Source organism: Clavibacter sp. AC415 (assembly GCF_979252985.1).
The window spans coordinates 1-115,343 of the sequence record NZ_CEEDAR010000014.1; the positions used below are offsets into that span (position 1 = coordinate 1).

Sequence of the window (115,343 nt, forward strand, 5' to 3'; positions counted from 1 at the left end):
CGAGGCCGCGGTGCGGGCCGTCGCCGTCGGCGGCGTCGTGGTAGTCGCCGTCGCGGTAGGCGGGATCCATGCGGATGGCCTCCGCCTGCACGGAGTTGAGCGCGATCTGGTCGGCGTCGAGATGGCAGGTGCCGCCAGGATCGCGAGGTGGCGCATGCGGTCCGGGTGGCCGACGCCCCACTCGAGCGCCTGCATGCCGCCCATGGAGCCGCCCACGACCGCGGCCCACACGTCGATGCCCAGCGCGTCGGCGAGGGCCGCCTGCACGCGGACCTGGTCGCGGATGGTGATGTAGGGGAAGCGGGCGGCCCACTCGGCGCCGTCCGGGGCGAGGGAGGCCGGTCCCGTGGTGCCCTGGCAGCCGCCGAGCATGTTGGGCGCGACCACGAACCAGCGGTCGGTGTCGATCGCGAGCCCCGGGCCGACGATGCCGTGGACTACCAGCCCCCGGTGGGCTGCCCGGGTCCGGCGGGACCGCGGAGACGGCTGTCCCCGGTGAGCGCGTGCAGCACGAGGACGGCGTTGCGGCCGTCGGGCGCGCGCTCGCCGAAGGTCTCGTAGGCCACGCGCACCGACTCGGATGCGCCCGCCCGCCTCCAGGTCGATCCCGCCCACCGACGCGAAGAGGCGGTCGGCGACGGGATCGCCCTCGCGCCACGCCCCGGAGGCCGGCGGGCGGCCGATCAGGAGCGGATCTGCGCGTCCGTCACGAGGCTCGACGGGACGGTGTCCTCGGGTGTCTGCCAGTCCATCCCGATCAGTGAACCATCCGCGACGGGCGCGCGCCCGAGTGTTACGCCCCGACCGGCCCGGCGCCCTGGAGCGACGAGTCGATCGCCGCGTCCTTGACCGCGCGGGCGGCGCGCAGCCCCGCGGCGAGGTCGTCGATGATGTCGTCGATGCTCTCCAGGCCCACGGACAGGCGCACGAGGCCCGGGGTGACCCCGGCGGTGAGCTGCTGCTCGGGCGTCAGCTGCGAGTGCGTGGTGGAGGCCGGGTGGATGACGAGGCTGCGGACGTCGCCGATGTTCGCCAGGTGGCTGAACAGCTGCAGCGAGTCGACGAGGGCGCGCCCGGCGTCGACCCCGCCCTTCAGCTCGAAGGACAGCACGGCGCCGACGCCGCGCGGCGCGTAGCGGTTGGCCGCGGCGTACCAGGGGCTCGTGGGGAGACCCGAGCAGAGACGGCGGCGATGTCCTCGTGGGCGTCGAGCCACTCGGCGACGGCCTGCGCGTTCTGCACGTGCCGCTCGATGCGGAGGCTCAGCGTCTCGATGCCCTGGATCAGCTGCCAGGTGCTCGCCGGGGCGATGGAGGCGCCGAGGTCGCGGAGGAGCTGCACGCGGGCCTTGATGATGTACGCGATCCCGTCGCCGAGCGCCTCGGTGTAGGTGACGCCGTGGTACGAGGCGTCGGGCGTGGTGAGGCCGGGAAGCGCTCGGCGTGCTCCGACCACGGGAAGCGGCCGCCGTCGACGACGAGCCCGCCGATCACGGTGCCGTGCCCGCCGAGGAACTCGGTCGCCGAGTGCACGACGATGTCCGCGCCGTGCTCGAACGGCCGGATGAGGTACGGGGTGGCGATGGTGTTGTCCACGATGAGGGGCACGCCCGCGGCGTGCGCCTGGTCCGCGACGCTGCGGATGTCGAGGATGTTGATGCGCGGGTTGCCGATGGTCTCCGCGAAGAAGAGCTTCGTGTTCGGGCGCACGGCCCGCGCCCACGCCTCCGGGTCGTCCTGGTCCTCGACGAACGTCGTCTCGATGCCGAAGTTCGCGAGCGTGTACTTGAAGAGGTTCTTGTAGGTGCCCCCGTAGATGGAGGAGCTGGAGACGATGTGGTCGCCGGCCTGCGCGATGTTGAGCACCGCGAAGGTGGACGCCGACTGGCCCGACGCCACGAGGAGCGCCGCCGACCCGCCCTCGAGCGCGGCGACGCGCTCCTCCACGACGGCCTGCGTGGGGTTCTGGATGCGGGTGTAGATGTTGCCGAACTCCGCCAGCGCGAAGAGGTCCTGCGCGTGCGCCGAGTCCTTGAAGACGTACGACGTCGTCTGGTAGATCGGCGTCGCGCGCGCGTTGGTGACGGTATCGGAGCGGCCCCCGCGTGGATCTGCTGCGTCTCGAAGCGCCAGCCCGCTGCCCGGTCCTCGTCGTGGTCGCTGATCCTGGCGGTGCCTTCCCACGCGTCGGTGTCGCCGTGCGAGCGCACCTCGACAGTAGGAACACGGCCCGTGGGCGGTCAACGCGACCCGTTCGGCGCGGCGTAACCCGCCGGCGCCCGGGTTCCCTACGCTGGGGTCATGTCCAGCAGCAAGAGGGTCGTCGTCACGGGTGCGAGCTCGGGGATCGGCGCCGCCACCGTCCGCCTGTTCCGGAGCCGGGCGGGACGTCGTCGGCGTCGCCCGCCGCGAGGACCGCCTGCGGGCGCTCGCCGAGGAGACCGGGGCCGCGTACGCCGTGGCCGACCTCACCGTCCAGGCCGACGTGGACGTGCTCCGCGACCACCTCCGGGAGACCGGGACGTCCACGCGCTCGTGAACAACGCCGGCGGAGCCGTCGGCACCGACACGGTCGAGGGCGGTCTGCGGCCGACTGGGCGTGGATGTACGAGATCAACGTGTCGTGGTCCAGCGCGTGACCAGCGCGCTCCTGCCGCTGCTGCGCGCGGGCGTGCCCGCAGGCGGCAGCGCCGACGTGGTGACCGTCAGCTCGATCGCCGCGCACGTGCCCTACGAGGGCGGGGGCGGCGACAACGCCGCCAAGGCCGCCGTCCACGCGATGCTGGGCGTCCTCCGCCTCGAGCTCGCGGGGAGCCCCTACCGCGTGATCGAGATCGCGCCGGGCCAGGTGCGCACGGAGGAGTTCTCGCTGGTGCGCTTCGGCGGGACCGGGCCAAGGCCGACGCGGTCTACGACGGCGTGCCGGGTCCCCTACACGGCGGAGGACGTGGCGGAGGCGATCGTGCACGCGGTGGAGCTCCCGCCGCACGTGAACGTGGACCTGCTCACCCCTGAAGCCCGTCGGCCCAGGCCGCGCCGGCGCAAGCTCGTGCGGGAGCCGCTCGCGGTCCGCGCGGAGCTGACCGACCGGGGCTGATCCGCCGTCGGCGCCGGCGCCGGGGTTGCCGGAGGTCAGGCGCCGGGCGGGGGCGTGACGGCGGGGACCTCGGGCAGGGGGGCCGGTCAGGAACCCTGCGCGAGGTCGGGGCCGTGCAGCGCGACGACGGTCTCGCGGGGCGTGCTCGCGATCGGCTCCATGCGCCGCCAGGATGTGTCCCGGGTGATGGCGATGCCGCCGAGGGCGGCGCCGACGAAGCGAGTTGCGGATGCCGGCCTCCTCGGCGGGCATCCCCTCGGGCAGCGCGCTCGTCCAGGTGCTGCGGCGCCGCCTCGGCCGAACCGCTTGTTGCAGCGCGCCGCTGTCGTGGTCCGACGACGCGGTGACCCAGCGCATGATGGTGGACCCCACCGGGTGCTCCCGCGTGTGGAGGGCCGCGTCCACGAGGGCCGCGCCGCGCTCCTCGACGGGGAGCCCGCGCAGGTGGAGGTGCGGGGCCGGGAGGTCCTCCGAGGGGCGGAGCGCCTCCTCCAGCAGGGCCTCGAGCGAGCCGAAGTAGTAGCAGGACGAGGCTCGGGTCGCACCCGCGGCGGCGGCGGCGATGCGCCGGGCGCTCGCGCGGTCGGCGCCCGACTACGATGAAGCGGCGTGCGGGCCGCCTCGATGATGCTCATGCGGGCGTCGCCGGTGGTGCGGGGCCCGCGGCGACGGGGTCCCGCGTCGTCCCCTGCGTGGTCGCGATGCGTCGGAGCTCGTTCGCCAGTACGGCCATGGGGCGTGCCTCTCGTGTGGTGAGGGACCAACGTAATGCGGGGCCGCCGAGCGGATGCCCCGGATGGGGGAGTTGTGAACAACCCGTCCGGCCGACCTGTGAGTTTCGACGAGGCGTGTCCAGTGCCGCTCCCGTGCTGCAGAAGAGCCTCCGCGTGCCCCAGCTGCCCCTCCCGTTCGAGATCGTCTCGCTGTCGAATACCTCGTCGTCATCCTCGTCGCCGACCTGCTGATCGTGTACCGGCGCCCGCACGTCCCGTCCACCCCGGGAGTCCGGCCTCTGGGTCTGCGTTCTACGTGGGGCTCGCGTCTGGTCTTCGCCGTGCCGTCAATGGCTCGTCGTCGGCGGCACGGAGCACGCCGGCCAGTTCCTCGCCGGATGGCTCACGACGGCACGAGCCTCAGCATCGACGGCCTGTTCGTCTTCGTGATCATCATGAGCCGGTTCAGCGTGCCCCGGAAGTCCCAGCAGGAGGTGCTCATGGTGGGCATCGTGGTCGCGCTGGTGCTGCGCGGGATCTTCTGTCATCCTCCTGGGCGCCGAGCTCATCGAGAGCTACAGCTGGATCTTCTACGTCTTCGGCGCGTTCCTCCTCTACACGGCCGTCAAGCGGGCGGTGGGCGACGAGGACGAGGGACAGCGAGGACTCGCTCTCCCAGTCAGGTTCCTCCGCCGACGCCTGAAGATCGCACCCGACTGCGACGGGCTCGAAGGTGCGCACCGTCATCGACGGCCGCAAGGTGCTGACGCCCATGGTCATCGTGTTCGTGTCGATCGGCACCAGCGGACCTGATCTTCGCCCTCGACTCGATCCCGGCCATCTTCGGCATCACCGAGTCGCCGTTCATCGTCTTCCGCCGGCGAACATCTTCGCGCTGATGGGCCTGCCGCCAGCTGTACTTCCTGGCTGGGCGGGCTGCTCGACCGGCTGGTGCGCCTCGAGTACCGGGATGGCGTTCATCCTCTTCTTCATCGGCGTGAAGCTCGTGCTGCACGCGATGCACCGAGAACACGCTGCTCGTTCGTCAACGGAACGGCGGCGGGCATCGAGTGGGCGCCCGAGATCCCGACGCTCGTGAGCCTCGTGGTGATCCTCGCGTCCATGGCGGTCGCGACCCGTGGCCAGCCTGGTCAAGATGCGCGCCGACGGGATCGCCGTCGCCCCGGCCGACGGCAGCGAGGCGGCCGTCGAGCGCGACGACGACCGGGCCGAGCGGTGGCCGAGGCGCGCACCGTCGCGCTCGGCGGGCGCCGGATCCACGTGACCTGGGCCGCCCGCGCGGACGTGGGCAGCGTGCGCGCGCCGGTGAACGACGAGGACGGGCTGCTCGCGGACCCTCCCCCGTCTGGCTCGTGGCCGACGGCGTGGGCGGGCACGCGTTCGGCGACCGGGCCAGCGCGACGCTCGTCGAGACCTTCGGCGGGCTGTCGGGCGATGCGCCCGTGACGCGCCGACCTCGTCGTGGAGGCGGTCGACGCCTCCAACGAGGCCATCGGCGACCTCATCACGGGCGACGACCCGCCCGGCGCCGTCGCGGGGCACGACCCTCGCCGGCGTCGCGCTGGTGCGGTCGAGACGACGACGAGGCCCTCCGGATGGTCTTCAACGTCGGCGAACTGGCGCGTGCTGCGCATGGTCGCACGGCCGCCTCGAGCAGGTCACCATCGACCACTTCGGCCGTCCAGGAGCTCGTCGACCGGGGCCGGGTGGCGCGCGCCGAGGCCGAGGCGGGAGCCCCTGTGCGGAAACCTCATCACCCGCGCGGTCGGGATCCCACGACGAGGTCGCCGCGGACGAGTGGCTGCTGCCGGTCGCGGAGCACCAGGTGTTCCTCATCTGCTCCGACGGCCTGACGAACGGAGCTCGACGACCGCTCGATCGAGGCCGTGCTGCAGCTCGCGCCGCGAGGACGGCGGCGGAGTCGACCGCGCAGCGGACGCGCGCTCGTCGCGCAGGCCCTCGCCTCCGGCGGCCGCGACAACGTCGCCCCGTGGTCGTGATCGAGGCGCGCTCCGAGGTCGAGGAGCGGCACGGCGGCCCGCGCCGGGTCCGCGGGCGCGCCGTCGCCCGAGGAATAGCCGGGAGCTCCCGGCGTTAGACTCCCATGATGCGCGAGGGCGCCCTCGCGCCCCTGCCATGAGGAGAGCCGCGTGCAGCCTGCGAAGACCCTGGCCGAGAAGGTGTGGGCCGACCACCTGGTCGCCGAGGGGGAGGACGGGACCCCCGACCTCCTCTACATCGACCTCCACCTCGTCCACGAGGTCACCAGCCCGCAGGCCTTCGACGGCCTCCGGCTCGCCGGCCGCCCCGTGCGCCGACCGGACCTCACGATCGCGACCGAGGACCACAACACGCCGACGATCGGCATCGACCGGCCCATCGCCGACCTGACGAGCCGCACGCAGATCCACACGCTCCGGAGGAACGCCGAGGAGTTCGGGATCCGGCTGCACTCGCTCGGCGACATCGAGCAGGGGATCGTCCACGTCGTGGGTCCGCAGCTCGGGCTCACCATGCCGGGCATCACCGTCGTCTGCGGCGACTCGCACACCTCCACCCACGGCGCGTTCGGCGCCATGGCGTTCGGGATCGGCACCAGCGAGGTCGAGCACGTCATGGCCACGCAGACGCTGCCGCTGCAGCCCTTCAAGACCATGGCGGTCACCGTCGAGGGCACCCTGCGCCCCGGCGTGACGGCCAAGGACATCATCCTCGCGGTCATCGCGCAGATCGGCACGGGCGGCGGCCAGGGCTACGTGCTCGAGTACCGCGGCAGCGCCATCCGCTCCCTCTCCATGGAGGGCCGCATGACGATCTGCAACATGTCGATCGAGGCCGGCGCGCGCGCCGGCATGGTCGCGCCCGACCAGACCACGTACGACTACCTCCGCGGCCGGCCGCACGCTCCCACGGGCGCCGACTGGGACGAGGCCGTCGCCTACTGGGACACCCTCGCCACCGACGACGACGCGGTCTTCGACGCCGAGGTGTTCCTCGACGCCGACGCGCTGGAGCCCTTCGTGACGTGGGGCACCAACCCCGGCCAGGGCGTCTCCCTGAGCGAGCCCGTGCCGGATCCGGCCGCCATCGCCGACCCGAACGAGCGCGCCGCCGCGACGCGCGCCCTCGCCTACATGGACCTCGCCCCGGGCACCCCCATGAAGGAGATCGCGGTCGACACCGTGTTCATCGGCTCGTGCGCCAACAGCCGCGTCGAGGACCTCCTGGCCGCCGCGGAGATCGTCCGCGGCCGCACGAAGGCCGAGGGGGTCCGCGTCATGGTCGTCCCCGGCAGCGCGCGCGTGCGTCTCGAGGCCGAGGCCGAGGGCATCGACAAGGTCTTCACCGACTTCGGCGCCGAGTGGCGGTTCGCCGGGTGCTCCATGTGCCTCGGGATGAACCCCGACCAGCTCGCGCCGGGCGAGCGCTGCGCCTCCACGAGCAACCGCAACTTCGAGGGCCGCCAGGGGAAGGGCGGGCGCACGCACCTCGTGTCGCCGCTCGTCGCCGCGGCCACCGCGATCCGCGGCACGCTCTCGAGTCCGTGGGACCTGCAGGAGGACGGCGTCGTCGACGCCGAGTCGATCCGCCAGGCCGCCGCCATCGGACAGGAGGCCTGAGCATGGAGAAGGTCAGCATCGTCACCGGGACCGCCGTGCCGCTCAAGCGGTCGAACGTCGACACCGACCAGATCATCCCCGCGCAGTTCCTGAAGCGCGTCACGAAGACCGGGTTCGAGGACGCGCTGTTCCACCAGTGGCGCCAGGATCCCGCCTTCTTCATCAACCAGCCGGTCTACGAGGGCGCCACCGTCCTCGTCGCCGGTCCGGACTTCGGCACCGGCTCCTCGCGCGAGCACGCCGTGTGGGCGCTCCGCGACTACGGCTTCCGCGCCGTGCTCAGCCCGAGGTTCGGCGACATCTTCCGCGGCAACTCGGGGAAGCAGGGCCTCCTCACGGGACTCGTGAGCGAGGACGACGTCGAGAGGCTGTGGGCCGCGATGGACGCGGAGCCCGGGCTCGACCTCACCGTCGATCTCGTCGAGCGGGTCGCCACGGCACCCGGCCTGACGGTCCCGTTCGAGATCGACGAATACACTCGGTGGCGGCTCCTCGAGGGGCTCGACGACATCGCCCTCACCCTCCGGGACGAGGACGCCATCACCACCTTCGAATCACGACGGGCCTCATGGCGCCCGCGCACCTTGCCGGCCCGGCCGGCAGCTCTGGAGAACTGAATGAACTCACTAGTCAGCGACGCCAAGAAGGCGGGGAGCGGGTGGGCCTCCTGTCCGACTCCATCGTGATCAACGGCGGCATCCCGCTGCGCGGCCGCATCGAGGTCCGCGGGGCGAAGAACCTGGCCACCAAGGCCATGGTCGCCTCGCTGCTGGGCGAGACGCCCAGCCTCCTGCGCTCGGTCCCCCGACATCAGCGACGTCCGCGTCGTCTCCGGGCTCCTCGAGGTCCACGGCGTCACGCTCCGCAAGGGCGAGCAGGAGGGCGACCTCATCCTCGACCCGAAGGACGTCGAGAGCGCCCACATGGCCGACATCGACGCCCACGCGGGCAGCTCGCGCATCCCGATCCTCTTCTGCGGGCCGCTGCTGCACCGCCTCGGCGAGGCGTTCATCCCCGACCTCGGCGGCTGCCGCATCGGCGACCGCCCCATCGACTTCCACCTCGACGCGCTCCGCGCCTTCGGCGCCGTCGTCGAGAAGCTCCCGAGCGGCATCCGGCTCACCGCGCCGGACGGCCTGACGGGCGCGAACGTCGAGCTGCCCTACCCGAGCGTCGGCGCGACCGAGCAGGTGCTCCTCACCGGCGTCCGCGCGAAGAGGCCGTCACCGAGGCTGCTGAACGCGGCCATCGAGCCCGAGATCATGGACCTCATCGCGATCCTGCAGAAGATGGGCGCGATCATCTTCCGTCAGAGCCGAACCGCGTCATCCTCATCGAGGGCGTCGACCGGCTCGAGGGCTACGCGCCGCCGTGCGCTCTTCGACCGCAACGAGGCCGCGAGCTGGGCCTCCGCCGCGCTCGCGACCGGTGGCGACGTCTTCGTCGGCGGCGTGCGCCAGGCCGAGATGATGACGTTCCTGAGACGTGTTCCGGAAGGTCGGCGGCGCGTTCGACATCGAGGAGGACGGCGTCCGGTTCTGCCCACCCGGGCGGCGACCTCAAGCCCGTGGTCATCGAGACCGACGTGCACCCCGGCTTCATGACGGACTGGCGGCAGCCGCTCGTCGTGGCGCTCACGCAGGCGCCCGGCGTACTGGATCATCCACGAGACCGTCGTCTAGAGAACCGGTTCGGCTTCGCCGACGCGCTCAACGAGATGGGCGCGGACATCGTGGTGCACGAGGAGGGCCTCGAGGGCCACGAGCGCCGCGTGGCGCGTCGCCGGCTTCGAGCAGGCCGCCCGTCGTCAGCGGGGCCGACGCACCTGCACGGCGCCGACGTCGCGGTGCCCGACCTCCGCGGCGGGCTCAGCCGCCTGCATCGCCGCGCTGACGGCCGAGGGCCGGTCCACGGTCAGCAACGTCGGGATCATCTCCCGCGGCTACGAGGACTTCATCGGGAAGCTGCGCCAGCTCGGCGCCGACTTCTCCTACGAGGGATAGCACCACGGGCGGCGTCCGCGCCGCCCACGCCAGCCGGGCGCGTCCAGTGGACGCGTCCGGCACGCCGCCTGGGCGGATCAGGCGGACGACGAGGACGACGACCGGCACCGGACTGGAGACGCCATGGCGAACGAGAAGGCCCGACCGTCGATCTTCTGGGTGCTGGCCGCCCTCGTCCTGCCGGTGCTCAACATGGCGGTGCGGTTCGAGATCCGGAACCCCGAGCGGCTCCCGCGCACTGGCTCTACGTGCTCGCGCCCAACCACTACAGCGAGATCGACCCCGTCGTGATGGGCGCGGTCGCGTGGAAGCTCGGGCGCCTGCCCGCTTCCTCGCCAAGGCCTCGCTCTTCGAGGCGCCCGTCGTCGGCTGGTTCCTCCGCCGCTCCGGGCAGATCCCGTGCAGCGCGACGGCGGAGTCCGCGGCGGCCAGGCCATCTCCCAGGCCACGGAGCTCGCGCGGGACGGACGGATCGTCGTCGTCTACCCCGAGGGCACCCTCACGCGCGACCCGGACCTCTGGCCCATGCGCGGCAAGACCGGTGCCGTGCGCCTCGCGCTGCAGTCCGGCATCCCCGTGATCCCCGCCGCGCACTGGGGCACGCAGCAGCTGATGGGCCGCTACTCGAAGCGCGTGCGCCTCTTCCCGCGGAGCACGATCCACGTCGTCATCGGCGAGCCCGTCGACCTCGCGCGCTTCCGCGACCGGAGCCTCGACTCCGCCACCCTGACCGAGGCGACCGCCGTCGTCATGGCCGCCATCACGGAGCTCGTCGAGGAGCTGCGCGGCGAGACCGCCCCCACCGAGCGCTGGGACCCCCGCTCGAGGAACCAGAAGGAGACCGGCCGATTTGAGTGACGCGACCGCGAGCCCCGCGACCGACCCCCGCACCGACCCGGGTGCCGACGCCCTCGAGGAGCGGCGCCGCATCGTCGTCCTCGGCGCCGGCAGCTGGGGGACCACGTTCGCCAAGGTGATGGCCGACGGCGGCAGCGACGTGCTCATGTGGGCCCGCCGGCCCGAGCTCGCCCGCGAGATCACGGAGGCCAAGCGCAACAGCGACTACCTCCCCGGGATCAACCTGCCGCAGCGCCTCACCGCCGACCCGTCCCTGGAGCGCGTGCTCGCCGGCGCGACCGACGTCTTCGTGTCCGTGCCCAGCCAGACGCTCCGGGCGAACCTCGAGCAGGCGCGGGACCTGATCCCATCCGACGCCGTGGTCGTCAGCCTCATGAAGGGCGTGGAGAAGGGCACCGGCCTCCGGATGAGCGAGGTGATCGCGGAGGTCCTGGGCATCGGCCCCGAGCGCATCGCCGTTGCGTCGGGCCCGAACCTCGCGCTCGAGATCGCCCGGGAGCAGCCGACCGCCGTCGTGGTGTCGTCCGCGGAGCAGGCCACCGCCGAGCGCGTGGCGAAGATCGCCCGCAGCACCTACTTCCGGTCGTTCGTCAACACGGACGTGATCGGCACCGAGTTCGGCGGGGTCCTGAAGAACCTCATCGCCGTCGCGGTCGGCATCGTCGACGGCGTCGGCTACGGCGAGAACACGAAGGCCTCGATCATCACGCGCGGCCTCGCCGAGATGACCGCCTTCTCCGTGGCCTACGGCGCCCGGGCGGAGACGCTCGCGGGTCTGGCGGGGCTCGGCGACCTGATCGCCACGTGCGAGTCGTCGCTGTCCCGCGACAACACCGCGGGCCGCCTGCTCGGCCAGGGGTACAGCTTCACGGACGTGGTCAAGAGCATGCAGCAGACCGCGGAGGGCCTCTCCTCCGTCGCGCCCGTCCTCGAGCTCGCCCGTCAGCGCGGCGTGCTCATGCCCATCGTCGAGCAGGTCCAGCAGGTGCTCGCGGGCACCCTGTCTCCCGCGACATCGCGCCCCACCTGACCACCGACGACGACACTCCCCGGGGAATGACCATGACCGCACGCACCCGCGTCGTCCTCCTCTTCGGCGGGACCTCCAGCGAGCACTCCATCAGCTGCGCCACCGCCAGCGGCGTGCTCGGCGCCATCGACCGCGACCGCTTCGAGGTGATCCCCGTCGGCATCACCCGCGGCGGGGCCTTCACGCTGCAGGCGGACGACGCGCGCGCCTTCGCGCTCGACGCCGACGCGCTGCCCGAGGTCGTCGACGACGGCTCGCGCGTGCGCTGGCCGGACGACGCCTCCAGCCGCGAGCTGCGCGTGCGGGACGCGGACGGCGGCGAGCGGTGCCTCGGCTCCGTCGACCTCGTCTTCCCGATCCTGCACGGCACGCAGGGCGAGGACGGCACCGTCCAGGGTCTCCTGGAGCTCTCGGGCCTGCCGTACGTCGGCTCGGGCGTGCTCGCCTCGGCCCTCGGGATGGACAAGCACTTCGCGAAGACCGTGCTCCGTGCGGCCGGGATCGACGTGGCGCCCTGGATCACGGTGTCCCGCCACGAGTGGGCCGCCGATCCCGACGGGGTCCGAGAGCGCGCCGCCGGGCTGGGGCTCCCGCCTTCGTGAAGCCCGCGCGGGCGGGGTCGAGCGTCGGCGTCAGCCGCGTGGCGGCGCCCGCCGACCTCGACGCCGCCCTCGCCGTCGCGTTCCGCGAGGACGACCGCGTGCTCGTCGAGACGGGACTCGTCGGCCGCGAGGTCGAGTGCGCCATCCTCGACGAGGGCCCGGGGCGGGCGCCGAGCGCGTCCGTGGCGGGCGAGATCGTCGTCTCCGGCCGCGACTTCTACGACTTCGACGCCAAGTACCTGGGCGCCGACGGCATCGACCTCGTGTGCCCCGCGGACGTCACGGCCGAGGAGCTCGCCCGCATGCAGGAGCTCTCCGTCCGGGCCTTCCGGGCAGTGGACGGCCGGGGGCTCGCGCGCGTGGACTTCTTCCTCACCGCCGACGGGTTCGTGCTCAACGAGATCAACACGATGCCGGGCTTCACGCCCATCTCGATGTTCCCGGCCTGCTGGGAGGCGTGCCGGGCTCGCCTACCCGGACCTCATCTCGCGGCTGATCGACGTGGCCCTCGCGTGGGAGGCGGATCGCCCCGTCCGCTGACGGTCCGTCGCCGCGTCCGAGGAGCCTAGGCTCGGAGCATGCTCGTAGGACGATCCCTCGCCCGACCCCGCCTCCACCCCGACGCCCGACCCGGCACCGCCGCGCGCCGGCGACCGGGGCGCACCCGGCGACCGGGGCGCACCCGGCGACCGGGGCTCACGGCGGCCGGACGGCCGTGCGCGGCACGTCCGAGGGTGCCGACCTCGTGCTGCGCGCGCCCGGCGCGACGGCCCGGCCCACGGTGTCGGTCGTGATCCCCGTGCGCGACGACGCCGGGCACCTGCGCGCGTGCCTCCAGGCCCTCGCCGGGCAGACCGTGGCCCCGGACGAGGTCGTCGTGGTCGACAACGCGTCGCACGACGACAGCGCCCGGGTCGCGCGGCAGGCCGGCGCGCGCGTCGTGTCGGAGCCGGTCGTCGGGATCCCCGCGGCCGCGAGCACCGGGTACGACGCCGCGCGGTACGAGGTCATCGCGCGCCTCGACGCCGACTGCGTGCCGCCCGCCGACTGGATCGAGCGGCTCGGCGACGTGCTCGCGGCCCGACCCGACGTCGACGCCGTGACGGGGGCGGCGCGGTTCCTCGACGGCCCGCGGGCCCTCCGGGGCGTCGCGGCGGTCGTCTACCTCGGCGCGTACTTCGCGTCGGTGACGCTCGCGCTCGGGCACCCGCCGCTGTTCGGGTCCAACTTCGCCCTCCGCCGGGACGCCTGGCGCCAGGTGCGCACGGAGGTGCACCGCGAGGGGACGCACCTCCACGACGACATCGACCTCTCCGTGCACCTCGGGCCCGAGCGCCGCATCGTGCTCGACCCGCACCTGCGCATGGGCATCAGCATGCGGCCGCTGACGCGCCCGTCGACGCTGCCGCTGCGGGATGAGCCGGGGGATGACCTCGCTGACCCTGCACTGGCCGCACGAGCTGCCGTGGCTGCGCTGGCGACGGACGGGACGTCGCGCGCTCGCGGAGCGCCGCCTGCGCCGGTCCGCCGGGGCCGTCCCCGCGGGGCGGGGCCCTGCCGCGACCGGACCGGTGCCGGTCACCCCTCCGGCGGCGGCGCGTCTCCCAGGTCCTGCGCGCTGACGCAGCGCGCCTCCTGCGGGATGACCGCCACGACGCCGCTGAGGTCGGTGAGCGCCGTGTAGCTGGCCTGCGTGGAGTCGATGACGACCTCCACGGCGGGGGTGCGGCCGTAGGTCGTGTACCGGATGTCGGGGGAGCGCGAGTCGTCCTCCACCCAGTCGACGTCGTCGTAGCTGATGCACGCGTCGGTGGTGGGGCCGGGGGTCGCGACGCCGCAGCGGAGGATGACGGTGCTCTGCGGGTCGCCCCACGCCGCCGTGCCCTGCGCGTCCGTCTCGCGCAGCGGCGCGGTGCCGAGCTGGGCGGGCAGGTGCACGACCACGTCGGCGCACAGCGGGTCGGTGGCGGCCGGAGCGGCCTCGAGGGAGACCGTCGGGGAGCATCCGGCGAGGAGGAGGGCGGCGCCGCACGCGGCGGCTGCGGCGGCGGTGCGCAGGGCACGGGCGGGGCGGCGGGGAGACATCCCGATCAGGCTAGCGTGGCTGTCGTGACGACTCCTGGGACGGCCTCGACCGCGGATCCGAGCGACGGCGGGGCGGACGGAGGGGTCGCGGACACGGCCACCCTCGGGAGCGCCGGCGAGCTGGCGACGCTCGCCCGCATCGTCGCCCGCCTGCCCGACGCGGACTCCGCGGACGTCGGCCCCGGCGACGACTGCGCCGTGGTGCGCGCCCCGGACGGCCGCTTCGTGATCACGACCGACATGATGATCGAGGGTCCCGACTTCCGCCTCGCGTGGTCGACGCCCCACGACCTCGGTCGCCGCGCCGCGACCTCGAACCTCGCGGACGTGGCGGCGATGGGCGCGCGCCCGACGGCCCTCCTCGTCGCGATCGCGGCGCCCGCCGGCACGCGCGTCGCCGACCTGGAGGCCCTCGCGGACGGGCTGCGCGAGGGCTGCATCCTCCAGGCCCCGGGCTGCGGCGTCGTGGGCGGCGACCTGTCCGTCTCGGACGCGCTCGTCATCACCGTCACGGCGACCGGCGACCTCGAGGGACGCGACCCGGTGCTGCGCGGGGGCGCCCGCCCCGGCGACGTGATCGCGGTGGCGGGGACCCTGGGCATGGCCGCCGCCGGCGTGCAGCTGCTCTTCGACGAGGCCCGGAGCGCGGGGCCCGACGGCGAGCCGGTCCCCGACGCACGGCTCGCCCGGGAGCTGCGCGCGGCGCACCCGGACGCCGTCGAGGCGCAGCTGGCGCCCGTCGCGCCGCTCGCCGCGGGATCGTCCGCCGCGCGCGCCGGGGCGAGCGCCATGCTCGACGTCTCCGACGGGCTCCTGCTCGACCTCGCCCGGATGGCGCGCGCGAGCGCCGTCGTCATCGACCTCCGGACGGCCGACCTCGCGGCCGACGCGCGCCGCGTCGCCGCCGCGCATCCGTCCCTGCCGCCGCGGGCCCTCGACCTCGTCCTGACCGGCGGTGAGGACCACGCCCTCGTCGCCGCCTTCCCGGCCGGGACCGCGCTCCCGGAGCCCTTCCGGGCGATCGGGGCTGTCGGGGAGCCCGGCGCGACCGGACCCGCCGTCACCGTCGACGGCCGCCCGTACGACGGTCCGCGGACGGCGCTCGGCGGCTGGGACCCCTACGCCGACTGGGACGGCGCGCGCTAGCGGACGGGGCGCATCAGCGCCGGCCGCGCGTCAGGAGCCGCCGCCGTCCGCGTCCGCGACGGCCCACCACACCACGGTGTCGCCGTACGCCTTCCGGCGGTCGAGGCGGAGGCCCGCGGGCCATGACGGCTCCGCGGAGCGCGAGCTGCGCTCCACCATCACCACCGCGCCGTCGACGAGGCGCGGGACGAGGGCGGCCAGCTCCTCGGCCAGCTCGCCGTCGCCGACCTCGTACGGCGGGTCGAGGAACGCGACGTCGTAGGAGCCGCGGTCGCCCGAGAGGAACGCGTGGACGCTCTGGGCGGCCACGCGGATGCGGGGGCGTGGATCCGGCCGGCGCCGCCCGCTCGATGAGCAGGGCGTTGGACCGGCACACGGCCGCCGCGGGAACCGCGCGCTCCACGAGGACCACGTCGACCGCGCCCCGGCTGGCGGCCTCGAGCCCGAGGGCGCCGGATCCGGCGTAGAGGTCGAGCACGCGCGCGCCGTCGAGCGCGTCCCGGGCCTCGAGCCCGGAGAACAGCGCCTCGCGCACGCGGTCGCTCGTGGGGCGCGTGCCCGTCCGCGGGACGCGGAGCACGAGGGAGCCGGCGTACCCGGCGACGATGCGGGTCACGCCGCCGCTCGCGGGGAGCGCGGTACGACGTCGTTCAGGGCGGGGTGCACGGGCCACGATGCTACCCGCCCTGTCCGCGGCCGTCCCCTCCCCGGATGCGCCCGGGTCGCTGACGTATGCTCCAGGGACGCCCACGACGCTGGAGGATCTGCGTGACGAGCCCCGAGTCCGAGTCCGTTCCCCTGCACGCCGGATCGGGCCCCCACCCCGCCCGCATCCGCCCGGCCTCCCGCGCCGGCGCGCACGCCCCCGCGGGCCGCGGGTCCGCCGCCATGCCGCTGGAGGAGGTGCGCCGGCTCGCCGACCTCATCCTCGGCAACATCGACAGCGTCATGTCCGGCAAGCACGAGGCCACCCGGATGGCGCTCACGGTGTTCCTCTCCGGCGGCCACCTCCTCATCGAGGACGTGCCGGGCGTCGGCAAGACCATGCTCGCCAAGGCGCTGGCGCGGAGCGTCGACTGCACGGTCAACCGCATCCAGTTCACGCCCGACCTCCTGCCCTCCGACGTCACGGGCGTCTCGGTGTACAGCCAGGCCGACCACCGCTTCGAGTTCCAGCCGGGCGCCGTGTTCGCCAACATCGTCATCGGCGACGAGATCAACCGCGCGAGCCCGAAGACTCAGTCGGCGCTCCTCGAGTGCATGGAGGAGGGGCAGGTCACGGTCGACGGCGTCACGCACGGCCTGCAGCAGCCCTTCACGGTCGTCGCCACGCAGAACCCGGTGGAGATGGAGGGCACGTACGCGCTGCCGGAGGCGCAGCGCGACCGCTTCATGGCCCGCATCTCGATGGGCTACCCCGACGCCGCCGCCGAGCTCGCCATGCTGCGCTCCCGCGACACCGGTGAGCCCCCTCGACGAGCTCCGCCCGGTCGTCGACGCCGACGAGCTCGACGCGATGATGCACGCGGCCCGCGGCGTCTACGTCTCCGATCCCGTGTCGCGCTACACCGTCGCCATCGTGCAGGCCACGCGCGGCCACGAGGACATCCGCCTCGGCGCGAGCCCGCGCGCCACGCTGCAGCTCATCCGCGCCGCCAAGACGCGCGCCGCGCTCGACGGACGCGACTTCGTGCTGCCGGACGACGTCGACGCCCTCGCGGCACCCGTGCTCGCCCACCGGCTCGTCGCCACCGGCCGCGCGCTCGGGCAGCGCGGGCGGGGCCAGGCCGCGGTCGTCGAGATCCTCGAGCGCATCGTCGCCTCGACCGCCGTGCCGCTCAGCGCCGCGGGACGGACGCGCTGACCCCGTGCCGCCCCTCGCGCGCCTGATGCGCCGGATCGGCATCGAGGCCGTCCCGCACCCGACCCTCCGCGGCATCGCCCTGCTCGCCGCGGGCGTCGCCGCCTTCGCGGGCGCCTTCATCGCGGGGCGACGCGAGTTCGTGTTCATCGGCGTCGCGCTCCTCGCCCTCCCGCTGCTGGCCGCTGTCTGGCTGGTGGTCGCCCGGGTCCGCCTGCACGTCGAGCGCACCTTCACCGCCGACGTCGTCGAGTCGGGCACGCCGACCACCGTGACGGTCTCCGTGGCGAACGTCGGCCCGCTGCCCACGCCGCGTGCGTGGGCCGTCGACCTCGTGCCGGGCCCCGACGGCGCCACCCCGCCGGCGGAGCTGCCGTCCCAGCGAGGCTCGCGCGCGGATCCCGCCGGTCCTCGGCCCGTCCGGTCCTCCGGTACGACCTGACGCCCGAGCGCGCGGCCTCCACGAGGTGGGGCCGCTCGCGGTGGAGGAGCACGACCCCTTCCGCCTCATGGTCCTCCGGCACGTCGGGGGCGGCACCTCCCGGCTCGTCGTCACGCCGCGCGTCGCGGACCTCGAGGCCGAGCCGGGCGGGCAGGTCTCGTCCGAGGGCGAGTCCGAGCGCGTGCAGCGCCGTGCGGACGGCGGGGAGGACGACCTCGGCACGCGCGAGTACCGGGCGGGCGACCCGCTCCGCCGCGTCCACTGGCGCGCCACCGCCCGCCACGGCGAGCTCATGGTGCGGCAGGAGGAGCAGCGCTCCAGCCCCCGGTCGCTCGTGCTGCTCGACACCCGGGCGGCGGGCTTCCCCCTCCACTCGGACTCCGACCCGGACTCGGACGTCGACGGCGACCGCGCCTTCGAGCGCGCGGTGTCGTTCGCCGCGTCGATCGGCGTGCACCTGCAGCGCGGCGGGTACTCGGTGCAGCTCGTGGAGACGGCGGGCGGATCCGCCGGCGCCCGGCGCCCTCCCGCCCGGCGACTCCGCCGCGGAGGGGGATCTCCTGCTGCACCTCGCCGAGGTGCGTCCCGCGGCCGTCGACCCCGAGCGCGACGGCGTCCAGGAGGTCCTGTCCGACCTCCGCCGGAGCCGCCGCGCCGTCCCGGTCCACGCGGTCCTCGGGCACCTCGACGAGCACGAGGCGCATCGGCTCGCCGGGCTCGGCGCGGCATGCCGTCCCGCGGTGGCGTTCCTCGCCGCGACCGGCCGCGTCGGCGGTCGCGACGACGCGGAGGCGCAGCGCATCCTCCGCGACGCCGGCTGGCACACGGTCGTCCTCGACGAGGTCACGCACCCCGCCGACGCCTGGCGCGCCAGCCGCACCGAGGAGATGGCGCGATGACCGACCTCGACTCCGTCGGCCTCGGTGGCCGCCAGGCCTGGGGCGTCGAGCCGCGGCCCCTCCCGGGCGAGCGCATCGGCGGTCCCGCCGGGCGCCCCCGCGGCGCGGGCGGCGGACGCGGCGGAGCATGGGGACGGCGGACGCGGCTCGGGTCGCGCCGCCGCCCGCTGGCCGCTCACCGCCGCGCTGGGCGTCGCCCTCCTCGCGGGTGCAGGCAGCCTCCACATCCTCGTCGAGCCCGGCGCCTGGTTCGTGCTGTGCATCCTCGTCGTCGCGGCCGTCCTCGGCTCCGCGGCCCTCCTGCGTGCCGCCGGCGTCCCGCGCCTGCTCGCCTCCGCGGGCGCGCTCGTCGTCCTCGTGCTCCTCGTCACCCTGGTCTTCGCCGGCCGCACCGCCGTGCTGGGCGTCGTGCCCACGCCCGAGACGCTGCGCACGCTCCTCGCCGTCGGCGAACAGGCCGGGGACGAGATCTACCGGCGCTCGGCCCCGGTCCCGCCGCTCGCGTCCATCGTCTTCGTCATCGTGGCCTCCGTCGGGGCGCTCGCGGTCGTCCTCGACGTCCTCGCGCACGTGCTCCGCCTGCCCGCGATCACCGGCCTCCCGCTCCTCGTCCTCGTGTCCGTCCCCGGCGCCGTCCTCGCCGGCGAGTTCTCGGTCGCGTCCTTCGCGATCACGGCGCTGGCGTGGTTCGGCGTGCTCGCCGCCGACGCCCGCGGATCGGACCGGGAGGGCGGCTGGCGCGGATCCGGGCTGCTCGGCAGGCCCGGACCGAGCGCCGCCCGTCCGCCGCCCCCGGTCGTCCGCGCGTCCACCCGGATCCGCGCGGGCCGCGCTCGTCTCCGCGGGCGCCCTGGCCGCCGGAGCCGTCGTCATCTCGCTCGTCGCGCCGGCCGTCGTCCCGGGCCTCACGTCGGCCACGTTCCCCGCGGCGTCCGGTTCCGGGCAGGGCGGCTCGCGCGTCGTCAACCCCATCCTCGACCTCGGCGACGACCTCCGCCGTCCCGTGGACGTCGAGGCCCTGCGCTACACGACGGCCACGGAGACGCCGCTCTACTTCAAGGTCACGACCCTGTCGCGCTTCGAGGGCGAGGTGGGCGCCGTCGCCCCTGCGGCCGCCGGACGGCAACACGGTCGACGCCATCGGACCGGACCTCGGTGCCGGATCCGACGTGCCCGTCGAGGAGGTCGACACCGGCGTCCAGGTGGAGGGCTCGTCGAGCGCCTGGCTGCCGGCGCCCTACGCGCCCCGCAGCGTCGACGGGCTCGAGGGCTCGTGGCGGTGGTCGGAGCAGGGCCTCGCGATCCGCTCGTCCGACTCCGACAGCCGCGACCAGAGCTACACGGTGCGGTCGGAGCTCCCGCGCCCGACGCCCGAGCAGCTGGCCGCCGTCCCCGCGGCGACCGACGGCGACCTGCGGCCGTACCTCGACATCCCCACGGGGACCCCGGACATCGTCGCCGCGACGACGGCCGACGTGCTCGACGGCATCGTCTCGCCCTTCGACCAGGCGCTCGCGCTCCAGGACTTCTTCACCGGCGGCCAGTTCCGCTACTCGGAGGAGGCGCCCGTCGAGCAGGGCTACGACGAGCAGCGGCGTGGATGTCGTGGGGGAGTTCCTGCAGGCGCGCTCGGGGTACTGCGTGCACTTCGCGTCGGCGATGGCGATCATGGCGCGGGAGGCGGGGATCCCGTCGCGCGTCGCCGTCGGCTACCTGCCGGGGGACGAGGTCGGCCGCGACGGCGACCAGGTGACCTACCGGGTGCGGATCCCACGACCTGCACTCGTGGCCCGGAGCTGTATTTCTCGGGCGTCGGCTGGATCGCCTTCGAGCCCACCCCCGGGCGCGGCCAGGCCGCGCCGTACGCCCAGCCCTCCGCGGCGCCGACCACCGCTCCCACGCCGTCGGCGACGCCGAGCCAGGCGGCGGAGCCCACGCCGTCCGCGACCCCGGCTCCCACCTCGTCCGCCGCGCCCGGCGCGAGCGGCGCGACCGCCGTCCGCATCCCCTGGGCGGCCCTCGGCGCGGGAGCCCTCGTCCTCCTCGCGCTCGCCCTGCTCGCGGTGCCGGCCCTCGTGCGCCGCGCGCGTCGCGCCGGTCGCCTGCGGGCCCTCGCGGCCGGCGACGCGCCCGCGGGCAGCGCCTGGCGCGAGGCCGAGGACTCTGCGGTGGACCTCGGCGTCCGGATCCGGGACACGGAGTCGCCGCGCGCGCTCGGCCACCGCCTCGCCGCCGACGACGCGTCGCTCGCCGACCCGGTGGCGCTCCTCGTCGGCGTCCGCGAGCGGGAGCGGTTCGCCCGCGCCGACGCCCCGGTCGACGCAGTGGCCGGGGCGAGCCAGGCCGCGGCCCTCGTCGCGCTGGGGGACGCTCTCCGCGCCCGCGCGGGCCGCCTCGACCGCGTGCTCGCCGTCGCCGCCCCGCGCTCGCTGGTGCGGCGGCGGCCCCGGGTCGACGGCGACCCGCCCGCCGACCCGCCCGCGGGGACGCCCGCCGGGCCGGGAGCGTCGGACGCCCCTCGTACACTCGAGGGATGACGGGATCCGACGCCGCGCTCGCGGGCGTCGTGGGCGGCCGCACCGCCGGGGTGCTGCAGAAGGCCTTCGGCCTCCGCACGGTCGCCGACCTGCTCGAGCACCTGCCGCGCCGCTACGCCCGCCGCGGGGAGCTGACCGCCCTCGCCGAGCTGCCGGTCGACCAGCAGGCCACCATCGTCGCGGAGGTGCGCGAGGTCCGGGAGCGGCCCATGCGGGCGCGGCGCGGCAGCATCCTCGAGGTGCGGATCACCGACGGCCGCGGCTTCCTCACCCTCACCTTCTTCAACCAGGCCTGGCGCGCGAAGGACCTGGTGCCGGGCGCTGCGCGGATCTCGCCGGCAAGGTCAGCGACTACCGCGGCGCGCTCCAGCTCGCGCACCCGGACTACGAGCTCTTCGACGCGCACGAGGGTCCGGGAGCTCTCGGGCGGGGAGCCCGACGCGGCCGCGCGGCGGTGGGCCGAGATGCCGATCCCCATCTACCCGGCCACGGCGTCGATGGCGAGCTGGCAGGTCGCCAAGTCGGTGGCGCTCGCGCTCGACGCGGTCGCCGACCTCGAGGACCCCGTGCCGGCGGACGTGCGCGCCGAGCGCGGCCTCCTGCCGTTCCGCGCGGCGCTCGAGGGCGTGCACCGTCCCGGGAAGGACGTCGACTGGCGGCGCGGCCGCGACGCCCTGCGCTTCCAGGAGGCCTTCGTCCTGCAGACCGCCCTGCTCCAGCGGCGTCAGGCGGCCCGCGCCCTCGCCGCCACCCCGCGGGTCCCCGTCCCCGACGGCCGGCTCGCCCGGCTCGATGCGCAGCTCCCCTTCGAGCTCACGGGCGACCAGCGCCTCGTCGGCGAGGAGATCGCGGCCGACATGGCGCGCACCTGGCCGATGAACCGGGCTCGTGCAGGGCGAGGTCGGCTCCGGCAAGACCCTGGTGGCGCTCCGGGCGATGCTCGCGGTCGCCGACTCGGGCGGCCAGTCGGCGCTGCTGGCGCCCACCGAGGTCCTCGCGAGCCAGCACCTCCGCTCGCTGACCGCGTCGCTCGGGCCGGACCTCGCCGCCGAGCTCATGCCGACGCTCCTCACCGGTCAGCTCCCGTGGCGGAGCGGAAGCGCGCCCTGCTGCGCATCGTGAGCGGGCAGGCGCGCATCGTCGTCGGCACGCGCGCGCTCCTCGGCGACCGCGTGGAGTTCCTCGACCTGGGGCTCGTGGTGGTCGACGAGCAGCACCGCTTCGGCGTCGACCAGCGGGAGGCCCTGCGCCGGAAGGGCGGGACCCCGCCGCACGTGCTGGTGCTGACCGCCACGCCCATCCCGCGCACGGTCGCCATGACGGTGTTCGGCGACCTCGACGTCTCGACCATCGCGGAGCTGCCGAGCGGCCGCCAGCCCATCGCGTCGTTCGTGGTGCCGCTGCACGAGCACCCGGCGTGGATCGAGCGGGTCTGGGAGCGAGCCGCGGAGGAGATCCACAAGGGGCGCCAGGCGTTCGTCGTGTGCCCCGCGATCGATCCGCAGGATCCCGACGCGGAGGACGAGGACGCCGCGGACGGCGCCGCCGACGCGCCGTCGCGGCCCGCCCTCGCCACCGTCACCGAGGTCGACGCGCTCCTCGCCGCCCACCCGCGGCTCGGGTCCGTCCGGCGCGCCGTCCTCCACGGCCGCATGTCGGGAGGAGGAAAGGACCGCGTCATGCGCGCCTTCTCCGCCGGCGACATCGACCTGATCGTCGCCACGACCGTCATCGAGGTGGGCGTCGACGTCCCGAACGCCTCGACCATGGTGATCCTCGACGCGGACCGCTTCGGCGTCTCGCAGCTGCACCAGCTGCGCGGCCGCGTCGGCCGGGGCGGCGTCCCCGGCCTCTGCCTCATGGTCACCCACGCGGAGCCGGAGACGGTGGCGCGGGAGCGCGTGGACGCGGTCGCGGCGACCCTCGACGGCTTCGAGCTCGCGCGCGTCGACCTCGAGCTCCGCCGGGAGGGGAACGTGCTCGGCACGAACCAGTCCGGCGGCCGCTCGTCGCTCCGGCTCCTGCGCGTCGCCCAGGACGGCGACCTCATCGAGTCCGCGCGGGGAGCACGCGCACGACGTCCTGGAGGCGTCGCCGACGCTCGACGGCCACCCCGCGCTCGCCCGGGCGCTCGCCCGCCGGCTCGACGACGAGGAGCGCGCCTTCCTCGACGAGAACTGACCGGGGCCGGCCGTAGGCTGGCGGGATGCAGCGGATCGCCGTCGTCCCGGATCCTTCGACCCCGTCACGCTCGGCCACCTCGACATCGTGCGGCGGGCCGCCCGCCTCTACGACGAGCTCGTGGTCCTCGTGGTGCACAACCCCGGCAAGACGCCGATGCTGCCGCTCGCGGAGCGCGTGGCGCTCATCGAGCGGGTGATCCGGGACGCTGGCCTCCCGGCCACCGTGCGCGTCGACTCCTGGGGAGCCGGTCTCCTGGTGGACTACTGCCGGCGCATCGGCGCGACCGTGCTCGTCAAGGGCGTCCGCTCGCAGCTCGACGTGACGTACGAGACGCCGATGGCCCTCGTGAACCGCGACCTGGCGGACGTCGAGACCGTGCTGCTGCTCCCGGATCCCGCGCACGCCCACGTGTCGAGCTCGCTGGTGCGGCAGGTCGAGGCCCTCGGGGGCGACGTCGCGCCCTACGTGCCGGCGGCCGTCGCGGAGGCGTCTGGCCGTACCGACGGGCCGGCTGACGACCTGTACCGTGTACGGGTGTCCAGGTTCCAGAAGACCCCATTCACGGTGCACGTCCACGACATCGTGCACCGCCCCGGCGAGATGCGCGAGCTCGACCTGACCATCGACCTCCCCGAGCGCATGGGGGAGGGCCTGATCGCCGTCCCCGCGGGCCGCGAGATGCAGCAGCGCCACGTCCGCCTCGAGTCCCTCCACGACGGCATCCTCGCCACGGGCGAGGTCGACACGGTGGCCGACGGCCAGTCCGCGCGCACCCTCGCCGACATGCAGGAGCGTGTCCAGGTCGATTTCGCGGAGATGTTCGCGTACTCTCGTGATGAAGCCTTCGACTACCAGGTCCAGGACGAGCACGTGGACCTGGAGCCGGTCATCCGGGATGCGGTGGTGCTGTCACTGCCGTTCCAGCCCGAAGTGCCGGGCGAGGACCTCGATCTCGATCTGGGTCCCGGCATCAGCCTGGTCCTCGCGGACTCCGACCCGGAGCCCGAGATCGATCAGCGCTGGGCAGCCCTGTCCGGCTTCCGAGCTTCCGAAGACAGCGGTGCGGCGCGTGAAGGCGCCGACACCGAAACGCAGAGAGATGAGAGTTAGTCATGGCCGTACCCAAGAGGAAGATGTCCCGATCCAACACGCGTGCGCGCCGCTCGCAGTGGAAGGCCGAGGCTCCAGCGCTCGTCAAGACCATCGAGAACGGCAAGGTCGTCTACTCCATGCCGCACCGTGCGCGCGTGATCGAGGACGCCGCCGGTACGCCCCTGTACATGGAGTACAAGGGCCGCAAGGTCGCCGACGTCTAGTCGACGCCCGCACGGGACGTCGGACATGACCGGCACCACGGGATCCCGCGTCCACGGCGACCGCGACGCGCTCCGGCGCCTCCTCGCCGTGGACGTGAGCCCCGAGCTCCTCGAGCTCGCGCTCACCCACCGCTCGTACGCGTACGAGCACGGCGGCATCCCGCACAACGAGCGCCTCGAGTTCCTCGGCGACTCCATCCTCGGGCAGGCCGTCACGGTCATGCTCTACCTCGAGAACCCCGACCTCGACGAGGGCGAGCTCGCCAAGCGGCGTGCCAGCCTCGTCTCGAGCGTCGCCCTCGCGGAGGTCGCCACCGGCATCGGGCTCGGCGAGCACCTGCTGCTCGGCCGGGGCGAGGAGCTGACGGGCGGCCGCGCCAGTCGTCGATCCTCGCCGACACGGTCGAGGCCATCATCGGCGCCTGCTACCTCGACGCCGGGGGAGAGGCCGCCACCGGCCTCGTGCTGCGCCTCGTCGCGCCCCTCCTGGAGGACCCGGCGCGCTTCGGCGCCGCCATCGACCCCGAAGACGGCGCTGCAGGAGTCCGCCGCGCGCCAGGGCCTGCCCGCGCCCGTCTACGACGTGAGCGACAGCGGTCCCGACCACAGCAAGCGCTTCCACGCCGTCGTCTCCGTCGGCGAGGCCGTGCGCACCACGGGCGAGGAATCCAGCAAGAAGCAGGCCGAGATGACGGCCGCGCTCGAGGCGTGGACCCGCCTCGAGGCGCGCACCACGGCCTGACCCGCGGTGCCCGAGCTCCCCGAGGTCGAGGTCGTCCGCGCCGGCCTCGCGCCGGCCGTGTCCGGCGCCCGCATCACGGGCGTGGAGATCCTCGACGCCCGCTCGCTCAAGCGCCACGACCCCCCTGAGGGCGCGTTCGCGGAGCTCCTCGTCGACCGGGTCATCACCTCCGCCGTCCGCCGCGGCAAGTTCATGTGGCTCCCGCTGGAACCCGATGCCGGACGCGACGGGACGGGTCCCCGCGCGCTCGTGACCCACCTCGGCATGAGCGGGCAGGTGCTCCTCCGCGAGCCGGGATCCGACCCCGACGGGCTGCTCCGCATCCGCATGGGCATCGAGCACCCCGCGCACGGCGAGCTCGTCGTCGCGTTCGTCGACCAGCGGATCTTCGGGTCCATGGCCGTGGACCGGCTCGTGGCCACGCCCGACGGGCACGCCGGCGGGCGGGGCTCGGACGTCGCGCTCGTGCCGACGCAGGTCTCCCACATCGCCCGCGACCCGCTCGACCCGGCCTTCGACGACGAGGAGCTGCTGTCGAGGCTCGCCCGGCGGCGCACCGGCATCAAGCGGGCCCTCCTCGACCAGACCCTGGTGAGCGGGATCGGCAACATCTACGCCGATGAGGCCCTGTGGGCCGCGCGGATCCACTACGCCCACCCCACCGACGCCCTGGGGCGCGGCCGCGCGCTGCGGCTCCTCGCCGAGGTGCGGCACGTGCTCGCGCGGGCCCTGGCCGAGGGCGGCACGAGCTTCGACACGCAGTACGTCAACGTGAACGGCGCGTCCGGCTACTTCTCGCACTCGCTCAACGCCTACGGGCAGCAGGGGAAGCCGTGCCCCCGCTGCGGCACGCCGATCGTCCCGCGAGGCCTTGAACCGCGGATCCCACCTCTGCCCGCGCTGCCAGGCGCTGCCCGACCCGGACGTCGCCGTCGCCTGAGCGGCTCGGGCGACACGCGAGGGACGCCCTCGCGGCACGACGTGACGTCAGCGTGCGTCGTCGACGGCGCGCAGCCAGCCGCTCGTGGCGACGTGCTGGAAGCCGAGGGCCTCGTTCACCGCGAGCATCGGCCGGTTCTCGTCGGCGTTCCAGGTGACGACGCGGTCGACCTCGGGCGCCTCACGTGCCAGGTGGCGCAGGTTCTCGACCTTGAGGAGCATGCCGAGGCGGTGACCGCGGTGCTCGGCCAGCACGAGCGTGTCCTGCTGGTAGGTGTAGGCGTGGCCGTCGGAGCGCCGGCCGCTGGGGGAGACGGCGATCTCGGTGAAGCCCACGAGGCGCCCGTGGCCGCGTGCTCGACTACCACGGTGGTCGAGACCCGTGCGGCCCGCGGCCGCGCGCCGGGCCTCGGCATCCCGGATCCGGTCGGGGTCCCACGGGTCCTCTTCCTGCGGGAGGTCGCCCGCCGGCGTGTCCGTCGACATGCGCGTGTGCAGCACGGCGAGGTCGTCGAGCAGGTGCTCCGGGGTCGCATCGACCCAGGAGAGCACGCGGTAGTCGTCGCCCGCGGCGCGGCGGGCGTCGGAGAGGCGCGCGGCGAGCGTCGGCGCGGCCTCCCGGGTGTCGAGCGCGCTCGTCCCGCGCGGTCTGGCCGAGGCGGTAGCCGGCGTCGACCGCGAAGCGCGACGACGGGTCGTCCGCCCCGACCGCGCCGACCCCGGTGGGCGAGGGGATGGGGGACCCGTCCGCCTCCGGGCGGTGCATCGTGAAGGCCGTGGCGTCCGGCAGCCCGCGTCCACGGCGATCCGCTCCACGCGCTCCCGGAGCTCCCGGCCGATCCCGCGCCGCCGGTGCCCGGGGAGCACGAGACGGCGACGTCGGAGGTGCGGCGGTCGGGTCGTTGAGCCAGGTGGAGAGGAGCCCGCGGCCGACGATCCGGCCGTCCACCCGCGCGGCGAGCAGGCGCTTCCGGACGTGGGCGACGTCGGCGTAGTCGGGGATGAGCTCCTCCGGCAGCCAGACGAACGCGTCGTGCCCGAGGTCGTGGGACTGGGCGCGGTTGACCACGTCGGTGAGCGCCACGAAGTCGTCCCACCCGGCGGCGCCCGGAGCGGTCGGCGGGCGGACCTCCTTGACGGTGGAGGGCGAGGCGTCGGCGTCGTGCGGCATGGGCGGCTCCCTCGGCGGTGGCGGTGACGCGCACGTCCGCGGGGGCCGGCGCTCCACCACGCTAGCGGCGGCGCGCGGCCGGACGCCGCGCCCGCGCGCGGCTCCCGGCCGCGACCGGCCCGTCCGGTACCGTGATCGGGACCACCACGCGAGGAGGGCGACGGGCGTGCACCTGAAGAGCCTGACCCTCAAGGGGTTCAAGTCGTTCGCGCAGCCGACCACGTTCCAGTTCGAGACGGGCGTCACCTGCGTCGTCGGGCCGAACGGATCCGGCAAGTCCAACGTCGTCGACGCCCTCGCCTGGGTGATGGGCGAGCAGGGCGCCAAGACCCTCCGCGGCGGCAAGATGGAGGACGTCATCTTCGCCGGCACCTCCACGCGCGGGCCGCTCGGCCGTGCCGAGGTCACGCTCACGATCGACAACGCCGACGGGGCGCTGCCCATCGACTACACCGAGGTCGCGATCCGGCGCACGCTCTTCCGCAACGGCGGCAGCGAGTACGCGATGCTCAACGGCACGTCCTGCCGCCTCCTCGACGTGCAGGAGCTCCTCAGCGACTCCGGCCTCGGCCGCGAGATGCACGTCATCGTCGGCCAGGGCCGGCTCGACAACGTGCTGCGCGCCACCCCGGAGGAGCGGCGCGGCTTCATCGAGGAGGCCGCGGGCATCCTCAAGCACCGCCGCCGCAAGGAGCGCACGCTCCGGAAGCTCGAGGGCATGCAGGCCAACCTCACCCGCCTCAGCGACCTCGCGGGGGAGATCCGCCGCCAGCTCAAGCCGCTCGGGCGGCAGGCCGAGGTGGCGCGCCAGGCGCAGACGGTCGCGGCCGTCGTCCGGGACGCCCGCGCGCGCCTGGTCGCGGACGAGGTCGTGGGCCTCCGCCGGGCCCTCGCGGAGCACACGCGCACCGAGGAGGAGCGGACGACCGAGCGGATGGTCCTGCAGGAGCGGCTCGACCGGGCCGTGCTCCGCTCCGCGCGCATCGTCGAGGAGCAGGAGGGCGACGAGGTCGACGGCGCGCGGCGCACGGCGTTCGCCCTGGAGCAGGTCCAGGAGCGGCTGCGGAGCCTGCTGTCCCTCGCGCAGCAGCGGCTCGCGCTCCTCGGATCCGCGGAGGACGCCCCCGAGGTCGCCGGGGGCACCACGCCCGCCCAGGTGCAGGACTCGCGCGACGAGGCCGGCCGGCTCGTCGCCCTCATCGCGGTCGCGGAGGCGGGCTGGGCGTCCGCGCGGCAGGCGACCGCGGCAGCCCGTCAGGCGCTCGACGCGCTCGACGAGGAGATCCAGGCCCAGAGCGCGCTCGTCTCCCGCCACGACCTCGAGATCGCCGGGCTGCAGGGGCGCGCCGAGACCGCGGGGTCCCGCCTCGCCGCCGTCCGCGGGGAGGTCCTCCGCCAGCAGAACGCGCTCGACGCCGCGCGGGCCCGGCTGCAGGCCGCCGAGGCCGAGCGCGAGCGCGGGGAGGCCGAGGGCGAGGCCGACGAGCAGGGCGGATCCGAGCTCACGCGCGCCTACGAGGACGCGCAGGCCGACGTCGCGAGCGAGGAGTCGGCCATCGAGGCCGTGCGCGAGGAGCTGCACGCCCGCGAGCGGGAGCGGGACGCCCTGTCCGCCCGCGAGCAGGCCCTCGCGAGCGCGCTGGACCAGCGCGACGGGTCGAGCGACCTCGTCGCCGCCGGACTCCCCGGCGTCCGCGGGCTCCTCGCCGAGCACGTGCACGTCCGGCCGGGCTTCGAGGCCGCCGTCGCCGCGGCGCTCGGGACCCTCGCCGACGCCGTGCTCGCCGAGACCCTCGACGACGCCGTGGCGGCCCTCCGCCGTGCCGTCGACGACGACCTCGGACGCGTCGAGGTCGTGGTCGCGGGCGACGCCGGGTCCGCGGACGCCGATGCCACGCCCGAGGGCGCGGCGAGCGGTGCGGGGGGCGGCGCACCCCGTCGCCATCGCCTCGGTCGTCGACGCGCCCGACGGGGTCCGGCGGATCCTCTCGGGCGTCGTGGTCGTGGACGACCTGGCCCGGGCTGTCGAGCTCGCGCAGGCGCCGGACGCCCCCGCCACCGTGATCACGCGCGGCGGGGACGTGGTGTCCGCGCACGTGCTGCGCGGCGGATCCGGTGCCACGCGCTCCGAGCTCGAGCTCGTCGCGGCCCGCGACTCCGCCGCGACGACGCTCACGGGCGTCCGCGCCCGCATCGACGACCTGCAGGTCGACCTCGCGGCCGGCCGGGAGCGCCTCCGCGCCGCTCGGGAGCGCGCCGCCGCCGCCCTCGGTGGCCTCCGCGAGGCGGACGCGCGCCTCGCCGCCCACGCCGAGCGCCTCAGCCGCTCCCGTGCCCAGGCCGAGTCCGCCGCCGCGGAGCTCGCGCGCGTGCAGCGGGGGCTCGACCTCGCGAGCGCGTCCGTGGATGAGGCCGTGGCCGCGTCCGACGCCGCGCGCCGCTCGCTCGACGAGGCGCGGTCCCGACCGCGGCCGGTGCTCGACGCCAGCGGACGCGACGCCCTCGTCGCCGAGTGGGAGGCCGCCCGGGAGGCGGAGATCGAGGCGCGCCTGCAGGTCGAGACCGCGCGCGAGCGCGTCCGCGCGGAGCAGGAGCGCACGGTCGCCCTCGAGCGCCGGCTCGCCGCGGAGCGGGCCGCCGCCGAGGAGGCGGCACGCCGCCAGGTCATCCGCCGGCGGCAGATCGCGCGGGCCGCGTCCGTCACCGAGGCCCTGCCGGCCGTCGTGCGCGCCGCCGCCCGCAGCACGACCGAGGCCCGGCTCGTGCTCGCGCGCGCCGAGGAGGCCCGCTCCGGCCGGAACGCCGAGCTCGCCGCGCTCCGCCGCGAGGAGGCCGACCTGCGGGCGCGCCTCCACGGGATCACCGAGGACGTGCACGGCCTGGAGCTGCAGATCTACGAGAAGCGCCTGCAGGTGTCGCAGCTGCTCGAGCGCGCGGCGAGCGAGCTGGGCCTCGGGGAGGAGGTGCTGGTCGCCGAGTATGGGCCGGACGTGCCGGTGCCCGACGAGGCGCCCCTGCCGCCGCGCCGGCGCACGCCCGCCGCGGATGCGGGCGGCGAGGCGGACGACGCCGATGCCGAGCCGGACCCCGGGGCCCCCGCAGGGGACGTCCCGGCCGACGCCGCCGCCGCGGACGACGACCCGCCCGGCCCCACCCGCCCCTTCGACCGCGACGAGCAGCGTGCGCGCCTCGCGGAGGCCGAGCGCCGGCTCGCGCAGCTCGGCCGCGTGAACCCGCTGGCGCTGGAGGAGTTCGCCGCGCTGGAGCAGCGCCACCTCTTCCTCACCGAGCAGCTCGCCGACCTCCAGGCGACGCGGGCGGACCTCCTCACGATCATCGACGACATCGACCGCACCATGCAGGGCGTCTTCGCCGACGCGTTCGAGGACACCCGCCAGGCGTTCGACCGCGTCTTCCCGATCCTCTTCCCGGGCGGCACGGGCAGCATCCACCTCACGGACCCCGACCAGCTGCTGACGACGGGAATCGAGGTGAGCGTGCGCCCCGCGGGCAAGCGCATCGAGCGCCTGTCGCTGCTCTCCGGCGGGGAGCGCTCGCTCGCGGCCGTGGCCCTGCTCATCGCGATCTTCACCGCGCGGCCGAGCCCCTTCTACATCATGGACGAGGTGGAGGCGGCGCTCGACGACGCGAACCTCGGCCGTCTCCTCACGATCCTCGAGCAGCTCCGCGACACGTCGCAGCTCATCGTCATCACCCACCAGAAGCGCACCATGGAGATCGCCGACGCGCTCTACGGCGTCTCCATGCGGCAGGACGGCGTGAGCGCGGTCGTGGGCCAGCGGGTCAGCCGCGACCAGCCCGCGGCGGCGCCCTCCGCGGGCCGGGATGCTGCCGAGCACGGTGCCGCCGCCGCCGCAGCAGCGGAGCCGGCCGCGCCCTGACGCGCGGCTACGCTGGGCACATGGCAGCCCGCACCCCCTGGTCCCTCTCCGGCGCGCTCCGCGGCATGTTCGCGAAGCCCACCATCGACGAGACCACGTGGGACGACCTGGAGACGGCGCTCATCACGGCGGACTTCGGCCCCGACGTCACCGAGGCGACCATCGAGGACCTGCACGAGAAGGTCGACCGCTACCGCACCACCGACCCGCGCGACCTCCAGCGCATGCTCCGCGAGTCCATCGAGGAGCGCCTGGCGAAGCACGATCCGACCCTGAAGCTCAGCGCGCGCCCCGCCGTGATCCTGGTGGTCGGCGTCAACGGCGTCGGCAAGACCACCACCATCGGCAAGTTCGCGAAGTTCCTCCGCAACTACGGCCGCACGGTCGTCGTGGGCGCGGCGGACACCTTCCGCGCCGCCGCCGTCGACCAGCTCGCCACCTGGGCCGAGCGCGCCGGGGCCGACATCGTGCGCCCGCAGCAGCCCGGGCAGGATCCCGCCAGCGTCGCGTTCCAGACGGTCGAGCACGCGATGCGCACCGGCACCGAGATGGTCATCATCGACACCGCCGGCCGCCTGCACACCAAGGGCGGGCTCATGGACGAGCTGTCGAAGATCCGCCGGGTCGTGGAGAAGCAGTCGCCCATCGCAGAGGTGCTGCTCGTCCTCGACGCGACCACGGGCCAGAACGGGCTCGCGCAGGCGCAGGCCTTCATCGAGCACGGCGGCGTGACGGGCCTCGTCATCACCAAGCTCGACGGCTCCGCCAAGGGCGGCTTCATCCTCAACGTGCAGGAGCGCACGGGCATCCCCATCAAGCTCATCGGCCAGGATGAGGGCATCGGCGACCTCACGGGATTCACCCCCCACGTGTTCGCGCAGAACCTGGTCGGCTGACCCGGGGACCGGCGCGCAGCCGGCGCGGGTTGAGCTGCGGAGCCACCATGGCTACCTTCGGAACACTCTCGGACCGCCTCGCCGAGACCTTCAAGAACCTGCGCGGCAAGGGCAAGCTCAGCGCCGCGGACGTCGACGGCACCGTCCGCGAGATCCGCCGCGCGCTGCTCGAGGCCGACGTCGCGCTCGACGTCGTCAAGGCGTTCACCGCATCCGTCCGCGAGCGCGCCCTCGGCGGCGAGGTCAGCCAGGCGCTGAACCCCGCCCAGCAGGTCGTGCAGATCGTCAACGAGGAGCTCGTGGGCATCCTCGGCGGCCAGCAGCGGCGCATCCAGTTCGCCAAGCGCCCGCCGACGGTCATCATGCTCAGCCGCCTCCAGGCGCGGGCAAGACCACCCTCGCGGGGAAGCTCGGCAAGTGGCTGGCGAAGGACGGCCACACGCCGATGCTCGTCGCGGCCGACCTCCAGCGCCCCAACGCGGTGCAGCAGCTGCAGGTCGTGGGCGAGCAGGCGGGCGTCCCCGTCTTCGCGCCGGAGCCCGGCAACGGGCGCGGCAACCCCGTGCGCGTCGCCAAGGACGCCATGAAGCACGCGGCCGACAAGCAGTACAGCGTCGTCATCATCGACACGGCCGGCCGCTCGGCGTCGACCAGGAGCTGATGAAGCAGGCGGACATCCGCAAGGCCACCGACCCCGACGAGGTCCTGTTCGTCATCGACGCCATGATCGGCCAGGACGCGGTCGCGACCGCGAAGGCCTTCCAGGACGGCGTCGACTTCACGGGCGTCGTGCTCTCCAAGCTCGACGGCGACGCACGCGGCGGCGCGGCCCTGTCGGTCGCCTCCGTGACGGGCCGCCCCATCATGTTCGCCTCCACCGGCGAGGGCCTCGACGACTTCGAGCCCTTCCACCCCGGACCGCATGGCGAGCCGCATCCTCGACCTCGGCGACATCCTCACCCTCATCGAGCAGGCCCAGCAGGCCTTCGACGAGGAGGAGGCCATGGAGGTCGCCGCGAAGCTCGCGAGCGACAGCTTCACCCTCGAGGACTTCCTCAAGCAGATGCAGCAGCTGCGGGGCAAGGGCTCCATCAAGAAGATGATGGGCATGCTGCCCGGCATGGGCGCCATGAAGGAGCAGCTGGAGAGCTTCGACGAGAAGGAGATCGTCCGCACGGAGGCGATCATCCAGTCGTCGACGAAGGCCGAGCACCAGAACCCGAAGCTCCTGAACGGGTCGCGCCGGCTGCGCATCGCCCGCGGCTCCGGCATGACGGTCACGGACGTCAACGGCCTCGTGCAGCGCTTCGAGCAGGCCTCCAAGATGATGCGGACCGTCGCCCGCGGCGGCATGCCGCAGATCCCCGGCATGGGTCCGATGCCGGGCGCGCACTGAGCCGGAAGCCCGTGCAGCAGAAGAAGAAGGGCTCGAAGTCGGCAATCCCGCGAAGCGCGCGCAGAACGCGGCGCTCGCGTCCGGCCAGCGCATCGGCGGGCCCGCCGCACCCCAGGGCTCCGGCTTCGGCCTCGCGGGGAAGAGGGCCGGCGGCGCCGACGGCGCGCCCAGCGAGGAAGAGCTCGCGTCGCTCCAGAAGTTCCTCGGCCGCTGATCCCCGGCCGACCCGGAGGGCCCCTGTCGCGCGTGCGGCAGGGGCCCTCCGGCGTCCCCCTCGACGCGGCGCCGCGCGCGTGCCACCGTGGGGTCAGCACCGCGGCGCCCGCCGCGGTCCAGTGTGAGGAGCCCCCAGTGTTCGCACCCGTCACCGCCTTCAGCGGATTCAGCGTCGACGACGTCCGCGGCGCTCGCGTTCTACCGCGGCACGCTCGGCCTGGAGTCGAGGAGGTGCTGGAGATCGGGGATGATCCGCCTCGTCCTGCCCGGCTCCGGCGCGCGTGTCCTCGTCTATCCGAAGCCCGGGCACGTGCCCGCCACGTTCACGGTCCTCAACCTCGCCGTCGACGACGTGGAGGAGGCCGTGGTCGAGCTCAACGCCCGCGGCATCGAGACGGCCATCTACGCGGACATGCCGACGGACGCGCGGGGCATCATGCGCGGCAACGGACCCGACATCGCCTGGTTCCGCGACCCGGCGGGAAACGTCCTGTCCGTCGTCGAGGCGTGACGCCCCGACATCGGCACGTGCGGCACCCGCGGGCGCACAGCCGTCGACCGCGCCGCGCCGGAGTCGACGGGGGAGCTCGCCCCGCCTGCTGGAGCACGGGCGCGACCTCGTCCAGCGTCATCGCGTAGCCGGTCTGCGCGTCGACGGTCGAGGTCGCGAACAGCAGCCCGACGACGCGGCCCTGCGCGTCGAAGAGGGCGCCGCCGGAGTCCCCGGGGCGCACGGTCCCGCGCACGGAGTACCACCTCGCGCGTCACGGGCTGCTCGTGCTGGATGTCGGTGCCGATCGCCTCCACCACCTCGCGGATGCGCGCCCCGGTCGCCTGGTACGGTCCGCCGCCGGGGTAGCCGGCGACCACGGCCTCGTCCGCGGCCGCGAGCTCCTCGCCGAGGGCGAGCGGCGCGGCGGCGAGGCCCGGCACGGCGAGGATCGCGACGTCGCGCGCGGGGTCGAACACCACGAGCCGCGCCGGCAGCAGCTCGCCGGTGCCGCCCTGCTGCACGAACACCTCGTCGGATCCGGTCACGACGTGCGCGTTGGTCACGACGCGCTCGCCCTGCACGACCCAGCCGCTGCCGGACGAGGAGGTGCCGCACGCGGGGGCCGACGACAGGATCTTCACGACGCTGGACGCCGCCCGGCGCACGGCCTCGGGCACGTCCTCGTCGGGCGCCGCGGTGTCGGCGATGGACTCCTCGCCGTTCGCGAACACCCGCGGGTAGCCGACGTCGTGCAGGGCGTCGTCGAGGGCGGAGAGGGCCGTCCGCTGGAGACGGGGCTGACGCGGTCGAGGGCCGCCACGATGCGCGACGACGACGCTGTGCGCCGCGGGGATCACGCCGCTGGAGCCGAGGAAGCCGCCGACCGGACCGACACGGCCCACGCGGCCAGTCCCGCGACGGCGCCGACGCCCCGGTCGAGCCCGCGGGCGGCTCCACGGGGTCGGAGGAGGCGTGTGAGGACGCTGGCGACCTGCGCGAGGATCCCGCTGACGAGGGACGTCGTGACGAGCATGAGGAGCGCAGCGGCGAAGGTGCGCTGGATGCCGTCCGCGACACCGAACTCGTCGAGGAGCGCCAGGAACGCGGGCGTGATCGCGAGCGCCAGCGCGACGCCGAGGACGATGCCGACGAGGCCCGCGACCGTGACGATGGCCCCGCGGCGCCAGCCGGCGAGGGCGGCGAGCACGGCGACGACGAGGATGACGATGTCGACGGCGGGGCTCACCTCCACAGTGTGCCCCGCGTCGCCGGTCGCCTGAGCGCAGCTCCTCCACGAGGTGCGTGACCACGGGCGCGAGGGCGCCGTCGTTGTCCTCCGCCACGCGCAGCTGCCGCTGGTAGCTCGCGCCGCGGTCCACGATGTCGAGGATGCCGCGGAGCTCGGCCTCGCAGCCGAGCGCGTCGGCGGTGGAGAGGCGCTCGACCAGGGCGCGCGTGTCGTCGCCGACGAGGGCCTCCGCGCCCGCGGCGTCCTGGATGATGATCGCGTCCATCCCGTACCGGGCGGCGCGCCACTTGTTCTCGCGCACGAACCACGGCTGCATCCGCGGCAGCTCCTCGCCGCGGTCGAGCGACGCGGACATGTCGTGCACGAGGCACTAGCGAGGGCGCCGAGGGAGGCGATCTCCCGGAGCGTCGAGACGCCGTCGAACACGCGGGTCTCGAGCGTCCCCCACTTGGGCGCCGGTCGGATGTCCCAGCGGAGCTCGCTGTGGTGGTCGATGACGCCCACGTGCGTCATGTCGGCGACGAGCCGCTCGTACTCGGCCCACGAGCCGATCTCCGGCGGCAGCCCCGCGGTCGGCAGCTGCTGGAACATGAGGGCGCGGTTCGACGCGTACCCCGTCTCCTGACCCGACCAGAACGGGCTCGACGCGCTGAGCGCCTGGAACCTCGGGAGGTGCACGAGCAGCGCGTTGAGGATGGGCAGGGCCTTGGACGCGTCGTCGATGCCGACGTGCACGTGCACGCCCCAGATCATCATCTGGCGCCCCCACCGGGTGCGGTCGAGGAGCGTCGCGTAGCGCTGGTTGCCGGGCGTGACCTCCTGGTCGGGCCAGACGCTGAAGGGGTGGGTGCCGGCGCACATCAGGTCGATGCCGAGCGGGTCGGCGACGTCGACCACCTGCTCGATGAGGCGGGCGAGGTCGTCGACGGCGTCGCCCACGCGCGCGTGCGGGGCGCTGACGACCTCCACCGTGTTGGTGAGGAACTCCCCGGTCACGTGCGGGTGCGCGTCGTCGTGCGGGAACGAGCGGAGGATCTCGGGCGCGACGCCCGCCGAGCTCCCCGGAGCCCCGGTCGACGCACGCGAGCTCCCACTCGATCCCGACGCGGGACGGGGGCTGATGGGCGAAGTCGATCTGCATGCGGGTCCTGCCGTCCACGGGTCCTGGCGGCGCATGCGCCGGGTGTCGTCCGATCATGCCACGCGGTCCGAGGACGGGCGCCGGTGCGACGCCGCGTGGCGCGCCGCGGGGGATGTCCGGCGCAGCCCTGCATCTGCCATAATGATCTGTCGAGTCCGCGATCGTCCGACCCTCTAATCAGGCGCCGTGAGACCCCATCGAACCAATGCCGAGTGTGCCCCACGCTCACGGCCGTCAGTTCACCCCACACAAGAAAATTCAGGAGAATTGTGGCTGTCAAGATCCGTCTGAAGCGCCTGGGCAAGATCCGCGCGCCGTACTACCGCATCGTCGTCGCCGACTCGCGCACCAAGCGCAACAGCCGCGTCATCGAGGAGATCGGCAACCCCCAGCCCCACCGAGGAGCCCTCGTTCATCGAGGTCCAGTCGGACCGGGCGCAGTACTGGCTCTCCGTGGGCGCCCAGCCCACCGAGCAGGTCGAGGCCCTCCTCAAGCTCACGGGCGACTGGGGTCGCTTCAAGGGCGACAAGGACGCCGTCTCCACCGTCCGCACCCGCGAGGCGAAGCCCGCCTACGTCAGGACAAGAAGAAGCCGGTCCTCAAGCCCAAGAAGACCGAGAAGGCCGCCCCCGCGCCGGAGGCCGCCGAGGCCCCGGCCGAGGCGACCGAGGAGCAGGCCTAGCCCATGCTCGCTCCCGCGCTCGCGCACCTGGTCAAGGGCATCGTCGAGCACCCGGATGATGTCTCCGTGACGAGCAAGGGATCCCCCCGCGGCGAGGTCCTCGAGGTGCGCGTGCACCCCGAGGACCTCGGCCGGGTCATCGGCCGCGCGGGTCGCACCGCGAAGGCCCTCGGACGCTCGTCTCGGCCCTCGCCGACGGCCAGCGCGTCCGCGTCGATGTGGTGGACACCGATTCCTGACGACGACCTCCGTGACCCCGCGGCGTTCCGCGTGGGCCGGCTCACCAAGGCGCACGGGCTCAAGGGCGCCGTCGAGCTCGAGCTGTTCACGGACGACCCCGACAAGCGCTTCGTCCCCGGTGCCGAGTTCAGCCTGCAGGTCCCCGAGACCTCGCCGTGGCACGGCCGCACGCTGACGCTCACCGAGCTGCGCTGGTACAACAGCCACCGTCGGCTTCTTCGAGGGCGTCGCCGACCGCACGGCCGCCGAGTCGCTGGCCAAGGCCATCCTCTGGATGACGCCGCCCGCCGACGAGGCGGACGACCCCGACGCCTGGTACGACCACCAGCTGGTCGGCCTCCGGGTGCTCCGCGACGGCGTCGAGGTGGGGACCGTCTCCCTCGTCGACCACTTCCCGGCGCAGGACCTCCTCCACGTCGACACGCCCTCCGGCACCGTCCTGGTGCCGTTCGTGCAGGCCATCGTCCCGTCCGTGGACGTCGCGGCCGGCACGCTCGTCGTCACCCCGCCGCTCGGCCTGTTCGAGGAGATCCCGGAGGAGCCGATCCCGGCCCCCGGCGAGGACCTCCCCGCGGACGCCGCTCCCGCGGACGCCGCACCCGCGGATGCCGCCCCCGAGGGCGACGACGCCCGCTGACATGCGGATCGACATCGTCTCGATCTTCCCCGAGTTCTTCGGGGTGCTCGACATCTCCCTGCTCGGCCGCGCGCGCCAGTCCGGCCTCATCGACCTCCGCGTGCACGACCTGCGCGCCTTCACGCACGACCGCCACCGCACGGTCGACGACACGCCGTACGGCGGCGGCGCCGGCATGGTCATGCGACCCGGAGCCCTGGGGCGAGGCCGTCGACGAGGTCCTGGCGGACGGCACCGATCCGGTCGTGATCTTCCCGTCGCCGGCCGGCGACGTCTTCACGCAGGCCATGGCGCAGGAGCTCTCGGAGGAGGGCCACCTCGCCTTCGGATCAGCCGCTACGAGGGCATCGACCAGCGCGTCGTCGACCACACGGCGACGCGCGCGCGCGTCCGCCTGGTCAGCCTCGGCGACTACGTGCTGAACGGCGGAGAGGTCGCGGTCATGGCCATGATCGAGGCGATCGGCCGGCTCGTCCCAGGGCGTCGTGGGCAACCCCGCGAGCCTCGTGGAGGAGAGCCACTCCGACGGCCTGCTCGAGCACCCGAGCTACACCAAGCCGCCCGAGTGGCGCGGGCTGCAGGTCCCCGACGTGCTGCGCAGCGGCAACCACGGCGCCATCGCCGCGTGGCGGCGCGAGCAGCAGCTCGAGCGCACGCGTCGCGTCCGGCCCGACCTGCTGGCCGACCGCCGGCGAGCTGCGACGCCCCTGGGGCGCGGCCGTCGTCAGCCTCAGGAGCGTGCGGTGAGGATCACGGGGCCGGACTCCGTGATCGCGACGGTGTGCTCCATGTGGGCGCCACGGGACCCGTCGGCGCTGCGGAGGCGTCCAGCCGTCCTGGTCGGTCTAGATCTCGTCCGTGCTCTGGAGGAACCAGGGCTCGTAGGCGATCCAGCGTCCGGACGCAGCGGGGACGCCCGAGCCGGCCGGCCCTGGTTCGCGATGTGCGGGTCGCCGTGCATGGTGCGGCCGACCCCGTGGCCGCCGAAGTCCGTGTTGACCAGTAGCCCGCCTCCGTGGCCACCGCGCCGATGGCCGCCGAGATGTCGCCCGTGCGGCCGCCGGGCTGCGCGGCGCGGATCCCGGCGTCGAGCGCGCGGGTCGTCACCTCGATGAGGCGCACGTCCTCCTCGCGCGGGGTGCCGACGATGACGCTGACGGCCGAGTCGCTGACCCACCCGTCCACGGACGCCGCGAAGTCGAGGCTCAGCAGGTCGCCGTCCCGCAGGCGGTAGTCGTGGGGGAGCCCGTGCAGCACGCCGTCGTTCACGGACGTGCAGAGCACCTTGCCGAAGGGCATGGCGCCGAACGAGGGGTGGTAGTCGATGTAGCACGACTCGGCCCCCCGCGCGCGGATCATGCGGTGGGCGGCGCGGTCGAGGTCGAGGAGGTTCACGCCGACGTCGGCCTGCGCGGCGAGCGCCGTGAGCACGCTGCCCACGAACTCCCCGGCGGGTCGCATCTGGTCCATCTCGGCGGGCGTTCGCAGTTCCATCACGCCATGGATCCTACGGGAGGGGTGCTCAGCGGACCCTCCCGCGGCGCCCAGGGTCCACCTGGTGCCATTGCTCCATGCAGCAGTCCCGGCCCTCCGACTCCGCCGTGCGCTCTACCGCTGGCAGTTCGCCGCGGTCGTCGTCCTCCCCGCCTGGCTCCTCGTCGGCTGGGTGTTCCTTCGGCTCCGGCGGGTGCCGGGAGCTGCTCCTCGTCGGGCTCGGCGCCGCGGCGCTGGGCGTCGCCCTGCTCGCAGGGCTCGGCCTGATCCTCGGCGCGGCGCTCGGTCCGGACCGCACGGGCGGTCTCCTCGACGGACGCGGTCGTCATGGGCGTCCTCACCCTCGCCGTCGCCGGCGCGGGCACGCACTCGGCCGCGAGCACGTGGTGCGCGGTGGTCGCGGCGCTGGCCGCCGTGGCGCTCGTGGCGCTCGGAGTCCGGCAGCTCCTCGCGGAGACGCGCCAGCGCATGCAGGAGGTCATCGCCGTCATCGAGCGCGACGCGCAGCCGCGTCCCCCGGAGTGGCGCGCGGCCGAGGGCCCGGACGCCGGGCGGACCATCCGCCTCGACTGACCGGCGGCGTCCACGGCCCGGCGCTTTGCGCTCGACGCGCCCGAGGTGACACAATGGGCGATCGTGCCTGCCGCCGACCCTGCCACGGGGGAGTCGGCCATCCATGCGGGCCGTTCCCCTTCCAGACATTGATGCGCAGTCGACCCGTGGCGGCTGCAGAGAGAGCGGTACACCATGCACATCCTCGATTCCGTCGACAAGGCGTCGCTGCGGTCGGACATCCCCGACTTCCGCGCCGGCGACACGGTCAAGGTCCACGTCAACATCGTCGAGGGCAGCCGCTCGCGCATCCAGGTGTTCCAGGGCATCGTCATCGGCCGTCAGGGCGAGGGCGTCCGCGAGACGTTCTGCGTCCGCAAGGTCAGCTTCCAGGTCGGCGTCGAGCGCACCTTCCCGGTCCACTCCCCGGTCATCGACCACATCGAGGTCGTGACGCGCGGCGACGTGCGCCGCGCGAAGCTGTACTTCCTGCGCGACCTGCGCGGCAAGAAGGCGAAGATCAAGGAGAAGCGCTCCTAGCGCATCCCCAAGCGTCATCCCCCCGAGCTCCCGGCACATACACTTGCCGGGAGCTCAGGCGGTGTAAATGACAGACAGCACGGCGCCCGTGGAGACCAGATCCTCGGGCAGGCACAGCGGCAGCGGGTCGCGGGGATGGAAGACGTTCCTCCGGGACGTCCTCGTCATCTTCGTGGTGGCCCTCCTCGTCTCGATCCTGATCAAGGCGTTCCTGATCCGGTCGTTCTACATCCCGTCCGCGTCGATGGAGGACACCCTCCAGATCGACGACCGCATCGTCGTCAACCAGCTGACGCCGCGGCTCATGCCGCTGCAGCACGGTGACGTGGTGGTGTTCCGCGATCCCGGTGGCTGGCTGCTGCCGTCGCCCGAGGTCGCGAAGCCCCCGGTCGCCGCGGCCGTCGACTGGGCGCTCACCACGGTGGGCCTGTCGGCGTCCGACAGCAACGACCACCTCATCAAGCGCCTCATCGGCCTGCCGGGCGATCACGTCGTCTGCTGCAACTCGCTGGGGCAGATGAGCGTCAACGACGTGCCGCTGGACGAGCCCTACATCAAGCTGGTCCCGGGCGACACGCGTGCGTCCGACATCGACTTCGACGTGACCGTGCCGGCCGACTCGCTGTGGGTCATGGGCGACAACAGGGGCAACTCCGCGGACTCGCGCTACAACCAGGACGGTCCGACGGACGGGTTCGTTCCCATCGACCACGTCGTCGGACGCGCCTTCGTCATCACGTGGCCCATCGACCGCTGGACAATCCTCGGCGACCACCCCGAGACGTTCGGCGACGTCCCCGAAGCCGCACCCGCCGGCTGATGCCGGTCGCGGACCCGAGCCTCGACATCGAGCTCGAGCTCCTCGGAGCGGGCGCGGCGCTCGTCATCGGCTGCGACGAGGTGGGGCGGGGTGCGCTGGCCGGCCCGGTCGCGGTCGGCATGGCCGCCGTCGGCGCCGACTGCGGCGCCTTCCCCCCGGGGCTCCGCGACTCGAAGATGCTCAGCGAGAAGCGCCGCGAGGCCCTGCACCCGCCGGTCTCCGCCTGGGTGCGGCACCACGCGGTCGGCATGGCGTCCGCCGAGGAGGTCGACGAGCTCGGCATCACGGCGTGCCTCGGCCTCGCGGGTCGTCGCGCCCTCGTCGAGCTGCACCACCTCGGGGTGCCGCTGCTCGAGAGCGTCGTGCTGCTCGACGGCTCCCACGACTGGCTCACGCCCGCGCTCGCGCATCCCGTCCCGGTGCGCCTCAGGGTCAAGGCCGACCGGGACTGCGCGTCCGTCGCTGCCGCGTCCGTCCTCGCTAAGGTGCATCGCGACCGCCTCATGGCGGCGTGGCACGAGGAGTCGCCGGAGTACGGCTGGGCCGGCAACAAGGGCTACGGCAGCGCCGCGCACCTCGACGCGATCCGCGCGAGCGGCCCCAGCCGGATCCACCGGCGCACCTGGCTCGGCGGGGTGCTCCAGCCGACGGTCGCCTGACCCGTCCCGCTTCCGTCCCGGTCGCCCTCCCCGCCTGCTCCGGGCCCCGCGCGGCGCGGCCGGCGGCAGGACCGGCCGGACGTCGCGTGCTCCGGGGCCGGATAGTATCGACGGACCATGGATGACGACGAGTTCGAGGACTACGACCGCGAGGTGGAGCTCGCGCTCTACCGGGAGTACCGGGACATCGTGTCCCAGTTCAAGTACGTGGTCGAGACCGAGCGGCGCTTCTACCTCGCGAACGAGGTCGAGCTGGTGCGTCGCGACACGGAGCACGACTTCTACTTCGAGCTGAGCATGACCGACGTGTGGGTGTGGGACGTGTACCGCTCCGACCGCTTCGTCAAGTCCGTGCGGGTGCTCACCTTCAAGGACGTCAACGTCGAGGAGCTGTCGGCCAAGGAGTTCGAGCTCCCCAAGGAGCTGGCGATCGACGAGTAGGGCTCCTCCGGGTCCCTCCCCAGGGTGCGCCGCGCATGGCGCCGCACCTCGTGGGGTCGATGAGCGGGACGCATCCCGGCGGCAGCGCATCCTGCCCTCGGAGGTGCGCATGACACGCGAGCACGACCTGGGACGACGCGGCGAGGAGCTCGTCGCACGGCATCTGATCGACCACGGCTACGCGCTCGTGGAGCGCAACTGGCGGTGTCGCGAAGGCGAGATCGACCTCGTGATGACGCATGGGGGCACGACCGTCCTGGTGGAGGTCAAGACGCGCGCGGGCCTCGGTTTCGGGCACCCCCTCGAGGCGGTGACGCGCGCCAAGGCCGCGCGGCTGCGGGTGCTGGTGGGGCTCTGGTGCGCGGCCCACCCGGAGCGTCGCGGGCCCGTCAGGATCGACGTGGTCGGCGTGGTCTGGCCGCGCGGGGGACGGCCGTCGATCGAGGTCGTGCGGAGCGCCTGCTGATGGCCGTCGGTCGCACGCTCGCGGTCGCGCTCTCGGGACTCGAGGGGGCGCTGGTCGACGTCGAGGCGGACATCACCAGCCAGCTCCCCGGGTTCGTGCTCATCGGGCTCCCGGACGCGGCGCTGAGCCAGGCCCGCGAGCGCGTCCGCGCCGCGACCGGCAACGCGGGATGCGAGTTCCCCGTGCGCCGCGTCACCGTCAACCTCTCGCCGGCCGTGCTGCCCAAGCACGGGTCGGGCTTCGACCTCGCCATCGCCCTGGCGGTGCTCGCGGCAGGCGGCTCCGTTTCCGCGGAGTCGGTCGCCGGCACGGTCCACCTGGGCGAGCTGGGGCTCGACGGGCGGCTCCGTCCGACGCACGGCATCCTCCCGGCGGTGCTCGCCGCGCGTCGAGCGGGTGTGCGGCGCGTCATGGTCCCGCGCTGCCACGCCGACGAGGCGTCCCTCGTGCCCGACGTGCACGTCATCCCGGTGTCGGGGCTGCGCGACGCGGCGATCCACCACGGGGCGGAGCTCGACCCGGAGCCCGACGACGTCGTCGGGCCGGCGGTCGCCGCATCGAGCGTCGGGGAAGCGCGGACCACCGGGGACGTGGGCTCCCCGGAGCCGTGCCTGGGGGACGTCGTCGGCAACGAGGAGGCGGTGGAGGCGCTCGTCGTCGCCGCGGCGGGCGGCCACCACATGTTCCTCCTCGGCCCGCCCGGGGCCGGCAAGACGATGCTGGCCCAGCGGCTCCCGGGGCTGCTGCCCGACCTCGACGAGGAGGCGGCGCTGGAGGTCGGCTGCATCCGCTCGCTGTGCGGGGAGAGGCTCGGCCCGGAGCTCTCGGTCCGGCCTCCACTCGAAGCCCCGCACCACACCGCGAGCGCCGCCGGCATCGTCGGCGGCGGCAGCGGACGCATCCGCCCCGGGGCCGCCGTCCGCGCGAGCGCGGGAGTGCTCTTCCTCGACGAGGCACCCGAGTTCTCGGGTGCGGTGCTCGACTGCCTCCGCCAGCCGCTGGAGTCGGGCGTCATCAGCATCCACCGCGCCAACGGCATCGCGCACTTCCCCGGTCGGTTCCAGCTGGTCATGGCCGCCAACCCGTGCCCGTGCGGTTCGTACGGCATCCCGGGCGCGGAGTGCTCCGGTGCCCGCCCCAGGCGCGGCGGCGCTACCTGGCACGTCTGTCCGGTCCGCTCATGGACCGCATGGACATCCGTCTCGCCGTGCGTCGGGTCACGACCGCGGTGCACCTCGCCGCCGATGCGTCGCCCCGGACCACCACGGCGTCGGCGCGCGTGCGCGTCGCGGCCGCGCGCGCGGCCGCCGCCGAGCGCTGGGCGCCGACGTCCTGGAGCACCAACGCGCGTGCATCCGGCACGTGGCTCCGTCGTGAGGCGCGCGTGGCCCGCGCGGCGACGGCGTCCCTCGACCGCGCCCTCGACCGCGGAATGCTCACCATGCGCGGGTACGATCGCGTCCTCCGCATCGGGTGGACGCTGGCCGACCTCGAGGGCGCTGCCGGTCCTGACGCGGACCACCTGGGGCGGGCGCTCCTCCTCCGGGGTGCGTCGTGAGCGCCGCGGACGCTCCCGATCGCGGACCGGGTGCCCGACGCACCCTCGCGGTGTCGCGTCTCGGGCTCCCGGCCAGGGAGCTCCACGACCTGATGGCCGCGCTCCGCCCCGATCGGGTCGAGCCCGGCGACGCGGACGACCGGTGGATCCCGGAGGAGGACGCCGCGCGATGCACCTGGTCCGGCATCGCCGAGCCCGGCGATCGCGTCGCGGGTGCCGTCATCGGCGTCCTCGGGGCCGGCACCGCCCTGGCTGCCCTGGTCGACGGCTGTCCCGCGCCCGCCGTCGTCGGCTCGATGCGGGATGCGGGCCTCGATCTCGACGAGGACGGACGCGTCGCCCTCGAGCACGAGGTGGGAGCAGCGGTCGAGCGATGGCGACCCCGGGTGGTGCGCACCGAGGCTCTGGCACGGCTGCGTGCCGCGCGGGCCGTGGGCGCCCGCGTCCTGGTGCCGGGTGCCGCGCTGTGGCCTCTCGGCGCCGACGACCTGGGACCCCACGCACCGCTGGTCCTCTGGTCCACCGGCTCACCGGAGGCGCTCGCGGCGCTGTCGCGCTCGGTGTCGATCGTCGGGGCCCGGGCCGCGACGGGCTACGGCGAGCACGTCACGGCGGACATCGCGGCGGGTCTCGTCGATCGCGGCGTCGCCGTCGTATCGGGCGGCGCCTACGGCATCGACGGCGCGGCGCACCGCGCGGCCCTGGGATCCGGTGGCCGGACGGTCGCCTTCCTGGCCGGAGGGGTGGACCGCCTCTATCCGGCGGGGCACACTGACCTCTTCGAGCGGATGCGGCGCGAGGGCGCGGTGGTGTCGGAGCTGCCGTGCGGGGCGTCCCCCACCCGGTGGCGCTTCCTGTTGCGGAACCGGCTCATCGCGGCGGTGAGCGCGGCCACCGTCGTGATCGAGGCGGGCGCGCGCAGCGGCTCGCTCAACACCGCCAACCACGCCCTCGCGCTGGAGCGTCCCCTCGGGGCCGTTCCCGGGCCGGTGACGAGCGTGTCCTCCTCCGGCTGCCATCGGCTGATCCGCGAGTCGGGAGCCGCCCTCGTCGCGTCGGCCGACGACGTGATGGAACTGGTGCCCGGCTGGAGCGGCGTCGCCGCACGGCACGGGGACGACGGCGGGCCGCTGGGTCCGCCATCGGAGGCTCTGCCCGGCGTCACGGAGCAGGCGGGAGAGCCGTCCCGACGGAGATCCGCGCGTCGGCCGCGTCCTCGACGCGCTGGCTCTGCGGCGCGCCCGGGAGACGTCGGACGTCGCGGCCCGCGCCGGTCTCGGCGTGGCCGAGACGTCGTCGGTGCTGGGGCTGCTCGAGCTCGAGGGGCACGTGGCGCGGCCCGACGGTGGATGGGTGCGACGGCCGTCGGCGCGGTGACCGGCACGAGCGTCGAGGTGACGGGGACGCTGCGGCTCGGCCTGCCGCTCCCGGCACCGTCCGGGCCTCGACGGATCCTGGTCCCGCTGCGTCCAGCCGCCGCCCGCTCCGCGCGCCGACGAGCGCGATGCGGCGGTGCCCGTAGCCTTCGGGCGTGGGAGGAGCGCGAGCTGATGACGGCGTCGACGGGCGGTCCGCCACGTCCGGCACGGCGGGCGGGACACCGCTGGAGCGCGACATCGCGGAGTTCGCGACGTCCCTGAGCCGGGAGCGGGGGAGCGCCGCCCACACCGTGCGGGCGTACTCCGCGGACCTCCGGGATCTCGCGGCCCACGCCGCCCGCCAGGGCGTCACCGTCTCCCGGAGCCTCGACCTCGAGGTCCTGCGCGACTGGCTGTGGCGGGGATCGCAGGCCCGCCTCGCGCCCGCGACCCTCGCGCGTCGTTCTGCGGCCGTCCGCGGCTTCGGGGCATGGCTCCTCCGCACAGGGCCGGGTCGATGCCGACCCCGCCGTGCGCCTCAAGGCCCCTCGCGCGGGAACGCACCTCCCGCGGGTCCTCGCTCGGGAGCAGATGGCGGCGCTCCTCGTCGAGCTCGCCGAGAGGGCGGCCGAGGACGACCCGGCGGCGCTCCGCGACCTCGCGGTCATCGAGCTGCTCTACGCCTCGGCCCTGCGGGTCTCCGAGCTCACCGGGCTCGACCTGGGCGACGTGGACGACTCGCGGCTCACCGTGCGCGTCGTCGGCAAGGGCGACCGGGAGCGGGTGGTGCCCTTCGGCGTCCCCGCCGCGGACGCACTCGCGGCCTACGTCGACCGCGGGCGCCCTCGGCTCGTCGCGGCCCGTACCGGATCCGCCCTGTTCCTGGGGGCCCGCGGCGGACGCCTCGGCTCCCGCGCCGTGTACGGCCTCGTGGCCGCGCTGCTCGCGGACCTCCCCGGGTCGGGCCCCCAGGGGCCGCACGCGCTCCGGCACACCGCAGCGACCCACCTCCTCGACGGCGGGGCGGACCTCCGCACGGTCCAGGAGATGCTGGGTCACGCGAGCCTCGGGACGACGCAGATCTACACGCACGTGTCCGTCGAGCGCCTGCGTCGCAGCTACGAGGGAGCCCACCCGCGGGCCTGAGGCATCCGGGCCGCGCTCCGGAGACGGCGTTCCGCGACGGCGGCGGCCGGGCCTGGTGCGCCCGGGATCTGGCGCGTCATGGACGTCGCGGCGCTCACGGAGATCGGGGCGCCGGACGCCTCCCGACTCCCGCCTCCCTCCGCGCGCCTCACGGATCGAGGGGCAGGAGCACCGCGTGGCGCAGGCCGGCGAGGAGCGCCTGCGGGTCCACGTACGCGCCGTGGAGCCGGGCGCCGAGGTGGAGCCCGCCGTCGGGCTCGTGCCGTGGCCCATCGGCGAGGACGCCGACGACCTGGCCGGCGGAGACCGCGTCGCCCGTGGAGACGCCCGGCACGACCGGCTCCATCGAGGAGACGAGCCCGTCGGCGTGCTGGATGCTGACGACCGGCCGGTCGACCACCACGCCGGCGAACGAGACGATGCCGTCGGCGGGCGAGTGCACCGCCGTGCCCGGTACGACGGCGATGTCGATGCCGCGGTGGCCGGGCCCGTAGGGGGTGCTCGGCGCCTCGAAGCGCCGGGTGACCGCATGCGGAGGATCCACCGGCCAGGACCATCGCGGCGCCGCGGTCCGCGACGCGAAGGTCGCGGACAGGGCGGGCGGGACCCCGCGCGGGACGGCATCTGCCGGCATCGATGCCCCGATCCCGCTGAGGAGGCCCGACGCCACCAGGACCGCCCCCACCCTCCTTACGGCAACGCCGTCGCGCATGGGCGCCTCCTCTCCCGGGCGGCGCGCACGGCTGCCGGGGGAGGCAGCATCCCGCGCTCGGAGGGTGCATCCTGCGGGGTGACCGGTCCGGCGGAGAAGTGGCAGAGTGGACCGTTGTGGACGAGACGACGACCCCCCGGGATGACAAGAAGCTCCAGCGACGCGCGGTCGGGCTGGCGGTCTCGGCCGCGGTGGGGGGCTTCCTCTTCGGGTTCGACTCGTCCGTCATCAACGGCGCGGTCTCCGCCATCCAGGGCCGGTTCGAGCTCAGCGAGACGCTCATCGGCTTCGCCGTGGCGAGCGCGCTCCTCGGGTGCGCGGTCGGCGCGTACCTCGCCGGCCGGATCGCCGACCGGTTCGGCCGCCGCTGGACGATGATCGTCGGCGCCGCGTTCTTCTTCGTCAGCGCCTTCGGCTCCGGCTTCGCCTTCAGCGTCTGGGACCTCACGATCTGGCGCGTCATCGGCGGGCTCGGAATCGGCATCGCCTCCGTCGTCGCCCCCGCGTACATCGCGGAGATCTCCCCGAAGCTCCTCCGCGGTCGCCTGGCCTCCCTGCAGCAGCTCGCGATCACCCTCGGCATCTTCACCGCCCTGCTCTCCGACGCCGTGTTCGCCGAGGCGGCGGGCGGGGCGTCCGAGGGGTTCTGGTTCGGGCTCGAGGCCTGGCGCTGGATGCTGCTCGTCTGCGCCGTGCCGGCGATCGTCTACGGCGTCCTCGCCTTCCGCCTCCCGGAGTCCCCCCGCTACCTGGTCGAGAAGGGCCGGAAGGACGAGGCGCAGGAGATCCTGGCGAGCGTCTGGAAGCAGGAGGACATCGACCGCGCGAGCCGGGACCTGGAGCGCCAGATCGAGGAGGACCGCGTCGCCAAGCGCACGGGGACGCTCCGGGGGAACCGGTTCGGGCTGCAGGGGATCGTCTGGATCGGCATCATCCTGTCCGTCTTCCAGCAGTTCGTCGGCATCAACGTGATCTTCTACTACTCCACGACGCTCTGGCAGGCCGTGGGCTTCGACGAGTCCCAGTCGCTGCTGACATCGGTCATCACCGCCGTGACCAACGTCGCGGTGACCTTCATCGCCATCGCGCTCGTCGACCGCATCGGCCGTCGCCCCATCCTCCTGTCCGGCTCGCTCGCCATGGCGGTCTCGCTCGCCGTCATGGCCATCTGCTTCAGCCAGTCCTCCACCGAGGGCGGCGAGGTCTCGCTGCCGCAGCCCTTCGGCGTGATCGCGATCATCGCGGCCAACGTCTTCGTCATCGGGTTCGGCGCGTCGTGGGGACCGCTGGTCTGGGTCCTCCTCGGCGAGATCTTCCCCAACCGCATCCGCGCGAAGGCGCTGGGCGTCGCGGCCATGGCGCAGTGGATCGCGAACTTCGCGATCACCGTGTCGTTCCCCGCCCTGTCGGCCTTCTCGCTGCCCTTCACCTACGGCATGTACGCGGCCTTCGCGGCGCTCTCGTTCGTGTTCGTCCTCATGCGGATCCCGGAGACGAACGGCATGTCCCTCGAGGAGGCCGAGACCCTGTTCGTCGACAAGCCCCGGAAGCGCAAGGACGCCGCGCGCGCCTGATCCGCCGTGCCGCCCGGCCGAGAGCCGTGCGGGTGGTACCATCGACCAGCACCCGATCCAGGTCGGGTGACTACGCGTGCCCATCAGGCCGCCGCATCCACTCGGTCTCCTCTCGGTGACGATCCCTGTCGCCAGCGGAGCGGATGCGCGCCGGGCACCAGGATCAGCGGTCGTCCCGACCGCCGAGCGAACCGACGAGGCGCGCCGCACAGCGACGCGCCGGAACAGGAGTACGGCCATGGCCGTCGTCACCATCCGCCAGCTGCTCGACTGCGGCGTCCACTTCGGTCACCCGAAGACGCGCTGGAACCCGAAGATGAAGCGGTTCATCTTCACCGAGCGCTCCGGCATCTACATCATCGACCTGCAGCAGTCGCTGGCCCTCATCGACAAGGCGTACGACTTCGTCAAGGAGACGGTCGCCCACGGCGGCACCATCCTCTTCGTCGGCACCAAGAAGCAGGCGCAGGAGTCCATCGCCGAGCAGGCGCAGCGCGTCGGCCAGCCCTACGTGAACCAGCGCTGGCTGGGTGGTCTGCTGACCAACTTCCAGACGGTGCACAAGCGCCTCAACCGCCTCAAGGAGCTCGACCTCGTCGACTTCGACGACACGACGCGCGGCTTCACCAAGAAGGAGCTCCTCATCCAGCGTCGCGAGCGCGACAAGCTGGAGAAGAGCCTCGGCGGCATCCGGAACCTCACCAAGACGCCGTCGGCGATGTGGGTCGTGGACACCAAGAAGGAGCACCTCGCCATCGACGAGGCGCGCAAGCTCGGCATCCCCGTCATCGGCATCCTCGACACCAACTGCGACCCCGACGAGGTCCAGTACCCGATCCCGGGCAACGACGACGCGATCCGGTCCGTCGCGCTGCTGACGCGGATCATCGCCGACGCCGCGGCCGAGGGCCTCATCCAGCGCCACCAGAAGCCCGACGCCGAGGGCTCCGCCCCGGCCGAGCCGCTGGCCGACTGGGAGCGCGAGCTCCTCGAGCAGGGCGACGCCGCCAAGGCCGCGCTGCCCGTCGAGGAGAACGACGTCGACGCCGAGGTCTCCGCCAAGAACGCGGCCAAGTCCGACGACGAGGTCGCCGCTCCCGTCCACGCCCCCGAGTCCGACGCCACCACCGAGGCGAAGATCGAGGCCGAGGCCACCGACGCCGAGGCGACGCCCGCCGCGACGGCCACGGTCTCCGAGTAGTCCGAGCACACGCACCATCCCGACGGGCGGGCGCGGGCAACCGCGCCCGCCCGTCGGGCGCTCACCACCGGGAGACCCCCGGATCATCACCTACAGAAGGAGTCCATCGAGCATGGCGAACTTCACTGCCGCTGACGTCAAGGAGCTGCGCGACCGCCTCGGCGCCGGCATGATGGACAGCAAGAACGCGCTGGTCGAGGCCGACGGCGACATCGAGAAGGCCATCGAGATCCTGCGGCTCAAGGGCCAGAAGGGCAACGCCAAGCGCGGCGACCGCTCCACCGCCGAGGGCCTCGTCGCCGCGTCCGAGAAGGACGGCGCCGCCACCCTCATCGAGCTCGCGTGCGAGACCGACTTCGTCGCCAAGAACGACAAGTTCATCGCGCTCTCCGAGTCCGTCCTCGCCGCCGTCGTCGCGGCCGGCGCATCCACCGTCGAGGAGGCCCTCCAGGCCCCCGCCGGCGAGCAGACCGTCGACCAGCTGATCAGCGACCAGGCCGCGATCCTCGGCGAGAAGATCGCCCTGCGCCGCGTCGCCCGCCTCGATGGCGAGCACCAGGAGATCTACCTGCACCGCACGTCGAAGGACCTGCCGCCCCAGGTCGGCGTGGTCGTCGACTACACCGGCTCGGACGCCGAGACCGCGCGCAGCATCGCCCAGCACATCGCGTTCGCCAACCCGGAGTACCTCGCCCGCGAGGACGTCCCGGCGGACAAGGTCGAGGCCGAGCGTGCCATCGTCACCGAGATCTCGCGCAACGAGGGCAAGCCCGAGGCTGCCCTGCCGAAGATCATCGAGGGTCGCCTCACCGGCTTCTTCAAGCAGGTCGCGCTCCTCGAGCAGGACTACGCGAAGGACAACAAGCAGTCCGTGAAGAAGGTCGTGGAGGCCGCGGGCCTCACGGTCACGGGCTTCGCCCGCTTCAAGGTCGGCGCCTAGCACCACCACGGGGAGCCCGGGTCGCATGCGACCCGGGCTCCCCTCTCCATGCCCGCCGGGGTGCGGCGCCGCGATCCGCCGCCGCCCCCGCCGGGCGTCGCACTAGATTGGACCGGGGCCGGATCCGGCGACCGGAACGCAAGGACGGGAACAGCACCATGACCGATGACACCACCACCCGCCGCGTCCTCCTCAAGCTCTCCGGGGAGTCCTTCGGCGGCGGCCAGATGGGCGTCGACCCGGACGTCGTGAGCTCGCTGGCCCGCGAGATCGCCGAGGCCGCGAAGACCGTCGAGGTCGCCATCGTGGTCGGCGGCGGCAACTTCTTCCGCGGTGCCCAGCTCTCGCAGCGCGGCATGGACCGCGGCCGCGCCGACTACATGGGCATGCTGGGCACCGTCATGAACGCCCTCGCCCTGCAGGACTTCCTGGAGCAGGCCGGCGCCGCCACCCGCGTGCAGTCGGCCATCTCCATGACCCAGGTCGCCGAGCCGTACATCCCCCGTCGCGCCGTGCGCCACCTCGAGAAGGGCCGCATCGTCATCTTCGGCGCGGGCGCAGGGCTGCCCTACTTCTCGACCGACACCGTGGCCGCCCAGCGGGCGCTGGAGATCTCGGCCACGGAGGTCCTGGTCGCGAAGAACGGCGTCGACGGCGTCTACACGGGCGACCCGCGCACGGACTCCTCCGCGACCCTCCTCGAGACCGTCACCTACCAGGATGCGCTGCAGCGCGGCCTCAAGGTCGTCGACTCCACCGCCTTCAGCCTGTGCATGGACAACGACATGAAGATGGTCGTCTTCGGCATGGAGCCGGGCGGCAACGTGACCCGCGCGATCCGGGGCGAGCGCATCGGCACCATCGTCTCCAACTGACGAGAGCCGCCGCCCGGCGCGATGCCCCGCGGGCCGTGCCGGGCGGTCGTGCCGCCCCGACCGCGTTAAGATCGATCGGACGCCCACCGCGTCCGCGCTACCGAAGGAGATCCCGTGACCGTCGCCGAAGTACTCGCAGATGCCCGAGACCGGATGGGCAAGGCCGTCGAGTCGGTGAAGGAGGACTTCGGCACCGTGCGCACGGGCCGTGCCAACCCCGCCCTGTTCCAGAAGGTCATGGTCGAGTACTACGGCAGCCCCACGCCCCTCGGTCAGCTCGCCAGCATGAACAACCCCGAGGCCCGCACGCTCATCGTCACGCCCTACGACAAGACGGCCCTCAAGGAGATCGAGAAGGCCCTCGTCAACGTCCCCAACCTCAGCGCCACGGTCGGCAACGACGGCGAGATGGTGCGCCTGACGCTCCCCGAGCTCACCGAGGACCGCCGCAAGGAGTTCGTGAAGATCGTCCGCGGCAAGGCCGAGGAGGGGCGGGTGAGCGTCCGCAACGTCCGCCGCCGCTCGAAGGACGAGCTCGACGCGCTCAAGGGCGAGGTCGGCGACGACGAGGTCGCCCGCGGGGAGAAGGAGCTCGAGGCCCTCACCAAGACGCACACGGACCAGGTCGACGACGCGCTGAAGCGCAAAGAGACCGAACTCCTCGAGGTCTAGGTGGTCAGCCCCGAGGATCCCGCCGAGCGGGCGCCCGTGGTCCCGCCCGCATCGGGGCCCGACGGGGCGCCGCGGATCCGCCGTCATCGCGGCCGCGTGACGCGCGCCGACTTCGAGGCCCAGGTCCAGGCGACGCGCGCCGACCTCACCGCGCAGGTGCGAGCCACGCGCGCCTCCCTCGAGGCGACCAACGACCGCATCAACGCGCGCACCGGCCGCAACCTCCTCTTCGCGGTCGCCGTCGGGCTCCTGCTCGGCGGCGTGGTGCTCGTGAGCCTCGTGGTGGAGAAGCAGCTCTTCCTGCTCATCGCGATCGCCCTCATGGCGTTCACGGCCTACGAGCTCGCCACGGCGCTCCGGCAGGCCGGGCGCCGTGTCCCGCGCGTGGGGTCGGTCATCGCTGTCGTCGCGCTGCTCCCGATCACGTACTACGGGCGTCCGGACGGCCAGTGGCTCGGGCTCCTCGGCGCGATGGCCTTCCTCGCCCTGTGGCGCATCGTCGAGCAGGTGCTGCCCGCGCGGCGCACGTCGACGCGGGCGGTGCTCGGCGACATCGGATCGAGCACCTTCCTCCTCGCCTACGTGGGGCTCCTCGGCTCGTTCGCCGTGCTGCTCACCGCCGAGGACGGCGGGGAGTGGTGGACGCTCGCCTTCCTGATCCTCGTCGTCTGCTGCGACACCGGCGCCTACATCGCGGGGCTCAACTTCGGCAAGCACCCTATGGCGCCGACCATCAGCCCCAAGAAGACGTGGGAGGGCTTCGCCGGCGCCGCGGTGGCGGCGGTGCTCGCGGGGATCCTGCTCTCGCTGTTCATGATCCAGCAGGCGTGGTGGTTCGGGATCGTGCTCGGCCTCGTCATCCTGGTCACCGCGACGCTGGGCGACCTGGCCGAGTCGCTGATCAAGCGCGATCTCGGTGTGAAGGACATCAGCTCCTGGCTCCCGGGCCACGGGGGGTTCCTCGACCGCCTCGACTCCGTGCTGCCGTCGGCCGCCGTGGCCTATGCGCTGTACCTCATCGTCACGGGCGGTGCCTCGTAGGATGTCCCGGATGACCACCACCTTCCCGAGCGCCGGGCGCCGCCAGCGCGGCTACGAACCGGCCCAGGTCGATGCGTTCCTGCGCGATGCGCGCCGCGCGTACGACGACGAGGCCGACCGGTCGCTGACCTCCGAGACGATCCGCCGGGTGTCCTTCGACATGCGGCGCGGCGGCTACTCCGCGGCTGCGGTGGACCGGGTGCTCGAGCGCCTGGAGGACGCCTTCGCCGTCCGCGAGCGCGACCGCACCGTCGCCCGGGTCGGCGCCGACGCGTGGAACGCCGAGGCCCGGCGGGCCGCCCAGGAGATCCTCGACCGGGTGAGCAGGCCGTCGGGGGAGCGGTTCGACCGCGCAGGGCTCCTGACGACGGGGTACGACCGGCGCGAGGTGGACCGGTTCGCGGACCGCATCGCCAAGTACTTCCGCGGCACGAAGCCCATGAGCGTCGACGACGTGCGCACGGTCGCGTTCCACCCCCGCCGGGGCGGCTACCGGGAGGCCCAGGTCGACCTGCTCCTCGACGCGGTCATCGACGTGATGAACGCCGTCCGCTGAGCGCACCTGCGGTGCTCCCCGGTGCGGTCCCCGCCTGGGTGCACGCCCCCGATCCGCTCCTGGAGTCGCCATCTCGGTAACGGTTCGGTAAAGTCGTTGCCAGACATGGGTAGACACGCGCACGACCTCGCTCCTCGCCAGCCGCTCACCGCCGCACCGAGGTCCGTCCCGCGACGGCGGTCGGCGTTCTCGCGCGCGGTCGCCCCCACCATCGCCTTCGGTGCCGCAGCCGCGTTCATGCTCGTCAACGTGGTCGACCCGACGTCCGGCGCGGTCGCGAACCCGCAGTATACAGGAGTACCAGACCACCGTCGCGCAGCTGGCCCGGGCGGACGCCCAGAGCCTCACGGTCGCGGACGCCGAGACGGCCGTGGACATCGAGCCGGGCTTCGAGGGCGTGGCGCCGCCGCCGCCCCCGCCGCCGCCCGTGGAGACGCCCTCGCCGTCCACCGGGTCCGGCTCGGCCGCGAAGTCCCCGGGCACGGGTTCGGGCGGCGGCGCCATCGCCATACCGGACCCCGGGAGCGCGAAGGGCATCGCCCGCAGCATCCTCGCCGCGCGGGGCATGGGCGACGACCAGTACGCCTGCCTCGACTACCTGTGGACCAAGGAGTCCGGGTGGCGGGTCAACGCCTACAACCCGAGCGGCGCCTACGGCATCCCGCAGGCCCTGCCCGGCAGCAAGATGGCGTCGGCCGGTGCGGACTGGCAGACGAACCCCGCCACGCAGATCACCTGGGGCCTCGGCTACATCGACTCGCGCTACGGCTCCCCGTGCGGTGCGAAGGCGCACAGCGTCCTGAAGAACTGGTACTGACCGGGAGCCTGCTGCCGTCCCCTCCCGCGCGTGACGCCGGGGGATCCTGTGCCGGGCTAGCCTCGGTGCATGGACTACGCGGCTCTCGGCGTCGCCGGGATCGCGATCCTGGTCGCCGTCACGCTCCTGGCACGGCGGATCCGGGTGGCGACACCGCTCGTGCTGGTGCTCGTCGGCGTCGGCATCTCGTACCTGCCCGGCGTGCCGCCCGTGGAGGTGCCGCCCGAGCTGATCCTCGCCGGCGTGCTGCCGCCCCTGCTCTACGGGGCCGCCGTCACCGTCCCACTCGTCGACCTGCGTCGCAACCTCCGCACCATCGTCAGCCTGTCGGTCGTCCTGGTCCTCGTCTCGGCCTTCGGGATCGGCCTCCTCCTGTACGCGCTCTTCCCCGACCTGTCCTTCGCGGGCGCCCTCGCGCTCGGCGCCGTCGTGAGCCCGCCCGACGCCGTCGCGGCCACGAGCATCGCCCGGCGACTGGGGCTCCCGCCGCGCCTCGTCACGGTGCTGGAGGGGGAGGGGCTGGTCAACGACGCGACCGCGCTCGTGCTCCTGCGCACGTCCATCGCCGCGGTCGGCGCGTCCGTGGACCTGTGGGCGGCGGCCGGCGGCTTCCTCCTCTCCGCCGTCGGCGCGCTGGCGATCGGGCTCGCGGTCGGCGTGGTGACCACCGAGGTGCGGCGGCGGCTCGACGATCCCGTGCTCGACACCGCCATCTCGTTCGCGGTGCCCTTCGTCGCGTTCATCCCCGCCGAGGAGGTGGGCGCCTCGGGCGTGCTCGCCGTGGTGGCGGCCGGCATCTGGTCGGGGCACCGGAGCGCGTCGACGCTCTCGGCGTCGTCGCGCATCAACGAGCGGCTCAACTGGCGGACCGTCCTGTTCCTCCTCGAGAACGGCGTGTTCCTGCTCATGGGGCTCGAGCTCCGGGACATCGTCGACGAGGTGCACGAGGCGGACCTCGGAGTCGGCACGGCCGTGGCGTACGGGATCCTCACCCTCGTCGTCCTGACCCTCCTGCGCTTCGGCTTCCTGGTGCCGCTCCTGCTCGGGATCCGTCGCCACGAGGCGCACGTTGCGGCGCGCACGCGGCGGGTCCGGCGCGGCCTCGAGCGGCTGCGGAGCGCGCGCGGCGACGAGCGGCCCTCCCGTCGGGAGCGGGCCGCCGCGCGGATCCTCCGCCGCCGGGGCGCGGACCTGCGCGCCCTCCGATCGCAGGGGCTCGGCTGGCGCGGCGGGCTGGTGCTCGGCTGGGCGGGGATGCGCGGCGTGGTGACGCTCGCGGCGGCGCAGTCGCTGCCGTCGGAGACGCCGTACCGGGCGCAGCTCGTGCTCATCGCCTTCACGGTCGCCATCGGCAGCCTCCTCGTCAACGGAGGGACGCTGCCCACCGTCATCCGCCTGAGCGGGATCCGCGGGAGCGACGCTGTGGAGGACCAGCGGCACCTCGCCGAGCTCGTCGCGGAGCTGACCCGTGCGGGCATGCGCGCCGTGGACGAGGGGGTGCGGGCGCTCCCCGAGGGGACCGTGGTGGACGACGAGACCGTCGAGCGGGTGCGCCGGGACACCGCGATGAAGGCCGAGCGGGTCGCGGAGCGGGCCGACGACATGGCGGCAGACGTCGACGCGTCACTGACGCCGCGCGCCGCCTACCTCCTCCTCCGGCGGAAGGCCCTCGACGCCGAGCGCGAGGCCCTCCGGGAGGCCCGCGGGGCGGGGGAGCACCCCTCGCGCGTGCTCGCCCGGGCGCAGCGGATCCTCGACCAGGAGGAGGCGCGCCTCGGCCGGCGGGGCGACGCCGGCTGACGGGAGGCCCGCCGGGTCGGCCTAGGATCGGATCATGCCGCGCAGCAATCGACCCCGGGGGAGACGGCTGCGCGAGGACGAGGAGGAGGACGTCCTGGCGCGTCTCCTGAGCGGCTCGCAGCACACCGAGACCCGTCGCGGACGCGTGTGGAACGTGCAGCCCGTCTCGGCGGCCCGCGCCGTCAAGGTCTACCGCTGCCCCGGCTGCACGCTCGACATCGAGCCCGGCCACGCGCACGTCGTCGCCTGGCGCGCCGACGGGATGATGGGCGAGCAGAGCGACCTCGCCGCCCGCCGCCACTGGCACACCCACTGCTGGAAGGTCTCATGACGGACACCGCCCCCCGCCCATCACGAGCTCCACCGAGCTCCCCGGCCCGCCGCGAGGACGTCGAGCTGCGGACGGCCGACGGCCTCACGCTCGTCGGCGAGCTCGCGCTGCCGGCGGACCGGGATCCCGTCGCCACGCTCGTGACCCTGCACCCGCTGCCGACGGCCGGCGGCTTCATGGACTCCCACGTGCTGCGGAAGGCCGCGCTCCGGCTCCCCGCAATGGCGGACCTCGCGGTGCTCCGCTTCAACACCCGCGGCACCACGTCGGCGCGCGGCACGAGCGACGGCGCCTTCGACGGCGGGGAGGCCGAGCGCCACGACCTGGCGGCCGCGATGGACCTCGTCGCCGAGCGCGGGCTGCCCGCCCCCTGGATCGTCGGCTGGTCCTTCGGCACCGAGGTCGCGCTCCGGCACGGTCGGCAGCACCCCGTGGAGGGCGCGATCCTGCTGTCCCCGCCGCTGCACCGGGCGACGGCCGACGAGGTGGCCGCCTGGCACGGCGACCCGCGCCGCCTCGTGATCCTGGTACCCGAGCACGACGACTTCCTGCAGCCCGCCGAGGCCCGCGAGCGGTTCGCGTCGGTGCCCGAGGCGGAGCTCATCGCCGTGGACGGCGCGAAGCACCTGTGGGTGGGGGAGACCCAGGTGTCGCGCGTCCTCACCGAGATCGTCCGGACCGTCCACCCGCAGGCGCTGCCGCTCCCGACGGAGTGGCCGCCCGCGGGCTGATGCCGCGGGCCGCGCGAGGCGGGGAGGTCAGCGCTCGTTCTGCAGCGGGATGGCGACCTGGCGGATGATGAGCAGCACCGCCGCGGCCACCGGCACGGCGATGAGCGCTCCCAGGACCCCGAGCAGGGTGCCCCCGTCAGCGCTGCGATGACGACGATGACGCCCGGCACCTTGACCGCCCGGTTCATGATGTTCGGGCTCAGCACGTACGCCTCGACCTGCATGTAGACGAGGTAGTAGACCGCCACGGCGATCCAGGTGTTCATCGACTCGGGCAGGAGCACGATCTGCCCGACCACGATCAGCGCCGAGCCCGTGATGGTGCCGACGAGCGGCAGCAGCGAGAACAGGAACGCGATGAACGCCCACACGGCGGGGAGCGCCGCGCCCACGATGCTCAGGTAGATGAAGCTGAGCACGCCGTTGCAGAGCGCGAGCCCCACCTGGCCGGTGACGTAGCGGCCGACGGACTGCGTGATCTGCTCGGCGATGTCGGCGAAGCGCGCGCGCCGGGTGGCCGGCACGAGCTTGTAGAGGCCGCTCTTGAACGAGTTGAGCGAGGCCGTGAAGTACATGGTGAGGATCACGATGATCACCATGCCGAACAGGAAGTTGCCGATCGTGAAGGCGACGTTGAGGACGTTGCCCGTGATCGTCGCGACGTTGGCCGCGTTGGTGAGGTACTGGATGAGCTGGTCGGCGCCGCTCTGCACGTCGAAGACCTCGCGCGGCACGAACGACTGCAGGTTCTCGATGAACTGGTCGCCGCTCACGCTCTGCGCGTACTCGACGATCTGCGTCACGAGCAGGCTCGCCTGGTTGACGACGACCGGGATGACCGCGAGCAGGATGCCCGCGAGGGATCCGAGCAGGACCAGGAAGATGACGAGGATGGCGAGCGGACGCGGCACGCCCTTGCGCTCGAGGAAGGTGACGAGCGGGTCGATGCCGAGCGCCAGGAAGATCGCCGTGCCCACGTAGGTGAGGACGGTCCCGAGGGAGACCAGCGCGCCGCCGATGACGAGCGCGGTGAGGACGCCGAGACCCGCGAGCAGGCCGAGACGGTAGGGGTTCTGGATCTTCACGTGGGCTCTTCCGAGTCGGCGGGCGCTCAGCGCGCGGTGCGGGGTGCTTCGTCGGAGGAGGAGCCGTCCGCCTGGGTCAGCACGCCGCGGACGTTCTCGAGGTACGCGGCCACCGCCTCGCGCTCGATCCTAATGCGGTCGAGGCGCTCCTCGGCGTCGGCGACGGCCTCGCGCGCACGGCGCTCGGCGTCGGCGACGGTCTCGCGCGCACGGCGCTCCGCGTCGGCGACGGCGGCGCGGGCGTCGTGGTCGGCGTCCTCCCGCGCCTTCCGCGCGCCCTCGCGGCTCTCGACCGCGAGGGCCTCGGCCTCGTCGCGGGTGGAGGAGAGGAGCGCCGTGACCTCCTGGAGGCGCGCCTCGGCCTCGGCGAGGTAGGCGGCGGTGCGATCGGCGGCCTCGCGCTGGCGGTCGGCCGTCTCGCGGGCGTCGTGGTCGCGCCGCGCGGTGATCTCCGCATCGAGGTCGAGGTGGCCCTGCTCGATCTCGCGGCTGAGGAGCAGGCGCGCCTCCTCGGCCTCGGCGGCGATGCCGCGCCGGACGTCGGCCGCCTCGCGCTCGAGGCGGAGCCGCTCCGCCTCGCGGCGGTCGGCCTCCAGGGCCTCGGCCTCGGCGATCTCGCGCTCCAGCGCCGAGCGCGCGGTGACCGCCTCGAGCTCCAGCTGGGCGCGCGTGGCGCGCGTCTCGCGCTCCAGGGTCTCGGTCCCCTGGGCGATGTCGCGGGCCAGGTCCGTCCAGGGCCTCGTCGACGTCGCGCACGAGGTCGCCGCGCACGGTCGCCACCTCGAGATCGAGCGCCTCGCGCGTCTCGGCGATCTCCCGCTCGAGGGCGGCGCGGGTCTCCTCGACGTCGCGGTCGAACGCGGTGCGGTCCGCGTGGATCCGCCGGTCGAAGTCGTCGCGCGACGCCTGCAGCTCGCGCTCCCAGTCGGTGCGCGCCTGCTCGATCTCGCGGTCGAGGTCGGCGCGGGTCTGCTCGTCGAGCCGGGTCAGGGCGATGCGCTGCGTCTCCTCGTCGAGCCGCAGGCGCTCCTCGGTCTCCCGCACGTCGCGGTCGAGGTCCGCGCGCTCCTCGGCGACCGTCTCGTCGTGGCGGGCCCGGGCATCGGCCAGCTCGCGGTCGAGCGCTCCGCGGGCCAGCGCGGTTCCACGGTCGAGGTCGGCCGCATCGCGCCGGGCCTCGTCCGTCTCGCGGTCGACCCGGGCGCGGAGCTCCGCCACCTCGCGGGCGGCCTCGGCGCGTTCGGCGTCGGTGTCGCGGCGGGCGGCCCCGCGGAGGTCGGCGACCTCGGTGCGGGTGCGCAGCAGGAGCGCCGCGGCCTCGCGCTCCGCGTCGCTGCGGAGCCCCTCGGCGCGGTCGTCGGCCCGCTCGCGCAGGTCGTCCGCCTCGCGACGGGCGGCGTCCAGGATCTGCGCCGTCTGCGCGCGGGCGGAGTCGACGAGGTGGCGGGCGGTGGCCTCGGCCTCGGCGCGCTGCGCGTCCGTCTCCTCCTGCGTGGAGCGGCGGAGGCGCGCCGCGTCGGCGTCCGCCTGCGCCACGAGCCGGGTGGACTGCTCCTCCGCCACGCGGAGGGTCGCCTCGAGCCGCGTGCCGAGGCCCGCGAACGTCGGGCTGCCGACCTCCTCGAGCTCGTCGCGCAGCTCCTGCTCGCTGCGGCGGAGGCGCTCCGCCTCGGCCCGGCTCTCGGCGCCCTGCTGGTTGGAGCGGATGAGCTCGCGGCGGAGGTCGGCGACGGCCCGGTCGACCTCGTCGCGGTTGTAGCCGCGCATGGCGGGGCTGAACGGCGTGTCGTCGTGGGGCACGGGGACTCCTTCGCGGGGGCGCGCGCACGCCGGACGGAGGCGCGGCAGGTGCCGATCCTACCGAGTCGGCGGTCCGCGGGCCCGGCCGTCGCCCCGGGTGCCGAGCGGCCGGCGGAGGCGCTCCCAGGGTCGTCCGGTATCCTTCGATGTCGTCGTCCGCCGCCGGTCCGCCCGCAGCACGGCGGAACGTCGCGAGAGCACCCGTGCTCGCCGGCAGCCGTGGTCGGCCCGCCCGACCGCCGCTCCCGCAGCTTCCGCCCGCGACGACACGGAGGAGACACCCGTGCGATTCGTCCTGGCGATCGCGACCTTCGTGGTCGCGGCCCTCATGATCGGGCTGGGGATCGCCCAGCACACCTTCCTGGCCGGGCCGGACCGCCTCACCGCGGCCACGACGTCCGCGGGAGGCGCCGCGTACACGGTCGTCGACGGGAAGGCGCTCAACGCCAACCCCGGGCCTGCAGGACACCGTCATCCGCGGGGACGGCGAGGTCTTCGCGGCGTACGCGCCCACCGTCGACGTCGAGGCCTGGGTGGGCACGAGCCCGTACACCCGCGTCGCGGTCGACGACCAGGGCGCCATGACGACCGAGGTCGTGCGGGCCGACGCCCCCGCGCCCACGCCGAGCCCCACCGCCGACGCCTCCGGGACGGACGCGGGGACGGACGCCGGGACCGACGCGGGCACGGAAGCCGCGGTCACCGACCCGCGCGGATCCGACCTCTGGCTCGCGGAGCAGACCGGCGACGGCGAGCTCGAGCTCGGCGCCCGGCTCCCCGACGACGTGAGCCTCCTCGTCGCCACCGACGGGCAGGCCGCCGCGCCCGCGGAGGTCTCCGTCTCCTGGCCGACCGAGGGCGAGTCGCCCTGGGTCGTCCCGCTCGTGATCGGCGGCATCGTGCTGCTCGTCGTCGGCCTCGTGCTGTACCTCCTCGCCATCCGCCACCTGCGCCGCAGCCGCGGCCCGCGCCGCAACCTGCCGCCGCGCGGCGGCCCGCGCATCCCGCGCGTCGGTCCCGGCGCCCGGCGCGCGGCGCTGACCGCGGGCACGGGCGCCGCCCCGGCCCCCCGCGGGCGCGGGCGCCGCGGCATGGTCGCGCTGCCCGTCCTGGTCGTCACCGGCCTCGCCCTCGGCGGCTGCACCGCCCAGGGTGCCCCGGCCGACCTCGCCGCGGGCGTCGGGTCGACGGCGACCCCCACGCCGTCGTCGTCGCTCGACGCGGCGCGCGAGGCGGAGGACGCGGACCCGCCCGTCGTCACCGAGGACCAGGCGGAGCGCATCGTCTCCCGCGTCGCCGAGGTCGCCGCCACGGCCGACGAGTCCCTCGACGCCGCGACGCTCGCCCCGCGGTTCGCCGGTCCCGCGCTCCAGGAGCGCACCTCCGACTACCAGGTGCGGAAGGCGAAGCCCGACATCCCGGCGGTGCCGGCCATCCCCGCCGGCGACCTGCAGCTGACCCTCCCGCAGGCCACGCTGACGTGGCCGCGCACGATCGCCGCCGTCGTCAAGGACCCGGACGCCGACGACGCGCCCACGCTGTCCCTGACGCTCGTGCAGGACAGCCCGCGGGAGAACTACCGCGTCGTCTACGCCATGCCCGTCAGCACCACGGCCGCGCTCCCGGACGTCGCCCCCGCCGCCATCGGCGCGGCCCGCCTGGCCGCGGACGTGAAGCTGCTCGCCCTCCAGCCCGACCAGCTGTCCGAGGCGTACGCGGACGTGCTGAACAACGGCGACGGCAGCCAGTACGCCGACCTGTTCGACGCCACGGACGACGGCGTGCGGGCGCAGGACGCCAAGCGGAAGGTCGACTTCCCGGCCTCCATCGGCGAGACCGGCACCGTCGAGTTCGCCGCGACGGCCGACACGGCGACGCCCGTCGCGATGTCGACGGTCGAGTCCGGCGCGCTCGTGAGCGTGACCGTGCAGCTCGGCATCGTGGCCAAGCCCACGACCGAGGGCGCGAAGGTCAACGCCAACCCCGAGGTCCAGGCGATCACGGGCCTCACCGACTCGGCCAAGGGCTTCGACACCGTCCGCACGGCGCAGATGCTCATGTACGTGCCGCCCGTGAACTCGGGCGAGAAGATCCGCCTGTACGCCTCCAGCACCCACATCACCTCGGCCAAGGAGCTCCCATGACGAACGTGCCCCCCTCCGCCGCGAGCCTCCGCGGCGCCGTCGACCTGTCCTCGCTCGTGAACCGGGCGCCCGCCGCGACCCCCGGAGGGCCCGCGCCCGCCGGGGCACCGGCATCGCCCGGAGCCCGCCGACGCAGCGGGCGCCCCGCAGACGGTCGACGTGCCCGGCCTCGTGCTCGCGGCGGATGACGCCACGTTCACCCGGTTCCTCGACATCTCGTCGGTGGTCCCGGTCATCGTCGAGCTCGTCTCGACGGGGCTCGCCTCCAGCCGCGAGCTGTCGCCCGTGCTGGAGCGCGTCGTCACCGAGCAGGGCGGCCGGGTCCTCCTCGTCCGCATCGACGTCGACCAGAGCCCGCAGCTCGGCCAGGCGTTCCAGGCCCAGACCGTGCCGACCGTGGCCGCCCTCATCGGCGGGCGCCCCGTCGGCCTGTTCGCGGGCGTGATCCCCGAGGACCAGGTGCGCGACGTCATCCAGCAGGTGCTGGAGCTCGCCCAGCAGAACGGCGTCACGGGGTCCGCCACGGCGCCCGGCGGATCGGCCGTGCCCGCCGCCCCGGTCGAGGAGCCGCTGCCGCCGCACCACGCCGAGGCGTATGCCCACATCGAGCAGGGCGACTACGCGGCCGCCGCGGCCGAGTACCGCGCCGCGATAGCGCAGAACCCCCGCGACGCCCTCGCGGTCGCGGGCCTCGCGCAGGTCAGCCTCCTCCACCGCCTCGACGGCACGGCCGCCGACCAGATCCGCGCCGCCGCGGCCGCCGCACCGGCGGACGTCGACGCGCAGCTCCTCGTCGCCGACCTCGACCTCTCGGGCGGGCACGTGGAGGACGCATTCGACCGGCTCCTCGCGCTGTTCCCCTCGCTCGACGCGGACGGCCGGGAGGCCGTGCGCCTGCGGCTGCTGGAGCACTTCGAGGTCGTCGGGCTCGAGGACCCGCGCGTCGCGGTCGCCCGGCGCCGCCTGACGCGCCTGCTGTACTGACTGCTGTACTGACGCGCCTGCTCTGCTGACGCGCCTCCCGCCCGCACGACGGCGCCGCACCCCCGTGGGGATGCGGCGCCGTCGTGGCGTGCGGGGCGGTCGACCGTGGGCACCGGCGGGGTGCCGTCGTCCGAGGCCGGTGCGTCGTCCGTCGAGGACAGGGCCTCGACGGGCGGCTGCTCGTCGGACGACTGCGGCAGCACGGCCGCGTCCTCGACGCCGCCGAAGGGCGTGCCGTCGGCGCGCGACTCGTCGGCGTCCGGCGCCGAGTGCGCGGGCGCCTCGACGGCGACGAGGTCGGCCGGGTCCTGGCGCAGGCGCAGCCACAGTCCCGCGAGCGGCGGGAGCGTGAGCTCCGCCGACGCCGGCCGGCCGTGCCAGCCGTCGTCGCCCGCGTGCACGGCGCCGAGGTTCCCGACGCCGGATCCGCCGAACTGCTCCGCGTCCGTGTTGAGGATCTCCTCCCACACGCCCGCCTGGGGCAGCCCCAGCCGGTAGCCGGAGATCGGCGCGCCCGAGAAGTTGTGCACGACGGCGACCTGGTTGCCCTCGCGGTCGCGGCGGAGGAAGGCGAGGACGTTGCGCTGCGCATCACCCGCGTCGATCCACTCGAAGCCGGCCGGATCGTTGTCGAGCGCCCAGAGGGCGGGCGTGTCGACGTAGGTGCGGTTCAGGGAGCCGACGAGGTCGAACAGGGCGCGGTGGACGGGCTGGTCGAGGATCCACCAGTCGAGCCCGCGCTCCTCGCTCCACTCGGACGGCTGCCCGAACTCCTGGCCCATGAACAGCAGCTGCTTCCCCGGGTGCGACCACATGAAGGACAGGTAGGCGCGCACGTTGGCGAGCTTCTGCCAGTGGTCGCCCGGCATCTTGCCGAAGAGCGAGCCCTTCCCGGTGCACGACCTCGTCGTGGCTGATGGGGAGGAGGAAGTTCTCGGTGTACGCGTAGACCATCGAGAACGTGATCTGGCCGTGGTGGTACGCGCGGTACATCGGGTCGACGGCGGAGTAGTCGAGCGTGTCGTGCATCCAGCCCATGTTCCACTTGAGCCCGAAGCCGAGGCCGCCGTCGCTCGTGGGGCGCGTGACGCCGGGGAAGCTCGTGGACTCCTCGGCGATCATGACGACGCCGGGGTGGGTGCGGTACGCGGTGGCGTTGACCTCCTGCAGGAAGCTGATCGCCTCCAGGTTCTCGCGTCCGCCGTGCACGTTGGGGAGCCACTGGCCCTCCTCGCGCGAGTAGTCGAGGTACAGCATCGACGCCACGGCATCGACCCGGAGGCCGTCGACGTGGAACTCCTCGAACCAGTACAGCGCGTTCGCGACGAGGAAGTTGCGGACCTGCGAGTGGCCGAAGTCGAAGACGAGCGTGCCCCAGTCCTGCTGCTCGCCCCGACGGGGGTCGGTGTGCTCGTAGAGCGGCTGGCCGTCGAACTGCGCGAGCGCGAACGCGTCCTTCGGGAAGTGGGCCGGGACCCAGTCCGACGATGACGCCGATGCCCGCCTGGTGCAGGGTGTCGATGAGGTGCTTCAGGTCGTCCGGGCTGCCGAAGCGCGAGGTGGGCGCGTAGTAGCCGGACACCTGGTAGCCCCAGGACCCGCCGAACGGGTGCTCCGCGAGGGGCAGGAACTCCACGTGCGTGTAGGCGAGCTCCTGCAGGTACGCGACGAGCTCCCCGGCGACCTCGCGGTAGCCGAGGCCGGGCCGCCAGGAGCCGAGGTGCATCTCGTACACGCTCATGGGGGACTCGTGCGGGTCGCGCGCCGCCCGCTGCTCGAGCCAGGCGGCGTCGTCCCAGCTGTAGTCGCTGGTCTCGACGCGCGACGCGGTGGCGGGCGGCACCTCGGTCATGCGGGCCATCGGGTCCGCCTTCTCGATCCAGTGGCCCGCCTGCGTGAGGATCTCGAACTCGTCAGACGCCGGGCTCGACGCCCGGGACGAAAGCTGCCAGACGCCGTTGCCGTCGAGGCGGCGCATGGCGTGCTGGACGCCGTCCCAGCCGTTGAAGCCGCCGATGACGCGGACGGCGCGGGCGTGCGGCGCCCACACGGCGAACGCGACGCCGACGTAGGTGCGGGCGACGCCCCAGTGCTCGCGGTGCTGGGCGCCGAGGACGTCCCAGAGGCGCTCGTGGCGGCCCTCGCCGAACAGGTACAGGTCGAGGTCGCCGACGGTGGGGAGGAAGCGGTACGGGTCGTCGGAGGTCCAGGTGCCGCCGTCGGAGTAGCGCGCCTCGACCTCGTAGTCCTGGAGGCCGAGCTCGTGCGCGCCCTGCCAGACGCCGTGCCCGAGGTGCGCGAGCTCGACGCGGGCGCCCGTGGCGAGGACCACGGCGACGCCCTCGGCGAGCGGCCGGAGGGCGCGGACCACGACGAGGTCGTCGCCCACGGGGTGCTGGCCGAGGACCGAGTGCGGGCCGGAGTGCACGCCCTCGGCGACGGCCCGCAGGTCGTCGTCGGCCACCTCGGGGAGGGGCGCCGCGTCGGGTACGGCGTCGCCGGGCGCGCTGTCCGATGCCGCGGCGGTCGCCGCGTCGTGGTCGACGGTGACGTCCGCGCCGCGCGCGGGGTCGGGCTCGGCCGCGGGCGGCACGACGACGTCGGCGCCGTCGCGCGGGTCGGGCGCTCTCGTCGCGGGGATCCTGCTGGGGGTGGTGTCGGTCATGTCCGTCATCCCTTCGATGCGGTCGGGTGGACCCGGAGCACGTGCACGGGGTGCGTGAACACGTCGAGCCGGACGAAGTTGGAGGTCGACCAGGTGTAGACGTCGCCGGTGAGGAGGTCCTCGACGTCGAACACGGCGTCCTGGGCGAGGCCGAAGCGGGTCGGGTCGAGGTAGACCTGCGTCTCCCGCGCCGAGTGCGGGTCGACGTTGGCGACCACGAGCACCGTGTCCGCCTCGCCGGTGCCCGTGTGCTCGGCCGCGAGGTGCTTGGAGTACACGAGGATCGAGTCGTCGTCGCTCCAGTGGACGTCGAGGTTCCGCAGCTGGCGGAGCGCGGGGTGCTCGCGGCGGATCTCGTTGAGGCGCGTGATCTCCGCCGCGATGGAGCCGCCGAGCTCCTCCTGCCGCGCCCAGTCGCGGGGCTTGAACTCGTACTTCTCGTTGTCGATGTTCTCCTCGGCGCCGGGGCGCGCGACGTTCTCGATCAGCTCGTAGCCGGAGTAGATGCCCCACGACGGCGACGAGGTCAGCCGCGATGGCCGCGCGGATGCGGTACGCGGCACGCCCGAACTGCAGGTACGGCGTGAGGATGTCGTGCGTGTTCGCGAAGAAGTTCGGACGCAGGTAGTCGCTCGTCTCGTCGGCTGACCTCGGTGAGGTACTCCTCGAGCTCCTTCTTCGTGTTGCGCCAGGTGAAGTACGTGTACGACTGCTGGAAGCCGATCTTGGCCAGGGTGCGCATCATCGCGGGCCGCGTGAACGCCTCGCTGAGGAAGATCGACGTCGGGCTTCGTCGCGCATCGCCTGGTGGATGAGGCGCTCCCAGAACACCAGCGGCTTGGTGTGCGGGTTGTCGACGCGGAAGATCCTCACGCCGAGACCGAGCCAGACCCGCATGACGCGCAGCATCTCCCGGTACGACCCCTCCGGGTCGTTGTCGAAGTTCAGAGGGTAGATGTCCTGGTATTCTTCGGCGGGTTCTCCGCGAACGCGATCGAGCCGTCCGGCAGCGTCGTGAAGAGCTCCGGGTGCGTGGTGACCCACGGGTGGTCGGGGGAGGCCTGCAGCGCGATGTCGATCGCGAGCTCCATGCCGTCGCGCCGCGACCGCGTCGACGAACGCGCGGAAGTCGTCCGCCGTGCCGAGGTCGGGGTGGATGCTGTCGTGCCCGCCGTCCTCGGAGCCGATGCCGAGGGCGAGCCCGGGTCGTGCGGTCCCGCGGTGAGGGTGTTGTTCGGGCCCTTGCGGTTCGTGCGGCCGATGGGGTGCACCGGCGGGATGTAGACCACGTCGAAGCCCATGTCGCGGATCGCGGGCAGGCGGTCGGCCGCGGTCCGGAAGGTGCCGCTCGTCCAGGAGCCGTCCGCGTGCTGGACGGCGCCCTCGGAGCGGGGGAAGAACTCGTACCAGGACCCGACGGCGGCGCGCTCGCGCTCCACCACGATCGTGCGCGCGGGGAGAGGGTGACGAGGCTGCGGACCGGCACGCGGTCGACGGCGGCGTGGACCTCGGGCGAGGTGGCGGCGGCGAGGCGCTCCTCGGCCGTGCGTCCGGTGTCGGCGAGGCCGGCGAGCGCATCGCGGAGGACGCCCTGGTCGTCGGGGGTGCGGGCGTCGTCCGCGGCGGCGCGCTCGAGGAGCTCAGCGCCGAGGGCGAGCATGACGTCGACGTCGAGGCCCGCGGGGACCTTGATCTCGGCGTTGTGCAGCCAGGTGCCGTAGTCGTCCGACCAGGCGCTCACGCGCCACGTCGCAGACCCCCTGGGTCTCCAGCTGCGCCCGGGTGGTCCACCGGTCGAGGCCGGGCTTCGCGGCGTCGAGGGACATGCGGTGCGAGGTGGTCCGCCCGGCGGGGTCGGTGAGCTCGACGTCGGCGCCGATGAGGTCGTGGCCCTCGCGGAAGATCGTCGCGCCGAAGGGGACGACGTCGTGCACGAAGGACTTGGCGGGCCAGAGGTCGTCCTCGATCTGCGGGGTGAGCGACAGGATCGGGATGCGGCCGATCACGGGGACGTAGTCGTCGTCCGCCGGCTCGGATGCCGCGGGCTCGGGGGCCGTCGGCTCGGGTGCGGCCGCCGCGGCGGCCGGCTCGGAGCGCGGCGCGGCGTCGGCCGCGGGCGTCGCCGGCCTCGCGTCGACCTCGGCGTCCGGGGCGGCGTGACGGGGAGCGGGGGAGGCCGCCGGCACGGCCGCGGCCTCGGGTGCGGCGGGCTGCGCGATCGGCGCCTCCGGCTCGACCGCCTCGACCTGCTCGACCGGCGCGCGCACGGGCTCCGGCTCGACCGGCTCGGGCAGGGGCGCGGGCGCTGCCTGCGCGGGCGCCCTCGGGGATCAGCGGGGGCCTCGGGGCCGCCGGCTTCTGGGCGTCCTGGAGCTTCTGGGCCTTGGCGAGCTTGCGGGCTGCACGGCCGCGCACCGGGCGGGAGAGGGGATCGGTTCCGTCCTGGGGTGTGGTCACTGTTCGACCGTAGCCCGTGCGCCGTCCCGCCGTCGCTCGGCGCGGCGGTGTCGGACGCCGTCCGGATGCCCGACACGCGGACGTCACCGCCTGTCCGCCGGAGCGCACCCGCGCTCGGGCACCCTGGTGCGGTCCCTCCCGCGCCCCTAGGCTCGGGTCCCATCCGCGCGCATCCGCCCGCCGCCGCCGGTCCGGGGAGTCCGTGAAGGCCATCCGCAGATTCACCGTCCGTGCCGTCCTCCCGGAGGAGCTGTCCGCGCTGGACGAGCTCGCCGGGAACCTCCGGTGGTCCTGGTACGAGCCCACCCGCCGCGTGTTCGCGCACGTGAGCCCGGAGCTGTGGGAGGGCACCGGGACACGACCCGGTGGCGCTCCTCGGCGCGGTCGACCAGGGGCGGCTGCGCGAGCTCGCCGCCGACGACGCCTTCGTGGCCTGGGCGGAGGAGCAGCGCGCCGACCTCCGCGCCTACGTGCGGGAGCCCCGCTGGTACCAGCTCCCTCGACGACGACGTGCCCGAGGCCGTCGGCTACTTCTCGCCCGAGTTCGGCATCGCCGCGGCCCTGCCGCAGTACTCCGGCGGCCTCGGGATCCTCGCCGGCGACCACCTGAAGAGCGCCTCCGACCTCGGCGTCCCGCTCGTCGGCGTCGGCCTCTTCTACCGCTCCGGGTGCTTCCGGCAGGGCATCTCGTCCGACGGCTGGCAGCAGGAGACCTACCCGGTGTTCGACCCGGACGGCCTGCCGCTGCAGGTGCTGCGCGACGGCGAGGGGGCGCCCGTGCAGGTCTCCCTGGGGCTCCCCGGCGACCGCACGCTGCACGCGCGCATCTGGGTGGCCCGCGTCGGCCGGATCCCGCTGCTGCTGCTCGACACCGACGTGCCCGACAACGACGACGAGCTCCGCCGCGTCACCGACCGCCTCTACGGCGGCGGCGGTGAGCACCGCCTGCACCAGGAGCTCCTCCTCGGCATCGGCGGGGTGCGCGCCATCGCCGCCCACTCCCGCGTCACCGGGTCGCCCGTGCCGCGCGTCTTCCACACCAACGAGGGGCACGCCGGGTTCCTCGGCGTCGAGCGCATCTCCACGCTCATGGCCGAGGGCCTCGGGTTCGACGAGGCCCTGCAGGTGGTGCGCGCCGGCACGGTCTTCACGACGCACACGCCCGTGCCCGCCGGCATCGACCGCTTCGACGTCCAGCTCGTCCGCGCGCACGTCACGGACGCGCTGCTGCCCGGGGTGCCCGCCGACCGCGTCCTCGCGCTCGGGGCCGAGACCCACGACGGCGGCAGCCGGGACGTGTTCAACATGGCGCTCATGGGCCTGCGGCTCGCCCAGCGGGCCAACGGCGTCTCGCAGCTGCACGGCGAGGTCAGCCGCGGCATGTTCTCGGGGCTCTGGCCGGGCTTCGACACCGAGGAGGTGCCGATCACGAGCGTCACCAACGGCGTTCACGCGCCGACCTGGACGGATCCGATGCTCATGTCGCTCGCCCGCGAGCGGCTCGGCACGTGGGACACCACGGCGGCCGACTGGTCGTCGTCCGCCGTCGCCGACGGCGAGCTGTGGGACGTGCGCGGCCGCATGCGCCGCCAGCTCGTCGCCGACGCGCGCCGCCGGGTCACCCGCGCCTGGCGCGAGCAGAACCCGGGCGCGGTCGAGCCCGCGTGGCTCGAGGACGTGCTGGACCCCGAGGTGCTCACCATCGGGTTCGCGCGCCGCGTGCCCACCTACAAGCGCCTCACGCTCATGCTCCACGACCGGGAGCGCCTCCGCCGCATCCTCACCGACCCGGACCGGCCCGTGCAGATCGTCGTGGCGGGCAAGTCGCACCCGGCCGACGACGAGGGCAAGCGCCTCATCCAGGAGCTCGTGCGGTTCGCCGCGGAGCCCGGCATCCGCGGGCGGCTGGTGTTCCTCCCCGACTACGACATCGGCATGGCGCAGCTGCTCTACCCCGGCACCGACGTCTGGCTCAACAACCCGCTGCGCCCGCTCGAGGCGTGCGGCACCTCCGGGATGAAGGCCGCGCTCAACGGCGCGCTCAACCTGTCCATCCTCGACGGCTGGTGGAACGAGTACTCCGACGGCCGCAACGGCTGGGCGATCCCGTCGGCCGACCGCGCGCACGACGGCGCCGAGCGAGACGCCATGGAGGCGACCGCGCTCTACGACCTCATCGAGAACCGCATCGCGCCGCGCTTCTACGAGCGCGACGCCGACGGGGTGCCCGCCGGCTGCGGTGCAGGACATCCGGCACACGCTCGCGACGCTGTCGCCCGAGCTCAGCGCCGACCGCATGGTGCGCCAGTACGTCGAGCGGCTGTACGTGCCCGCGGGTCGCGCGCAGCGGATCGTCGCGGCGGACGACCACGCCCGGGCCCGCGAGCTCGCGGCCTGGCGGGGCCGCGTGGCGTCCGCCTGGCCGTCGGTGCAGGTCGCCCACGTCGAGTCCGAGGGCGTGGGGCCGCAGGCGCAGGTGGGCGACGAGCTCCGGGTGCGCGCCTGGGTGGACCTCGGCGGGCTCGGCGGCGACGACGTGACCGTGGAGGTCGTGCACGGGGCGACCGGAGACGGCGACGTGCTCACCGATGCCGTCCGGCACCCGCTCGAGGCCGTCGGGAGCGGGGACGGCCAGCAGGAGTACGCCGGTGCCGTGCCGCTCACGAGCGCGGGGCCCTTCGGCTACACGGTCCGGGTCGTCCCGCGCCACGAGCTGCTGGCCTCGAGCGCCGAGCCCGGGCTGGTGGCGGTCGCGGGCTGACCCGTCAGGCGGGGGTCGCCTGGAGCTTCGCCGCGAGCACCTCGGCGAAGCGAGCGTACCCCGGTCGTTCGGGTGGTTGTCGGGGCCCATCCAGCCGTAGGGGTCGGAGGCGCCCTCGCCGACCATGCGCGGGATGTAGGCGCCGATCTCGAACACGTCCGCGAGCGGATCCGTCGACGCGGCGTCGCGGAGCGCCCCGATGTCCAGTCGGCCCACGTCGTGCCCGCGACGGGCAGCGTCGTGCGCTCGTACGGCGGCGTGAACAGGATGGGCGCCTCGCTCGTCGTGCGGATCAGCTCGATGAGCACCCGGGCGTCCGAGCGCACCTGCTCGGGGGTGCGGACCACCACGTCGTTGATGAGGTGCTCCGGCATCCACAGGTCGAGCTCGAAGCGCGGCGCCGAGCGGATCCACGTGCTCACCCCGTCCGGGCGGGCGAGCTCCGAGAGCTGCCAGAGCTGAGAGCCGGAGTTGCCGCCCTCGATGACGTGCACGCCGCGCTCCTCGTCGCCGTCGAAGAGCCAGGCGCCCTCGAGCTCGGGCCGTCCGCCCGCCCAGGCGACCGTGAGCGTGTGCTCGGCCGGGTCCAGCTGCGGGCTCGTCCACGTGAGGGAGCCGCCCGCCTCGGCGCGGACCGCCTCGGGCGCCCCGTCGTCGACCTGGACGGTGATCGCGGCATCGAGCCCGGGCGCCCACCAGCAGATCCGCGCCGACGTCATGCGCGCCGTGTAGGTGCCGGGACCCGAGGCCTCCGTCAGCGGAACGACGCGCCGGCCCCAGCCGTGCCGGCCTCCCGCCGTGGGCGTGCCCGGAGAACCGGAACCCCTGGTCGGCGGGGACGGTGATCTGGTGCCGGGACGCGATGTAGTCGAGCCCGCCGCGTGCGCCCGACGGGTACGCGCCCCGCAGCCGGTCCCGCAGCTGGGCGGGGTACGCGTGCTGGAGGGTCGACGCGCCCTGTCCCTCGGCGATGCTGTCGCCGAGCACGCCGATGCGTCAGGCGCCGTTCGCGGATGCTCTCCCGGAGCGCGTAGAAGCCCGCGAGCGCGTCGTCGGGCGCGTAGGTCATGGGCTCCACGGGCGGGCCGCCCGACTCCGTCACGGCGGGCGCGGGCGGGTCGTCGGGGTCCGCGGACGGCGCGGGTTCCGGATCGGCGGTGGGATCGGCGGGGCGCGGCGTCGTGGTGCAGCCGGCGATCGCCGCCACGGCGGAGAGGGCCGCGACCCCGCCCGCCGCGACGAGCGCGCGCCGGGACAGCCGGCGGCGCGCAGCGGGAGGGCCGTCCTCGGGGGAGCGGTCGGCGTGCGGGGCGGGGGTCTCGTCGGTCACGTGCGGCGTCCTCGGTCTCGGGCGCGGCGGAGCGCGGGGGATCGTGCGGGCCCGTCCAGCAGAGCACACGACCGCCCGGCGACGCGAACCCGCCGCGGCCCCCGTCCGGGAGCGGCGTCCCGTCCGCAGGCGCCGGACCCTCCACGCGGGCGGACCAGGTGGCGGCCCCGCGGGCGGACGAGCGGACGGAACCGCGGGCGGCCGGCGGGCGGTCAGCGGGCGCGGTAGACGCGCAATGAGGGCCCCTGCACCGCGACCCGGTCGCCCGGGGCGTCGTCCTCCGTCACCGGCTCGGGGCGCTCCCACTCGCTCGTCCACAGCAGGTGCCACGCGGCGACGCCGGGCTGCGCGGGGAGCGTGACGTCGACGGCCCCCTCGAGACCGTGCACGACGACGAGGACGGTGCTCGGCTCCTCCGTCTCGGGCGTGGAGGTCGTGATCCACTGCAGGGTCCGCGTGTCGGCGGAGGCCCACGCCCCCTCCGTCATCGGCCGGCCCTGGGCGTCACGCCACGAGAGCACCGACGCGCTCGGCACCGCGGCCTCGGGCGAGGCGTAGCGCACCGGGCGCAGCGCCGGGTTCTCCCGACGGATGCGCAGCAGGTGCCGGGTGGTGGCGTGCAGGTCGAGGCGCCAGGCGTCCTCGTCCCAGTGCACCCACGTCGCCTCGTTGTCGAGGCAGTAGCCGTTGTTGTTGCCGCGCTGCGTGCGGCCGCGCTCGTCGCCCATCGTGAGCATCGGGATGCCCGCGGACACCAGCAGGGTGCCGAGCAGGTTGCGCGACGTGCGGCGCCGCCCGGCGAGGACCGCCGCGTCGCGCGTCGGTCCCTCCACCCCGTGGTTCCAGGAGCGGTTCGCGTCCGTCCCGTCGCGGTTCGACTCGCCGTTGCCGCTGTTGTGCTTGCGGTCGTACGACGTCAGGTCCGCCAGCGTGAAGCCGTCGTGCGCCGTGACGAACGAGACGGACGCCAGCGGTCCGCGCTCGGCCGCGAACGTCTCCGACGACCCCGCCAGGCACGACGCCAGCGCCCCGACGCCCTGGGGCGCGCGTCCCGAGCGGCGGGCCTCGGCGACGTCGGCGAGCCAGAAGTCGCGCACGCGGTCGCGGTAGCCGTCGTTCCACTCGCTCCAGCCGGATCCGAACCCGCCCGTCCGCCAGCCGCCCATGCCCACGTCCCACGGCTCGGCGATCATCAGGAGGCCCGCGAGCGCCTCGTCCTCGACGATGGCGCGGAGGAGCGGGTGCCCGGGTCGAAGTCCACGTGCTCGTCGCGCCCCAGAGTGACGGCGAGGTCGAAGCGGAAGCCGTCGACGCCCATGACGTCGGACCAGTGCTCGAGGCTGTCGAGCACGAGCCGCTGCGCGTCGGGCCGGGAGAGGTCGAGCGTGTTGCCGCAGCCGGTCACGTCGATGGGCGTCCCGTCCGGGGTGTGCCGGTAGTAGCGCGACCCGTCGATGCCCCGGAGGCTCGTGACCGGGCCGTCGGCGCCCTCCTCGGCGGTGTGGTTGTACACCACGTCGAGCACGACCTGGATGCCGGCGGCGTGCAGGGCGTCGACCATGGCCCGGAACTCGTCCGCGACCGCGTCGGCCCCCGCCTCGCGGGCGCGGCGGGTGGCGTAGGGCGCATGCGGCGCCAGGTAGGCGAGCGTGTTGTAGCCCCAGTGGTTGATGCGCCCCTGGGCGCGCAGACGCTCCTCGCTCGTGGAGGCGTGCACCGGCAGGAGCTCGACCGTCGTGATCCCGAGGTCGACCAGGCGCGCCACCGACTCCGCGTGGCCGAGCCCCGCGTAGGTGCCGCGCAGCTCCTCGGGCAGGCGCTCGTCGAGCTTGCTGAACCCCCGCACGTGCATCTCGTAGACGACCTGGCGGTCCCGCGGCACGACCGGCCGGGCGGCGCGGCGGGCGGCGCGCTCCGCGTCGGGCACGGGGCGCGTGACGACGGAGCGCCACGCGGCCGGGCCGACCTGCACGAGGCCGCGGGCATAGGGGTCGAGCAGGTGCCGGGTCGGGTCGAACGCGTCGCCGGGGGAGGGATCGCCGTCGACCCGCACCGAGTACGCGGTGCCGGGCACGAGGAGCTCGCTGGACCCCGTCCACACGCCGTGCTCGCCGCGCTCCATCGGGACCACCTGCGCCACGCGCCGGGGGTCGTCGACCGCCGAGACGGTGAGCTCGACGCTCGAGGCGCCGTGGCTCACGAGGCGCAGCGTGCCGCCCGTGTCGGCGGGGGTCAGCCCCAGGGGCTCGGGCGGTCCGGGGCGCGGCATGCGACCTAGGGTAGATGGCATGACGGTCTACCTGGACCACGCGGCCACGACCCCCCTGCGGCCGGAGGCGATCGCGGCGCTCGCCGGGGCGCTCACGCTGGTCGGCAACCCGTCCTCCATCCACTCGCACGGCCAGGAGGCCCGTCGCGTGCTCGAGGAGGCCCGCGAGTCCATCGCCCGCGCCCTCGACGCGGAGCCCGTGGAGGTCGTCCTCACCTCGGGCGGCACCGAGTCGGTGAACCTCGGGATCAAGGGCCTGCACGCCGCGCGCACGGCCGCCGACCCCGTCGGACGCGCATCCTCGTGCCCGACGGCGAGCACCACGCCACCGTGGACACCGTCGAGTGGCTCGAGCGCCAGGGGGCCGTCGTCGAGCGGCTGCCGCTGGACGCCCTCGGCCGCATCGACGTCGCCGCCGTCGCGACCGCGCTCGCCGCGGATCCCGGCTCCGTCTCGCTCCTCACCTTCCTCGCCGCCAGCAACGAGGTCGGCACGATCCAGCCGGTGGAGGAGCTCGCGGCGCTCGCCGCGGCCCACGGCGTGCCCGTGCACGTCGACGCGGTCGCGGCCCTCGGTCACATGCCGGTCCCGTTCCGGCGGTGGCGCGACGCCGGCGTCCACGCCGTGAGCGTCTCGGCGCACAAGGTCGGCGGGCCGGTGGGCAGCGGCGCCCTCGTCCTCGCCCGCGACGCGCGGGTCGACCCGCTCATCCACGGCGGCGGGCAGCAGCGGCAGGTGCGCTCGGGCACGCAGGACGCCGCGTCCGCCGTGGCCTTCGCCGTGGCCGTGACCCTCGCCGTCGCCGAGCTCGACGCCGAGCGCGTCCGCCTCGCCGCCCTCCGCGACCGGCTCGTCCGCACGGTGCTGCGCGACGTCCCCGGCGCGGTCCTCCGCGGCGACCCGGACCCGGCGGGCCGGCTCCCCGGCAACGCGCACCTCACCTTCGCCGGGTGCCAGGGCGACTCGCTCCTCCTGCTCCTCGACATGGCCGGCGTGTCCGTCTCGACCGGCTCCGCCTGCCAGGCCGGCGTCCCCGAGGTATCGCACGTGCTCCTCGGCATGGGCGTGCCCGAGGACGAGGCGCGCGGCGCCCTCCGCATGACGCTCGGCCGGACGACCACCGACGCCGACGTGGACGCGGTCCTCGCCGCCCTCCCGGACGCGGTCGCGCGTGCCTCCCGGGCGGGGCTCGCGGGACGTGCGGCGCGTAGGCTCCGAGGGTGAAGATCCTCGCAGCGATGAGTGGCGGAGTCGACTCCGCCGTGGCCGCCGCCCGGGCCGTGGAGGCCGGGCACGACGTGACGGGCGTGCACCTGGCCCTCAGCCGGATGCCCGGCACGCTCCGCACCGGATCCCGCGGCTGCTGCACCATCGAGGACTCGATGGACGCGCGGCGGACGGCGGACCTCCTCGGCATCCCCTTCTACGTGTGGGACTTCTCGGAGCGGTTCGCGGCCGACGTCGTCGACGACTTCGTGGCCGAGTACCGGGCGGGGCGCACCCCAACCCGTGCATGCGCTGCAACGAGCGGATCAAGTTCGCGGCGCTACTCGAGAAGGCCCTCGACCTCGGCTTCGACGCCGTCTGCACGGGCCACTACGCGGACGTGCTCGAGGGACCGGACGGGCGGCCCGAGCTGCACCGCGCCGCCGCCTGGGCGAAGGACCAGTCGTACGTGCTCGGCGTGCTCACTGCGGAGCAGATCGCGCACTCCTACTTCCCCCTCGGATCCACGCCCTCCAAGGCCGAGGTGCGCGCGGAGGCCGCGGCCCGCGGCATCCAGGTGGCGCAGAAGCCCGACAGCCACGACATCTGCTTCATCCCCGACGGCGACACGCGCGGCTGGCTCGCCGACCGCGTGGGCGCCGAGCCCGGCGACATCCTCGACGGCGCGGGCGACGTGATCGGCGCGCACGCGGGCGCCGCCGCGTTCACGGTGGGCCAGCGCAAGGGCCTCGCGATCGGCACCCCCGCGGCGGACGGGAGGCCGCGCTTCGTGCTGGAGATCCGGCCGAAGGACAACACGGTGGTCGTCGGCCCGCAGGAGGCGCTCGCGATCCGGGAGATCGCCGGGAGCTCCTTCACGTGGGCCGGCACGCCGCCGACGCGGCCCGACCAGGCCTTCGACTGCGACGTGCAGATCCGCGCCCACGCCGACCCGGTCCCCGCCCGTGCCCGGGTGTCGGGGGTCGACGGCACGCTGGAGCTCGTGATCACCCCCCGCGAGCACCTCCACGGCGTCGCCCCCGGGCAGACCGCCGTCGTCTACGCCGGCACGCGCGTGCTCGGCCAGGTCACCATCGACCGCACCGTGAGCGCCGTCGCGGACGCGCGGCCGCCGATGCGCGCCGCCGACGCCCTCGTCGGCGCGGCAGCAGGGGAGTAGCCGCGACATGAGCGACGCCACCACCGCCTCCGACGCCGTGCCCGCCACCACCCCCGACGACCTCCGGGCCGCGTCCGACCGGGTCGACGCGCTCCGCGCCGAGATCGAGCGCCACCGCGACGAGTACTACGGCCGGACGGGCAGCGTCGTCTCCGACGGCGACTACGACGCGCTCGTCCACGAGCTGGAGGCGCTGGAGGAAGCCCATCCCGAGCTCCGCAGCCAGGACAGCCCCACCCAGACCGTGGGCGGCCGCGCGGAGACGACGCTCTTCGCGCCCGTCACGCACGCCGAGCGCATGCTGAGCCTCGACAACGTCTTCAGCGAGGAGGAGCTCGGCGAGTGGGCCGCCAAGGTCGTGCGCGACGCCGGCAGCGGCCGCGTCCGCTGGCTGAGCGAGCTGAAGATCGACGGCCTGGCCATCAACCTGCGCTACGAGGACGGCGTGCTCGTCACGGCCGCGACGCGCGGCGACGGCGTCGTGGGCGAGGACGTCACGCGGAACGTGCTCACCATGGGCACCGTCCCGGAGCGCCTCACCGGCACCGGGCACCCGCCGCTCGTGGAGGTCCGGGGCGAGATCTTCTTCCCCGTCGCGGAGTTCGACGAGCTGAACGCCCGCCAGCTGGAGGTGGGCGAGCGCGTCTTCGCCAACCCGCGCAACGCCGCCGCGGGGAGCCTCCGGCAGAAGGAGGACGGGAAGAGCCCCGCCCGCCTCGAGCTCATGCACGCGCGCATCCGCCGCCTCCGCATGCTCGTGCACGGCATCGGCGCGTGGCCCGTCCGGGAGCTCGAGGCCGACGCGGGGGTGTCCGCGCAGTCCGAGGTCTACGGCCTCCTCGCCGGGTGGGGGCTGCCCATCTCGACCCACTTCCGCGTGTTCGACGACATCGCGGACGTCACGGCCTTCGTCCGCCGCCACGGCGCGAACCGCGCCGAGGTCGAGCACCAGATCGACGGCATCGTCATCAAGGTCGACGACCTGGGGCTGCACGAGGAGCTGGGGGCCACGAGCCGAGCCCCCGCTGGGCGACCGCGTACAAGTACCCGCCCGAGGAGGTCACCACGACGCTCCTCGACATCGTCGTGAGCGTGGGCCGCACGGGTCGCGCCACGCCGTTCGCCGTCATGGAGAAGGTCGAGGTGGCCGGCTCCGAGGTGCGCCAGGCCACGCTGCACAACCAGCAGGTTGTGAAGGCCAAGGGCGTGCTCATCGGCGACACGGTCGTGCTCCGGAAGGCCGGCGACGTCATCCCCGAGGTGCTCGGCCCGGTCGTCGAGCTGCGCACGGGTCAGGAGCGCGAGTTCGTCATGCCGACTCTCTGCCCGGAGTGCCGCACGCCGCTGAGGCCCGCCAAGGAGGGCGACATCGACCTCCGGTGCCCGAACGCGCGCAGCTGCCCGGCGCAGGTGCGGGGCCGCGTCGAGCACGTCGCCTCGCGCGGCGGGCTCGACATCGAGGGCCTCGGCGAGGTCGCCGCGGCCGCGCTCACGCAGCCGCTCGAGCCCGAGGTGCCGCCGCTGGAGACCGAGGCGGGCCTCTTCGAGCTCACCATGGACGACCTCGTGCCCATCACGGTGGTCGTCCGCGACGCCGAGACCGGCATGGTGAAGGTCGACGAGCGCACGGGGGAGGCCAAGCGCGTCACGCCGTTCCGCCGCAAGCGGGTCCCGAAGCGCGACGGCGCGTTCGACCCGGCCGAGCCGTGGGGCGACGAGGCGTCCGTCCCGTCGAAGTCCGCCGAGGTGCTGCTGGAGAACCTCGAGAAGGCCAAGTCGCAGGATCTGTGGCGCATCCTCGTGGCCCTCAGCATCCGCCACGTGGGGCCGGTGGCCGCGCGGCCTCGCCGGCTGGTTCGGCTCGCTCGACGCCATCCGGGCCGCGAGCCGCGAGGAGCTGGCCGCCGTCGACGGCGTGGGCGGCATCATCGCCGACGCCCTCATCGACTGGTTCGAGGTCGACTGGCACCGGGAGATCGTGGAGCGGTGGGAGCGCGCGGGCGTCGTCACCGCCGTCCCCGGCCACCTGGGTCCGGGCGCCGCGGCCGCCGCGGGCGGGGTGCTGGCGGGGCTGACGGTGGTGGCCACCGGCTCCCTCGAGGGCTACACCCGCGAGGGCGCGCTCGAGGCGATCATGGCGGCGGGCGGCAAGGCGGGCTCCAGCGTCAGCAAGAAGACGCACTACGTGGCGGCCGGTCCCGGCGCGGGCTCGAAGCTGGGCAGGGCCGAGGCCCTGCGGCATGCGCATCATCGACGCGGCGGAGTTCCGCCTCCTCGTGGAGCAGGGTCCCGACGCCATCGCGCTGCCCGAGGAGGAGCCGCAGCCGGACGCGGAGTCGTCGGCGGCCGCACCCGCCGCGGACGACGCGGCCGGCGACGCGCCGGACGACACGGCGGAGGGCGGCGTGTCCGCGTCCTGACCGGCCCTGTGCTCTCGGGCGCGGCGCCGATAGCATGACCGGGTGCGTCGGCGCGCGGCCCGCCGAGTCCCCGGTGCGAGCCCTCCCGCTCCGGCTCTCGGGGGGATCTGGAATCGTGCCGTCTCGCGTCCGCGTGGTGCTGACCGTCTCGGCCATCGTCTGCGGACTGGTCGGGGCCGTCGTCGCGCCTGCGGACGGCGCCCGGGCGGCGACGCGTCCGCCCGCGGTGCTCGCGGGTCCCGACGCCGGTTATCCCGCGGCGGGAGCGCGCCTGCCCGGCCCCGCGAGCGTCGTGCAGCGGCTCCGCGACGCGGACGTCTCCGACGCCGCCCTCCGCGACGCGTCCCCGGTGGCGATCCTCGGCGGGCTGCCCGCGCTCGACGTGCCCGAGCTCCAGAGGCTGTCGTCCCGCATCCCGACGACGATCCGCGAGCTCATCCGCCGCCCGCCCGCGGCGTCGGGCGTCGCGGGGTGGTGGTCGGGCCTCGCCCCCTCCGCGCGTCGTGCCCTCACGGAGGGCGTGCCGGAGCTCGTCGGCAACCTCGAGGGCCTGCCCGTCGTCGACCGCGACGCCGCCAACCGCCGACTCCTCGACGAGCGGGAGGCCGCCCTGCGCGCCGCCGCCGGACCACGTCGGGTCGCGGCGCGCAGCAGCTCCTCGGGCGGGACCTCCGCATGCTGGCCGAGGTGCGCGACGCGCTCCAGGTCTCTCCGGGAGGACCCGAGCGCTCCCTGCTGACGCTCGACACCGCGTGGCCGGGACGCGCCGGCATCGTGCTGGGCGACCTCGACACGGCGGCCTACGTCAGCATCGTCGTGCCCGGCATGTACTACTCCGTCGCCGACCGCCTCGTCGACTGGACGGACGTGGCGGCGCGCCTGCAGCAGCAGCAGGCGGCGCTCCTCGGACGCGTCCCCGGCGAGGGGGGACCGGGAGGGGCCGCCGCGATCGCGTGGATCGGCTACCGCACGCCCGACCTCACGGGCATCGGCACGCTCGCGCTCGCGGAGGAGGGCGCGCAGTACCTGGAGGGCGCCATCCAGGGCATCCAGGGGATCCGGTCGGACGACCCGCCCTATGTGAGCGTCATCGCGCACTCCTACGGGTCGACGGCGTCGATGCTCGCGCTCTCGAGCGGCCGCGCGGCCGTCGACGCGCTGGCCATGGTCGGGTCGCCCGGCGGCGCGGTGCGCCAGGCCGCGCAGCTCGACGTGCCCGCCGGTCGCGTGTTCGTGGGCGAGGCGCCCTGGGACCCGGTCGTCGGCTCGTCGTACTTCGGCTCGGATCCGGGCAGCGCGTCGTTCGGGGCGGAGCACTTCGGCGTCGCCGGCACGGGATCGTCCCGCCGGCGTGTCCGCCGACGGCGCGCTCGCGGGCGTCGTCGGGCACAACAGCTACTTCGACCGCGGCACGGAGTCGTTCCGGAACCTCGCGCTCATCGGGCTCGGCCGCACGGTGGCCGAGGACGCGATGACGGACGCGAGCGGCCGGTAGCGGCCCCGCAGCCGGCCTGCCGGCTCAGCCGCGGCTGCGCTCGGCGTACTCCAGCCGCACGTCGTCGGGTCCGGATGCCACGAGGTGGCCGTCCTCGACCGCGAGGGCGGACACCCCGGCGAGGTCGCGGAGGTAGCGCGCCTCGAGGCCCCCGTCGCCGCAGGGGAGCTCGCCGGGCACGACGTCCCGCAGCATGCCGGGCCCCGGGTCGCCGATCGGGCCGGAGTAGTCGTTGCAGGGGCCGCGGCCGCTCACCTGCCCGCCGCCGACGCGCATCGTCACGAGCGCGTCGGCCACGCCCAGGTCGCCGTCGGCGTCGCTGCCGGCCACGAGGTGCCAGTTGCCGCGCACGTCGCTCACGGGCGCGCAGCCGGACAGGGCGGCGAGGGCCAGGGCCCCGGCGGCCGCCACCCGGAGGCCGAGGCGGCGCCCGGATCGGCGTCGGGTGGGCTTCCGGGCTGCGGTGGGCATGGGGGCCACGCTGATCGAATCTCCCGGTACCCCCGCTCACAGTCCTTTGGAGACGCATGTCCGACACCCGGCCCGAGCCCGCCGACGCGACCGGCGGGGAGACGACCCCCGCCCGCGGCGCCGACGGCGCGCAGACCCCCACGGAGCAGATCAGCCGGGAGCAGGTGGAGCACCTCGCGGGCCTCGCGCGGATCCGCCTGAGCCCCGAGGAGATCGCGACCCTCACCGAGGAGCTGGGCCTCATCGTGGACTCGGTCGCGAAGGTCACGGCGGTCGCGACGCCCGACGTCCCCGCCACGAGCCACCCGATCCCGCTGGTCAACGTCTACCGGCCCGACGTGCCGGGCGAGACCCTGACCACCGCCCAGGCGCTCGCGGGCGCCCCCGAGCACGACGGCAGCCGCTTCAAGGTGTCGGCCATCCTCGGCGAAGAGCAGTAGGAGCACCATGACCGACGACCTCACGCGCCTCAGCGCCTCCGCCCTCGCCGACCGGCTCGCCACGGGCGACGTGTCGAGCGTGGACGCCGTGCGCGCGCACCTCGACCGCATCGACCACGTGGACGGCGACGTCCGCGCGTTCCTCCACGTCTCCGGGGAGGCGGCGCTCGGGCGCGCCGCCGAGATCGACGCCCAGCGCGCCGACGGCGCCCCGCTCGGCCCCCTCGCGGGCGTCCCCATCGCCATCAAGGACGTCCTCTGCACCGTCGACATGCCGTCCACCGCCGGCTCGCGCATGCTGGAGGGCTGGACCCCGCCCTACGACGCCACCGTCGTGCGGCGCCTCCGCGCCGCGGGCCTCGTGCCGCTGGGGAAGACCAACATGGACGAGTTCGCCATGGGCTCCTCCACCGAGCACTCCGGCATTCGGGCCCACCCACAACCCGTGGGACCTCGACCGCATCCCCGGCGGCTCGGGCGGCGGATCCGCGGCCGCGGTCGCCGCGTTCGAGGCGCCCGTCGCGCTCGGCTCCGACACGGGCGGCTCCATCCGGCAGCCCGCCGCCGTGACCGGCTCCGTCGGCGTCAAGCCCACCTACGGCGGCGTCAGCCGCTACGGCGCCATCGCGCTCGCGTCGAGCCTCGACCAGGTCGGCCCCGTCTCCCGCACGGTGCTCGACTCCGCGCTCGTGCACGACGTCATCGGCGGGCACGACCCCCGCGACTCCACGTCCCTCACCGACGCCTGGCCCTCCTTCGCCGAGGCGGCGCGCGCCGGCCAGCGGGACGGGTCCGTCAAGGGCCTCCGCATCGGCGTCGTGAAGCAGCTGGACGGCGAGGGCTTCCAGGCCGGCGTCACGCAGCGCTTCCGCGAGGCGCTCGCGCTCCTCGAGCAGGCGGGCGCCGAGATCGTCGAGGTCTCCGCCCCGAACTTCGAGCACGCCATCGCCGCGTACTACCTGATCCTCCCCGCCGAGGCCTCCAGCAACCTGGCCAAGTACGACTCCGTGCGCTTCGGCCTCCGCGTGAACCCGCCCGGAGGCGGCACGGTCGAGGACGTCATGGCCGCCACCCGCGAGGCCGGCTTCGGCCCCGAGGTCAAGCGGCGCATCATCCTCGGCACGTACGCGCTGAGCGCCGGCTACTACGACGCCTACTACGGCAGTGCGCAGAAGGTCCGCACGCTCATCCAGCGCGACTTCGACGCCGCGTTCCAGCAGGTCGACGTGCTCGTCACGCCGTCCGCGCCGACCACGGCGTTCAAGCTGGGGGAGAAGCTCGACGACCCGCTGGCGATGTACCTCAACGACCTCACGACGATCCCCGCGAACCTCGCGGGCGTCCCCGGCATCGGCCTCCCCATCGGGCTCGCGCCCGAGGACGGGCTGCCCGTCGGGATCCAGTTCATGGCGCCCGCCCGCGAGGACGCGCGCCTCTACACGGTCGGCGCCGCGCTCGAGCAGATCCTCGAGCGGCAGTGGGGCGGGCCGCTGCTCGCCCAGGCACCCGAGCTCGCGCGCGCCGCGACCCGCACCACGGACGGAGACACGCACTGATGGCCAAGGCCGAGCTGATGGACTACGACAAGGCCATCGAGATGTTCGAGCCCGTGCTCGGGTTCGAGGTGCACGTGGAGCTGAACACGCGCACGAAGATGTTCTCCGACGCGCCGAACTTCTTCGGCGGGGAGCCCAACACCAACATCACGCCGGTGGACCTCGGGCTGCCGGGCTCGCTGCCCGTGGTCAACGAGCAGGCCGTGCGCTACTCGATCAGCCTGGGGCTCGCGCTCGGCTGCGCGATCGCCCCGAGCTCGCGCTTCGCCCGGAAGAACTACTTCTACCCCGACCTCGCGAAGAACTACCAGATCAGCCAGTTCGACGAGCCCATCGCGTTCCGCGGGCAGGTCGACGTGGAGATGCCCGACGGGCGCATCGTCACCGTGCCCATCGAGCGCGCGCACATGGAGGAGGACGCCGGCAAGCTCACGCACGTGGGCGGCGCGACGGGCCGCATCCAGGGCGCCGACCACTCGCTGGTCGACTACAACCGCGCCGGCGTGCCGCTCGTGGAGATCGTCACCGACATCATCTACGGCGCCGAGGCCGAGGCGCCCGAGCTCGCCAAGGCGTACGTCTCGACCATCCGCGACATCGTCGTGGCCCTCGGCATCTCCGACGCCAAGATGGAGCGCGGCAACCTCCGCTGCGACGCCAACATCTCGCTGAGCCCGCGCGGCTCCGGGAAGCTCGGCACCCGCACGGAGACCAAGAACGTCAACTCGCTGCGGTCGGTGGAGCGGGCCATCCGCTACGAGATCCAGCGGCAGGCGGCCATCCTCGCCGCGGGCGGCACCATCACGCAGGAGACCCGGCACTGGCACGAGGACACCGGGCGCACGTCCGCTGGCCGCCCCAAGAGCGACGCCGACGACTACCGCTACTTCCCGGAGCCCGACCTGCTGCCCGTCCAGCCGAGCCCCGAGCTGATCGAGGAGCTGCGCGCCGCGCTGCCCGAGGCGCCCGCGATCCGCCGCCGCCGCCTCAAGGGCGAGTGGGGCTTCACCGACCTCGAGTTCCAGGACGTCGTGAACTCGGGCCTCCTCACCGAGCTCGTGGGCACGGTCGAGGCGGGCGCCGCGCCCCAGGCCGCGCGCAAGTTGTGGACGGGCGAGATCGCCCGCATCGCCAACGCGCGGGGGGTCGACGCCGCCACGCTCATCACGCCCGAGCAGGTCGCGTCGGTGATCGAGCTGGTCGAGGCCGGGACGCTCACGAACCGGCTCGCCCGCGACGTCGTCGAGGGCGTCATCGACGGCGAGGGCACGGCGCAGGAGGTCGTGGACGCCCGCGGTCTCGCGGTCGTCTCCGACGACGGCCCGCTGATCGCGGCGATCGACGCGGCGCTCCAGGCGCAGCCCGACGTGCTCGCGAAGATCCGCGACGGCAAGGTGCAGGCCGCCGGCGCCGTCATCGGCGCCGTGATGAAGGCCATGCGCGGCCAGGCGGACGCAGCCCGCGTGCGCGAGCTCGTGCTGGAGCGCGCGCAGGCCTCGTGACCGCCACCCTCGTCGCCCGCGGCCTCTCCGGGGGCCACGGGCACCGGACGCTGTTCTCCGGGCTCGACCTGACGGTCGCGCCCGGGGACGTCGTCGGGCTCGTCGGTGCCAACGGCGCCGGCAAGAGCACCCTCCTGCGGCTCCTCGCGGGCGTCGACGCGCCGCAGGACGGCCGCGTGCTGCTGTCGCCCGCCGACGCCTTCATCGGCTGGCTCCCGCAGGAACACGAGCGGATCCCGGGCGAGACCGTCGCGGGGTACGTCGCGCGCCGCACGGGCTGCGCCGAGGCGACCGCCGAGCTCGACCGCACCGCCGTCGCGCTCGGCGAGGGCCTGCCCGGCGCCGACGACGCGTACGGCTCGGCGCTCGACCGCTGGATGGCGAGCGGCGCGGCCGACCTCGACGAGCGCCTGCCCGTGAGCCTCGCGGAGCTGGGGCTCGACCTCGACCCGGCCCTCCCCACCGCGGGGCTCTCGGGCGGGCAGGCGGCCCGGGTCGCCCTCGCCGCGCTCCTCCTCAGCCGCTTCGACGTCGTGCTGCTCGACGAGCCCACCAACGACCTCGACCTCGACGGGCTCGCGCGCCTCGAGTCCTTCGTGCGCGGCCTCCGGGGCGGCGTCGTGCTCGTGTCCCACGACCGCGAGTTCCTCGCCCGATGCGTCGCCACGGTCGTCGAGCTCGACCTCGCGCAGGACAGCGTGCGCGTCTACGACGGCGGCTACGACGCGTTCCTCGAGGAGCGCCAGGTCGCCCGCCGCCACGCGCGGGAGGCGTACGAGCAGTTCGCGGACACGAAGGCCGACCTCGTCGCCCGCGCCCGCACGCAGCGGGAGTGGTCGTCGCAGGGCGTCCGGAACGCGATGCGGAAGGCGCCCGACAACGACAAGATCCGTCGGAAGGCGTCCGCCGAGTCGAGCGAGAAGCAGGGCCAGAAGGTCCGCCAGATGGAGAGCCGCATCGCGCGCCTCGAGGAGGTCGAGGAGCCCCGCAAGGAGTGGGAGCTCGCCTTCACCATCGGACGGGCCCCCCGCTCGAGCGCGGTCGTCGCGACACTCCGCGACGCGGCGGTGACCCGCGGCGGCTTCACGCTCGGACCCGTGTCGCTGCAGGTCGACGGCGGCGACCGGATCGGCATCACCGGGCCGAACGGGGCCGGCAAGTCCACGCTCCTCGGCCTCCTCCTCGGCCGCATCGCCCCGGACGCCGGCGAGGCGTCGCCGGGCCGGAGCGTCCAGGTGGGGGAGATCGACCAGGCCCGCGCGTCGCTCCGCGGCGAACTGCCGCTCGCGGACTCCTTCGCCGAGCAGGTGCCCGACATGTCCCCCGCGGAGGTGCGCACGCTCCTCGCCAAGTTCGGCCTCCGCGCCGACCACGTCACGCGCCCGGTCGACGGCCTCTCCCCGGGCGAGCGGACCCGAGCGGGGCTCGCCCTGCTGCAGGCCCGCGGGGTCAACCTGCTGGTCCTCGACGAGCCGACCAACCACCTCGACCTGCCGGCCATCGAGCAGCTCGAGCAGGCGCTCGAGTCCTACGACGGCACGCTGCTGCTCGTGACCCACGATCGGCGGATGCTCGACGCGGTGCGACTCGACCGCCACTGGCACGTGGAGGCCGGCGTCGTCACCGAGTCCTGAGCGCTACCGCACCTGCCGTCACGCGCGGACCCGCATCGTCGCCGGGCGGCACCGTCCGCGGTCTGCGCGTCGCGCGCCGCGCCCGGACCCGCTCCTACTGGTAGGTGACGAGGTCGGGCACGGGGGAGACGTCGCGCATCGTCTGCTCGGGCGTCAGCATGGGCGTGTCCTCGTCGATGAAGTTCTTCCAGCCCCACGCGAGGCCGGCGGGGGCGTCGGCGTGCAGCGCCCGCCACGTGGCCTGCTTGTCGGGCTGTCCACCCTGTCCGTCGGCGTGCACGAGCATCGCGAGCTCGGGATGGGACAGGTCGAGGGTCGAGCGGTCCTGGATCATCGCAAGCCGGAACTGGTGCAGGACCAGCATCTTCTGCGGCAGGCCCCGGTCGCGCACGAGGCCGGCGAGCCAGTCGGCGGTCGCGTCCACCTCGGCCGCGGACACGCTGCCGATCTGCGCCAGCGGCACCTGGTCGGGCCCCAGGCGCCGCTCCGGGTCGAGCGCGAGGCCCACGCCGGGCTGCGCGAGCACGGACTCGTAGCGCTTCGCCTGCGTGAGGAAGTCGGTGCGGCCGGGCTGGAGGTCGATGACGACGTAGACCCCGGCTTCGCGGGCCGCGTCGATCCAGGGCTGGAGCGTCTCGACGGGCACCTCCGACGAGTAGTCGCCGTCATCCCCGGCGGCGCCCGCGGCGACCGTGGCGATGAGCTCGAACATGGGGATGACGGGCTCGTCGGAGAAGGGCTCGGTACTCGGCCGCCTGCGCCTTCGCGCGGGCCACCGCATCGGCGGGACCCTGCTCGCCGAGGACGCCCAGCGCGCCGGTGCCGGCGGCGCCGTAGAGGGCGACGTAGCGCTTGCCGGGGAGTACGAGCTGGCCGCCGCCGGGCAGCTCGTCGCCGGTGGAGGCGCTGCGGATCCGTCCCTCGAGCGCAGCGTCGTCGGCGTAGGCGGCGCCGACGGCGATGGTGCTCGTGGCACCGGCGTCGTGCAGGGCGGTCACCGCGTCGGCGGAGCCCCGGGGGTCCGGGGCGGCCTCGGGGAGGACGGTCACGCCGACGCCCGCGGCCCGCGCCGTGGCCACCGCGGCGAGGGAGGCGGCGGGGCGTCGGTGGCCAGCGCGTGCACCCCGGTGAGGGCGGCGGCGGGCGCGGTGGGCGGCAGGGCGGCGCCGTCGGATCCCGTCGGTGAGGTGGCCGGGGCGGCCGCCGGGGTCGACGCGTCCGCGTCGGGAGCCGGGAGGGCGGCGACCCGCGCGACCGCGGCCGCCGGGTCGGCGTCGGCGTCGGCGTCCGCGTCGGCATCCGCGACCGCCGCTCCCGTGAGGCGCGCGACGTCGTCCGCGTGGTCGGCGCGCACCACGGTCGTCGACCCGGGGAGCGCGTCGGCGTCGTCCTCCGGCAGGTCGCCGACCGCGAGCACCCCGGAGGATCCGAGCCGCTCGATCTCCGGCGCGGCTCCCGCGCCCTGGACGATCAGCGGGGCTCCGAGCGCGACGGCGGCCTCGGCGCCGAGCTCCTGCGCGGCGGCGTCGTCCACGGGCACGAGCACGGCCACGGGCGCGGAGCGGAACAGGCTCCCGCTCATCGCGACGGACGCGGCGGAGCCGTCGGCGTCGCCGACGACCGTCAGCGGCGCGTCGGGGCTCCGGGTGACGGGCCGGAGCACCTCGGGGGCGGTGTCCTGGGCGGTGCACGCGCCGAGTCCGGCGACGAGGCCGGCGGCGGCGAGGAGCGCGAGGGAGGTGCGGAGCGGACGGGGGAGGCGGGTCGGGGACGGCACCCGGCCACGCTACGCGACGGCCGTGCGGCGGCGTCCGCGGTGCCGCGGGATGTCGCGCCCGCGGCCGATCCGCCCGGCGACGCGTCCGCGTCCTCCCGGGGACGGCCCGGTACCGTGGACGGGTGATCGCCCTCCTGCCGCCGACCATCCTGCCGACGACCGCCGTCGCGGGCCTCCACCCCGCCGCCGCGGGGAAGGACCCCCTGGAGGGCCTCGACGGGCTCGTGGGCACCGCCGCGCGCGTCATCGAGGCGCTCGGCGAGGTCGGCGTCGGCTCCATGACGTTCATCGAGACGGTGTTCCCGCCCATCCCCAGCGAGGTGGTGCTGCCGCTCGCGGGCTTCGTCGCCGCGACCGGCCGCATGAACCTGGTCCTCGTGATCGTGGCCAGCACGCTCGGCGCCTACCTCGGCGCCCTCCTCCTGTACTGGCTCGGGCGGAAGGCCGGCGAGGAGCGCACGATCCGCGTGCTCGCCCGGCTGCCGCTCGTCGAGCGCCACGACTTCGAGGTCGCGGCCGCGTGGTTCCGCCGGCACGGCCGCTCGGCCGTGTTCTTCGGCCGGCTGGTGCCGGGCGTCCGCAGCCTCATCTCGCTGCCGGCCGGTGCCGCCGGCATGCACCTCGGCACCTTCAGCTTCTACACGATCGCCGGCAGCGGGCTCTGGAACGGGGCGCTCATCGGCCTCGGCGCCGCGCTCGGCAGCCAGTACGAGCTCATCGACCAGTACGCGCAGTACCTCGACTACGCGGTGTACGCGGTGCTGGGGATCCTCCTGCTCCTGCTCGTCGGGCGCGCCGTCCGCCGTCACGGGCAGCGACGCCGCGCGGCGCGCTGACCCGATCCCCATCCCGCTCCCACGGGTCTCCCCAGGTGGGCGGAATACGGTGGCGCCGGCCGACGCGGTCGGCGAGACGCGCCGATCCGGCCCCGGCGAGAGGCATGACGATGGGATTCCTGGACAGGCTCCTGGGCCGCGACGAGCAGTCCGACGACCGACGCACGCGGGCCGGGAACGCGGGCGCTCCCGAGCGCAGCCCCGACGAGGTGGCCGTCGAGCGCTACCGCTACCTGCTCCGCACCGCGCCGCCCGAGCGCATCGAGGAGGTGCACGTCGAGGCCTTCCAGAAGCTCAGCCCCGAGCAGCGCGAGATCCTCTTCCGCCAGCTCAGCGCCGACGCGGCCGAGGGTGACGCCCCCGTCGACGACCGCCCGGAGTCCCTCGCCCGGTCGGCCACGCGCTCCGAGATGCGCGCCCCGGGACCCTGGAGCGGACGCTCGGACCGCGCGGCGGCCTGGCGGGCGCGGGTGGCGGCATGGGCATGGGCGGCATGATCGCCGGATCCATGCTCGGCACCATCGCGGGCGTGGTGGTCGGATCGGCGATCGCCCAGGCCCTCATCCCCGACGGCGTCGGACAGGACCAGGCCGGCGCGGATGCGGCCGGCGGCGACGCGGGGGCCGGCGACGCGGGGGCCGACGATGCCGGTGCGGGTGACGCGGGCAGCGACCCCGGCAGCGGGGACTTCGGCAGCGGCGACTTCGGCAGCGGCGACTTCGGCAGCGGCGACTTCGGCGGCGCGGACCTCGGCGGCGGCTTCGGCGGCGGCGACTTCCTCTAGCCGCCCGCCACGATCCCCTCGCGCACCTTCCGCCGCAGGACCTTGCCGGAGCAGGGGACGACGATCGGCAGCTCGTCGAGCACCGCGATCCGGCGCGGCACCTTGTAGGCCGTCAGGCGGTCGCGAAGCTCGGCGCGCGCGGCCCCCTCGTCGAGGGTCGCGCCGTCCTCGAGCACGACCGCGGCGACGACCTCCTCGTCGCCGCCCTCGCCGGGGGATGCCCACCACGGCGGCGTCGCGGACGCCGATCCAGCTCGCGCACCGCGTCCTCCACCTCCGACGGCGAGACGTTGAAGCCGGCCGTGATGATCAGCTCCTTGATGCGGTCGGCGATGCGGACGAAGCCGTCCGCGTCGATCGTCACCACGTCCCCGGTGCGGAACCAGCCGCCCTCCAGCAGCACGGCGGCGGTCTCCTCCGGTCGGCCGTGGTACCGCGGAACACCTGGGGCCCGCGCACGAGGAGCTCGCCGGGCTCGCCCGCGGGCCGGTCCAGCGACGGGTCCTCGGGATCCACGACGCGCACCTCGGTGTTGGGCAGGGGGAGCCCGACCGTGCCGGCGCGCCGCGTGTCGCCCACGGGGTTGGCCATGAGGACGGGCGAGCACTGGGACAGTCCGTAGCCCTCGACGAGCCAGCCGCCCGTCTGCTCCTCCCACGGCACCACGACGGACTCCGGGAGCGCCATGGCCCCGGAGATGGAGATGGAGATCCCGGCCAGGGACACGCCGTCCGCCGCGGCCGCCTCCCGGAGGCGCGCGTAGATGGGCGGCACGGCGGGCAGGAACGTCGGCGGGTGGCGGCGGATCGCCTGCAGGACGAGGTCCGGCTCGAAGCGGGGGAAGAGCACCAGGCGGGACCCCATGCTCATCGCGAACGTGAGGCACAGCGTCAGGCCGTAGGCGTGGAACATCGGCAGCACGGCGTAGACGACGCTCGTGCCGCGGGGGATCGTGGGCACCCACGCCCGCGACTGGGCCGCGTTGGCGCTCAGGTTGAGGTGCGTGAGCTCGGCGCCCTTCGGCGCTCCCGTCGTGCCGCTCGTGTACTGGATCACCGCCAGGTCCTCCGCCGACGGACGCGGGTGGTCGGCGGCGAGCGGCTCCGACGCCGTGATGCGCTCCCAGCGCGTGGTCCCGGTGACCTCCGCCGCGATTGCCGCGCGCGCGGCGCGGGCCCTCGGCACCGGCAGCCGGAGCAGCAGGCGCGTGCGGAACGGCATGGCGCGCGTGACGTCGACGGACACGATGCGCTCGGGGCGCACGGCGTCGGGCAGGGCCTGGATGGTGGCCACCGACCTGTCCCACGCGATCACGGTGCGGGCGCCGTGGTCCTCGAACTGGTGCTGGAGCTCGCGCGGCGTGTAGAGCGGGTTGTGCTCCACGACGACCGCCCCGAGGCGCAGGACCGCGTAGAAGGCCACCACGTGCTGCGGGCAGTTCGGGAGGACGATCGCCACCGGGTCGCCGGCGCGCACGCCCAGGTCGTGCAGGCCCCGGGCCGCGCGGGCGATGAGCGCTCCGAGCTCCCGGTAGCTCGTCTCCGCCCCGAGGAAGTCGAGGGCGATCCCGTCGGGGAAGCGCAGCGCGGACTGGTCGACGATGTCGACGAGCGATCCCTGCGGGAGGTCGATCTCGTGCGGGACGTCGGGCGCGTAGCTGGCCAGCCAGGGCCGGTCCGTGGGGATGGTCACCCCTCCCACTCTAGGTCGCGGGCGGGTCGCGGCCGGTGACGCGGGGGCGACGGGCGGGCGTGGATCAGGACCGTCCGGCGTGCCGGCCCTCGGCGAGGTAGGCCAGGCGGCGGAGCGTCTCGACGTTCCGGGCGTGCAGCAGCAGGTCCATCAGCGGTGCCGGCACGAACCGGCCCGGCCCGCGCACGGCGCGCTCGGTCATGCGCACCTCGCACCCGTCCGCGAGCGTCCGCACCTCGACCGTGACGCGCGCCTCGCCGAGCGGCCAGCCCTTCGGCTGCATGACCATGCGCCGTGGCGGGTCCCACTCCAGCATGGTTGTGGCGTCGTCGATCAGCACGGGCCAGGAGCCGAACGAGTGGTGCAGCCGCGAGCCCGCCGCCGGCCACGCGTCGTCCACGGCGCGCATGCGGGACGCGCCCACCACCCACGCGGGGAACAGCCAGCCGTCGGAGAGGACCTCGACGACGTCGGACGGGGAGCAGCGCATGCGGCGACGGGTGACGGACATGCCCTCAGTCTGCCGCGGACGCTCAGGCTGCGGTAATCCATCCGCTGGACACGCGGCTAGAGCCCGAGGCTCGGCCGCGGTCGATGCCGAACTCGTGCCGGAGCGCGCTGCGGGCCGCCTGGTACCCGGCCATCCCGTGCACGCCGGGGCCGGGGGTGGCCGAGCTCGAGGCGAGGTAGACGCCCGTGGCGGGCGTCCGCCACGGATCCGGCGAGAGCACCGGGCGGGCGAGCAGCTGCCGCACGGTCGCGGCGCCGGCCGCGATGTCGCCGCCGATGTAGTTGGGGTCGTGCTCCTCCATGCCCACGGCGTCGATGCTCGAGGACGCGAGGATCAGGTCCCGGAAGCCGGGCGCGAACCGCTCGATCTGCCGCGTGATCGCCTCGGTCTGGTCGACCGTCGATCCCGCGGGCACGTGCGTGTACGCCCACAGCACGTGCTGCCCGGCGGGTGCGCGACCGGGGTCGACGATCGACGGCTGCGCGACCAGGACGTACGGGTCGTCGCTGTGCCGTCCCGCGGCGACGTCGCGTTCCGCGGCCTGGATCTCGGCGCGCGTCCCGCCCACGTGCAGGGTCCCGGCCCGGCGCAGCTCGGGATCCGTCCACGGCACGGGCCCGGACAGGGCGAAGTCGACCTTGGAGGCCGCGTTCCCGTAGCGGAACCGGCGGATGGCCCGGAGGTAGCGCGCCGGCAGGCGGTCGCCCGCGATGCGCGCGAGGGCCCGGGCGCTCGTGTCGAGCAGAACCGCGCGGGCGCGGGGCAGCTCGTCGAGCGAGGCGACCTCGGAATCCGCGACGATGTCGCCGCCGTGGGCCCGCAGGTCGTCCGCCATCGCGTCGACGATGGCCTGGCTGCCGCCGACGGGCACCGGCCAGCCGCGCGCATGCGCGTACGTGCCGAGGGCGAGCGCGGCGGCGGCGGTCGAGATGCTCGGCATGGTCTGGATGGCGTGGGCGGCGACGCCCGTGAACATCGCGGGCGCCACGTCGCCGCGGAAGCGCACGTCCAGAGCGGCGAGCCCTGCTCGAGCGCGCGGAGCCCGAGGCGGATCGCGGTGGGCGGGTGCCGGGGCACCTGCAGCAGCGGGCCGTTGGTGAACTGCGCCACCCGGTCGGCCTCCGCCGCGAGCGGGCCCATCAGCCGGCGCCAGGCACGGCCGTCCACGCCCAGCGCGTCCGCGGTGCGGTCGAGGTCCCGGTAGGCGACGCCCGACCGTCCGCCGTCGAGGCGGATGCGCGTAGGAGATGTCCGGCACGACGAGGTCGATGCGGCGATGGAGCTGGAAGGCCCGGAAGAAGCCCGAGGCGAGCGCCATGGGGTGCACCGCGGAGCAGATGTCGTGGTGGAAGCCCGGGAGCGTGAGCTCCGCGGTGCGGCTGCCGCCGCCGATGGTCGCGGCGCGCTCGTGCACCTGGACGCGGAGCCCGGCCCGCGCCATCGTCACGGCCGCGGCCAGCCCGTTCGGTCCGGAGCCGACCACGATCGCGTCGATGTCACCCATGGTCCGAGGCTAGCGGCGTCGGAGCGCGACGGCCCCGGCGACGACGCCGGAGAGCGCGGCCCCCGCGCCGATGGCGACGGCCTTGGCGCGGTTGCGGACGAGCCAGACCTGGGGGCTCATAGTGCGGGCCCGGTCGCTGAAGATGCCGCGGGCGCCCTGGTCGCCGGGGATGGGGGAGTAGAGGTTCGTCGGCAGCATGGGCTGCGTCTTGTCCTCGGCCTGCTGGCCCGTGTAGCCGGCCTTCGCGAAGTACCCGTCGAGCCAGTTCGCGACGAAGCGGTTGCCGAGCACCGTCATGACGGTCGGCTCGCCCACCCAGTTGCGGCGCTTGGGCTTCTCGGCGACCGCTGCGATGGCCTGGGCGCCCACCTCCGGCTCGAAGATCGGAGGCACCGGCTGCGGGTGGTGCGGGAGCTGCGACTTGACCCAGTTGAACTGGATGGTGTTGAGCGCGGGCATGTCGACGGTGGAGATCCGGACGGCGCTCCGGTTGTGGATGAGCTCCGTCGTGACGGACTCGGTGAAGCCCTGAACCGCGTGCTTGGCGGCGCAGTACGCGGCCTGGAGCGGGATCCCGCGGTGGGCGAGCGCCGAGCCGACCTGGATCACGTGACCGCGGTCGCGCGGGACCATGCGGGACAGTGCGGCGCGCGTGCCGTTGACGAAGCCGAAGTAGTTGACCGCCGTGGCCCGCTCGAAGTCGGCGGGGTCCGTGCTGAGGAACTCGCCGAAGACGCCGACCATGGCGTCGTTGACCCAGAGGTCGATGGGGCCCAGCTCGTCCTCGACCCGGTCGGCGGCGGCCTCGACGGCCAGGCGGTCGGCGACGTCGGTCGATGCCGAGCCCGCGGCGTCCGCGGGCCTCGATGTCGGCCACGGCGCCCGCGAGGCCGTCCTCGCCGCGGGCGAGCACGGCGACGTCCCAGCCGCGGTCCGCGAGCTCGCGGACGGTCGCGCGGCCGAGCCCGGCCGATCCTCCGGTGACGACGGCGATGCCTCGGGTCATGGTGCTCCTCAGATCATTGGTGCACGAACGGTGCGTTCCCACCGTAGGCCGGGGCCCGGTCCGGCCCGCACCGGGGAGCGTCCTGCCAGGCGGTGGTCAGCCTTCGCGCTGCAGGTCGTCGCGCACCTGGCGGCGGAAGCACCTTCCCGATGAGCGACGTGGGGAGCGCGTCGACCTGCACGACACGGCGGGGGACCTTGTAGGCGGTCAGGTGCGCGCGGCAGTGGGCGCGGATCGCGGCCTCGTCGAGTGTCGCGCCCGGCTCGAGCACCACGGCGGCGGTCACGTCCTCGCCGCCGTCGGACGACGGGAGTCCGACGACCGCGGCGCCCTGCACGCCCGGGGCGCCGCGCACGACGTCCTCGACCTCGCTGGGCGAGACGTTGAAGCCGCCCGTGATGATGAGCTCCTTCATCCGGTCGACGATGGTCGTGAAGCCGTCCGCGTCGACGCGCACGATGTCGCCCGTGCGGAACCAGCCGCCCTCCAGGAGCGCCGCGCGCGTCTCGTCCGGTCGACGCCAGTAGCCCTGGAAGACCTGCGGCCCGCGGATGAGCAGCTCGCCCTCCTCGCCGGGTGCCCGGTCCACGGTAGGGTCCTCGGGATCGACGACGCGCACCTCGGTGCTCGGGAACGGCACGCCCACGGTCCCGGGCCGCCGCGACGGGCCGATCGGGTTGCCGAGCGCGACCGGCGAGGTCTCGGTGAGGCCGTAGCCCTCCACGAGGTACCCGCCCGTCAGGCCCTCCCAGAGCTCGACGGTGGAGACGGGCAGGTTCATCGCGCCGGAGATGGCGAAGCGGACGCCCGACAGGTCGACGCGCTTCGCCTGCGCGCGGGCCAGCCGCTCGTAGATGGGCGGGACGGCGGGAAGGAACGTCGGTGGGTGCTTCCGGGCGGCGGCGAGGACGAGGTCCACGTCGAACTTGGGGAACAGCACGAGGCGGGCGCCGATGCTCATGGCGAAGGTGAGGCAGAGCGTGAGGCCGTAGGCGTGGAACATCGGCAGCACGCCGTAGACCGTCTCGCCGCCGTCCGCGAGGCCGGGGACCCAGGCACGGCCCTGCATGGCGTTCGCGTGCAGGTTGCGGTGGGTGAGGATCGCGCCCTTGGGGCCCGCGGTCGTGCCGCTCGTGTACTGCAGGATCGCGACGTCGTCGAGCACCGGACGGGGCCTCGACGCGGCGATGCGGCGGTGGTCGACGAGCTCCTCCCAGGTGGTCGTGCCGGAGACGGGCGTCGTGATCGCGGCGCGGGCGCGGCGCGCGGCCGGCACGGGGAGGCGGAGCTTCAGGCGGGTCGCGAGCGGCATCGCGGCCGGCAGGTCCACCGAGACGATCGTGTCGACCGGCACGTCCCGCGGCATGTCCTGGATCGTCCCGACGACCGTGTTCCAGGCGATGACGACGCGGGCGCCGTGGTCCTCGAACTGGTGGCGGAGCTCCCGCGGGTGTACAGCGGGTTGTGCTCGACGACGATCGCGCCGAGCCGGAGCACCGCGTAGAACGCGACGATGTGCTGCGGGCAGTTCGGCAGCACGAGCGCCACGCGGTCGCCCTTGCGCACCCCGAGCCGGCGGAGCCCCTCGGCCGCGCGGCTGATCTGGTCGCCCATCTCGCGGTACGTGGTCTCGCGTCCGAAGAACTGGAGCGCCGACGGCCTTCGCGTGCCGCTGGATGGACCGCTCGACCATGTCGACGAGGGACCCGATCACCGGCGGGATGTCCGCCGACACCCCGTCCGCGTAGCTGCGTACCCAGGGCCGGTCGGCGTCGATGCTCATGTCCCCACCATAGGGAATGCGCCCGGGCGGAACCCGGGCGCATCGGCCGTGCATCGGTCGCGGGCTAGGCCGGGTAGACGACCCCGGTCAGCTGCTCGGACGCGTCCCAGAGGCGGCGCGCGAGCTCCACGTCCTTCGACCAGGGGCTGGACGCGGCCAGGTGCGGCATCCCGCTCATGCCGCCGGCGCCCGCGGGGCCGTAGTAGTCGCCCGGGTGGACGCCCAGGCCCGTCGCCGCCTGGATCTGCGGGAGGGCGCCCACGCGGACGTCCTGGCCCTGCGCGGCCGGGCCGAAGCGGGCGGCCAGATCGCTCATGGCGCCCTTCGGGCCGGATCCCGGTCCGTTCTTCGCGAGGTTCGTGGAGGTGACGCCGGGGTGCGCGGCCGCGGCCGTGATGCCCCACCCGCGCTCGTCGGACAGCGCCTGGAGGCGGCGCATGAACAGCAGGTTCGCGAGCTTGGCCTGGCCGTACGCGGCCCACGGGCTGTAGCGCCGCTCCGACTGGAGGTCGCCGAACGCGATGCGGCCCATCCAGTGCGCGAGGCTCGAGACGACGACGACGCGCGGCGCCTGCCGCGGCACGGAGCGCGGGGAGCAGCAGGCCGGTGAGGGCGAAGTGCCCGAGGTGGTTCGTCCCGAGCTGGATCTCGAAGCCGTCCGCCGTCTCGCGGCGGTCCGGCGGCGCCATGACGCCCGCGTTGTCGACCAGCACGTCGATCGGCCCGCGCTCCCGCTCCTGGTCGGCGAAGGCGCGGACGGAGGCGAGGTCGGCGAGGTCGAGCGAGCCGACCTCGACGTGGACGCCGGGTGACGGTCCCGGATGGTGCCCGCCGCCTCCTCGCCGCGCTCGGGGTCGCGGGAGGTGAGGACGACGGACGCGCCCGCGGCGGCCAGCCGGCGGGCGGTCTCGAGGCCGAGGCCGCTGTTGCCGCCGGTGACGACGGCGCGCTGCCCGTCGAGCGGGCTGATGATGATGTCGGTGGACGGGGCACGCGGACTCCTCCTGGGGGTGGGATCCCCACGCTAGCCGCCGTGGCCGGGCATCGCCCGGTGCGGCCGGCGGCGGCGGAGCCCCTGCGCGGCACCGCCGCCGCGCGGACGCCGCCGCGGGACCGCCGCGCGCCGGGCGCCGACGCGGGACGCCCGATGGGAGGATCGGGGCATGTGGACGAGACGCGGCCGGGACGGATCCGACGACGAGGGCGAAGCGGCCGCCTCGCACGCGATCGGCGTGGGCGCCGTGGTGGTCATCGTCGACGGCGCGTCCGCGACCGGCGACCCGGGCCTCGACGGCGAGCCGGTCGGCCTGGTGGTCGCGACCGCCTCGGACGGGCTGCGGAGCGTCAGCCCGGTGCCGACCGCCCGGGGACGGTCGTGGATCGTGGAGCTCGGCGCGGACGACGCGGACGGCGACGCCCCGGCACGCCGGGTCGTCGTCCCGCAGAGCGCCCTGCGCCTCCTGGACGAGATGGGCGACGCGGGCGACGCGGGCGAGACGGGCGCCGGCGCTCCCGGGCGCCCGGCGGACGACCTCCCCCGCAGCCGTGAGCTCGGCGGTGGACGCGGCCCGGCCCGGCGACGGGGACGAGCGCGCTGACGCGGGCGACGTCGATCCCGTCGACCTCGCCGTCGAGCTCATCCGCATGGACTCGACCAACCCCGACCTGGTGGCGGGCGGGGCGGGCGAGGCCGCCGTGGCCGCCCACGCCGCCGCGTGGCTGCGCGCCCGCGGCTTCCGGGTGCGCGTGCTCGAGGGCACCCCGGCCCGGCCCACCGTGCTCGCGACCGTGCGCGGCACGGGCGGCGGCCGGACGATCCTCCTCGACGGGCACCTCGACACCGTCCCGCCCGGCGACCCGGTGCGCGGCGGGACCGCGCCCGTGGTCGAGGACGGGCGGCTCCTCGGACGCGGCGCCTTCGACATGAAGGCGGGGCTCGCGGCGATGATGGTCGCCGCCGACCGTGCCCGGCGGATCGGAACGCGCGGCGACGTCGTGCTCGCGCTCGTCGCCGACGAGGAGTTCGCCAGCATCGGCACGGAGGAGGCGCTCCGCGCGCTCGCCGCGGACGGCACGGTCGTCGACGGCGCCGTCATCTCCGAGCCCAGCCAGTCGGAGGCGATCGTCGCGCACCGCGGCTTCGGCTGGTACGAGGTGCGGCTGCGCGGACGTGCCGCCCACGGGTCGATGCCCGAGCAGGGCGTCGACGCGATCGCGCACGCCGGCCTCGTCCTCCGGGAGCTCGACGCGCTCGCCGGCCGCCTCGCGGACGGGCCGCGCCATCCGCTGCTCGGTACGGGCGCGGTGCGCGTCTCGCGGATCCACGGCGGCTCGGATGCCGCGACGGTCGCCGACGCGTGCGTCCTCACGGTCGAGCGGCGCTTCCTGCCCGGGCAGTCCACCGCCGAGGTCGAGGCCGAGCTGCGCGCCGCGCTCTCGGCCGTGGCCGCCCGCACGCCGGGGATGGCCGCCGAGCTCGTCGTGCTCGTGGCGCGCGCGGCCTTCGAGGCGGACATCGAGGGACCCCTCGCCCGGGCGGTGCTCGACAGCGGCGCCCGCGTCACGGGCGCACCGGTCCCGCACCGCGGCGAGCCGTTCTGGACCGACGCGGGGCTCGTGCAGGAGGCGGGGATCCCCTGCATCCTCCTCGGGGTCACGGGCGGCGGCGCGCACGCGGACGAGGAGTGGGCCGAGGTCGACTCCGTCCGGCGGCTCGCCGACGTGCTGGAGGGCGCGATCCTCGACTTCTGCGGGAGCGTCGGCGACGCCGAGGCCGAGGCCGCGCCCCCGGTTGCCGGCCGGCTAGTCGTCAGTCGCGGGTCGCGGACCGGTGCAGCTCGACATCAAGCTGGCCGTCCGCCGCCGTCCCGGTCATCCAGGTGAAGTCGGGCTGGCGCCGCCGGTCGGTGGGCGAGCCCGGGTTCAGCAGACGGAGCCCCGCGGGCGTCACGGTGTCCCACGGGATGTGGCTGTGGCCGAAGACGAGCACGTCGGCGTCGGGGAACGCCGCGTCCATGCGCCGCTCCCGTCCCGACGACGCTCCCGTCTCATGGGTCACCGCGATGCGGACGCCCTCGATGCGCACCCGCGCGGTCTCCGGCAGCCGCGCGCGGAGGCCCTCGGGATCGTTGTTGCCCCAGCAGGCGACGAGGCGGGCCGACCGCGCCTCGAGCGCGTCGAGCGTCGCCTCGTCGACCCAGTCGCCCGCGTGCACGACCACGTCGGCGGCGTCGATGGCCCGCCAGAGCGCCTGCGGCAGGTCCTTCGCGCGCTTCGGCAGATGGGTGTCGCTGATCAGCACGAGCGAGGTGGTCACGTGCCCACGCTACCGACGGCCGGCCGCGCCGGCGGATCCGGCGGATCCGTCGACGTCGCGCCCCGCGCCCTGCATCCCGCGCGCCATGATGGACAACGACCCGTCCGCCCACCGCCCCTCGAGGAGGCGCCCATGACCGGCATCACCCGCGGCTTCGTCGGCCGCCCCCGGAAGGGACCGGCCGACCGCCTCCCTCCGGGCCAGTACGACACGCACGGCGGCTGGCCCGTGCTCACGGCCGAGGCGGTGCCGAACCTGCCGGAGTCGCGGTGGTCCATCGCGGTCGACGGCCTCGTCGAGCGCCCGACGGCATGGGACTGGGACGAGGCGCACGCCCTGCCCCGCTCCGAGTACGCGGGCGACATCCACTGCGTGACCACGTGGAGCCGCCTCGACACGCGCTTCGCCGGCGTCAGCGTCGACACGCTGCTGGACGCGGCGGGCCCGCTCCCGGAGGCCCGCTTCGTCCTGGCGACCTCGCACTCCGGCTACACCACCAACCTGCCGCTGGAGGACGTCCGCGGCGGCCGGGCCTGGATCGCGTGGGAGGCCGACGGCCGGCCGCTCAGCCCCGACCACGGCGGTCCGGCGCGGCTGCTCGTGCCCCACCTCTACTTCTGGAAGAGCGCCAAGTGGATCGCCCGGCTCACGCTCCTCGACCGCGACCAGCAGGGGTTCTGGGAGCGCAACGGCTACCACGACCGGGGCGACCCGTGGCGCGAGCAGCGCTACCAGGGGGACCGCTGAGCGCCGCCGCCACCGGGCCCGCCTCGGTGGGCGGCGAGTGGCGGACCGCGACCATCACCGGGATCGAGCACCCGACGCCGGCGACCGTTCTCCTCCGCTTCGACGTGCCCGACCGGATCCCGCACCTCCCCGGGCAGCACTGCGTCGTCCGACTCCGCGCGGAGGACGGGTACACGGCGCAGCGCTCGTACTCCCTCCTCTCCGCCCCGCACGAGCCGGAGGTGGAGTTGCTGATGGAGCGCTACGAGGACGGCGAGGTCAGCGGCTTCTTCGCCGACGTCGCCCGCGTCGGCGACGAGATCGAGATGCGCCTGCCGATCGGCGGGTTCCTCGTCTGGGACGGCGCGACCCCCGCGGTCGCCCTCGGCGGCGGCACGGGCGCCGTGCCGATCGTGTCGATGATCCGCCACGCCCGGCACCTCGGCGTCCCCGGCCTCGTCCGCGCGGCCGTGTCGGCGCGCACCGCGGCGGACGTGCCCTGCCTCGACGAGCTCGAGGCCGCGGGCGCGCTCGTCGCGACCACGCGGGAGCGCCGCGGTGCGCGCGGATTCGGCCGGCTCCGGGCGGAGGAGGTCGCCCGACTGGCCGAGGGCGCTGACGTGGCCTTCGTCTGCGGGTCCACGGCCTTCGCCGGAGGCGCGACGCGGCTCCTCCTCGACGCGGGCGTCGGCCGGGACGCCATCCGCATCGAGCAGTTCGGCCCGTCGGGGGAGCGACGCCCCCGCGCGTACGTCCGCCGCGCGCACGGCCGCCGCGCGCACGCCCGTCGTGTGCGCGCCCGTCGTGCCCGGCATCGAGCCGACCGGACGCGGGCAGGCCGTCCGATGGAGCCCCGGCCGTACCGCCGGCGGCCCGCGCGCGGCACACTGGTCACGACGGCGACGGAGCCGCGGGGAGCGGGTGGCGCGTGGAACGGACGGTCGTGCTGCTGCGCGGGATCAACGTCGGACGGGCGAAGCAGGTGCCCATGGCCGACCTGACGGCGGCCCTGGAGGGCCTCGGATACCGGAGCGTCCGGACGCACCTGCGCAGCGGCAACGCGGTCGTCGACCACGATCGGCCGCCCGGCCGCGGGGCGGCGGTCGCCATCGAGGACGCCGTGCGTCTCGCCACCGGGGTCACGGCCGACGTGCACCTGGTCGCCGCCGACGACTTCCGGCGGATCGCGGCGGGCATCCCCTCCGCGTGGGTCACGGACGATCCCTCCCGGCTCATCGTGTCGTTCCTCGACCGGCCGCGGCGGCCGATGCCGCCCGCGCCGCCCGAGGACGACATCGCTCCCGACCTCGTGTCGGTCGGGCCGGACGCCGTCTACTCGTGGCACCCCGACGGGGTGTCCCGGTCCCGCGTGCCCGCGTCCTTCTGGCGCGGGCTGGGCGTCTCGGTCACGGCACGGAACGCCCGCACGGTCGCCGCGCTGGTCGCGCTCCTCGATGCGTGAGGGGACGCGCGCGACCACGCCCCCCGCACGGGGGTGGCGCCCAGAGACCCGTCATGGCCCCCGCGGGCATCGCGGGCGCGTGGGCCTCCTCACGGCCCGGACGGGGGGATAGGTTCGTGGACGTGAGCAGATTCGCGGAGCGCTGGAAGTCCCACATCCTGGAGACGTTCTCGGCGGACTCCGAGGGCCGGCCCCAGTGGATCCAGGACCTGGAGCGGGGCGAGGACGAGGGCTGGTTCGGGCCGGGCTCGGCCGTGTGGGCCGTGCACGGGGGCATGCCGTCGCTCGTCGCCGGGATCCGCGCCCTCCTCATGCAGACGCTCCACCCGGGTGCCATGGCGGGTGTGCACGACTGGTCGCGCTATCGCGAGGACCCGCTCGGCCGGCTCGCCGGCACGGTCCGCTGGGTCGTGACCACCTCGTTCGGCGACCGCGACACGGCGGTCGACGTGAGCCGGCGCGTCCGCGGGTACCACCGCAAGGTGCAGGGCACCTTCGTCGACGGGCGCGGCGTCGAGCGCCCCTACAGCGCGAACGACCCCGACCTCCTGTCGTGGGTGCACATCGTCTTCACCGACGCGTTCCTCAGCACGCACCTCCAGTGGGGGCCCCCGATCCCCGGCGGCCCCGACCGGTACGTCGCCGAGTGGGCGAAGGCCGGCGAATTGATGGGCGTCGAGGCGCCGCCGCGCTCCCACGCGGAGCTGCACGCGCAGATCGACGCCTTCCACGACCAGGGTCTCCTGCGTGCCGACGAGCGCACCCGCGAGACGATCTCGTTCCTCCGCGAGCCGCCGCTGCGCGCCTCGATGCTCCCGGCCTACCGGGTCCTCTTCGCCGGCGCGGTGGCGTCCCTGGAGCCGCGCTACAGAGAGCTCCTCGGCCTCGACCGGGCGTCGTTCGGGCCCTTCCCGCTGCCGGCCCTCGCCTCGACCCGCGTGATGCTCGGCGTCGCCGGACGGGTCATGGGTGAGCAGTCCACCAGCCACGAGGCCGCCCTGAAGCGCATCGCGCGGCTCGCGGACGAGCCCGGCACGTCCGGGTCCGCTCCGGTCGATCCTCGTCCGGGTCGGGGTGACGACGCCGGCCACCGGGAGCGACCGGCGGCCTGAGCGGCCTCCGTCCTGCGCCGCCGGGGCTCCGAACGGCTCGCGGCGTCCGATGTCGGGGGGCCCGGCTAGCGTGGACACGACATGAGCAGGCAGGACGGATCCACCCGACGCACGTCCGACGCGAGCGCGGACGACTCGGCGGCCACGATCCTGCACATCGACATGGACGCGTTCTTCGCGGCCGTCGAGCTGCTCGAGCGCCCCGAGCTGCGGGGCACGCCCGTCATCGTCGGCGGGTCCTCCGGTCGCGGCGTGGTCACGAGCGCCACGTACGAGGCGCGTCGGTTCGGCGTCCGGTCCGCCATGCCCATGGCGCAGGCCCTCCGGCTCTGCCCGCAGGCCACCGTCATCGGCGGGCACATGGAGAAGTACGCGCACTGGTCGAAGGTGGTCATGGGCATCTTCCGCGATGTCACTCCGCTCGTCGAGCCCCTCAGCATCGACGAGGCGTTCCTCGACGTCGCGGGCGCCCGGGGGCTCTTCGGCCCACCCGCCGAGATCGGCGCGATGATCCGGCGCCGCGTGCACGCGGAGACGGGTCTCACCTGCTCCGTCGGCGCGGCGTCCACCAAGTTCGTCGCCAAGCTGGCGAGCACGCGCTGCAAGCCCGACGGGCTGCTCGTCGTCCCGGCGGCCGAGACGCTGCCCTTCCTCCACGCGCTGCCCGTCGGCGCGCTCTGGGGCGTCGGGCGGACGACGGAGGAGGCGCTGGTGCGGCGCGGTCTCCGCACCGTCGCGGACATCGCCGACACGCCCCTGCCCGCCCTGCAGTCGATGCTCGGCGAGTCCGCCGGCGCCCGCCTGCACGACCTCTCCTGGGGCCGCGACCGCCGCCGCGTGAGCACGCACCGCGAGGAGAAGAGCATGGGCCACGAGAACACGTTCCACGACGACGTGACCGACCCGGAGATCATCCGGCGGGAGCTCCTCGGCCAGGCCACGCGCGTCGCCGAGCGCCTGCGGCGGGCGGGCCTCACCGCGCGCACCGTCTCGCTCAAGCTCCGGTACTCCGACTTCCGCACCATCACGCGCTCGCGCACGCTGTCCGAGCCGACGGACGTGGCCCGGCGCATCTACGACGAGATCCGCGACGTCTACGAGCAGGTCGCCCGGCCGGGGGACCGCATCCGGCTCGTGGGAGCGCGCGCCGAGCAGCTCGACGACGCCGACAGCCGCCCCGTGGCGCTGTGGGACGTCGACGAGGGGTGGCGCGAGGCCGAGCGCACGGTCGACCAGGCCGCGCAGCGCTTCGGCCGCGGGGCCATCGGCCCGGCGTCGCTCCTCCGTCGGCCCGGTGCGAAGGGCGCGACCGTGTCGGATCCTCGCACCGAGGCGGCCGCCCGCGGTATCCTCCCGGGACATCCGCCCGACTGACGAGGACCACGATGACCGATCCCGCCGCTCCCGTTCCCGACGACCGACCCGCACCGGCCCCGGACGGGGAGCACGTCGAGGCGGTGCCGGCCAGGAGTCCCGCGCCTTCGCCCGAGCCCTGGGCGCCGGGGCCCGCGCCGTACGGCCTGGCGCCGGCGCCCGTGCCCCCCGCCCCCGCGTACGCGTCCTGGGGGCAGCCGGTCTACGCGGCCGCGCCGCCGAAGGGCCTCAGCGTCGCGTCGATGGTCATCGGCCTCGTCTCCGTCGTGTTCTTCTGGACGTTCCTCTGCCCCATCGTGGGGCTGGTCCTCGGCATCGTGGGCATCCGACGGGAGCCGGCCGGCCGCGGCTTCGCGGTCGCGGGCCTCATCCTCAACGGCGTCCTGCTGCTCATCCCCGTGGTGGTGCTCGTGTTCCTGCTGACCGCCGGCGCCGCGTTGTTCGGCGCGGCGGCGACTTGCCGGCAGCTGATCTCGATCCGCTGACGTCCGCGCCCCCGCGGACGGACGGAGAGTCGCGCTGCCCCTCGGACAGCGCTGCCCCTCGGACGACGCTGCCCGGCAAGGCGGCGCCGGCGGGCGGGCGGGACGGCTAGGGCCGGCCCATGCCCCGGTAGCGCCACCCCGCCGCGCGCCACGCCAGCGGGTCGAGGCAGTTGCGCCCGTCGACGATGACCGGCGTCGACACGATGGCCTTGAGCTCCGCCGGGTCGATGGCCCGGTACTGCTTCCACTCCGTGAGCAGCATGACGACGTCGGCGTCGCGAGCCGCCTCCTGCCACGTGTCGACGTACGTGAGCTCCGGGAACCTGCGGCGCGAGTTCTCGTTCGCGTACGGGTCCGTCGCGAGCACGCGGGCCCCCTGCAGCTGGAGCTGCGCGGAGATGCTGAGCGCCGGCGAGTCGCGCACGTCGTCCGACTCGGGCTTGAAGGCGAGGCCGAGGACGGCCACGTTGCGCCCGAGGAGCGATCCGCCGCACACCTCGCGCGCCACGTCGACGGCTCGCACGCGGCGGCGCATGTTGATGGAGTCCACCTCGCGCAGGAACGTCAGCGCCTGGTCGGCGCCGAGCTCTCCCGCTCGGGCCATGAACGCCCGGATGTCCTTCGGGAGGCAGCCGCCGCCGAACCCGATGCCGGCGTTGAGGAAGCGCCGTCCGATGCGATCGTCGTAGCCGATCGCGTCCGCGAGCTGCGTGACGTCGGCGCCGGTGGCCTCGCAGACCTCGGCCATGGCGTTGATGAAGGAGATCTTGGTGGCGAGGAACGCGTTGGCCGACACCTTCACGAGCTCGGCGGTCTCGTAGTCGGTCGTGACCCGCGCGGTCCCGGTGCCGAGCGCCGTCGCGTAGACCTCGTCGAGCGCCGCGCGGGCGGTCTCGCCGGCCTCGCCCGCGGGGAGGCCGTAGACGAAGCGGTCGGGGGTGAGCGTGTCCTCGATGGCGAAGCCCTCGCGCAGGAACTCGGGGTTCCACATGAGGATGGCGCCGGGCACGCGCTCCTGGACCCGCTCGGCCAGACGGCGCGCGGTGCCGACGGGCACGGTCGACTTGCCCGCGATGACGTCGCCCTCGGCGAGGTGGGGGACCAGTGCGTCGATCGCGGCGTCCACGTACGTGAGGTCCGCCGCGTTCTCCCCGCGTCGCTGGGGCGTCCCGACGGCCACGAAGTGCACGCGGGCACCGGCGGCCTCGGCGATGTCCGTCGTGAATCGGAGGCGGCCCGTGGCGAGCTGCTCGGTGAGCAGCTCCGGCAGCCCCGGCTCGAAGAAGGGCGCGACGCCGGACTGCAGCGCGGCGACCTTGGCGGCGTCCACGTCGACGGCGACGACCTCGTGACCCAGGCGGCTCATGCTCGCCGCGTGGACGGCTCCGAGGTAGCCGCAGCCGATGACAGATATGCGCACGGGAAGTCCATTTCGTCGAGGGGGGATGCCGCGTACCGACGCGCGGGAACATCGTCGGCGTGCCCCCCAGCCCCGGCCAGCTCGAACCTAGCATGCAGGGAGCAGCCGACCATGCGCCCGCCGACTCGTCGGCGGGGCGGGGAGGAGACGCGGGATCCGCCCGCCCCTCCTCCCCGCGTCGATCAGGAGAGCAGCGCCTCCGAGGAGTCCGCCACCGGTCCGAGGATCGCGGCCGTGCGCGCCGGCAGGACCACCTCGTTGTCGCCGAGCGCGACGCCCGTCGCGGTGGCGAGCAGCAGCGCGGGTCGCTCGCCCACGACGGGCACGCGGCGCTCCTCGTCGGAGAGGTTCACCACGATGGAGAGCTCGCCGCGGTCCATGACGAGCAGTCGCGCCTCCTCGTGCACCTCGACCTCGACCTCGGCGAACCGCGGGTCGGTGAGGTCGGGGTGCGCCCGGCGGAGGCGGATCAGCTCGCCGTAGAGCGCGAACAGGCGCGCGTGGCGCGAGTCGGACGCCTCCGCCCCGTAGAGCTCGGCCCAGTCGAGCTTCGAGTCCTCGAACGTCGAGAGGTCCTGCGGGTTCGGCACGACGGACTCGTCCCAGCCCATCTTCGCGAACTCCTCGATGCGGCCCTTCGCGGTCGCCTCGCCGAGGTCGTGCTCCGGGTGCGACGTGAAGAACTGCCACGGGGTGGTGGCGCCCCACTCCTCGCCCATGAAGAGCATGGGCGTGAAGGGCGACGTGAGCGTGAGCACCGCGGCCAGCGCCAGGCCGCCCTCGTCGAGCGTCGCCGTGAGGCGGTCGCCTGTGGCGCGGTTGCCGATCTGGTCGTGGTTCTGGTTCGCGACCACGAGGCGGTGCGTCGGGATCCGCTCGGTGTCGAGCGGCCGCCCGTGGACGCGGCCCCGGAACGACGACCACGTGCCGTCGTGGAAGAACCCGCGCGTGAGCACCTTGGCGAGGGCGCCCAGGGAGGCGAAGTCCTCGTAGTAGCCGGTCGTCTCGCCCGTGAGGGCCACATGGACCGCGTGGTGGAAGTCGTCGCTCCACTGCGCGTCGAGGCCGTAGCCGTGCGCCTCGCGGGACGTGATCAGCTCCGGGTCGTTCAGGTCGGACTCCGCGATGAGCGTGAGGGGCCGTCCGACGTGCGCCGCGAGGACGTCGACCTGCACCGCGAGCTCCTCGAGGAGGTGCGTCGCGGTGTGGTCCACGAGCGCGTGCACCGCGTCGAGGCGCAGCGCATCCACGTGGTAGTCGCCGAGCCACATGAGCGCGTTGTCGATGATGTACTCGCGGACGGGACCGGAGTCCTCGCCGTCGAGGTTGAGGCTGGATCCCCAGGTGTTGGCCGAGGCCTCGTGCAGGTACGGGCCGTAGACGGGCAGGTAGTTGCCGGACGGGCCGAGGTGGTTGTAGACCACGTCCTGCACGACGCCGAGTCCGCGGGCATGGCACGCGTCGACGAAGCGCTGGTACGCCTCGGGGCCGCCGTAGGTCTCCTGGACGGCGTACCAGAGCACCCCGTCGTATCCCCAGTTGTGCGTGCCGTTGAAGCCGTTGACCGGCAGCACCTCCACGAGGTCGACGCCGAGCGCGACGAGGTGGTCGAGCCGGTCGATGGCGGAGTCGAGCGTGCCCTCGGGCGTGAACGTCCCGATGTGCATCTCGTAGATGACGGCCCCGGCGAGGCGCCGGCCGGTCCACGCCTGGTCCGTCCAGGCGAAGGTCGAGGGGTCGTAGGTGCGCGAGCGCCCGTGGACGCCGTCCGGCTGGCGCCGCGAGCGGGGGTCCGGCAGGGCCGTGTCGGCGTCGTCCACGAGGTAGCCGTAGTCGAGGTCGCCGGAGGGCAGGGCCTCGGCGCGCTCGGCGTCGAGGGTCCACCACCCGTCGCCCACGGGGGAGAGCGGGAGGCGCTCGTCGCCCACGGACAGGGCGAGGGTGCGGGCCTTCGGGGCCCAGATGTCGAAGCGGTCGTCGGTCATGCTCAGCTCCCGGAGGTGATGTCGGCGGCGGTGGATGCGGGCGCGAGGATCGCGACGGGGTAGTCCGCGAAAAGCGCCGCGACGGAGACGCGACCGCCCTGCAGGCGACGGCCGCTGACGTGGTCGACGAGGTCGCCCTCGGGCAGCGTGAGCGACGTCGCGCCCCACCCGCCGCCGGTCTCGAGTCCCACGGGGAGGCGGGTCGCGACGGTGATCGCGCCGCCGCGGTCGAACGCGATGACGTGGGCCGCGGCGTCGCCCGTCGCGTGCAGGGGCTCGTAGCCCGAGAAGAGCTCCGGGTGGTCGCGTCGGAGCCGCAGGGCGCGCGCCGTGACGAGGAGCTTGGCGGCGCCCGTCTCGTCGATCGCGGGCTCGGCGCCCGTGAGCACGGCGTCGAGGGCGGCGCGGCGCATGCCGAAGTCGACCTCGCGGCGGTTGTCCGGGTCCACGAGGCTCGTCTCCCACAGCTCGCTGCCCTGGTACACGTCGGGCATGCCCGGGGCCGTCAGCTGGATCGCCTTGGCCGCCAGCGCGTTCGACCAGCCGGGGCTGGAGAGCCGGTCGTAGAGGCCCGCCACGATGCTGCGGGCGCGCGGGTCGTCGAACGCCGAGTCGACGAGCGCGTGCATGCGCTTCTCGAAGGCCTCGTCCGGCGCGGTCCACGTGGTGGAGTCGCCCGCCTCGCGGGACGCCTTCTCGGCGTACGCGTGCAGGCGCTCGCGGGACGCGGGCCAGGTGCCGACGAGGGTCTGCCAGAGCAGGTTCTCGAACGGGCCGTCGCCCGTGGGCGCGACCTCGCGGAGCTGCTCGAGGGCCTCGCGCCAGGCCTCGGGCGTCTCGGACAGCACGTCGATCCGGGCGCGGACGTCCTCGCCGCGCTTGGTGTCGTGCGTGGACAGCGTGGTCATCGCGTGCGGCGCGATGCGGTGCCGCTCCTGCTGGCGCGCGTGGAAGTCGTCGACGTCGATCGCGAAGATCGACGGGTCGGCGCCGACCTCGTTGAGGGACACCAGGCGGGAGTAGCGGTAGAACGCGGTGTCCTCGACGCCCTTCGCCATGACCATGCCGCTCGTCTGCTGGAACCGCTGGGCGACGGCCGTGGCGGGGTCCGAGAGCTGCGGCATGAGCGCGTCGATGGCGCCGACGAGGTCGGGGCGGCTGGCGCGGGCGGCGTCGGCCGCCTGCTCGAGGTGCGCGAGACCGCCGGGGAGGTAGCTGCGGTAGACGGGGAAGGTCGCCAGCATCTCCGCGAGCGCGTCGGCGGCGTCCGCGGGGGCGTCCTCCACGAGGCGCTCGAGGCGGAGCACCTCGCTGCGCAGGATCCCGTCGGCGATGCCGCGCTTGGTCCCGCGGATCATGTCGGCCCAGCTGACGACCTCTCCCTGGGGGAGGCCGCGGAGCGACGCGTCGAGGTGGTCGAGCTCGACCTGGCCGTCGGGGTCGACGAGCACGCGGTCGATCTCGGCCAGCGCGTCGTAGCCCGTCGTGCCGGCGGTCGCCCAGTCGGTGGGGAGCGCTTCGCCGGGCTCGAGGATCTTCTCGACGAGCACGTAGGCGCCGCCGGTGATGCGCGCGAGGTCGTCCAGGTACGCCTTGGGGTCGAGCAGGCCGTCGGGGTGGTCGACGCGCAGGCCGTCGGCCAGCCCTTCGCGGAACCAGCGGGAGATCTCGGCGTGCGACTCCTCGAACACGCGCGGCAGCTCGACGCGGATGCCCGCGAGGGTGTTGACCGCGAAGAAGCGGCGGTAGTTGAGCTCGGCGTCGGCGCGGCGCCAGTTGATCAGCTCGTAGGACTGGCGCGCGTGCACCGTCCGCGCGTCCGCGTCGTCCTCGGCGGTGCCGGGGGCGACGGGGTAGCGGGTGTCGTAGTAGCGCAGCTCGACGGCGCCGTCGTCGCCCCGGACCAGCTGCAGCTCGTCGAGCTCCGACTCGCCGTCGCCTAGCACGGGGATGCGCACCTTGCCGCCCCCGAAGTCCCAGTCCACGTCGAACGCGTCCGCGTAGCGGCTCGCGGTGCCGTGCGTGAGGAGGTCCCACCACCACAGGCTCTCGACGGGGGTCGCGACGCCGACGTGGTTCGGGACGATGTCCACGAGCACACCGAGGCCGAGCTCGTGAGCGCGGTCGGCGACGGCCCGCATGCCGGCCGCGCCGCCCCGAGCAGGGTCGACCTGCGAGTGGTCGACGACGTCGTAGCCGTGGTCGGATCCGGGCTCCGCCGTGAGGATGGGGCTGAGGTACACCCAGTCCGCGCCGAGGTCCTTCACGTACTGCAGCTGGTCGGCGACCGCGGCGAGGTCGAAGGACTCCCGCACCTGGAACCGGTAGGTGGAGATGGGGGTTCTCAACTGATGTCGCTCCTTGGTTCTGCGGCGGGCCGGTCGGCCTGCGCGTGGGTGAGGACGGCGAGGCTCGCCGCGACCGAGTGGTCGGGCTCCACCTCGGGTTCCGTGTAGGCACGGAGCACCACGAGGGCCTTGGCCTGCACATCGACGACGCTACTCGCGCGGAGGGCCGTCGAGTCGGCTCCGACGCCCGCGGTGTCGATCACGGTCTCCCAGGCGTCCGCGTACTCGTCCGACGGGAGCGTGAACGCGACGGGGGCGTCGTGGGCGTTGAAGTAGAGCAGGAAGTGCGTGTCGTAGATGTCCTCGCCGCGGCGGTCGCGCCCGCGGATCCCGTTGCCGTTGAGGAACATCCCGATGGCGCGGAGGCCGGACTCCCAGTCGTCGTCCGACATGGGCGTCGCGTCCGCGTCGAGCCACACGATGTCGGGCAGCGGCTCGCCCTCGCCGCGGCGCACGGGTCGGCCGTCGAAGAAGCGCCCGCGCCGGAAGGTCGGGTGCTCCTTGCGGAGCCGCACGACCGATGCCGTGAACTCCGCGAGCGGCTGATCGGCCTGGTCCCAGTGCACCCAGCTGATCTCGTTGTCCTGCGCGTACGTGTTGTTGTTGCCCTGCTGGGTGCGGCCGAGCTCGTCGCCGTGCAGGATCATCGGCACGCCCTGCGACAGGATCATCGTCGCGAGCATGTTGCGCTGCTGTCGGCCGCGCAGCGTGAGGATGGCCGGGTCGTCGGTCGGCCCCTCCACTCCCATGTTCCAGGAGCGGTTGTGGCTCTCGCCGTCGGCGTTGCCCTCGCCGTTCGCCTCGTTGTGCTTCTCGTCGTAGCTGACGAGGTCGGCGATCGTGAAGCCGTCGTGCGCGGTGATGAAGTTGATGGACGCCACAGGTCGGCGGCCCGAGTGCTCGTACAGGTCGGCGGATCCCGTGATGCGGGCGGCGAACTCCCCGAGCGAGGACGCCTCGCCGCGCCAGAAGTCGCGCACGGTGTCGCGGTACTTGCCGTTCCACTCGGTCCACTGCGGCGGGAAGTTGCCGACCTGGTATCCGCCGGGGCCCACGTCCCAGGGCTCGGCGATGAGCTTGACCTGCGACACCACCGGGTCCTGCTGCACGAGCTCGAAGAAGGTGGCGAGCTTGTCGACGTCGTAGAACTCGCGGGCGAGCGCCGACGCGAGGTCGAAGCGGAAGCCGTCCACGTGCATCTCGGTGACCCAGTAGCGCAGCGAGTCCATGATCAGCTGGAGCGAGTGCGGGTGGCGGACGTTCAGGGAGTTGCCGGTGCCCGTGTAGTCCATGTAGTAGGTGGGGTCGTCCTCCATGAGCCGGTAGTAGGCCTGGTTGTCGATGCCCTTGAAGGAGAGGGTCGGCCCGAGGTGGTTGCCCTCGGCCGTGTGGTTGTAGACGACGTCGAGGATGACCTCGATGCCCGCCGCGTGCAGCGCGCGCACCATCGACTTGAACTCCTGCACCTGCTGCCCGAGCTCGCCCGTGGAGGAGTAGGCGTTGTGCGGCGCGAAGAACCCGATGGTGTTGTAGCCCCAGTAGTTCCGGAGCCCCTTCTCGAGCAGCGTGTTGTCCTGCACGAACTGGTGCACGGGCATCAGCTCGATCGCGGTGATGCCGAGGTGCTGCAGGTGGTCGATCACGGCGGGGTGCGCGATGCCGGCGTAGGTGCCCCGCAGCTCCTCGGGCACCCGCGGGTTCAGCTGCGTGAGCCCCTTCACGTGCGCCTCGTAGACGACGGACTCGCTGTAGGGGGTGCGGGGGAGCCGGTCGCCGTCCCAGTCGAAGAACGGGTTCACCACGACGCCGAGCATCATGTGCGGGCCCGAGTCCTCGTCGTTGCGGCTGTCGGGGTCGCCGAACTCGTAGGCGAAGAGCGACGGGTGCCAGTCGAACTCGCCGCAGGTGGCCTTGGCGTACGGGTCGAGGAGGAGCTTCGCCGGGTTCGACCGGTGGCCGGCCTCCGGCTCGTAGGGCGCGGTGACGCGGTAGCCGTAGCGCTGCCCCGGCTGCACGTGCGGGAGGTAGCAGTGCCACACGTGCGCGTCCACCTCGGTGACGTCCACGCGGGTCTCGGTGCCGTCCTCCTCGATGAGGCACAGCTGCACCGACTCGGCGACCTCGCTGAACAGCGCGAAGTTGGTGCCGCTCCCGTCGAAGGTCGCGCCGAGCGGATAGGGGTTTCCGGGCCAGGTGTGCAAGTGGTCCTCCAGTTGGGTCGACTCGTCCGCCGACGGCGCGCGGGATCGCGATCCGTCGGGGGCGGGGCAGGCGGTGGATCCGCATGGGCCGCAGCGGCGGGGGAGGCCGGATGCGACGCAGCGACGCACCAGGGGCGAGGGTACCGTGAGGACCCGGATCGACCCGCATCCGCCGGGTCTCGCGGGGTACGGTGGGACGCATGACCAACCTCGTCGCACAGCTCGCAGAGAACGTGAAGAACGCCGGAGTGGGGACGGTCTACGGCGACCCCCTCGACATCGACGGCTCGACCATCGTGCCCGTGGCATTCGCCTGGTACGGCTTCGGCGGGGGCAGCGACCTCCCCGACTCCGACGGCAACGTCGCGGGCGGCGGCGGTGGCGGCGGCGCCACCTGGCCGATCGGCGCCTACATCGCCACCGACGGCGAGGTGCGCTTCCAGCCGAACGTCATCGCCCTGCTCGCGGTGGCCACCCCCGTCATCTGGATCTCCGGCAAGGTCCTCGTCAAGCTCATCAAGACGCTGAAGTAGCCGGCAGCACGACCAACGCGGAGCGCGGGTGCCCTCGGGCGCCCGCGCTCCCGTGCGTCCGGCCGCCCTCGGTCGCCCGGCGCGGCTGCACGATGCCGCCGCGTCGGGTCGCGCGGGCGCTATGCTCGGCGGGAACACGGGAGTCCGGTGAGCCGGGCTGAGAGGAAGATCCCCAATCTTCGACCGTCGAACCTGATCTGGATCATGCCAGCGCAGGGAGGTTTCCTTTCTCTACCCGTGCCCTCTCCCTCTCACCTAGAAGGGCACGACAGTGACCGCATCATCCTCGACCACCGCACCCGCCTCCGCCTCGTCGGCCGACGTCCCCCGCGCTCCCCGCTCGGGCCTCCGCTCGCGATGGCGCGTCATCGACATCGTCGTGGCCAGCGTCCTCGGCGTGGCCTCCGGCCTCGTCTTCGTCCTCTGGAACACGGCCTCCGTACCCATCGGCGGCTTCTTCGAGCCCCTCCTCCCGGGCCTGCAGGCGCTCGCGGGTGGCGGGTGGCTGTTCGCGGGGGTCCTCACGGGCATCGTGATCCGGAAGCCCGGCGCCGCACTCTACGGCGAGCTCCTCGCGGCCTTCGTCTCCATGATGGTCGGCAACGTCTGGGGCGTCGGGACCCTGCTCTCCGGCCTCACGCAGGGCCTCGGGGCCGAGCTCGTGCTCCTCGTGTTCCTCTACGCGAA

78 protein-coding genes, 41 pseudogenes and 1 riboswitch (1 of these 120 running past the window's edge) are annotated in these 115,343 nt (G+C 74.3%); of the genes and pseudogenes, 83 read left to right on the forward strand and 36 right to left on the reverse strand.

What is annotated here, in order from left to right:
• Positions 1-752: pseudogene (locus ACZ411_RS04720) on the reverse strand (homoserine O-acetyltransferase family protein); the annotation flags it as partial.
• Between the two features lie 41 nt (positions 753-793).
• A pseudogene (locus ACZ411_RS04725) lies at positions 794-2,164 on the reverse strand (bifunctional o-acetylhomoserine/o-acetylserine sulfhydrylase).
• A gap of 167 nt (positions 2,165-2,331) precedes the next feature.
• On the opposite strand from ACZ411_RS04725, the gene ACZ411_RS04730 reads away from it, so the two are divergent.
• The 7 genes and pseudogenes from ACZ411_RS04730 (at position 2,332) to ACZ411_RS04760 (ending at position 9,054) form a co-directional block, all read left to right on the forward strand.
• Positions 2,332-2,538, forward strand: coding sequence for a hypothetical protein (locus ACZ411_RS04730; RefSeq protein ID WP_464168890.1), 207 nt, complete (start codon positions 2,332-2,334; stop codon positions 2,536-2,538).
• Positions 2,539-2,634: 96 nt separating this feature from the next.
• A complete protein-coding gene (locus ACZ411_RS04735; protein WP_464168892.1) occupies positions 2,635-3,096 on the forward strand; it encodes an SDR family NAD(P)-dependent oxidoreductase in 462 nt (153 codons plus the stop codon).
• A gap of 887 nt (positions 3,097-3,983) precedes the next feature.
• Positions 3,984-5,094, forward strand: a pseudogene (locus tag ACZ411_RS04740) (TerC/Alx family metal homeostasis membrane protein).
• A gap of 88 nt (positions 5,095-5,182) precedes the next feature.
• Positions 5,183-5,683: a hypothetical protein gene (locus tag ACZ411_RS04745; RefSeq protein WP_464168894.1), complete on the forward strand. Its 501-nt coding sequence runs from the start codon at positions 5,183-5,185 to the stop codon at positions 5,681-5,683.
• A gap of 297 nt (positions 5,684-5,980) precedes the next feature.
• Positions 5,981-7,450, forward strand: coding sequence for a 3-isopropylmalate dehydratase large subunit (gene leuC, locus ACZ411_RS04750; protein WP_464168896.1), 1,470 nt, complete (start codon positions 5,981-5,983; stop codon positions 7,448-7,450).
• A gap of 2 nt (positions 7,451-7,452) precedes the next feature.
• Positions 7,453-8,067, forward strand: a complete 615-nt coding sequence (gene leuD, locus ACZ411_RS04755; RefSeq protein ID WP_094115612.1) for a 3-isopropylmalate dehydratase small subunit — start codon at positions 7,453-7,455, stop codon at positions 8,065-8,067.
• A 192-nt stretch (positions 8,068-8,259) separates the two neighbouring features.
• Entirely contained in the window at positions 8,260-9,054 is a 795-nt protein-coding gene (locus ACZ411_RS04760) for a hypothetical protein (protein ID WP_464169257.1), read from the forward strand.
• 203 nt (positions 9,055-9,257) lie between these two features.
• On the opposite strand, the gene ACZ411_RS04765 is transcribed toward ACZ411_RS04760, so the two are convergent.
• Positions 9,258-9,383, reverse strand: a complete 126-nt coding sequence (locus ACZ411_RS04765; protein ID WP_464168899.1) for a hypothetical protein — start codon at positions 9,381-9,383, stop codon at positions 9,258-9,260.
• Between the two features lie 193 nt (positions 9,384-9,576).
• On the opposite strand from ACZ411_RS04765, the gene ACZ411_RS04770 reads away from it, so the two are divergent.
• The 5 genes and pseudogenes from ACZ411_RS04770 to ACZ411_RS04790 all read left to right on the forward strand — a co-directional run bounded on the left by ACZ411_RS04770 (position 9,577) and on the right by ACZ411_RS04790 (position 13,627).
• On the forward strand, positions 9,577-9,744 hold the full coding sequence (locus tag ACZ411_RS04770) for a hypothetical protein (protein WP_464168901.1): 168 nt from the start codon (positions 9,577-9,579) through the stop codon (positions 9,742-9,744).
• Between the two features lie 108 nt (positions 9,745-9,852).
• Complete coding sequence (locus ACZ411_RS04775; RefSeq protein WP_464168903.1) at positions 9,853-10,311, forward strand: lysophospholipid acyltransferase family protein; 459 nt, start codon at positions 9,853-9,855, stop codon at positions 10,309-10,311.
• 70 nt (positions 10,312-10,381) lie between these two features.
• Positions 10,382-11,367 (forward strand): annotated as a pseudogene (locus ACZ411_RS04780) (NAD(P)H-dependent glycerol-3-phosphate dehydrogenase); the annotation flags it as partial.
• Positions 11,368-11,373: 6 nt separating this feature from the next.
• Positions 11,374-12,483 (forward strand): annotated as a pseudogene (locus ACZ411_RS04785) (D-alanine--D-alanine ligase family protein).
• Positions 12,484-12,658: 175 nt separating this feature from the next.
• Complete coding sequence (locus ACZ411_RS04790) at positions 12,659-13,627, forward strand: glycosyltransferase family 2 protein (protein WP_464168905.1); 969 nt, start codon at positions 12,659-12,661, stop codon at positions 13,625-13,627.
• Here the strand turns inward: ACZ411_RS04790 and ACZ411_RS04795 are convergent.
• The gene (locus tag ACZ411_RS04795; RefSeq protein WP_094115615.1) at positions 13,522-14,028 is read right to left on the reverse strand and encodes a DUF3515 domain-containing protein; all 507 of its coding nucleotides are present in this window, start codon (positions 14,026-14,028) and stop codon (positions 13,522-13,524) included. The genes ACZ411_RS04790 and ACZ411_RS04795 overlap by 106 nt on opposite strands.
• Before the next feature lie 24 nt (positions 14,029-14,052).
• Between ACZ411_RS04795 and ACZ411_RS04800 the strand changes: the two genes are divergently transcribed.
• Positions 14,053-15,174, forward strand: coding sequence for a thiamine-phosphate kinase (locus tag ACZ411_RS04800; RefSeq protein ID WP_464168908.1), 1,122 nt, complete (start codon positions 14,053-14,055; stop codon positions 15,172-15,174).
• Positions 15,175-15,204: 30 nt separating this feature from the next.
• Here ACZ411_RS04800 and ACZ411_RS04805 read toward each other — a convergent pair.
• Positions 15,205-15,790: pseudogene (locus ACZ411_RS04805) on the reverse strand (RsmD family RNA methyltransferase).
• Positions 15,791-16,062: 272 nt separating this feature from the next.
• Between ACZ411_RS04805 and ACZ411_RS04810 the strand changes: the two are divergent.
• The 13 genes and pseudogenes from ACZ411_RS04810 (at position 16,063) to mutM (ending at position 26,095) form a co-directional block, all read left to right on the forward strand.
• Positions 16,063-17,038, forward strand: a pseudogene (locus ACZ411_RS04810) (AAA family ATPase).
• Positions 17,039-17,042: 4 nt separating this feature from the next.
• Positions 17,043-17,477, forward strand: coding sequence for a hypothetical protein (locus ACZ411_RS04815; protein WP_464168910.1), 435 nt, complete (start codon positions 17,043-17,045; stop codon positions 17,475-17,477).
• Positions 17,478-17,544: 67 nt separating this feature from the next.
• Positions 17,545-17,772, forward strand: a pseudogene (locus tag ACZ411_RS04820) (DUF58 domain-containing protein); the annotation flags it as partial.
• Positions 17,773-18,055: 283 nt separating this feature from the next.
• The gene (locus tag ACZ411_RS04825; protein WP_464168912.1) at positions 18,056-18,376 is read left to right on the forward strand and encodes a hypothetical protein; all 321 of its coding nucleotides are present in this window, start codon (positions 18,056-18,058) and stop codon (positions 18,374-18,376) included.
• 252 nt (positions 18,377-18,628) lie between these two features.
• A pseudogene (locus ACZ411_RS04830) lies at positions 18,629-19,030 on the forward strand (transglutaminaseTgpA domain-containing protein); the annotation flags it as partial.
• Positions 19,031-19,226: 196 nt separating this feature from the next.
• Positions 19,227-19,689, forward strand: a pseudogene (locus tag ACZ411_RS04835) (TgpA N-terminal domain-containing protein); the annotation flags it as partial.
• Positions 19,690-19,981: 292 nt separating this feature from the next.
• Positions 19,982-20,047: pseudogene (locus ACZ411_RS04840) on the forward strand (hypothetical protein); the annotation flags it as partial.
• Between the two features lie 862 nt (positions 20,048-20,909).
• Positions 20,910-23,094: pseudogene (locus ACZ411_RS04845) on the forward strand (ATP-dependent DNA helicase RecG).
• 25 nt (positions 23,095-23,119) lie between these two features.
• Positions 23,120-23,586: pseudogene (coaD, locus tag ACZ411_RS04850) on the forward strand (pantetheine-phosphate adenylyltransferase); the annotation flags it as partial.
• Between the two features lie 45 nt (positions 23,587-23,631).
• A complete protein-coding gene (locus tag ACZ411_RS04855; protein ID WP_464169259.1) occupies positions 23,632-24,207 on the forward strand; it encodes a YceD family protein in 576 nt (191 codons plus the stop codon).
• Positions 24,208-24,209: 2 nt separating this feature from the next.
• Positions 24,210-24,413, forward strand: coding sequence for a 50S ribosomal protein L32 (gene rpmF / locus ACZ411_RS04860; protein WP_464168914.1), 204 nt, complete (start codon positions 24,210-24,212; stop codon positions 24,411-24,413).
• A 25-nt stretch (positions 24,414-24,438) separates the two neighbouring features.
• A pseudogene (gene rnc / locus ACZ411_RS04865) lies at positions 24,439-25,155 on the forward strand (ribonuclease III).
• Between the two features lie 6 nt (positions 25,156-25,161).
• Positions 25,162-26,095: pseudogene (mutM, locus tag ACZ411_RS04870) on the forward strand (bifunctional DNA-formamidopyrimidine glycosylase/DNA-(apurinic or apyrimidinic site) lyase).
• Between the two features lie 47 nt (positions 26,096-26,142).
• Here mutM and ACZ411_RS04875 read toward each other — a convergent pair.
• Together ACZ411_RS04875 and ACZ411_RS04880 are read right to left on the reverse strand one after the other, a co-directional pair.
• The gene (locus tag ACZ411_RS04875) at positions 26,143-26,430 is read right to left on the reverse strand and encodes an N-acetyltransferase family protein (protein ID WP_464168916.1); all 288 of its coding nucleotides are present in this window, start codon (positions 26,428-26,430) and stop codon (positions 26,143-26,145) included.
• A 25-nt stretch (positions 26,431-26,455) separates the two neighbouring features.
• A complete protein-coding gene (locus ACZ411_RS04880; RefSeq protein ID WP_464168918.1) occupies positions 26,456-27,265 on the reverse strand; it encodes a hypothetical protein in 810 nt (269 codons plus the stop codon).
• A gap of 166 nt (positions 27,266-27,431) precedes the next feature.
• Here ACZ411_RS04880 and ACZ411_RS04885 point away from each other — a divergent pair, with 166 nt between their 5' ends.
• The 5 genes and pseudogenes from ACZ411_RS04885 (at position 27,432) to ACZ411_RS04905 (ending at position 34,186) form a co-directional block, all read left to right on the forward strand.
• Entirely contained in the window at positions 27,432-29,675 is a 2,244-nt protein-coding gene (locus ACZ411_RS04885) for a chromosome segregation SMC family protein (RefSeq protein ID WP_464168920.1), read from the forward strand.
• Positions 29,635-31,167, forward strand: coding sequence for an AAA family ATPase (locus ACZ411_RS04890; RefSeq protein ID WP_464168922.1), 1,533 nt, complete (start codon positions 29,635-29,637; stop codon positions 31,165-31,167). Before ACZ411_RS04885 ends, ACZ411_RS04890 begins: the two co-directional genes overlap by 41 nt.
• 20 nt (positions 31,168-31,187) lie before the next feature.
• Complete coding sequence (ftsY, locus tag ACZ411_RS04895; protein ID WP_464168924.1) at positions 31,188-32,063, forward strand: signal recognition particle-docking protein FtsY; 876 nt, start codon at positions 31,188-31,190, stop codon at positions 32,061-32,063.
• A 47-nt stretch (positions 32,064-32,110) separates the two neighbouring features.
• A pseudogene (ffh, locus tag ACZ411_RS04900) lies at positions 32,111-33,673 on the forward strand (signal recognition particle protein).
• A 137-nt stretch (positions 33,674-33,810) separates the two neighbouring features.
• Positions 33,811-34,186 (forward strand): annotated as a pseudogene (locus ACZ411_RS04905) (VOC family protein).
• Here ACZ411_RS04905 and ACZ411_RS04910 read toward each other — a convergent pair.
• The 3 genes and pseudogenes from ACZ411_RS04910 to ACZ411_RS04920 form a co-directional block, all read right to left on the reverse strand.
• Positions 34,078-35,070 (reverse strand): trypsin-like peptidase domain-containing protein, encoded by a 993-nt coding sequence (locus ACZ411_RS04910; protein ID WP_464169261.1) that lies wholly within the window; start codon positions 35,068-35,070, stop codon positions 34,078-34,080. The pseudogene ACZ411_RS04905 and the gene ACZ411_RS04910 sit on opposite strands and share 109 nt — an antisense overlap.
• Positions 35,022-35,420 (reverse strand): CvpA family protein, encoded by a 399-nt coding sequence (locus ACZ411_RS04915; RefSeq protein WP_464169263.1) that lies wholly within the window; start codon positions 35,418-35,420, stop codon positions 35,022-35,024. The genes ACZ411_RS04910 and ACZ411_RS04915 overlap by 49 nt, the downstream gene beginning before the upstream one ends.
• 106 nt (positions 35,421-35,526) lie before the next feature.
• A pseudogene (locus tag ACZ411_RS04920) lies at positions 35,527-36,593 on the reverse strand (glutamate--cysteine ligase 2); the annotation flags it as partial.
• Between the two features lie 234 nt (positions 36,594-36,827).
• Between ACZ411_RS04920 and rpsP the strand changes: the two are divergent.
• The 5 pseudogenes from rpsP to ACZ411_RS04945 form a co-directional block, all read left to right on the forward strand.
• Positions 36,828-37,241, forward strand: a pseudogene (gene rpsP / locus ACZ411_RS04925) (30S ribosomal protein S16).
• Between the two features lie 3 nt (positions 37,242-37,244).
• A pseudogene (locus ACZ411_RS04930) lies at positions 37,245-37,480 on the forward strand (RNA-binding protein).
• Positions 37,458-38,118: pseudogene (gene rimM, locus ACZ411_RS04935) on the forward strand (ribosome maturation factor RimM). The pseudogenes ACZ411_RS04930 and rimM overlap by 23 nt, the downstream one beginning before the upstream one ends.
• 1 nt (position 38,119) lies before the next feature.
• Positions 38,120-38,524: pseudogene (locus ACZ411_RS04940) on the forward strand (tRNA (guanosine(37)-N1)-methyltransferase TrmD); the annotation flags it as partial.
• A 100-nt stretch (positions 38,525-38,624) separates the two neighbouring features.
• A pseudogene (locus ACZ411_RS04945) lies at positions 38,625-38,741 on the forward strand (tRNA (guanosine(37)-N1)-methyltransferase TrmD); the annotation flags it as partial.
• Between the two features lie 107 nt (positions 38,742-38,848).
• Here ACZ411_RS04945 and map read toward each other — a convergent pair.
• Positions 38,849-39,615 (reverse strand): annotated as a pseudogene (gene map, locus ACZ411_RS04950) (type I methionyl aminopeptidase).
• 324 nt (positions 39,616-39,939) lie between these two features.
• Here map and ACZ411_RS04955 point away from each other — a divergent pair.
• From ACZ411_RS04955 to ACZ411_RS04995, 9 genes and pseudogenes are all read left to right on the forward strand, one after another.
• Complete coding sequence (locus tag ACZ411_RS04955; protein WP_464168926.1) at positions 39,940-40,185, forward strand: hypothetical protein; 246 nt, start codon at positions 39,940-39,942, stop codon at positions 40,183-40,185.
• A gap of 174 nt (positions 40,186-40,359) precedes the next feature.
• Positions 40,360-40,704 carry a 50S ribosomal protein L19 gene (rplS, locus tag ACZ411_RS04960; protein WP_012298189.1) on the forward strand — a complete coding sequence of 115 codons (345 nt, stop codon included), beginning with the start codon at positions 40,360-40,362 and terminating at the stop codon, positions 40,702-40,704.
• Between the two features lie 67 nt (positions 40,705-40,771).
• A complete protein-coding gene (lepB, locus tag ACZ411_RS04965; RefSeq protein WP_094115630.1) occupies positions 40,772-41,524 on the forward strand; it encodes a signal peptidase I in 753 nt (250 codons plus the stop codon).
• Positions 41,524-42,183 (forward strand): ribonuclease HII, encoded by a 660-nt coding sequence (locus ACZ411_RS04970; protein ID WP_104289095.1) that lies wholly within the window; start codon positions 41,524-41,526, stop codon positions 42,181-42,183. Before lepB ends, ACZ411_RS04970 begins: the two co-directional genes overlap by 1 nt.
• Positions 42,184-42,300: 117 nt before the next feature.
• Positions 42,301-42,624, forward strand: coding sequence for a DUF2469 family protein (locus tag ACZ411_RS04975; RefSeq protein ID WP_012298192.1), 324 nt, complete (start codon positions 42,301-42,303; stop codon positions 42,622-42,624).
• Positions 42,625-42,733: 109 nt separating this feature from the next.
• Positions 42,734-43,090, forward strand: a complete 357-nt coding sequence (locus ACZ411_RS04980; protein WP_464168956.1) for a YraN family protein — start codon at positions 42,734-42,736, stop codon at positions 43,088-43,090.
• Positions 43,090-44,648, forward strand: a pseudogene (locus tag ACZ411_RS04985) (YifB family Mg chelatase-like AAA ATPase). Before ACZ411_RS04980 ends, ACZ411_RS04985 begins: the two are co-directional and overlap by 1 nt.
• A gap of 92 nt (positions 44,649-44,740) precedes the next feature.
• Positions 44,741-46,288 (forward strand): DNA-processing protein DprA, encoded by a 1,548-nt coding sequence (gene dprA / locus ACZ411_RS04990; protein ID WP_464168958.1) that lies wholly within the window; start codon positions 44,741-44,743, stop codon positions 46,286-46,288.
• Positions 46,252-47,152 (forward strand): annotated as a pseudogene (locus ACZ411_RS04995) (tyrosine recombinase XerC). Before dprA ends, ACZ411_RS04995 begins: the two are co-directional and overlap by 37 nt.
• A gap of 148 nt (positions 47,153-47,300) precedes the next feature.
• Here the strand turns inward: ACZ411_RS04995 and ACZ411_RS05000 are convergent.
• Positions 47,301-47,864: a murein hydrolase activator EnvC family protein gene (locus ACZ411_RS05000; protein WP_464168960.1), complete on the reverse strand. Its 564-nt coding sequence runs from the start codon at positions 47,862-47,864 to the stop codon at positions 47,301-47,303.
• Positions 47,865-47,962: 98 nt separating this feature from the next.
• On the opposite strand from ACZ411_RS05000, the gene ACZ411_RS05005 reads away from it, so the two are divergent.
• The 11 genes from ACZ411_RS05005 to ACZ411_RS05055 all read left to right on the forward strand — a co-directional run bounded on the left by ACZ411_RS05005 (position 47,963) and on the right by ACZ411_RS05055 (position 58,402).
• The gene (locus tag ACZ411_RS05005) at positions 47,963-49,438 is read left to right on the forward strand and encodes a sugar porter family MFS transporter (RefSeq protein WP_464168962.1); all 1,476 of its coding nucleotides are present in this window, start codon (positions 47,963-47,965) and stop codon (positions 49,436-49,438) included.
• A 238-nt stretch (positions 49,439-49,676) separates the two neighbouring features.
• The gene (rpsB, locus tag ACZ411_RS05010; protein WP_104289101.1) at positions 49,677-50,639 is read left to right on the forward strand and encodes a 30S ribosomal protein S2; all 963 of its coding nucleotides are present in this window, start codon (positions 49,677-49,679) and stop codon (positions 50,637-50,639) included.
• Between the two features lie 112 nt (positions 50,640-50,751).
• Positions 50,752-51,579 (forward strand): translation elongation factor Ts, encoded by an 828-nt coding sequence (gene tsf, locus ACZ411_RS05015; RefSeq protein WP_464168964.1) that lies wholly within the window; start codon positions 50,752-50,754, stop codon positions 51,577-51,579.
• Between the two features lie 158 nt (positions 51,580-51,737).
• A complete protein-coding gene (gene pyrH, locus ACZ411_RS05020) occupies positions 51,738-52,454 on the forward strand; it encodes a UMP kinase (protein WP_094115638.1) in 717 nt (238 codons plus the stop codon).
• A 153-nt stretch (positions 52,455-52,607) separates the two neighbouring features.
• Entirely contained in the window at positions 52,608-53,126 is a 519-nt protein-coding gene (gene frr / locus ACZ411_RS05025) for a ribosome recycling factor (RefSeq protein ID WP_052129175.1), read from the forward strand.
• On the forward strand, positions 53,127-54,167 hold the full coding sequence (locus ACZ411_RS05030; RefSeq protein WP_104289102.1) for a phosphatidate cytidylyltransferase: 1,041 nt from the start codon (positions 53,127-53,129) through the stop codon (positions 54,165-54,167).
• Positions 54,168-54,177: 10 nt separating this feature from the next.
• Positions 54,178-54,723, forward strand: coding sequence for a DivIVA domain-containing protein (locus ACZ411_RS05035; protein WP_104289103.1), 546 nt, complete (start codon positions 54,178-54,180; stop codon positions 54,721-54,723).
• 220 nt (positions 54,724-54,943) lie between these two features.
• Positions 54,944-55,540 (forward strand): aggregation-promoting factor C-terminal-like domain-containing protein, encoded by a 597-nt coding sequence (locus ACZ411_RS05040; RefSeq protein WP_464168968.1) that lies wholly within the window; start codon positions 54,944-54,946, stop codon positions 55,538-55,540.
• A 69-nt stretch (positions 55,541-55,609) separates the two neighbouring features.
• Positions 55,610-57,340 carry a cation:proton antiporter gene (locus ACZ411_RS05045; RefSeq protein ID WP_464168970.1) on the forward strand — a complete coding sequence of 577 codons (1,731 nt, stop codon included), beginning with the start codon at positions 55,610-55,612 and terminating at the stop codon, positions 57,338-57,340.
• A 34-nt stretch (positions 57,341-57,374) separates the two neighbouring features.
• Positions 57,375-57,671 carry a hypothetical protein gene (locus tag ACZ411_RS05050; RefSeq protein WP_094115641.1) on the forward strand — a complete coding sequence of 99 codons (297 nt, stop codon included), beginning with the start codon at positions 57,375-57,377 and terminating at the stop codon, positions 57,669-57,671.
• Positions 57,668-58,402 carry an alpha/beta hydrolase gene (locus tag ACZ411_RS05055; RefSeq protein ID WP_464168973.1) on the forward strand — a complete coding sequence of 245 codons (735 nt, stop codon included), beginning with the start codon at positions 57,668-57,670 and terminating at the stop codon, positions 58,400-58,402. The genes ACZ411_RS05050 and ACZ411_RS05055 overlap by 4 nt, the downstream gene beginning before the upstream one ends.
• A gap of 27 nt (positions 58,403-58,429) precedes the next feature.
• Here the strand turns inward: ACZ411_RS05055 and ACZ411_RS05060 are convergent.
• Positions 58,430-59,487: pseudogene (locus tag ACZ411_RS05060) on the reverse strand (AI-2E family transporter).
• Positions 59,488-59,616: 129 nt separating this feature from the next.
• On the reverse strand, positions 59,617-61,287 hold the full coding sequence (locus tag ACZ411_RS05065) for a coiled-coil domain-containing protein (protein WP_464168975.1): 1,671 nt from the start codon (positions 61,285-61,287) through the stop codon (positions 59,617-59,619).
• A gap of 533 nt (positions 61,288-61,820) precedes the next feature.
• Between ACZ411_RS05065 and ACZ411_RS05070 the strand changes: the two genes are divergently transcribed.
• The 3 genes from ACZ411_RS05070 to ACZ411_RS05080 are packed head-to-tail and all read left to right on the forward strand — an operon-like array spanning position 61,821 to position 64,415.
• Positions 61,821-63,431: a DUF8094 domain-containing protein gene (locus ACZ411_RS05070; RefSeq protein ID WP_464168977.1), complete on the forward strand. Its 1,611-nt coding sequence runs from the start codon at positions 61,821-61,823 to the stop codon at positions 63,429-63,431.
• Positions 63,428-63,619, forward strand: coding sequence for a hypothetical protein (locus tag ACZ411_RS05075; RefSeq protein WP_464168979.1), 192 nt, complete (start codon positions 63,428-63,430; stop codon positions 63,617-63,619). The genes ACZ411_RS05070 and ACZ411_RS05075 overlap by 4 nt, the downstream gene beginning before the upstream one ends.
• Entirely contained in the window at positions 63,591-64,415 is an 825-nt protein-coding gene (locus tag ACZ411_RS05080) for a tetratricopeptide repeat protein (protein ID WP_464168981.1), read from the forward strand. The genes ACZ411_RS05075 and ACZ411_RS05080 overlap by 29 nt, the downstream gene beginning before the upstream one ends.
• Positions 64,416-64,732: 317 nt before the next feature.
• Here the strand turns inward: ACZ411_RS05080 and glgB are convergent.
• Positions 64,733-67,080: pseudogene (glgB, locus tag ACZ411_RS05085) on the reverse strand (1,4-alpha-glucan branching protein GlgB); the annotation flags it as partial.
• A 5-nt stretch (positions 67,081-67,085) separates the two neighbouring features.
• Positions 67,086-69,047: pseudogene (locus tag ACZ411_RS05090) on the reverse strand (maltotransferase domain-containing protein).
• A 692-nt stretch (positions 69,048-69,739) separates the two neighbouring features.
• Here ACZ411_RS05090 and glgP point away from each other — a divergent pair.
• A pseudogene (glgP, locus tag ACZ411_RS05095) lies at positions 69,740-72,298 on the forward strand (alpha-glucan family phosphorylase).
• On the opposite strand, the gene ACZ411_RS05100 reads toward glgP, so the two are convergent.
• The 3 genes and pseudogenes from ACZ411_RS05100 to glgX (ACZ411_RS05110) form a co-directional block, all read right to left on the reverse strand.
• The gene (locus tag ACZ411_RS05100) at positions 72,220-73,017 is read right to left on the reverse strand and encodes a hypothetical protein (RefSeq protein WP_464168983.1); all 798 of its coding nucleotides are present in this window, start codon (positions 73,015-73,017) and stop codon (positions 72,220-72,222) included. The pseudogene glgP and the gene ACZ411_RS05100 overlap by 79 nt on opposite strands.
• A gap of 35 nt (positions 73,018-73,052) precedes the next feature.
• Positions 73,053-73,628 (reverse strand): hypothetical protein, encoded by a 576-nt coding sequence (locus ACZ411_RS05105; RefSeq protein ID WP_464168985.1) that lies wholly within the window; start codon positions 73,626-73,628, stop codon positions 73,053-73,055.
• Positions 73,629-73,840: 212 nt separating this feature from the next.
• A pseudogene (gene glgX, locus ACZ411_RS05110) lies at positions 73,841-75,918 on the reverse strand (glycogen debranching protein GlgX).
• Between glgX (ACZ411_RS05110) and ACZ411_RS05115 the strand changes: the two are divergent.
• From ACZ411_RS05115 to ACZ411_RS05135, 5 genes and pseudogenes are all read left to right on the forward strand, one after another.
• Positions 75,917-77,121 (forward strand): annotated as a pseudogene (locus ACZ411_RS05115) (cysteine desulfurase family protein). The pseudogenes glgX (ACZ411_RS05110) and ACZ411_RS05115 overlap by 2 nt on opposite strands.
• Positions 77,118-78,283 (forward strand): annotated as a pseudogene (gene mnmA, locus ACZ411_RS05120) (tRNA 2-thiouridine(34) synthase MnmA). Before ACZ411_RS05115 ends, mnmA begins: the two co-directional pseudogenes overlap by 4 nt.
• A gap of 7 nt (positions 78,284-78,290) precedes the next feature.
• A pseudogene (ligA, locus tag ACZ411_RS05125) lies at positions 78,291-80,703 on the forward strand (NAD-dependent DNA ligase LigA).
• A gap of 115 nt (positions 80,704-80,818) precedes the next feature.
• The gene (locus ACZ411_RS05130; protein WP_464168987.1) at positions 80,819-81,442 is read left to right on the forward strand and encodes a hypothetical protein; all 624 of its coding nucleotides are present in this window, start codon (positions 80,819-80,821) and stop codon (positions 81,440-81,442) included.
• Positions 81,379-81,912, forward strand: a pseudogene (locus ACZ411_RS05135) (alpha/beta hydrolase); the annotation flags it as partial. The gene ACZ411_RS05130 and the pseudogene ACZ411_RS05135, both read left to right, overlap by 64 nt.
• Here the strand turns inward: ACZ411_RS05135 and ACZ411_RS05140 are convergent.
• Positions 81,804-82,037: a hypothetical protein gene (locus ACZ411_RS05140; protein WP_464168989.1), complete on the reverse strand. Its 234-nt coding sequence runs from the start codon at positions 82,035-82,037 to the stop codon at positions 81,804-81,806. The pseudogene ACZ411_RS05135 and the gene ACZ411_RS05140 sit on opposite strands and share 109 nt — an antisense overlap.
• Before the next feature lie 17 nt (positions 82,038-82,054).
• On the opposite strand from ACZ411_RS05140, the gene ACZ411_RS05145 reads away from it, so the two are divergent.
• A complete protein-coding gene (locus tag ACZ411_RS05145) occupies positions 82,055-82,198 on the forward strand; it encodes a hypothetical protein (RefSeq protein ID WP_262404113.1) in 144 nt (47 codons plus the stop codon).
• A gap of 24 nt (positions 82,199-82,222) precedes the next feature.
• Here ACZ411_RS05145 and ACZ411_RS05150 read toward each other — a convergent pair whose 3' ends face one another.
• Entirely contained in the window at positions 82,223-82,669 is a 447-nt protein-coding gene (locus tag ACZ411_RS05150) for an META domain-containing protein (RefSeq protein ID WP_464168992.1), read from the reverse strand.
• A gap of 56 nt (positions 82,670-82,725) precedes the next feature.
• Here ACZ411_RS05150 and gatC point away from each other — a divergent pair, with 56 nt between their 5' ends.
• The 4 genes and pseudogenes from gatC (at position 82,726) to ACZ411_RS05170 (ending at position 87,801) form a co-directional block, all read left to right on the forward strand.
• Entirely contained in the window at positions 82,726-83,109 is a 384-nt protein-coding gene (gatC, locus tag ACZ411_RS05155; protein WP_094115652.1) for an Asp-tRNA(Asn)/Glu-tRNA(Gln) amidotransferase subunit GatC, read from the forward strand.
• Positions 83,110-83,116: 7 nt separating this feature from the next.
• Positions 83,117-84,665, forward strand: a pseudogene (gatA, locus tag ACZ411_RS05160) (Asp-tRNA(Asn)/Glu-tRNA(Gln) amidotransferase subunit GatA).
• The gene (gene gatB, locus ACZ411_RS05165; RefSeq protein ID WP_464168994.1) at positions 84,665-86,167 is read left to right on the forward strand and encodes an Asp-tRNA(Asn)/Glu-tRNA(Gln) amidotransferase subunit GatB; all 1,503 of its coding nucleotides are present in this window, start codon (positions 84,665-84,667) and stop codon (positions 86,165-86,167) included. The pseudogene gatA and the gene gatB overlap by 1 nt, the downstream one beginning before the upstream one ends.
• Positions 86,164-87,801 (forward strand): ABC-F family ATP-binding cassette domain-containing protein, encoded by a 1,638-nt coding sequence (locus ACZ411_RS05170; RefSeq protein WP_464168996.1) that lies wholly within the window; start codon positions 86,164-86,166, stop codon positions 87,799-87,801. Before gatB ends, ACZ411_RS05170 begins: the two co-directional genes overlap by 4 nt.
• 94 nt (positions 87,802-87,895) lie before the next feature.
• Here the strand turns inward: ACZ411_RS05170 and ACZ411_RS05175 are convergent, their stop codons facing one another.
• The 3 genes from ACZ411_RS05175 to ACZ411_RS05185 are packed head-to-tail and all read right to left on the reverse strand — an operon-like array spanning position 87,896 to position 89,578.
• A complete protein-coding gene (locus ACZ411_RS05175; RefSeq protein WP_464168998.1) occupies positions 87,896-88,513 on the reverse strand; it encodes a hypothetical protein in 618 nt (205 codons plus the stop codon).
• Positions 88,467-88,850, reverse strand: a complete 384-nt coding sequence (locus ACZ411_RS05180; RefSeq protein WP_464169000.1) for a hypothetical protein — start codon at positions 88,848-88,850, stop codon at positions 88,467-88,469. Before ACZ411_RS05180 ends, ACZ411_RS05175 begins: the two co-directional genes overlap by 47 nt.
• Positions 88,847-89,578, reverse strand: coding sequence for a hypothetical protein (locus tag ACZ411_RS05185; protein ID WP_464169002.1), 732 nt, complete (start codon positions 89,576-89,578; stop codon positions 88,847-88,849). Before ACZ411_RS05185 ends, ACZ411_RS05180 begins: the two co-directional genes overlap by 4 nt.
• A 122-nt stretch (positions 89,579-89,700) precedes the next feature.
• On the opposite strand from ACZ411_RS05185, the gene ACZ411_RS05190 reads away from it, so the two are divergent.
• The 3 genes from ACZ411_RS05190 (at position 89,701) to ACZ411_RS05200 (ending at position 91,198) form a co-directional block, all read left to right on the forward strand.
• Positions 89,701-90,414, forward strand: a complete 714-nt coding sequence (locus ACZ411_RS05190) for a DedA family protein (RefSeq protein ID WP_464169004.1) — start codon at positions 89,701-89,703, stop codon at positions 90,412-90,414.
• 110 nt (positions 90,415-90,524) lie between these two features.
• On the forward strand, positions 90,525-90,911 hold the full coding sequence (locus tag ACZ411_RS05195) for a hypothetical protein (protein ID WP_464169006.1): 387 nt from the start codon (positions 90,525-90,527) through the stop codon (positions 90,909-90,911).
• On the forward strand, positions 90,908-91,198 hold the full coding sequence (locus ACZ411_RS05200; protein WP_464169008.1) for a hypothetical protein: 291 nt from the start codon (positions 90,908-90,910) through the stop codon (positions 91,196-91,198). Before ACZ411_RS05195 ends, ACZ411_RS05200 begins: the two co-directional genes overlap by 4 nt.
• Here the strand turns inward: ACZ411_RS05200 and ACZ411_RS05205 are convergent.
• From ACZ411_RS05205 to ACZ411_RS05235, 7 genes and pseudogenes are all read right to left on the reverse strand, one after another.
• Positions 91,195-92,890: pseudogene (locus tag ACZ411_RS05205) on the reverse strand (long-chain-fatty-acid--CoA ligase). The gene ACZ411_RS05200 and the pseudogene ACZ411_RS05205 overlap by 4 nt on opposite strands.
• 64 nt (positions 92,891-92,954) lie before the next feature.
• The gene (locus ACZ411_RS05210; protein WP_104342955.1) at positions 92,955-93,401 is read right to left on the reverse strand and encodes an SRPBCC family protein; all 447 of its coding nucleotides are present in this window, start codon (positions 93,399-93,401) and stop codon (positions 92,955-92,957) included.
• A gap of 22 nt (positions 93,402-93,423) precedes the next feature.
• Positions 93,424-94,905: pseudogene (locus tag ACZ411_RS05215) on the reverse strand (phytoene desaturase family protein).
• A gap of 9 nt (positions 94,906-94,914) precedes the next feature.
• A pseudogene (locus ACZ411_RS05220) lies at positions 94,915-95,911 on the reverse strand (SDR family oxidoreductase).
• A 96-nt stretch (positions 95,912-96,007) separates the two neighbouring features.
• Positions 96,008-97,694 (reverse strand): annotated as a pseudogene (locus ACZ411_RS05225) (long-chain-fatty-acid--CoA ligase).
• A 64-nt stretch (positions 97,695-97,758) separates the two neighbouring features.
• The gene (locus ACZ411_RS05230; RefSeq protein WP_464169011.1) at positions 97,759-98,277 is read right to left on the reverse strand and encodes an SDR family NAD(P)-dependent oxidoreductase; all 519 of its coding nucleotides are present in this window, start codon (positions 98,275-98,277) and stop codon (positions 97,759-97,761) included.
• 288 nt (positions 98,278-98,565) lie between these two features.
• Positions 98,566-98,670, reverse strand: a pseudogene (locus tag ACZ411_RS05235) (short chain dehydrogenase); the annotation flags it as partial.
• A gap of 187 nt (positions 98,671-98,857) precedes the next feature.
• On the opposite strand from ACZ411_RS05235, the gene ACZ411_RS05240 reads away from it, so the two are divergent.
• Together ACZ411_RS05240 and ACZ411_RS05245 are read left to right on the forward strand one after the other, a co-directional pair.
• On the forward strand, positions 98,858-99,292 hold the full coding sequence (locus tag ACZ411_RS05240; protein WP_464169013.1) for a hypothetical protein: 435 nt from the start codon (positions 98,858-98,860) through the stop codon (positions 99,290-99,292).
• Positions 99,240-100,577 (forward strand): M20/M25/M40 family metallo-hydrolase, encoded by a 1,338-nt coding sequence (locus ACZ411_RS05245; RefSeq protein WP_464169015.1) that lies wholly within the window; start codon positions 99,240-99,242, stop codon positions 100,575-100,577. Before ACZ411_RS05240 ends, ACZ411_RS05245 begins: the two co-directional genes overlap by 53 nt.
• Here the strand turns inward: ACZ411_RS05245 and ACZ411_RS05250 are convergent.
• On the reverse strand, positions 100,504-101,010 hold the full coding sequence (locus tag ACZ411_RS05250; RefSeq protein ID WP_104289131.1) for a metallophosphoesterase family protein: 507 nt from the start codon (positions 101,008-101,010) through the stop codon (positions 100,504-100,506). The genes ACZ411_RS05245 and ACZ411_RS05250 overlap by 74 nt on opposite strands.
• A gap of 132 nt (positions 101,011-101,142) precedes the next feature.
• On the opposite strand from ACZ411_RS05250, the gene ACZ411_RS05255 reads away from it, so the two are divergent.
• The 6 genes from ACZ411_RS05255 (at position 101,143) to ACZ411_RS05280 (ending at position 106,169) form a co-directional block, all read left to right on the forward strand.
• On the forward strand, positions 101,143-101,757 hold the full coding sequence (locus ACZ411_RS05255) for a sulfite oxidase-like oxidoreductase (protein ID WP_094115660.1): 615 nt from the start codon (positions 101,143-101,145) through the stop codon (positions 101,755-101,757).
• A complete protein-coding gene (locus ACZ411_RS05260) occupies positions 101,724-102,737 on the forward strand; it encodes an FAD-binding oxidoreductase (RefSeq protein ID WP_464169018.1) in 1,014 nt (337 codons plus the stop codon). The genes ACZ411_RS05255 and ACZ411_RS05260 overlap by 34 nt, the downstream gene beginning before the upstream one ends.
• Positions 102,725-103,198, forward strand: coding sequence for a DUF1697 domain-containing protein (locus ACZ411_RS05265; RefSeq protein WP_464169020.1), 474 nt, complete (start codon positions 102,725-102,727; stop codon positions 103,196-103,198). Before ACZ411_RS05260 ends, ACZ411_RS05265 begins: the two co-directional genes overlap by 13 nt.
• Before the next feature lie 116 nt (positions 103,199-103,314).
• The gene (locus tag ACZ411_RS05270; protein WP_104289134.1) at positions 103,315-104,310 is read left to right on the forward strand and encodes an oxygenase MpaB family protein; all 996 of its coding nucleotides are present in this window, start codon (positions 103,315-103,317) and stop codon (positions 104,308-104,310) included.
• Between the two features lie 81 nt (positions 104,311-104,391).
• Positions 104,392-105,684 carry a DNA polymerase IV gene (locus tag ACZ411_RS05275; protein WP_464169023.1) on the forward strand — a complete coding sequence of 431 codons (1,293 nt, stop codon included), beginning with the start codon at positions 104,392-104,394 and terminating at the stop codon, positions 105,682-105,684.
• A gap of 11 nt (positions 105,685-105,695) precedes the next feature.
• On the forward strand, positions 105,696-106,169 hold the full coding sequence (locus tag ACZ411_RS05280) for a DUF4190 domain-containing protein (protein ID WP_464169025.1): 474 nt from the start codon (positions 105,696-105,698) through the stop codon (positions 106,167-106,169).
• A gap of 106 nt (positions 106,170-106,275) precedes the next feature.
• On the opposite strand, the gene ACZ411_RS05285 is transcribed toward ACZ411_RS05280, so the two are convergent.
• From ACZ411_RS05285 to glgX (ACZ411_RS05300), 4 genes are all read right to left on the reverse strand, one after another.
• Complete coding sequence (locus ACZ411_RS05285; protein WP_104289136.1) at positions 106,276-107,589, reverse strand: UDP-glucose dehydrogenase family protein; 1,314 nt, start codon at positions 107,587-107,589, stop codon at positions 106,276-106,278.
• A 182-nt stretch (positions 107,590-107,771) separates the two neighbouring features.
• Positions 107,772-109,574: a malto-oligosyltrehalose trehalohydrolase gene (gene treZ, locus ACZ411_RS05290; RefSeq protein WP_464169028.1), complete on the reverse strand. Its 1,803-nt coding sequence runs from the start codon at positions 109,572-109,574 to the stop codon at positions 107,772-107,774.
• A 2-nt stretch (positions 109,575-109,576) separates the two neighbouring features.
• Positions 109,577-111,922: a malto-oligosyltrehalose synthase gene (gene treY, locus ACZ411_RS05295; RefSeq protein WP_464169030.1), complete on the reverse strand. Its 2,346-nt coding sequence runs from the start codon at positions 111,920-111,922 to the stop codon at positions 109,577-109,579.
• Positions 111,919-114,123, reverse strand: a complete 2,205-nt coding sequence (gene glgX, locus ACZ411_RS05300; RefSeq protein ID WP_094115668.1) for a glycogen debranching protein GlgX — start codon at positions 114,121-114,123, stop codon at positions 111,919-111,921. The genes treY and glgX (ACZ411_RS05300) overlap by 4 nt, the downstream gene beginning before the upstream one ends.
• A 200-nt stretch (positions 114,124-114,323) precedes the next feature.
• Here glgX (ACZ411_RS05300) and ACZ411_RS05305 point away from each other — a divergent pair, with 200 nt between their 5' ends.
• On the forward strand, positions 114,324-114,656 hold the full coding sequence (locus ACZ411_RS05305) for a hypothetical protein (RefSeq protein ID WP_012038119.1): 333 nt from the start codon (positions 114,324-114,326) through the stop codon (positions 114,654-114,656).
• Positions 114,657-114,782: 126 nt separating this feature from the next.
• Positions 114,783-114,893: riboswitch (TPP riboswitch) on the forward strand.
• Between the two features lie 34 nt (positions 114,894-114,927).
• Positions 114,928-115,343 carry the 5' portion of an ECF transporter S component gene (locus tag ACZ411_RS05310; protein ID WP_464169040.1) on the forward strand. 241 nt of this gene lie beyond the right edge of the window, so only the first 416 of its 657 coding nucleotides appear in the window; the start codon lies at positions 114,928-114,930; its stop codon lies beyond the right edge, outside the window.

Coding starts and splice junctions, on each gene's coding strand:
- ACZ411_RS05100 (WP_464168983.1), bottom strand. CDS start 73,017: ATGACGTCGGCGCGGATCTGCTGGTGGGCGCCCGGGCTCGATGCCGCG.
- ACZ411_RS05000 (WP_464168960.1), bottom strand. CDS start 47,864: ATGCGCGACGGCGTTGCCGTAAGGAGGGTGGGGGCGGTCCTGGTGGCG.
- ACZ411_RS04795 (WP_094115615.1), bottom strand. CDS start 14,028: ATGTCTCCCCGCCGCCCCGCCCGTGCCCTGCGCACCGCCGCCGCAGCC.
- rpmF (WP_464168914.1), top strand. CDS start 24,210: ATGGCCGTACCCAAGAGGAAGATGTCCCGATCCAACACGCGTGCGCGC.
- tsf (WP_464168964.1), top strand. CDS start 50,752: ATGGCGAACTTCACTGCCGCTGACGTCAAGGAGCTGCGCGACCGCCTC.
- ACZ411_RS05045 (WP_464168970.1), top strand. CDS start 55,610: ATGGACTACGCGGCTCTCGGCGTCGCCGGGATCGCGATCCTGGTCGCC.
- treZ (WP_464169028.1), bottom strand. CDS start 109,574: ATGACCGACGACCGCTTCGACATCTGGGCCCCGAAGGCCCGCACCCTC.
- pyrH (WP_094115638.1), top strand. CDS start 51,738: ATGACCGATGACACCACCACCCGCCGCGTCCTCCTCAAGCTCTCCGGG.
- ACZ411_RS05265 (WP_464169020.1), top strand. CDS start 102,725: ATGGCCGACCTGACGGCGGCCCTGGAGGGCCTCGGATACCGGAGCGTC.
- ACZ411_RS04975 (WP_012298192.1), top strand. CDS start 42,301: ATGGATGACGACGAGTTCGAGGACTACGACCGCGAGGTGGAGCTCGCG.
- ACZ411_RS04955 (WP_464168926.1), top strand. CDS start 39,940: ATGGGCGTCCTCACCCTCGCCGTCGCCGGCGCGGGCACGCACTCGGCC.
- frr (WP_052129175.1), top strand. CDS start 52,608: ATGGGCAAGGCCGTCGAGTCGGTGAAGGAGGACTTCGGCACCGTGCGC.
- ACZ411_RS05150 (WP_464168992.1), bottom strand. CDS start 82,669: ATGCCCACCGCAGCCCGGAAGCCCACCCGACGCCGATCCGGGCGCCGC.
- rpsB (WP_104289101.1), top strand. CDS start 49,677: ATGGCCGTCGTCACCATCCGCCAGCTGCTCGACTGCGGCGTCCACTTC.
- ftsY (WP_464168924.1), top strand. CDS start 31,188: ATGGCAGCCCGCACCCCCTGGTCCCTCTCCGGCGCGCTCCGCGGCATG.
- dprA (WP_464168958.1), top strand. CDS start 44,741: ATGGCCGCGCTCCGCCCCGATCGGGTCGAGCCCGGCGACGCGGACGAC.
- gatB (WP_464168994.1), top strand. CDS start 84,665: ATGGCCAAGGCCGAGCTGATGGACTACGACAAGGCCATCGAGATGTTC.
- lepB (WP_094115630.1), top strand. CDS start 40,772: ATGACAGACAGCACGGCGCCCGTGGAGACCAGATCCTCGGGCAGGCAC.
- leuD (WP_094115612.1), top strand. CDS start 7,453: ATGGAGAAGGTCAGCATCGTCACCGGGACCGCCGTGCCGCTCAAGCGG.
- gatC (WP_094115652.1), top strand. CDS start 82,726: ATGTCCGACACCCGGCCCGAGCCCGCCGACGCGACCGGCGGGGAGACG.
- ACZ411_RS04970 (WP_104289095.1), top strand. CDS start 41,524: ATGCCGGTCGCGGACCCGAGCCTCGACATCGAGCTCGAGCTCCTCGGA.
- ACZ411_RS05255 (WP_094115660.1), top strand. CDS start 101,143: ATGACCGGCATCACCCGCGGCTTCGTCGGCCGCCCCCGGAAGGGACCG.
- ACZ411_RS05075 (WP_464168979.1), top strand. CDS start 63,428: ATGACGAACGTGCCCCCCTCCGCCGCGAGCCTCCGCGGCGCCGTCGAC.
- ACZ411_RS04770 (WP_464168901.1), top strand. CDS start 9,577: ATGGCGAACGAGAAGGCCCGACCGTCGATCTTCTGGGTGCTGGCCGCC.
- ACZ411_RS05240 (WP_464169013.1), top strand. CDS start 98,858: ATGTGGACGAGACGCGGCCGGGACGGATCCGACGACGAGGGCGAAGCG.
- ACZ411_RS04980 (WP_464168956.1), top strand. CDS start 42,734: ATGACACGCGAGCACGACCTGGGACGACGCGGCGAGGAGCTCGTCGCA.
- ACZ411_RS05055 (WP_464168973.1), top strand. CDS start 57,668: ATGACGGACACCGCCCCCCGCCCATCACGAGCTCCACCGAGCTCCCCG.
- ACZ411_RS04880 (WP_464168918.1), bottom strand. CDS start 27,265: ATGCCGCACGACGCCGACGCCTCGCCCTCCACCGTCAAGGAGGTCCGC.
- ACZ411_RS05195 (WP_464169006.1), top strand. CDS start 90,525: ATGGGATTCCTGGACAGGCTCCTGGGCCGCGACGAGCAGTCCGACGAC.
- ACZ411_RS05275 (WP_464169023.1), top strand. CDS start 104,392: ATGAGCAGGCAGGACGGATCCACCCGACGCACGTCCGACGCGAGCGCG.
- ACZ411_RS05200 (WP_464169008.1), top strand. CDS start 90,908: ATGATCGCCGGATCCATGCTCGGCACCATCGCGGGCGTGGTGGTCGGA.
- ACZ411_RS05050 (WP_094115641.1), top strand. CDS start 57,375: ATGCCGCGCAGCAATCGACCCCGGGGGAGACGGCTGCGCGAGGACGAG.
- ACZ411_RS05280 (WP_464169025.1), top strand. CDS start 105,696: ATGACCGATCCCGCCGCTCCCGTTCCCGACGACCGACCCGCACCGGCC.
- ACZ411_RS05210 (WP_104342955.1), bottom strand. CDS start 93,401: ATGTCCGTCACCCGTCGCCGCATGCGCTGCTCCCCGTCCGACGTCGTC.
- ACZ411_RS05175 (WP_464168998.1), bottom strand. CDS start 88,513: ATGTTCGAGCTCATCGCCACGGTCGCCGCGGGCGCCGCCGGGGATGAC.
- rplS (WP_012298189.1), top strand. CDS start 40,360: ATGCACATCCTCGATTCCGTCGACAAGGCGTCGCTGCGGTCGGACATC.
- ACZ411_RS05035 (WP_104289103.1), top strand. CDS start 54,178: ATGACCACCACCTTCCCGAGCGCCGGGCGCCGCCAGCGCGGCTACGAA.
- ACZ411_RS05305 (WP_012038119.1), top strand. CDS start 114,324: ATGACCAACCTCGTCGCACAGCTCGCAGAGAACGTGAAGAACGCCGGA.
- ACZ411_RS04765 (WP_464168899.1), bottom strand. CDS start 9,383: ATGATCCCGACGTTGCTGACCGTGGACCGGCCCTCGGCCGTCAGCGCG.